This window comes from Roseovarius aestuarii, assembly GCF_019966515.1.
Lineage (GTDB): Bacteria > Pseudomonadota > Alphaproteobacteria > Rhodobacterales > Rhodobacteraceae > Roseovarius > Roseovarius aestuarii.
In genome coordinates this window covers 57083-153365 of record NZ_JAIMIB010000011.1, presented here as the reverse complement: position 1 = coordinate 153365, position 96283 = coordinate 57083, and the positions used below count along the sequence as shown (strand labels likewise).

Annotated in this window: 94 protein-coding genes, 8 tRNA genes and 1 pseudogene (1 of these 103 only partly in view); 53 read left to right on the top strand and 50 right to left on the bottom strand. The window is 58.4% G+C overall.

Annotated features, from left to right (window positions below):
- Positions 1-150 precede the first annotated feature (150 nt).
- The 5 genes from LC334_RS14370 to LC334_RS14350 form a co-directional block, all read right to left on the bottom strand.
- On the bottom strand, positions 151-537 hold the full coding sequence (locus LC334_RS14370; RefSeq protein WP_139836435.1) for an ExbD/TolR family protein: 387 nt from the start codon (positions 535-537) through the stop codon (positions 151-153).
- A complete protein-coding gene (locus LC334_RS14365) occupies positions 537-908 on the bottom strand; it encodes a biopolymer transporter ExbD (RefSeq protein ID WP_085801118.1) in 372 nt (123 codons plus the stop codon). Before LC334_RS14365 ends, LC334_RS14370 begins: the two co-directional genes overlap by 1 nt.
- Position 909: 1 nt before the next feature.
- Complete coding sequence (locus tag LC334_RS14360) at positions 910-1566, bottom strand: MotA/TolQ/ExbB proton channel family protein (RefSeq protein WP_085801119.1); 657 nt, start codon at positions 1564-1566, stop codon at positions 910-912.
- On the bottom strand, positions 1563-1997 hold the full coding sequence (locus LC334_RS14355) for a hypothetical protein (protein ID WP_223413011.1): 435 nt from the start codon (positions 1995-1997) through the stop codon (positions 1563-1565). Before LC334_RS14355 ends, LC334_RS14360 begins: the two co-directional genes overlap by 4 nt.
- Before the next feature lie 91 nt (positions 1998-2088).
- Positions 2089-3126 carry an energy transducer TonB family protein gene (locus LC334_RS14350; RefSeq protein WP_176237714.1) on the bottom strand — a complete coding sequence of 346 codons (1038 nt, stop codon included), beginning with the start codon at positions 3124-3126 and terminating at the stop codon, positions 2089-2091.
- 310 nt (positions 3127-3436) lie between these two features.
- On the opposite strand from LC334_RS14350, the gene LC334_RS14345 reads away from it, so the two are divergent.
- Complete coding sequence (locus tag LC334_RS14345; RefSeq protein WP_085801121.1) at positions 3437-4168, top strand: class I SAM-dependent methyltransferase; 732 nt, start codon at positions 3437-3439, stop codon at positions 4166-4168.
- 6 nt (positions 4169-4174) lie between these two features.
- Here LC334_RS14345 and LC334_RS14340 read toward each other — a convergent pair whose 3' ends face one another.
- The 3 genes from LC334_RS14340 to LC334_RS14330 all read right to left on the bottom strand — a co-directional run bounded on the left by LC334_RS14340 (position 4175) and on the right by LC334_RS14330 (position 6474).
- Positions 4175-4387 (bottom strand): hypothetical protein, encoded by a 213-nt coding sequence (locus LC334_RS14340; protein ID WP_085801122.1) that lies wholly within the window; start codon positions 4385-4387, stop codon positions 4175-4177.
- Positions 4384-5544: an aromatic ring-hydroxylating oxygenase subunit alpha gene (locus LC334_RS14335; RefSeq protein ID WP_085801123.1), complete on the bottom strand. Its 1161-nt coding sequence runs from the start codon at positions 5542-5544 to the stop codon at positions 4384-4386. Before LC334_RS14335 ends, LC334_RS14340 begins: the two co-directional genes overlap by 4 nt.
- Before the next feature lie 105 nt (positions 5545-5649).
- Entirely contained in the window at positions 5650-6474 is an 825-nt protein-coding gene (locus tag LC334_RS14330) for a helix-turn-helix domain-containing protein (RefSeq protein WP_139836436.1), read from the bottom strand.
- Positions 6475-6732: 258 nt separating this feature from the next.
- On the opposite strand from LC334_RS14330, the gene LC334_RS14325 reads away from it, so the two are divergent.
- Complete coding sequence (locus LC334_RS14325) at positions 6733-7098, top strand: hypothetical protein (protein ID WP_139836437.1); 366 nt, start codon at positions 6733-6735, stop codon at positions 7096-7098.
- A 157-nt stretch (positions 7099-7255) separates the two neighbouring features.
- On the opposite strand, the gene ilvN is transcribed toward LC334_RS14325, so the two are convergent.
- Together ilvN and LC334_RS14315 are read right to left on the bottom strand one after the other, a co-directional pair.
- On the bottom strand, positions 7256-7816 hold the full coding sequence (gene ilvN, locus LC334_RS14320; RefSeq protein ID WP_085801126.1) for an acetolactate synthase small subunit: 561 nt from the start codon (positions 7814-7816) through the stop codon (positions 7256-7258).
- Between the two features lie 89 nt (positions 7817-7905).
- A complete protein-coding gene (locus tag LC334_RS14315; protein ID WP_085801127.1) occupies positions 7906-9660 on the bottom strand; it encodes an acetolactate synthase 3 large subunit in 1755 nt (584 codons plus the stop codon).
- Between the two features lie 376 nt (positions 9661-10036).
- Here LC334_RS14315 and LC334_RS14310 point away from each other — a divergent pair, with 376 nt between their 5' ends.
- Entirely contained in the window at positions 10037-11914 is a 1878-nt protein-coding gene (locus LC334_RS14310) for a PhoX family protein (RefSeq protein ID WP_085801128.1), read from the top strand.
- 206 nt (positions 11915-12120) lie between these two features.
- A complete protein-coding gene (locus LC334_RS14305; RefSeq protein WP_139836438.1) occupies positions 12121-12369 on the top strand; it encodes a DinB family protein in 249 nt (82 codons plus the stop codon).
- 58 nt (positions 12370-12427) lie between these two features.
- Here the strand turns inward: LC334_RS14305 and LC334_RS14300 are convergent, their stop codons facing one another.
- Positions 12428-12709, bottom strand: a complete 282-nt coding sequence (locus LC334_RS14300) for a hypothetical protein (protein WP_223413010.1) — start codon at positions 12707-12709, stop codon at positions 12428-12430.
- Between the two features lie 16 nt (positions 12710-12725).
- On the opposite strand from LC334_RS14300, the gene LC334_RS14295 reads away from it, so the two are divergent.
- From LC334_RS14295 to LC334_RS14275, 5 genes are all read left to right on the top strand, one after another.
- A complete protein-coding gene (locus LC334_RS14295; protein WP_223413009.1) occupies positions 12726-13046 on the top strand; it encodes an HU family DNA-binding protein in 321 nt (106 codons plus the stop codon).
- Between the two features lie 19 nt (positions 13047-13065).
- A tRNA-Val gene (locus LC334_RS14290) sits at positions 13066-13140 on the top strand.
- Positions 13141-13170: 30 nt separating this feature from the next.
- A complete protein-coding gene (locus tag LC334_RS14285; protein WP_085801131.1) occupies positions 13171-13731 on the top strand; it encodes a histidine phosphatase family protein in 561 nt (186 codons plus the stop codon).
- 55 nt (positions 13732-13786) lie between these two features.
- Positions 13787-13862 (top strand) — tRNA-Val (locus LC334_RS14280).
- Positions 13863-14175: 313 nt separating this feature from the next.
- Positions 14176-14862, top strand: coding sequence for a hypothetical protein (locus tag LC334_RS14275; RefSeq protein WP_085801133.1), 687 nt, complete (start codon positions 14176-14178; stop codon positions 14860-14862).
- Here the strand turns inward: LC334_RS14275 and LC334_RS14270 are convergent.
- A complete protein-coding gene (locus LC334_RS14270; protein WP_223413008.1) occupies positions 14845-15405 on the bottom strand; it encodes a hypothetical protein in 561 nt (186 codons plus the stop codon). The genes LC334_RS14275 and LC334_RS14270 overlap by 18 nt on opposite strands.
- A 336-nt stretch (positions 15406-15741) precedes the next feature.
- On the opposite strand from LC334_RS14270, the gene LC334_RS14265 reads away from it, so the two are divergent.
- From LC334_RS14265 to LC334_RS14255, 3 genes are all read left to right on the top strand, one after another.
- On the top strand, positions 15742-15906 hold the full coding sequence (locus LC334_RS14265) for a hypothetical protein (RefSeq protein WP_223413007.1): 165 nt from the start codon (positions 15742-15744) through the stop codon (positions 15904-15906).
- A gap of 127 nt (positions 15907-16033) precedes the next feature.
- Positions 16034-16110, top strand: a tRNA-Asp gene (locus LC334_RS14260).
- Between the two features lie 34 nt (positions 16111-16144).
- Positions 16145-16221, top strand: a tRNA-Asp gene (locus LC334_RS14255).
- Between the two features lie 201 nt (positions 16222-16422).
- Here LC334_RS14255 and LC334_RS14250 read toward each other — a convergent pair.
- The gene (locus LC334_RS14250) at positions 16423-17169 is read right to left on the bottom strand and encodes an extensin-like domain-containing protein (RefSeq protein WP_223413006.1); all 747 of its coding nucleotides are present in this window, start codon (positions 17167-17169) and stop codon (positions 16423-16425) included.
- A 126-nt stretch (positions 17170-17295) separates the two neighbouring features.
- Between LC334_RS14250 and LC334_RS14245 the strand changes: the two genes are divergently transcribed.
- Both LC334_RS14245 and LC334_RS14240 read left to right on the top strand, forming a co-directional pair.
- Positions 17296-17487: a hypothetical protein gene (locus LC334_RS14245; protein ID WP_085801136.1), complete on the top strand. Its 192-nt coding sequence runs from the start codon at positions 17296-17298 to the stop codon at positions 17485-17487.
- Positions 17488-17770: 283 nt separating this feature from the next.
- On the top strand, positions 17771-18229 hold the full coding sequence (locus tag LC334_RS14240) for a hypothetical protein (RefSeq protein WP_139836440.1): 459 nt from the start codon (positions 17771-17773) through the stop codon (positions 18227-18229).
- Between the two features lie 78 nt (positions 18230-18307).
- Here the strand turns inward: LC334_RS14240 and LC334_RS14235 are convergent, their stop codons facing one another.
- Positions 18308-19684, bottom strand: coding sequence for a M20/M25/M40 family metallo-hydrolase (locus LC334_RS14235; RefSeq protein ID WP_085801138.1), 1377 nt, complete (start codon positions 19682-19684; stop codon positions 18308-18310).
- 225 nt (positions 19685-19909) lie between these two features.
- Here LC334_RS14235 and hemA point away from each other — a divergent pair, with 225 nt between their 5' ends.
- From hemA to ispG, 3 genes are all read left to right on the top strand, one after another.
- Positions 19910-21133, top strand: a complete 1224-nt coding sequence (hemA, locus tag LC334_RS14230) for a 5-aminolevulinate synthase (RefSeq protein WP_085801250.1) — start codon at positions 19910-19912, stop codon at positions 21131-21133.
- A gap of 115 nt (positions 21134-21248) precedes the next feature.
- On the top strand, positions 21249-22505 hold the full coding sequence (locus tag LC334_RS14225) for a helix-turn-helix domain-containing protein (protein WP_085801139.1): 1257 nt from the start codon (positions 21249-21251) through the stop codon (positions 22503-22505).
- A 268-nt stretch (positions 22506-22773) separates the two neighbouring features.
- Positions 22774-23898 (top strand): flavodoxin-dependent (E)-4-hydroxy-3-methylbut-2-enyl-diphosphate synthase, encoded by a 1125-nt coding sequence (gene ispG, locus LC334_RS14220; protein WP_085801140.1) that lies wholly within the window; start codon positions 22774-22776, stop codon positions 23896-23898.
- A 118-nt stretch (positions 23899-24016) separates the two neighbouring features.
- On the opposite strand, the gene LC334_RS14215 is transcribed toward ispG, so the two are convergent.
- Both LC334_RS14215 and LC334_RS14210 read right to left on the bottom strand, forming a co-directional pair.
- Entirely contained in the window at positions 24017-24766 is a 750-nt protein-coding gene (locus LC334_RS14215; protein ID WP_085801141.1) for a DsbA family protein, read from the bottom strand.
- A gap of 4 nt (positions 24767-24770) precedes the next feature.
- A complete protein-coding gene (locus tag LC334_RS14210) occupies positions 24771-26096 on the bottom strand; it encodes a M48 family metalloprotease (RefSeq protein WP_085801142.1) in 1326 nt (441 codons plus the stop codon).
- 62 nt (positions 26097-26158) lie between these two features.
- On the opposite strand from LC334_RS14210, the gene LC334_RS14205 reads away from it, so the two are divergent.
- From LC334_RS14205 to LC334_RS14180, 6 genes are all read left to right on the top strand, one after another.
- Positions 26159-27310, top strand: a complete 1152-nt coding sequence (locus LC334_RS14205) for a pyridoxal phosphate-dependent aminotransferase (RefSeq protein ID WP_085801143.1) — start codon at positions 26159-26161, stop codon at positions 27308-27310.
- Between the two features lie 100 nt (positions 27311-27410).
- Positions 27411-28628: an N-acetylmuramoyl-L-alanine amidase gene (locus LC334_RS14200; protein WP_085801144.1), complete on the top strand. Its 1218-nt coding sequence runs from the start codon at positions 27411-27413 to the stop codon at positions 28626-28628.
- A 98-nt stretch (positions 28629-28726) separates the two neighbouring features.
- A complete protein-coding gene (locus tag LC334_RS14195; RefSeq protein WP_085801145.1) occupies positions 28727-31249 on the top strand; it encodes a penicillin-binding protein 1A in 2523 nt (840 codons plus the stop codon).
- A gap of 121 nt (positions 31250-31370) precedes the next feature.
- Positions 31371-32498, top strand: a complete 1128-nt coding sequence (prfB, locus tag LC334_RS14190) for a peptide chain release factor 2 (protein WP_085801146.1) — start codon at positions 31371-31373, stop codon at positions 32496-32498.
- Between the two features lie 125 nt (positions 32499-32623).
- Positions 32624-34033: an amidase gene (locus LC334_RS14185; protein ID WP_085801147.1), complete on the top strand. Its 1410-nt coding sequence runs from the start codon at positions 32624-32626 to the stop codon at positions 34031-34033.
- Between the two features lie 66 nt (positions 34034-34099).
- Positions 34100-34873, top strand: coding sequence for a DUF2189 domain-containing protein (locus LC334_RS14180; RefSeq protein ID WP_085801148.1), 774 nt, complete (start codon positions 34100-34102; stop codon positions 34871-34873).
- Here the strand turns inward: LC334_RS14180 and LC334_RS14175 are convergent.
- The 4 genes from LC334_RS14175 to LC334_RS14160 all read right to left on the bottom strand — a co-directional run bounded on the left by LC334_RS14175 (position 34870) and on the right by LC334_RS14160 (position 38562).
- Positions 34870-36054, bottom strand: coding sequence for a vWA domain-containing protein (locus LC334_RS14175; protein WP_085801149.1), 1185 nt, complete (start codon positions 36052-36054; stop codon positions 34870-34872). The two genes, LC334_RS14180 and LC334_RS14175, sit on opposite strands and share 4 nt — an antisense overlap.
- Positions 36055-36060: 6 nt before the next feature.
- Positions 36061-36231 carry a hypothetical protein gene (locus LC334_RS14170; protein ID WP_176237715.1) on the bottom strand — a complete coding sequence of 57 codons (171 nt, stop codon included), beginning with the start codon at positions 36229-36231 and terminating at the stop codon, positions 36061-36063.
- Positions 36232-36246: 15 nt separating this feature from the next.
- The gene (locus tag LC334_RS14165; protein ID WP_085801150.1) at positions 36247-37602 is read right to left on the bottom strand and encodes a DUF2927 domain-containing protein; all 1356 of its coding nucleotides are present in this window, start codon (positions 37600-37602) and stop codon (positions 36247-36249) included.
- 120 nt (positions 37603-37722) lie between these two features.
- Positions 37723-38562, bottom strand: coding sequence for an AAA family ATPase (locus LC334_RS14160; RefSeq protein ID WP_085801151.1), 840 nt, complete (start codon positions 38560-38562; stop codon positions 37723-37725).
- A gap of 191 nt (positions 38563-38753) precedes the next feature.
- On the opposite strand from LC334_RS14160, the pseudogene dksA reads away from it, so the two are divergent.
- Both dksA and LC334_RS14150 read left to right on the top strand, forming a co-directional pair.
- Positions 38754-39114: pseudogene (gene dksA / locus LC334_RS14155) on the top strand (RNA polymerase-binding protein DksA).
- Between the two features lie 71 nt (positions 39115-39185).
- Positions 39186-40367, top strand: coding sequence for an FAD-dependent monooxygenase (locus LC334_RS14150; protein WP_085801153.1), 1182 nt, complete (start codon positions 39186-39188; stop codon positions 40365-40367).
- Between the two features lie 38 nt (positions 40368-40405).
- Here LC334_RS14150 and xth read toward each other — a convergent pair whose 3' ends face one another.
- Entirely contained in the window at positions 40406-41188 is a 783-nt protein-coding gene (gene xth, locus LC334_RS14145; protein ID WP_085801154.1) for an exodeoxyribonuclease III, read from the bottom strand.
- A 345-nt stretch (positions 41189-41533) separates the two neighbouring features.
- On the opposite strand from xth, the gene LC334_RS14140 reads away from it, so the two are divergent.
- Genes LC334_RS14140 through LC334_RS14130 form a run of 3 tightly spaced genes read left to right on the top strand, consistent with a single transcriptional unit; the run spans position 41534 to position 44004 of the window.
- Positions 41534-41956, top strand: coding sequence for a DUF6749 family protein (locus tag LC334_RS14140; RefSeq protein ID WP_085801155.1), 423 nt, complete (start codon positions 41534-41536; stop codon positions 41954-41956).
- Positions 41957-42010: 54 nt separating this feature from the next.
- The gene (locus tag LC334_RS14135; protein ID WP_085801156.1) at positions 42011-43087 is read left to right on the top strand and encodes a DUF6902 family protein; all 1077 of its coding nucleotides are present in this window, start codon (positions 42011-42013) and stop codon (positions 43085-43087) included.
- Positions 43084-44004 (top strand): DMT family transporter, encoded by a 921-nt coding sequence (locus LC334_RS14130; RefSeq protein ID WP_085801157.1) that lies wholly within the window; start codon positions 43084-43086, stop codon positions 44002-44004. The genes LC334_RS14135 and LC334_RS14130 overlap by 4 nt, the downstream gene beginning before the upstream one ends.
- A 28-nt stretch (positions 44005-44032) precedes the next feature.
- Here LC334_RS14130 and LC334_RS14125 read toward each other — a convergent pair whose 3' ends face one another.
- Positions 44033-44356, bottom strand: a complete 324-nt coding sequence (locus LC334_RS14125; protein ID WP_085801158.1) for a HesB/IscA family protein — start codon at positions 44354-44356, stop codon at positions 44033-44035.
- 79 nt (positions 44357-44435) lie between these two features.
- On the opposite strand from LC334_RS14125, the gene LC334_RS14120 reads away from it, so the two are divergent.
- From LC334_RS14120 to scpB, 7 genes are all read left to right on the top strand, one after another.
- A complete protein-coding gene (locus tag LC334_RS14120; RefSeq protein WP_085801159.1) occupies positions 44436-45605 on the top strand; it encodes a deoxyguanosinetriphosphate triphosphohydrolase in 1170 nt (389 codons plus the stop codon).
- A 3-nt stretch (positions 45606-45608) separates the two neighbouring features.
- Positions 45609-47447, top strand: coding sequence for a cation:proton antiporter (locus tag LC334_RS14115; protein WP_085801160.1), 1839 nt, complete (start codon positions 45609-45611; stop codon positions 47445-47447).
- Between the two features lie 81 nt (positions 47448-47528).
- A complete protein-coding gene (gene argS / locus LC334_RS14110) occupies positions 47529-49274 on the top strand; it encodes an arginine--tRNA ligase (protein WP_085801161.1) in 1746 nt (581 codons plus the stop codon).
- Positions 49275-49357: 83 nt separating this feature from the next.
- Positions 49358-50257 carry an SPOR domain-containing protein gene (locus LC334_RS14105; protein ID WP_085801162.1) on the top strand — a complete coding sequence of 300 codons (900 nt, stop codon included), beginning with the start codon at positions 49358-49360 and terminating at the stop codon, positions 50255-50257.
- Positions 50233-51261 carry a beta-N-acetylhexosaminidase gene (gene nagZ / locus LC334_RS14100; protein ID WP_223413005.1) on the top strand — a complete coding sequence of 343 codons (1029 nt, stop codon included), beginning with the start codon at positions 50233-50235 and terminating at the stop codon, positions 51259-51261. The genes LC334_RS14105 and nagZ overlap by 25 nt, the downstream gene beginning before the upstream one ends.
- Entirely contained in the window at positions 51254-52042 is a 789-nt protein-coding gene (locus LC334_RS14095) for a segregation and condensation protein A (protein WP_085801164.1), read from the top strand. The genes nagZ and LC334_RS14095 overlap by 8 nt, the downstream gene beginning before the upstream one ends.
- Before the next feature lie 4 nt (positions 52043-52046).
- Positions 52047-52709: an SMC-Scp complex subunit ScpB gene (gene scpB, locus LC334_RS14090; RefSeq protein ID WP_085801165.1), complete on the top strand. Its 663-nt coding sequence runs from the start codon at positions 52047-52049 to the stop codon at positions 52707-52709.
- Positions 52710-52738: 29 nt separating this feature from the next.
- On the opposite strand, the gene LC334_RS14085 is transcribed toward scpB, so the two are convergent.
- From LC334_RS14085 to LC334_RS14045, 9 genes are all read right to left on the bottom strand, one after another.
- On the bottom strand, positions 52739-53125 hold the full coding sequence (locus tag LC334_RS14085; protein ID WP_223413004.1) for a hypothetical protein: 387 nt from the start codon (positions 53123-53125) through the stop codon (positions 52739-52741).
- A gap of 304 nt (positions 53126-53429) precedes the next feature.
- Positions 53430-54509, bottom strand: a complete 1080-nt coding sequence (locus tag LC334_RS14080) for a 2'-deoxycytidine 5'-triphosphate deaminase (RefSeq protein ID WP_085801167.1) — start codon at positions 54507-54509, stop codon at positions 53430-53432.
- 76 nt (positions 54510-54585) lie between these two features.
- Positions 54586-54662, bottom strand: a tRNA-Pro gene (locus tag LC334_RS14075).
- A gap of 62 nt (positions 54663-54724) precedes the next feature.
- Positions 54725-55558, bottom strand: coding sequence for a MerR family transcriptional regulator (locus LC334_RS14070; protein WP_223413003.1), 834 nt, complete (start codon positions 55556-55558; stop codon positions 54725-54727).
- Between the two features lie 13 nt (positions 55559-55571).
- Entirely contained in the window at positions 55572-55874 is a 303-nt protein-coding gene (gene ihfA / locus LC334_RS14065) for an integration host factor subunit alpha (RefSeq protein WP_085801168.1), read from the bottom strand.
- Between the two features lie 109 nt (positions 55875-55983).
- Positions 55984-56958, bottom strand: coding sequence for a beta-ketoacyl-ACP synthase III (locus LC334_RS14060; protein ID WP_085801169.1), 975 nt, complete (start codon positions 56956-56958; stop codon positions 55984-55986).
- Positions 56955-58061: a phosphate acyltransferase PlsX gene (plsX, locus tag LC334_RS14055; protein ID WP_085801170.1), complete on the bottom strand. Its 1107-nt coding sequence runs from the start codon at positions 58059-58061 to the stop codon at positions 56955-56957. The genes LC334_RS14060 and plsX overlap by 4 nt, the downstream gene beginning before the upstream one ends.
- Positions 58062-58084: 23 nt before the next feature.
- Positions 58085-58291 carry a 50S ribosomal protein L32 gene (rpmF, locus tag LC334_RS14050; protein WP_085801171.1) on the bottom strand — a complete coding sequence of 69 codons (207 nt, stop codon included), beginning with the start codon at positions 58289-58291 and terminating at the stop codon, positions 58085-58087.
- A gap of 153 nt (positions 58292-58444) precedes the next feature.
- Positions 58445-58993 (bottom strand): YceD family protein, encoded by a 549-nt coding sequence (locus LC334_RS14045; RefSeq protein ID WP_223413002.1) that lies wholly within the window; start codon positions 58991-58993, stop codon positions 58445-58447.
- 90 nt (positions 58994-59083) lie between these two features.
- Between LC334_RS14045 and LC334_RS14040 the strand changes: the two genes are divergently transcribed.
- From LC334_RS14040 to LC334_RS14030, 3 genes are all read left to right on the top strand, one after another.
- Positions 59084-59539 carry an outer membrane protein assembly factor BamE gene (locus LC334_RS14040; RefSeq protein ID WP_085801172.1) on the top strand — a complete coding sequence of 152 codons (456 nt, stop codon included), beginning with the start codon at positions 59084-59086 and terminating at the stop codon, positions 59537-59539.
- Between the two features lie 78 nt (positions 59540-59617).
- Positions 59618-60379: a GNAT family N-acetyltransferase gene (locus LC334_RS14035; RefSeq protein ID WP_085801173.1), complete on the top strand. Its 762-nt coding sequence runs from the start codon at positions 59618-59620 to the stop codon at positions 60377-60379.
- A gap of 10 nt (positions 60380-60389) precedes the next feature.
- The gene (locus LC334_RS14030; RefSeq protein WP_085801174.1) at positions 60390-62213 is read left to right on the top strand and encodes an ABC-F family ATP-binding cassette domain-containing protein; all 1824 of its coding nucleotides are present in this window, start codon (positions 60390-60392) and stop codon (positions 62211-62213) included.
- Positions 62214-62229: 16 nt separating this feature from the next.
- Here LC334_RS14030 and LC334_RS14025 read toward each other — a convergent pair whose 3' ends face one another.
- The 5 genes from LC334_RS14025 to LC334_RS14005 are packed head-to-tail and all read right to left on the bottom strand — an operon-like array spanning position 62230 to position 67396.
- Complete coding sequence (locus LC334_RS14025) at positions 62230-62985, bottom strand: SDR family NAD(P)-dependent oxidoreductase (RefSeq protein ID WP_085801175.1); 756 nt, start codon at positions 62983-62985, stop codon at positions 62230-62232.
- Between the two features lie 59 nt (positions 62986-63044).
- Positions 63045-64097, bottom strand: coding sequence for an AbrB family transcriptional regulator (locus LC334_RS14020; RefSeq protein ID WP_085801176.1), 1053 nt, complete (start codon positions 64095-64097; stop codon positions 63045-63047).
- A 37-nt stretch (positions 64098-64134) separates the two neighbouring features.
- Positions 64135-64695, bottom strand: a complete 561-nt coding sequence (locus LC334_RS14015; protein ID WP_085801177.1) for a hypothetical protein — start codon at positions 64693-64695, stop codon at positions 64135-64137.
- A 9-nt stretch (positions 64696-64704) separates the two neighbouring features.
- On the bottom strand, positions 64705-66933 hold the full coding sequence (locus LC334_RS14010; RefSeq protein ID WP_085801178.1) for a xanthine dehydrogenase family protein molybdopterin-binding subunit: 2229 nt from the start codon (positions 66931-66933) through the stop codon (positions 64705-64707).
- 4 nt (positions 66934-66937) lie between these two features.
- Complete coding sequence (locus LC334_RS14005) at positions 66938-67396, bottom strand: (2Fe-2S)-binding protein (protein WP_085801179.1); 459 nt, start codon at positions 67394-67396, stop codon at positions 66938-66940.
- Positions 67397-67574: 178 nt separating this feature from the next.
- Here LC334_RS14005 and LC334_RS14000 point away from each other — a divergent pair.
- Positions 67575-67648, top strand: a tRNA-Gly gene (locus LC334_RS14000).
- 117 nt (positions 67649-67765) lie between these two features.
- Here the strand turns inward: LC334_RS14000 and LC334_RS13995 are convergent.
- On the bottom strand, positions 67766-69589 hold the full coding sequence (locus LC334_RS13995; protein WP_085801180.1) for a BCCT family transporter: 1824 nt from the start codon (positions 69587-69589) through the stop codon (positions 67766-67768).
- A 456-nt stretch (positions 69590-70045) separates the two neighbouring features.
- Here LC334_RS13995 and LC334_RS13990 point away from each other — a divergent pair, with 456 nt between their 5' ends.
- The 8 genes from LC334_RS13990 (at position 70046) to LC334_RS13955 (ending at position 79365) form a co-directional block, all read left to right on the top strand.
- Positions 70046-71272, top strand: coding sequence for an aminotransferase class V-fold PLP-dependent enzyme (locus LC334_RS13990; protein WP_085801252.1), 1227 nt, complete (start codon positions 70046-70048; stop codon positions 71270-71272).
- A gap of 59 nt (positions 71273-71331) precedes the next feature.
- Positions 71332-72753, top strand: a complete 1422-nt coding sequence (locus LC334_RS13985; RefSeq protein WP_085801181.1) for a cryptochrome/photolyase family protein — start codon at positions 71332-71334, stop codon at positions 72751-72753.
- Between the two features lie 68 nt (positions 72754-72821).
- Complete coding sequence (locus LC334_RS13980) at positions 72822-74030, top strand: class I SAM-dependent methyltransferase (protein ID WP_085801182.1); 1209 nt, start codon at positions 72822-72824, stop codon at positions 74028-74030.
- A complete protein-coding gene (locus tag LC334_RS13975) occupies positions 74031-74489 on the top strand; it encodes a TrgA family protein (protein ID WP_085801183.1) in 459 nt (152 codons plus the stop codon).
- A 31-nt stretch (positions 74490-74520) separates the two neighbouring features.
- Positions 74521-75609, top strand: coding sequence for an NUDIX domain-containing protein (locus tag LC334_RS13970; protein ID WP_085801184.1), 1089 nt, complete (start codon positions 74521-74523; stop codon positions 75607-75609).
- A gap of 55 nt (positions 75610-75664) precedes the next feature.
- Complete coding sequence (locus LC334_RS13965) at positions 75665-76699, top strand: cysteine synthase A (protein WP_085801185.1); 1035 nt, start codon at positions 75665-75667, stop codon at positions 76697-76699.
- A complete protein-coding gene (locus tag LC334_RS13960; RefSeq protein ID WP_085801186.1) occupies positions 76696-79119 on the top strand; it encodes a DUF3772 domain-containing protein in 2424 nt (807 codons plus the stop codon). Before LC334_RS13965 ends, LC334_RS13960 begins: the two co-directional genes overlap by 4 nt.
- Before the next feature lie 156 nt (positions 79120-79275).
- Positions 79276-79365: transfer RNA gene (locus LC334_RS13955), tRNA-Ser, on the top strand.
- A 201-nt stretch (positions 79366-79566) separates the two neighbouring features.
- Here the strand turns inward: LC334_RS13955 and LC334_RS13950 are convergent.
- Positions 79567-79641: transfer RNA gene (locus tag LC334_RS13950), tRNA-Asn, on the bottom strand.
- Between the two features lie 82 nt (positions 79642-79723).
- Positions 79724-80635, bottom strand: coding sequence for an MBL fold metallo-hydrolase (locus LC334_RS13945; protein ID WP_085801187.1), 912 nt, complete (start codon positions 80633-80635; stop codon positions 79724-79726).
- Between the two features lie 40 nt (positions 80636-80675).
- On the opposite strand from LC334_RS13945, the gene LC334_RS13940 reads away from it, so the two are divergent.
- Together LC334_RS13940 and LC334_RS13935 are read left to right on the top strand one after the other, a co-directional pair.
- Positions 80676-81980, top strand: a complete 1305-nt coding sequence (locus tag LC334_RS13940) for an ATP-binding protein (protein WP_085801188.1) — start codon at positions 80676-80678, stop codon at positions 81978-81980.
- Between the two features lie 127 nt (positions 81981-82107).
- The gene (locus LC334_RS13935; protein ID WP_085801189.1) at positions 82108-82305 is read left to right on the top strand and encodes a hypothetical protein; all 198 of its coding nucleotides are present in this window, start codon (positions 82108-82110) and stop codon (positions 82303-82305) included.
- Between the two features lie 49 nt (positions 82306-82354).
- On the opposite strand, the gene LC334_RS13930 is transcribed toward LC334_RS13935, so the two are convergent.
- Complete coding sequence (locus LC334_RS13930) at positions 82355-84445, bottom strand: GGDEF domain-containing phosphodiesterase (protein WP_223413001.1); 2091 nt, start codon at positions 84443-84445, stop codon at positions 82355-82357.
- Between the two features lie 27 nt (positions 84446-84472).
- Positions 84473-85102, bottom strand: a complete 630-nt coding sequence (locus LC334_RS13925; RefSeq protein ID WP_085801190.1) for a glutathione S-transferase family protein — start codon at positions 85100-85102, stop codon at positions 84473-84475.
- 447 nt (positions 85103-85549) lie between these two features.
- Here LC334_RS13925 and LC334_RS13920 point away from each other — a divergent pair, with 447 nt between their 5' ends.
- Complete coding sequence (locus LC334_RS13920) at positions 85550-87241, top strand: adenosylcobalamin-dependent ribonucleoside-diphosphate reductase (protein WP_139836443.1); 1692 nt, start codon at positions 85550-85552, stop codon at positions 87239-87241.
- A 10-nt stretch (positions 87242-87251) separates the two neighbouring features.
- On the top strand, positions 87252-87536 hold the full coding sequence (locus LC334_RS13915) for a DUF1653 domain-containing protein (protein ID WP_085801192.1): 285 nt from the start codon (positions 87252-87254) through the stop codon (positions 87534-87536).
- Positions 87537-87576: 40 nt separating this feature from the next.
- On the opposite strand, the gene LC334_RS13910 is transcribed toward LC334_RS13915, so the two are convergent.
- Positions 87577-88386, bottom strand: coding sequence for a division plane positioning ATPase MipZ (locus LC334_RS13910; protein WP_085801193.1), 810 nt, complete (start codon positions 88384-88386; stop codon positions 87577-87579).
- Between the two features lie 250 nt (positions 88387-88636).
- On the opposite strand from LC334_RS13910, the gene LC334_RS13905 reads away from it, so the two are divergent.
- On the top strand, positions 88637-89893 hold the full coding sequence (locus tag LC334_RS13905; RefSeq protein WP_085801194.1) for a D-amino acid dehydrogenase: 1257 nt from the start codon (positions 88637-88639) through the stop codon (positions 89891-89893).
- A 114-nt stretch (positions 89894-90007) separates the two neighbouring features.
- Here the strand turns inward: LC334_RS13905 and acpS are convergent, their stop codons facing one another.
- The 8 genes from acpS to folK all read right to left on the bottom strand — a co-directional run bounded on the left by acpS (position 90008) and on the right by folK (position 96131).
- Positions 90008-90418, bottom strand: a complete 411-nt coding sequence (gene acpS, locus LC334_RS13900) for a holo-ACP synthase (RefSeq protein WP_085801195.1) — start codon at positions 90416-90418, stop codon at positions 90008-90010.
- Entirely contained in the window at positions 90415-91044 is a 630-nt protein-coding gene (locus LC334_RS13895) for a LysE family translocator (RefSeq protein ID WP_217809119.1), read from the bottom strand. Before LC334_RS13895 ends, acpS begins: the two co-directional genes overlap by 4 nt.
- A 4-nt stretch (positions 91045-91048) precedes the next feature.
- On the bottom strand, positions 91049-91486 hold the full coding sequence (locus LC334_RS13890; protein ID WP_085801196.1) for an ABZJ_00895 family protein: 438 nt from the start codon (positions 91484-91486) through the stop codon (positions 91049-91051).
- A complete protein-coding gene (locus LC334_RS13885) occupies positions 91486-92253 on the bottom strand; it encodes a pyridoxine 5'-phosphate synthase (protein ID WP_085801197.1) in 768 nt (255 codons plus the stop codon). Before LC334_RS13885 ends, LC334_RS13890 begins: the two co-directional genes overlap by 1 nt.
- Positions 92254-92289: 36 nt before the next feature.
- The gene (locus LC334_RS13880) at positions 92290-92955 is read right to left on the bottom strand and encodes a DUF2062 domain-containing protein (protein WP_085801198.1); all 666 of its coding nucleotides are present in this window, start codon (positions 92953-92955) and stop codon (positions 92290-92292) included.
- A gap of 9 nt (positions 92956-92964) precedes the next feature.
- On the bottom strand, positions 92965-95106 hold the full coding sequence (locus LC334_RS13875) for a RelA/SpoT family protein (RefSeq protein ID WP_085801199.1): 2142 nt from the start codon (positions 95104-95106) through the stop codon (positions 92965-92967).
- A 33-nt stretch (positions 95107-95139) separates the two neighbouring features.
- A complete protein-coding gene (rpoZ, locus tag LC334_RS13870; RefSeq protein WP_085801200.1) occupies positions 95140-95493 on the bottom strand; it encodes a DNA-directed RNA polymerase subunit omega in 354 nt (117 codons plus the stop codon).
- 71 nt (positions 95494-95564) lie between these two features.
- On the bottom strand, positions 95565-96131 hold the full coding sequence (folK, locus tag LC334_RS13865) for a 2-amino-4-hydroxy-6-hydroxymethyldihydropteridine diphosphokinase (protein ID WP_085801201.1): 567 nt from the start codon (positions 96129-96131) through the stop codon (positions 95565-95567).
- A 140-nt stretch (positions 96132-96271) separates the two neighbouring features.
- Here folK and LC334_RS13860 point away from each other — a divergent pair, with 140 nt between their 5' ends.
- On the top strand, positions 96272-96283 hold the start of the coding sequence (locus LC334_RS13860) for a LabA-like NYN domain-containing protein (RefSeq protein ID WP_085801202.1). It continues 561 nt past the right edge of the window; 12 of the gene's 573 nt are visible here — the first part of the coding sequence; the start codon lies at positions 96272-96274; the stop codon falls past the right edge of the window.

Below are 96283 nucleotides of genomic sequence, written 5' to 3'. Positions count from 1 at the left end.
CCACAGGTGAGCAATTGCCCGAAAAAATCATCCACACCGAAGGCGAATCCAACACCTCCGACGCGCGTAAGGCTTGGTTGTTCTTGTCATGCTGGCCGCGATGGGAGCAAGCCTTGTCTGGCGGGTGACGTGAAAGGTGACGGTGCGCGGTCACTCCAGCCCACGTTGGGTCACGATCACCACGCTGCTTGCACCTGCGGCGCGGAGTTCCCGGGCCAGGTTGACCAATGTCACGGCGGGCAGGGCTTCATCCGGAACGACCCGCACGATTTCGCGCTCTTCTTCGGGGCGGGCGGCATAGAATGCCTTGACCGAGGCCACGTCCTTGCCCCGGTAAGCCATTCGTCCGTCGGCGTGCACCACAAGTGTATCGGGTGGCGCGCGGCCTTCAAGATCAGCCGTGCGCACAAGACGCAGATCACTGTCCAACGGGCGAGACAGCGTGCCTGCGACCATGAAGAACACGAGCATCAGGAAGACGATATTGATCAGTGCGATCGTGGGCTCTCGTCTGGTGCTATGGCGGTGCCGACGCATCATGACCCCAACACGCGGATGCTGAGCCGGTCGATGCCGCGCAGGACCACAAGAATGTCGGTCAGTCGTTGAGCGGTCACATCGTCCTGCAGGCTGATGATCAGCGGCAGGGTGTCAGCGTCCGGAGACAAATCTGCGAAGATTTCAGGCAGCACTTCTATGGCGATATCCCGACCATTTATGCGCAAAGTCTCGGGGCTGACCTGAAGGAAGCTTGGCTTGGTACCGCTGTTGTCAATGCGACCTGCACTCGCGGTGGACAGCTCGACCTCGGCAAAACGCGAGAAGGTTGAGGATAGCATGAAAAACAGCAGCAAAAGGAAGATGACATCAATCAGCGACGTCAGGGACAACCGCCGTTTGCGGGTCATTTTACGCACGATGCGGCACCACCGCTGTGTCGGAGGCAGCCGGATCACGATGGCCCAGAGGGCGCAGGATGGTCGCTATGGCCCGCTCGGCGGTTACCCGTTCCGCGTCCATGCGGCTTTCGAACCAGGTGAGCACCATGGTCGTGGGCATCGCAACCGCGAGGCCAACGGCAGTGGTCAGAAGTGCGACCCAGATACCGCCCGCAAGCAGCGAGGGATCAACTTGCGAGCCGGCATCCTGAAGTGACTGGAACGCTTCGATCATGCCCAATACCGTGCCGAAGAGGCCCAGAAGCGGGGCAAGCTGGGCCACGCTGTCAAGCAGGCGAAACCCGCCTTCGAGGCGGGCAAACCGGGTTTCGGCCTCGGCTTCCAGCCGTTTGGCGTCTTCCGGTCCGGCGCCAAAGGCCATTTCGACCACGGGAACAAGGTAGCTTTTCGACGCCGACAGCGCATGATTGGCCGCGCTTCGGTCGCCTTTGTCCCATGCCGCCACCGCCTCTTTCAGTGCGCGGTGCCGTCCCACGCCTGTCGCCGAAAACTGCCATAGCTTGTAGAGAATAGTCGCCAGCGTCACGACCGAGATTGCAAGCAAAATCACAACGACCGGGCCGCCAAGGTCAGCGGTCTGGCGCAGGGTTTCAATTATCGCGGTCATCCTATCACCTCGATCTTGGTGCGTGTGTCCAGGGTCAACCCGGCCTCGCAGGCGGTGTCGGCCAGGTCTGGTGCCTCGCAAGTATGGGCGCCGTTGATCAGAATCTGGCTCAGCCCGTCACAGGTGGCGCCGGGGACGGAAAACTGCCGCACCCTTGGGCGGCCCGGGGGCAGGGTGCCGAAGTCAAAAAGTGTCAGGCGGTCGACCTGACCCGCGCTGTTGAAGAGAACTGTTTCATATACAACCTTGTCAATCTGGCTTGGATGCCCGTTCAGGACTAGGAAGGAAAGCGTGCACCCCGCCTCGGTAGGTTTGGTGGTGTTCAGCTCGATCAGAACGACCTCTCCCAGATCCTTGTCCTGCGCCGCCGCCCCGGTAGCAAGGGCCAGGCTGACCATCATCGCCGAGGCGGTCTTTCGGATCATATTCATAGGCATCTTCCTTTTGTGCGAATAGCGCGCTGCTGAGTGTACAGCCGCCGCGTTCTGAGTTTCAATCGGGGCCTCGGACCAAATTATATGATCACCTGTTGCGATAGTTGAATACCAACCGCTGGCTGGTGCCGGATGGTGGGCGGGGGAAGGGGGCGGCGCTGCGTACCTGGGCACGCGCGGCGCGATCAATATCCGAGGTGCCGCTGCTTCTGAGGACTCTGACCCAGGCTAGCGAGCCGTCGGGGTTGATCAGAAAGGCCACGCGCGCGACCCCACGGGCTGAGGCATAGACAACCGGCGCGCGGTTGAGCCGGGTCAAAATCTGGCCCACGTAGTTCGTTGCGCCCGCGTTCCCGGCACTGCGAAAGCCGCTGGCGCCCGTGCCGCCGGAACCTGCACCGCTGAGAAGGTCGACGCCGCTGCGCCGGTATGCGGTAAGCGGCGATTCGATCACGCCGGAGGCGGCGCGTTGCTGCGTGCCTTCAGGTACGCCCAACGCTTCCGCCGAGGGTCGTTCTTTCGGGGGGCGCAACGACCGGGTGATGGCTGAAGCCGAGCTGTCGTCGGCCTCTTCGGTCTCTGTAATGTCAGGATTGTCGGGTAGGGCCGCGATCACGATATCCGGTTGCAGCGTCTCGGGGGGCAGCGGCAGTTCGAGGCTCGGGGAAGGCGCTGCCTTTGCCGTTTCCGTCGGATCGGCGCTGCCCTCCGGTGCGCCTTCTGGTGGTGCGGCTTCGGTTTCTGTGACGGCTGCTTCTGGTGCGAGCGCATCTGAAACGGTGTCATCTTCGCCGCCCGAAGGTGCTTCGGCTGCATCGGGTTCGAGCACCTCGGCCGTTCCGGTATCGGGCGTCGTCACGTATTGCGGCGTCTCTGATGCGACAAGCGCCTGCGATGTGGGTGAAGTTTCGACCACCGGTTCAGGTCGCGTGATCTCGGGTGTTTCGGGCTCGGGCAGTGCTTCGGCAAAATCCTCGAACGTGCTGCCGACATCGGTCACGTCAACGATGGTTTCCTGACCTGGCGATGTCTGCACGTTCCGCGATGTGAGGCTCAGGCCCAGACCATGCACGAGCAGGGACAGAATGACTGCCCCTATGGCGATCAGAAGCGACCTTTTGATCATTCGCGAGCCCGTGCAGGATCCGGAACGAACCGGGTGACCGCGCGGCAGACCTTGTTCCATTTAGTCTGTGTGGGGGCTGAAGGCGACATGGTCGAGTTTCTCGTCAGTGCTGCGCGGTTCGGCGGCGGTCATCATGCGAGTCGCACATGCCGGGCCAGTGATGACTGCTTCTACCCGCCAGAGCGGTTTCACAAAAGGTATGCCTGCATTATTGTGATGCAAGGGTGAGCCGCAAGCTGCGCAGGTCAGCGCCCATCGGGTCACGGCGGTCTCATGGAGACAAGTTTGGCATGGAATAATAGGGGGCGGCATGAGCACGCGATACGATACCATCGGCCTTAATTATGCCGATCTGCGCAAACCCGACCCGCGGATCGGGAAAATTATCGCAGAAGCGTTGGGGCCTGCGAAAACCGTTTTGAATGTCGGCGCCGGGGCTGGATCGTACGAGCCGGTCGACCGACAGGTCACGGCCATTGAGCCTTCGGATGAAATGATAAAGCAACGACCGGTATCGGCGGCGTCGGTTATTCAGGGATACGCGGAGGATTTGCCCTTCGCCGATAATATGTTCGACGCATCAATGGCGGTGTTGACGGTGCATCACTGGAACGACCAGAAAAAGGGCCTTAACGAGATGCGCCGGGTGACGCGTGGGCGGATCGTGATCCTGACATATGATCCGTCGTTTCGAGACTTCTGGTTGCTGGACTATATTCCCGAACTGGCGGCGCTGGATGACGGGAAAATGCCGCCGATGGGCGAATACGAACGCTGGCTTGGCCCTGTCGAGATTGCGCCGGTACCCATTCCGCATGACTGCACCGATGGGTTCCTCAGTGCCTATTGGCGGCGGCCCGCAGCCTATCTTGACCCAAAAGTCAGGGCGGCGATGTCGTCTTTCTGGGCGGTGGGCGATGTGTCCGACGGTTTGGGCCGGTTGGAGGCCGATCTTGCAAGCGGTATTTGGGCACAGCAACAGTCGCATCTGATCGGGCAGGACAGCCGCGATTGCGGTTACCGGTTGGTTACGACGCTCTAAGAGGCGTTATTCCTCGCGACCATGAGCCTTTAGACGGGCATGCAGGGTGGTGGCTTCGGGCGCACCGGCCTCAAGCGCGAAGACATAAGCGTGGGTCAGGTAAAAACACGCGGCGGTCAGATCATTGGCCTGATCTGCCGCCCGCGTATAAAGCCGGATGAGCGCAGCACTATCCTTCGCCTCATGGGCGGCGATCATCTGCGCATCGATATCCTTCATTCAGCCGCGTGCGCCATTGAACGATGGGCATCGACCTTTTCAGCCACCCATTGGTGGAACACATGGGTCGGGCTATCCATAACCGGTGAAAAGCGCCCACCGTCGAACATATCCGCGTGACGGCCTTTCTGCATGCCCTCGACAACAAACACGTCCTCTTCGAAAACCGATTTCCACAGTCGCGTGTTACGGTCGCGCAATCCACCGTCGCTGTCGGGGACCGAATAGTAGAGATGGACATGTTCCAGTGTCTTTTCGGTTCCCTTGGCCTCAAGGATGATCGCAAAGGCGTGGTCGCGGTGCACGCCCAGAAGGACGTTGGGATAAACGGCGATATATTCTGCCTGTTCATCCCATTTCTCTCCGACTTCTTCGAAATCCGGGAAGGTTTCACCGTTTTCGTTGGTCAGCTGGCGATAGACCATGGTGCCCTGACCCGAGAACTGTCCGGGCTGTTCGATGTGATAGTGATCTTCCAGCCGGGAGTAGCTGTTGAGCCCTGGATGCACCCAGGGCAAGTGGTAGCTTTCGCAGTAATTCTCGACTGCAAGCTTCCAGTTGGTCTGCACCTCAAGCTGAAACTTGCTGTCGGCACCGCCGTGATAGAGGGGTTTGTCGAAATCGGCCCAGCGTTTGATCAGATCGGCATGAACTTCTTCGAAGGCCGGCGCATCGCCTGAAACGTTGATCCAGACCACATCGCGCCAGACATGGCTGCGCACTTCATTCAGGCCCAGCTCATCGCGTTTGATCGCCGCGTGGGTGTTCTGGCCCGGGCCGCCCACATGGGGCGTGCTGACCAGCTTGCCCTTGGTCGAATAGCACCAGGAGTGATAGGGACACCGGATCGCGCCTTCGATTTTGCGGGGTTCTTCCACCAGGATCATACCGCGGTGGCGGCAGATGTTCTGGAACACGCGCACGTCGCCTTCCTTGTCGCGAATGAGCAACAGCGGCATGCCAAGGAATTCCAGGGGAATCGCATCGCCGGGCTCGGGGACGTCGGCCGCCACCGCAAGACCCGCCCACTGGCCATAAAGCAGCGCCTGGCGTTCTTCGGCGAAAACACCGGGGTTGATGTAATGCGCGTTTGGCAGCCCGTTGGCAGCCTCGATTCCGGTGCGGACGTTGGACAGATCGGTGGCGGGGTGGGTCATAGCGGCCTCCAGAAGTTTCTTGCTGTCTCGTAGCTGGAATCGTTCCAGCGCGAACCGACAGAACGCGACGCCGCTTATCTCATTACGACAGTATTTTCAGGCGCGTTAAACGAAGGGCTGATCCGGCTGCAGTAATCTTGCCTGGAAAGGCGCTACGTCGTCCAGCGTGATCAGGCCGGCGTTACGGGCCGTGCGCATGATGGCGGTACGATCATTGCCGAGATGTTCATAAACCATCCGCGTGGCGCGTCTACCCGTGACCTTTTCGCGCACAGTTCGGGTGGCATAACCTTCCCAGAGGTTCGACTGGAAGGATGTTTCGGGCGTGAGGAAGTTGAACGAGGCGGCCAGTGCATTCCGATGCGTGACGATCGCCATCACACCTTCTTCCTGACGCATGACGATGCCGCGAAATTCACGTTCTTTCGGGTTTGTTGATAGTCCCTGTTTCCGGATCGCCTGGCGCGGCTCGTACCCGCGCAGAAAAGTATAACCGTCATCTCGCGACACAAAGACCAGCCCGCACATGTAATCTTTGGTGCCGATAAAGGCCCGGCGGACAAACTTGTAGAATCCGCTTGGAAAGAGCCGTTCGTCGACGGTCACTGGTTCGCGCCCGAAGAAACCGGCCAAGACGGGATGGTTGAGCACGTCATGGGCGGCGGGGCCGATCGTATCGACCGGTTCAAGCAGGATACGAGCGTCTACCCCGAAGAAGTTGCAGATTTGATGCAACACGTCCGGGCGCGGGAAGCTTTCGCCAGCGAGATAGCGATTAAACTGGGTGCGATTTACACCAAGTTCACGGCATAGCCCGGCCACGGACGAATAGGCGCCGCAGAGTTTGCGAAGATTGTCACCGAAAATTCCCCGCAATTCCGCCGGATCAAGACTCGGATTGCCCACGCTTGACTGATTTACGTGTTTCAAATTTTTCCCCTCGGCTCGGAAAATACTGCTCTCGATTGAGATTCGATCAGATTTGTTGCCGGTTATGATAACCGTAGGTTGAGTCGGCAAGACCTCGCCTATTTATACATATTCTCAAATTTGATGCTAGTTAGCGTCAGTTTTTTGCTTAACTGACACAAGTTTATTGGAAGCAAGGTTAAATTAGAAGTGTCGTAACCCTTCTTAAGGCCCCAATATCGTGGGTGGGGGGATCGAAGGACAGCTATTGGGGAAGATATGTTTGGCGTAGTATTGTGGAGCGATCAAATTAAGAACCGGGCAGTGATCTGGTGTGAAGATCACGGTGATCTGGCTTTTTTCAAAGGTGATGGGCTATGCGCGCTGGATGGCGCGGACATGGACGCCGGCGATCTGGTTCAGTTCGAAGTGCATGAAGACCGTCATATGCGGTTGGCCTGTAACCCACGTTTGGTGGCGTCGGACGAATATCCGACCTTGGCGCATGATTTGAAAAAAGCAGGCACTTTACCTGCGCAGGGCACCCCGATTGTGGTTGACGACAGCCGGGCAAAGGTCATCGCGTTCGAGCCGAGACCCGCCAATTCAACACCTATAAACACGCGGGCCCGCAGAGTTATCTGAGCTTTAGAGCCATGCCTGAACCGGCCTGATGCCAAGGTGACGCGGATCAGCGCCGCCTTGGGGGTGGCCCGTGATGTCTGAGCCATGAATAACGTACAGCTAATTCATGTTGCGCGATGTTCTGGGCGAAAATCACGGCAAAGTTTCTTGCGTCGCTCTATCGACCGCGTGGCAGGGCGGCGACGCCAGTTCTGGCGATCTCGGACAGGCCCAGGGGGCGCATGAGATCGGCGAAGGCGTCGATCTTGTCTGGCGTGCCGGTTATTTCGAAAACGAAACAGTCAAGCGTACTGTCGACCACGCTGGCGCGGAAGATATCCGCCAGCCGCAGCGCCTCGACCCGCTTGTCACCTTCACCGGCGACCTTCAGCAGCGCCAGTTCGCGCTCGACCGAGGCGCCCTCGACCGTCAGGTCATGTACATCATGCACTGGCACGATCCGGCCCAGCTGTGCCTTGATCTGTTCGATCACCTGCGGCGTGCCGGTGGTGACGATGGTGATGCGCGACTGGTGGCCCTGATGGTCGATCTCGGCCACCGTCAGGCTGTCGATATTGTAGCCGCGCCCCGAGAAAAGACCGATCACCCGCGCCAGCACGCCGGGTTCGTTATCCACCACGATCGCCAGCGTGTGGCTTTCGATCTTGTCCGAGAAGGTCGGGCGTAGATTATACGCGGAATGCTTGGTGGAGCCTTTTTTGATTTTTAGGGCGGACATTTTTTCTTTCCTCTGTGTCGACGCGGCGTTGCACGCGTCCTTAGGGATCAGATGAATGGCGCGAGTGAGCACTCCCGCGCCAGAAGAGATCAGACCATTACGGCGCCTTTTGAGCCGATGGCGTCTTTGGTTGACGCTTCACCCAACAGCATCTTGTTGTGTGGTTCCCCCGAAGGGATCATCGGGAAGCAGTTTTCGTGCTTTTCCACCAGGCAGTCGAAGAGGACCGGGCCGTCGAAATTCAGCATCTCTATGATCGCGTCATCAAGATCCGCCGGGTCCTTGCAGAGGATGCCCTTGGCGCCGAAGGCTTCGGCCAGTTTGACGAAATCGGGCAGGGCCTCGGACCAACTATGCGAATAACGCTCGCCATGCAGAAGCTCTTGCCACTGGCGGACCATGCCGAGGCGTTCATTGTTGAGGATGAACTGTTTGACCGGCAGGCGGTATTGCGCGGCGGTACCCATCTCCTGCATGTTCATCAGCCACGAAGCTTCGCCCGCGACGTTGATCACGAGGGCCTCCGGATGGGCGATCTGCACGCCAATTGAGGCCGGGAAGCCATAGCCCATCGTGCCCAGGCCCCCGGAGGTCATCCAGCGGTTGGGATCGTTGAAGGTCAGGTATTGCGCCGCCCACATCTGATGCTGGCCCACTTCAGTGCAGATATAGCGGTCATGATCTTTGGTCAGGGCCTCAAGCCGGGACAGCGCATGCTGCGGTTTGATGGCCTTGCCGGTCTGCGAATAGGCCAGACAGTTGATCTTTTTCCAGTCCTCGATCTGCGCCCACCATTTCTGAGTGGCTTCGCGGTTGATCTTACGGCCGCGCGATTTCCAGACCTTGAGGATATCTTCCAGTACATGACCCACGTCGCCGACGATCGGGATATCGGTGCGGATGACTTTGTTGATCGAGCTGGGGTCGATGTCGATATGCGCTTTCTTCGAACCCGGTGAGAAGGCATCGACCCGACCGGTTATCCGGTCGTCGAACCGCGCGCCAATATTGATCATCAGGTCGCAGTCATGCATCGCCATATTGGCCTCGTAGAGCCCGTGCATGCCCAGCATGCCCAGCCAGTTCTTACCATTGGCCGGATAGGCGCCCAGACCCATCAAGGTCGATGTGATCGGTACGCCGGTGGCATCGACCAGCTCGCGCAGCAGCTGGCTCGCGGCCGGGCCGGAGTTGATCACGCCACCGCCGGTATAGAAGATCGGGCGCTTGGCCTTTTCCAGCGCTTGCACCAGTTCGGTGATTTCGTCCATGTCGCCCTTGACCTGCGGTTGATAGTGATCAATCCGCGCTTTTTGCGGCGGCGTGTAGTCGGCGCTGGCAAACTGGACGTCCTTCGGGATGTCGACCAGAACCGGCCCGGGGCGGCCCGAGGTGGCAACGTGGAACGCCTGGTGCAGCGTGCCCGAGAGCGTTTTGGTGTCGCTGACGAGCCAGTTATGTTTCGTGCAAGGCCGGGTGATGCCGACGGTATCGGCCTCCTGAAAGGCGTCGTTGCCAATCATGAAGGTGGGTACCTGACCGGTCAGAACAACCAGCGGGATGCTGTCCATCAGCGCATCGGTCAGGCCCGTGACCGCATTGGTGGCGCCGGGGCCGGAGGTGACGAGAACAACGCCGGGTTTCCCGGTGGACCGCGCGTACCCTTCGGCGGCATGCACCGCGCCCTGTTCATGACGCACCAAAATGTGGCGAATGTCGTTTTGCTGAAACACCTCGTCATAAATCGGTAGCACGGCACCGCCAGGATATCCGAATACGACATCCACGCCCTGATCCTTCAAGGCCTGGACTACCATTTTCGCTCCGGTCATTTGACGTGTCATTGCTTCACTCCGTTCATGACATCCATCTTTTGTTACGCGACATAAAAAAGCCCCCGAATTTTCGGGGGCGCATGGGTACCGTTATGGTGTCCGTTACCGGCCCATGCGCCATTTACCCAAGATGACGACTAGCGTGTTCACGCTTGCGACTCCTTCATGCTGCGTGCGCGAGAGATTATGGGCGGGGGGGAAGGGCGTCAAGCGGGTTTTGTGAAATAAATGTCGCTGATAAGGGGGTGATCTTTGCATTTGTTGCGTGAAATGCGGAAAATTCGTGCCTTGAGGCGGATTTCGGCTAGGTCACTCGTCGTAAGGTTGTTACGGGAATCAGTTAACCTCTACGATAAAGAGTGACATTTTATCGGAGCTGACGATCATGAGAGATTTCGACCTGAACCGTATTTCCGCCGATGATTGGGACGAACTGAACGACCCGCGCCCCGAAACCTGTGATTTTGACTGGGTGGTTGAGATCGCTTTGACGCGCCGTGGCTTCATGGGCGGGGTATTGGCCCTGGGGTCCGGAGCGTCCGCCATGGGCGTTCTGATGTCCTCGACCGCAGCGCAGGCCGAGGGCCGGTTTGCCTTTACGCCGATCGACATCCAGACCGATGCAACCGTGCATGTGCCCGATGGGTATCGCTGGGATCTGTTGATCCGTTGGGGCGATCCTCTGTTTTCCGACGCGCCCGCGTTTGATAATACCACCGGCGGGGCGTCCGAGGGCGCGGACCGTGTGTTTGGCGAAAATACCGACGGGATGGAGCTGTTTTCCGTTGGCGAAAAGCAGGTCATCGCGGTCAACCATGAATATGCCAATCGCGACATCAACCTGCCGCAGCGCGCCGAAGGACAGCCGGACAACGCCGATGATGTGAAGAAGCTGCAAAACCTCCAGGGCGTCACGGTGATGGAAGTCACGCGAGGCGCGGAGGGCTGGCGGGTTATACTCGACAGCCCGCTCAATCGGCGCATCACTCATCTGACAGAGATGGAGATCAAGGGCCCGGCGGCGGGGCATGAACTGCTGAAAACGGCGGATGATCCCTCGGGCATAAGGTCTTTGGGCACGTTCAACAATTGCGGCGCGGGGCGCACGCCCTGGGGCACCTATCTGACCTGCGAGGAAAACTTCAACGGCTATTTCGGCTCGACCGATCCGGATGTAGACCTGCCGGACGGCTACGGGCGCTATGGCATCGGGTTGGACGGCTGGGGCTATGACTACCACAGGTTCGACCCGCGCTTTGATATCTCGCAAACTCCGAACGAACCGCATCGCATGGGCTATGTGGTCGAGATCGATCCGGCAGACCCGCAATCGACCCCGATCAAGCACACCGGTCTGGGGCGGTTCAAACATGAAAACGCCGAGGTGGTTCTGGCCCCGGATGGTCGTGTCGTAGTCTATATGGGCGATGATGAACGCGGTGAGTTCCTCTATAAGTTCGTCTCGCGCAGCGTCTATGCGCCGGGGCGTTCGACCGAAGGGTTGCTGGATGACGGGCAGCTTTACGTAGCGAAGTTTCACGAGGACGGTAGCGGTACCTGGATCGCCTTGACGCCCGAGACAACGGAGATGTCTGCGGCAGAGATTGCGATCTTTACCCGCATGGCGGCCTCGAAAGTAGGCGCGACAACCATGGACCGGCCCGAATGGGTCGCGGTGAACCCGATATCTGTCGAGGGGTATTGCTGCTTGACCAACAACAAGAACCGCGGTGTGAAGCCCAATGCCGGGGGTGATGAGACGCCCGCAAACGGACCCAATCCGCGGACCGAGAACCATTACGGCCAGATCGTTCGCTGGTATCCGGCGAATGATGATCATGCCGCCAGCGACTTCACCTGGGATCTCTACGTGATGGCGGGCAATCCGCTGGTGCACGACGATGCCTATGCCGGATCCGAGAACATACACGCGGTAAATCTCTTCAATTCTCCCGACGCGATGCAGTTCGACAGCACTGGTCTGTTGTGGATTCAGACCGACGGCAAGGACAGTAACGAAGGTGACTTCGAGGGAATGGGCAACAACCAGATGCTGGTGGGCGATCCTGTCACCGGACGGATCGAACGGTTTCTGACCGGGCCCACCGGTAGCGAGGTAACCGGGCTATGCTGGTCGGCGGATCGGCGCGCGATGTTCGTGGGCATCCAGCACCCGGATGCACCGTTTCCCGATGGTGAGGGGCAGTTGCCAAGGTCCTCCGTCGTGGTAATCGAACGTGAAGATGGCGGTTTGCTCGGATAACCTTAAAGGTGGTTCGGGCGATGTCTGCATTTGCCAGCGTGTCCGACACGCCGGGTAGGACAGAGTTTACGAGGACGAACGAGGCTGGCGGCCAGGTGACGAAAGCCTGTTCGACCGTGACGTAAACGCCGCTTCAGGCGCGCGCACGGATATACCTCACGCGGCGATCAAAACCTGCCTTCTAGGTCCGCCCTTGGAAGGCCGTCGTGGCGATGGATGCTTGGTGGGTCGAATTCGCCGATGGAATGACACCAGATATGTTGGGTGAGAATGTCTCATTCGAATTCATTGGCGGCGACCGGGGCATGATGACCCGGCTTGAAATCATAATCCATGTGGTGAACTACACCAGCTACCATCGCGTCTTCGTCGACGAGATGTTGGGGCAGATCAAAGCCGACGGTCCTGTGTGCGATTTTCCGGTCTATCTGCGTGAGATGGCAAGACCTGCCTGACCGGTGATCGCAGGCCAGATCACTGCGCGGCAGATATTTAACCCGCCCCGGCCTCAAGTCATTGCTGGCAATGTGATCCTGATTTGCGTAGAAATGTTTCCAAGAGCAAAACAATGAGGTCAAATATGAGCACGCGATCCACGTCGAGCAAACCAAAAAAAACGGCGAAAACCACCTCGAAAACTGCTAGGAAAAGCACGGCAAAAACAGCCACGGCACCGAAATCCCGACTGGCCGGGCCGAAGCCTCCAAAAGCCCAGGGCGCGCCGAAGACTGTTTCCAGATCAGTAACGGCGTCAAGTGTCGCAGCAGCGCGAGATGCGAAGACCAGCACCAGCAAAGTTCCAGCTCCGGACATGTCGCTCAAAACCAATGCAATGGCGAGCGTGACCGCACCGACAGAGTTGAAGAAAAAAGAACTGGTCGATCTTGTTGTAGCGCGCAGTGACGTGAAAAAGAAATACGCCAAGCCGGTAGTCGAAGCGTTGCTTGAAGTGCTTGGTGAAACCCTCGGCAAAGGTCGCGAGATGAACCTTCAGCCCTTGGGCAAGGTGAAATACAACCGCACCAAAGAGACCGACTCGGCTCGCATCGTGGTGACGAAAATACGTCAGAGCAAACAATCGAACGCCCGGGCTGTGCCCCCGCAACGGGTGGTTGCGGACGCGGCTGAGTGACGCTAAAAGCCGCCTCGGCGGGTGATTAGCTCAGTGGTAGAGCGCTTCGTTCACATCGAAGATGTCAGCAGTTCGAATCTGTTATCACCCACCATATTGCTGATGATTTGATGGTGCGTGCGTGATGGCTGATATTCCAAAAATCTGGTTTCTGCGCCACGGACAGACCGAATGGAACGCCGTGGGGCGCATTCAGGGGCGGCTGAATTCCGACCTGACCGCGCAGGGCAGGGCGGATGCGCGCCAACAGGCCGAGTTGATTGCGCCGTTCCTTGCGGAGGTCACGGCCGGGCCGGGAGGTATCTTTGTGTCGCCCCAGGGCCGGGCGCAGGAGACGGCGCAAATTGCGCTGAACGGCACCAGCTACCAGGTGGATGACCGGATCGCCGAGATCAACACCGGCGATTGGGAAGGCAAGCTGCGCTCTGAGGTGACATATGCCGACTCCGATATCGAAACCTATGCTTCCGCCCCCGGAGGCGAAGGCATGGCAGCACTTGAGGAGCGGGTGTCGGGCTTTCTTGCGTCGCTGACCGGTCCCAGCATCATCGTGTCGCACGGCATTCTGGGCAAGGTGCTGCGCGGGCAGGTCTGCGGGTTGGATCAGGCGGGAATGACCGCATTGTGCAATCGTCAGGGCTGCATCTACGTGTTGGAAAACGGGGTCGAGAAAATTCTGTCCTGAGAGGGTATCACAAGGGGTTGCGCGGCTTCGATTTCTGGGGCAATAAGCGCCGGTCGGGTGATTAGCTCAGTTGGTAGAGCGCTTCGTTTACACCGAAGATGTCGGGAGTTCGAGTCTCTCATCACCCACCATTCCCTCTCTGGTATATTGTTTTTGCGTTGAAATATGCGCGTGTACATTACGTGTTGACCCAGTGTCTGATCCCCTATTCAGGACTCACTCTATCTTGGGTTGCATAACCTGTTACAGGTGGGCCACAGGGATGATAGGCCCTGTAAAAACTGGCCCATTTGCCTATTTCCGCCTTGCCCCGGGCGGGGTGAGCGTGATTCAGTTGCTGCAGGGCATGCGTTTTCGAACTGAGGCGCTGTCGCAAAGCAGACCCGAAGATCCCACAGAGGATTGCAACGGGCATGAGGCAGGCAAGAAGCAGGACGTGGGGCAATGAAAAATTCACTGGACCTGATCACCGTGGGTGGTGAGTGCCTCGGGGCACTTGGAGAGATCGGTGTGAGCGTCGAGATGATCAACGATTTCGCCTATGCGAAAGAGCTGACCGAAGAAATGGGTAAACCTGGTCTGACGCCGAAGCTGTCGAGCGACTTCAACGATTTCACCGAGGAAAGCGGATTCTGGCTTTTCATGCAGGAAGACGGTGAATATTCGGCCTCGGTGTCGGTGCGGTTCGACAATATCGGGCGCGAGAAGATGGGCGATTACATGATCCGCACCATGCGTCGGCATTACCCACAGCAACGTCGGGATACGATCCTGGATTTCACCGAGGCACTGCCGCCGAACTTCCACGGCAACATGGCCTATATCGGCGAACTGTTCATGCGGCCCGGATTTCGCGGATCACGACAGAAGCTGCGCTATTTCATGATACTGCTGCAAGTGACCATTGCCACCAAATGGCCGATCGACTGGACCTATGCCATGATGCGTGACCGGGATGTGAAACTGGGCTTTGCCACCAATTACGGATTTTCGATCCAGATCCCCGGCGTGGCGCGTTGGTCAGAACCGACGCCGCCGGGGCGGGCAAGCTCGGAGTGGCTGGTGGCGGTGTCGCAGGACAACCTCAGCCACATGATGGCGCATTACGCGCGGTCACTCGAGAGCCTGTGAATAGTTCAGGATGTACTGGTTGCCCTGCATGTCTCGCACGGGAAGCAGCAGGCGCTTGTAGTTGAAGCGCAGAGGGAAGCTGTGATTGGGCAGGTTCACCTCGATCTCCTGAATCGACAGCTGTGGCTCGCCCTTGGTCGCCTCGACATGGGCCAGCTTCACCTTTTCCGTCAGGCCGTGATCGAACGTGGTGAAGAGATAGCCCAGATGTTCGGCCGATTTCACTCCGAAGGACACCCGCGCAAGGCTTTGTTCCCCGACCATGTAGGGCTGGGGCAGGCGGGCATCGGCATCTGGTGCGTGATAGAGGTCCACATGTTCCGACAGCCGGTCAAAATTGCTGAGCACACCGTGTTGCTGGTGCCACCAGGTCAGAACGTCGTCGATCAGCGGGCCGGTGCCGCGCGCCGACAGCTTGCGATGCGCCTCGCGCGTGACCGACGTCAGGATGCGTTCGGCATGGGCGGAAACGATTCGGTTATCGATGTCGTCATTGACTAGTTTTAGCTGGTCATTCAGTCCGGCAATCTGGTTTGGCGTCACGCCAAGGGAGGCGCAAATTTTTATGACACTTGTGAAGCCCGGATCGCTTTTTGTTGATAAAAGGTTCGAAATATAGCGCTCACCCTGGCCAATCTCGAGAGATAAGCTTTTGTAATCGTAGTCTGAATTTTTGATCAACGTCTTCAGACGCTCATGCAAATCGGTCACTGGTTTACGGTCCTAAATTCCGGATAGTCGGTCCCTTATATTGACAAACACCCGAATAAGTCAAATAGATTGCCACGACGCGCAAGTTTAAGTGGATTAAATATGGCGAGTGAATTAGCGCGGAATGGCGGGAAGAGGCACGCGCTTCTCTCCGCCATTCGTCAAAAAATGGCGGAAGATCGCGACGCGCAACTGCGGCCTTCTGAGGCGGTAATGGTGCTGGAATGGGCCATCGAGTGCGAGGACAATTTCTGTAAGGCGGAACTGCTGAACATATTCTCGGCGATGGGCGGCCTGACGCTGATGAAAGACGTCTTCGCCGATTTGCATTGAGGCGTGATCGTCGCGCCATAAACCTGCATCTTTGCAGAAACCCCAAAATTCATCTTTCTCCTGCTTGACGGGGCCGATGCCCCGGCATATGAGACGAGCCACGCCCAAAGGATCGGGCGGGCAGTGAGCGGTTGTAGCTCAGTTGGTTAGAGTACCGGCCTGTCACGCCGGGGGTCGCGGGTTCGAGCCCCGTCAACCGCGCCACCGCTGCCCCAAATCGATCCTGGAATGCGTTTGCGCGGTTGTAGCTCAGTTGGTTAGAGTACCGGCCTGTCACGCCGGGGGTCGCGGGTTCGAGCCCCGTCAACCGCGCCACCTCCCTTATCAGCTAAGCGCGACAAGCGGGATTGCCCCTTGGCATCATTGGCAATGGTGCGGTGCCGCGTGTCCGTTCCGTTTTAGGGAGACACGATCTATCAGCACTGAACGTCTACGGTCAGGTTGCCTTAACCACCGACCCGCGCGTTTGTATTTGGCCTCATTCCACTCTCAGGTACGTCGGCTATAGATCAACCGCTACCGGCAGTAAGGTGTGCTGCGGTGGCGCGCCGTATCAAAATGAAAGTGGTCCCGGTGAAACTGATCTGAATCGGGGCCAAGTACCGTGCCAAACAGACCACAAGCGCCACTGTGCAGTTTGCGCAAGGCACCGCGTGCATATGCTGCGTTCCACCCATCCTGAACGCTAATGAGGGTCCCATCCACAAGCTGAAAGATGGCAATATCAATCGCACGACCCTTGCCATGCTCGGATATACGCGTGCTGGCCAAGTTATTCCGGGTCCGGCAAGAATAGTGGCCGACGACATGGAGCTTTTTCAAGCCGCCGCCCATATCAGCGAATGCTGGTTTGGCGGTGTTTTCAATCCATGTTTTCAGCACAACAGCGGTCCTGCAATCCATCAGTGATTTCTGGCTGAGTTCGATGTCAGAAATCATGCGAACCCGAACCGGGTCAGAAATTCCGCATCCCCTGTATTTTCCGGTAAACGATTTGACGGTCTGGCCAAGAATTGTCCAGTCGTCGCACACCGCACCGCGTTTGCGCATGCGTTCGCGCCCCAGAGTGATTTTGCGAAATCTCGCGGGTCGCAACTTTGGTCTTGGTGAAACCATCACCACCTGTTGCCTGCGTTCATCAGTGATTGTTGCCGGAGCGTCGCTGGAGCGTGTTGCACTGGTGGTTGACGACTCATCAACCGCAACAGGGTCGGAAGATTGCGTTTGCGATCCGTCAATGTGATCCGGCGTTGCCTCGGCCATACCTGCGCACAGCATCAATGTGGCGACCAACACTCGCATTAGATCGATCTGGCCCCCGCAAAGCCCGCACCATTTGTATTCTGATCAGCATTCAAAATTTCACGGCATACGTTTCGGGCACGGATGATGTATTCATCCATTTGGTTGCCGTCTTTCGCCCTGTTGGCCCGCAGTAGCGAGAAGAGCCATTCGCTTTTTCCCGATACCCATACACAAGACGGTTTCTTTTTAGAGCGCGACGCGCAATTCGGCAAAATCATCAGCGCAGGATACTCCATGACCGGCGATCATACTAACAGCAATGATAAGAATATCTGATCCCATATGCGCAACAATCTTTTCATGCGCTTGTTCGTATGACGTGATTGCGGAACTCGGGTCAAATTGCGGTAAGGCCCGGCCGTCGAAAATACTGTAGATATCGTCTCTATGAGCGCTCCGATATTGTAAGTAGAATCATGAACCACCAATAGCATGCCTGACACGCTAGTTGCCTTGCTGGTTCTGCCCTTTTTCATAACATTTTTCGTAATCTCTCCGTCGGGATGCCCGATTGTCGCCAGAATTCTGCTTTAGCAAAAGCGTGTTGTACGAGGGCACTATGGCACAGACGAGTTTTACAGAGCGTCTAGAACGGATCGAGATGTCGCGGGGGCAGCCGGCTTCGGCAAGGTTGCTGGCCGGTATTTCCGAAGAACAGAAAAAGCTGGAAACGAAGCCCAAGGCTGGCGGTGGTCGTGCCGGATTCAAGCCAATGCGGTTCGTCGTAGGCTTTGCCCTGATGTACGCAGGTATGATGGTCGTGTCCCGCATGACCGAGATAAACGGCTGGCTTGGTCACTCAGATATCTTCGCACCGTTTGCAACGCCGGTCATGGCAGGGATCGCGATAGCCATCGTTTTTCTGATGTTATTCTTTGCATTCAAATTGCAACGCGCTGCATTTCGCGTGTTGTCCGAACCAGCCCGGCTGGTTTTCGCGTCTGGCATGGTGCTGGGGTTCGCCCTGGGTTTTGGACCGGCTGAATTTTCCGAAAGCGTAATGGCGCAGCTTCAGTAAGCTGCCGGCCCTTATATCCGTAAGTGGCCATCAGGATACTCAGCGACAGCGCATGTACCTCATGTTTCGGCGACGGATCTACCCGGCCAAAGCATCCAGAACACGCGCCCAACTCCGAATGCCCTTGTGGAAGCTTTCGACATTGTATTTCTCATTCGGTGAATGGATCGCATCATCTTCGTTGGCAAAGCCAATCAGCATTGCATCGAGCCCAAGGATCTCCTTGAAGTAACCGGCGATCGGGATCGAGCCACCCATGCCGCAGAACACCGCCTCTCGGTTCCATTCATCGCTCAGCGCCTGCCGTGCTTTTTCAAACTCCGGGCGACCGACATTCATCACCGCGGCCGGGGCGCCTTCGAGGTCACTGTCCCAGGTAACGCGGGCATCGGTTGCAAGCTGCGCGTCGACATGGGCGCGGATCTTGCTGCGCAGGTCGTCAGGGTCCATGTCGCCCACAAGGCGGCAGGTGAGCTTGCAATGCGCCTCGGCTGGAATCACGGTCTTGCTGCCAGCCCCCTGATAGCCGCCCCAGATGCCGTTGATTTCAAGCGTCGGGCGCGCCCATTGCTGTACCAGTGTCGAGTATCCCTGTTCGCCATGTGGTTGGGTATAACCGACGGAATTCAGGTAGTCCGCCTCGTTAAAGCCGCAGCTTTCCCACTGGCGCAGCAACTCGTCTGGAACCTCATGCACACCTTCATAAAAGCCGTCTACCGCGACGCGCCCCTGATCATCGTGGAAAGAGGCGATGATCCGCGACATCTCCCGCAGGGGGTTGAGGCCGGGGCCGCCGTAATGACCGGAATGCAGGTCAATACGAGGGCCGTGGATGGTGAACTCGTCCTTGAGCATCCCGCGAAGCTGCGAGGCGATCGAGGGTACGCCGGGCGCCACCATTGACGTGTCGCAGATCAGCGCAATATCGGCACTGAGTTCCTCTGCGTTTTCCTTCATGAACGGGATCAGCGAGGGCGAGCCGCTTTCTTCCTCGCCTTCAAAGAAAAACGTGATGCGACAAGGTAACGCGCCGTTCGCTTCCTTATAGGCACGGCAGGCTTCGACAAAGGTCATCAACTGGCCCTTGTCATCCGACGATCCGCGTCCGCGAATAACCTGGCCTTTGCTGGTGTCTTCGAGTTTGGGATCGAAGGGATCGGTATGCCAAAGTTCCAAAGGATCGACCGGTTGAACGTCATAATGACCGTAAAACAGCAGATGGGGACCTGGGCCGTCGATATGGCCCACAACCATCGGGTGGCCAGGGGTTGTGCGTTTTTCTGCATCAATACCAATGTGTTGAAGGTCATTCACCAACCAGTCAGCAGCATCCTGGCAAGGCTCGGCATAGGCCGGATCAGTCGAAATTGACGGGATGCGCAACAGCCCCATCAGGCGATCAATGGCGTCGGGTAATTGGTCGTCAATGCGGGTCAAAACGGCGGAAAGAGACATGGCGGAAGCCCTGGAATTTGTGATCAGTCGCGTGCGACCGTATCAGGCGGGACGGCGCTGTCCAGCGGCTTGACCCAAGTCAAGGCAGGGGGAGCGACATTTTGTAACTATTGCCCGAGAGGTAAGGTTTCTGTAACTATCGAAATCTGCCAGAAACGTATAATAACCTGGCAGTTTCGGCCTTGTGGTCCTGGCCGGTGAATGGACAGAAAAAGGGAGAGCCCCGTGGATTATTCCGCCAAGCTGGATGAGGCGATTGGACGGCTGCACGAGGAAGGTCGGTATCGGACCTTCATCGATATCGAGCGCCGACAGGGCAATTTTCCCCACGCAACATGGCGCCGCCCGGATGGGGGCGAGCAGCCGATCACCGTCTGGTGTGGCAATGACTATCTTGGCATGGGCCAGCATCCGGTCGTGCTCAATGCGATGCACGAGGCGATTGAAGCCACCGGTGCGGGGTCGGGCGGAACCCGCAACATCAGCGGCACGACGGTGTACCATAAACGGCTCGAGGCCGAGCTGGCCGATCTGCATGGCAAGGAATCGGCACTGCTGTTCACCAGCGCCTACATCGCCAATGACGCAACGTTAAGCACGCTGCCCAAGCTTTTCCCGGGGCTGATTATTTATTCGGATGAGCTGAACCACGCCTCGATGATTGAAGGCGTGCGCCGCAATGGTGGGGCCAAGCGGATTTTCCGACACAACGATGTTGCGCATTTGCGCGAGCTGATGGCGGCGGATGATCCGGCAGCGCCCAAGCTGATTGCGTTTGAATCGATTTATTCGATGGATGGCGATTTCGGTCCGATCGAGGCGATTTGCGATCTGGCGGATGAATTCGGCGCGCTGACCTATATTGACGAAGTTCATGCGGTCGGCATGTACGGCCCGCGCGGTGCCGGTGTGGCTGAACGCGACCGGTTGATGCATCGTCTGGATATTATCAACGGTACATTGGCTAAGGCCTTTGGCGTCATGGGCGGCTATATCGCCGCATCGGCGAAAATGTGTGACGCCATACGCTCTTACGCGCCGGGCTTTATCTTTACCACGTCGATCCCGCCCGCGGTGGCGGCGGGTGCGGCGGCCAGCGTAGCGCATCTGAAACGTGATCAAAAGTTGCGGGATCAGCATCAGACTCAGGCGAAGATTCTCAAGACCCGTCTAAAGGGTCTCGGGCTGCCGCTGATTGACCACGGCAGTCACATCGTACCGGTGATGGTGGGCGATCCGGTACATACCAAGATCCTGAGCGACATGTTGCTGGAACGTTTCGGGATTTACGCCCAGCCGATCAATTTCCCGACCGTACCGCGCGGCACCGAACGGCTGCGCTTCACGCCCTCGCCGGTGCACGGCCCTGATGAGATGGATGGCCTGGTTCGCGCAATGGACGAACTTTGGTCGCATTGTGCGCTAAATCGTGCCGAATTAACGGGTTAGTTAGGGTTACGTGCAAAATTTGTTGCGATGTGTTAGCTTACCCTGAAGAAAAGGGGTGAAGGTCGAATCGGCAAATTCGGCCCGGGGCAGTCAGGTCTGGTAAGAGGCAGCGTTCATGATACGGCGTCGTTCTTCGCGCAATGACGAAACGGAAGAGGTCGAAGCCCGCGGTTTCGACGCTTTCGAGTTGCGACTAGGCGATGTGATGCGCGGTGAACGCGCCACGATGGGCAAATCACTGCTGGATGTGGAACGCGAATTGAGGATCAAGGCCAATTACGTGGCTGCGATCGAAAACGCCGATCCCGACGCCTTTGATACACCCGGATTCATTCCCGGTTACGTGCGCTCCTATGCGCGTTATCTGAACATGGATCCGGATGAGGCGTTCAAAAACTTCTGTACGGAAAGCGGATTTTCGACCGCCCACGGCATGTCGGCCGAGGCGTCATCAGTCCGCAAACCCAGCGAACCGATCCGACGCAGTGTCGGCAAGAATGATCCGCTGATTTCGCCAAATACGCCGTTTGCTCCGGCGTCGGAGGGTATGTTCTCGCAAATCGAACCGGGAGCGATCGGATCGGCGCTTGTGCTGGTCGCTTTGATCGGAGGTATAGGCTATGGCGGCTGGAGCGTATTGAACGAAGTGCAGAGGGTGCAGTTTGCACCGGTTGAGAATACGCCTGATGTTCTGTCTGATCTTGACCCGCTTGAGGGCGTCGTAAGCCGGGGTGACACAGAAGATGTGGCCGTGGCCGACGCCGGGGTTTTCCAGCCTCCGGTGGATGACCGGTTGGACCGTCTCTATCGGCCCGAAGCATTGGATGTACCGGTGCTGGTGGCACGCGACGCGCCGATTTCAACCTTGGATCCGTCTGAAGTGGGCACCATCCGCCCGTCATTGCCTGAGACTGACACGCGATATGCAGTCGCCGGGCGTTTTGGATCGCCATTTGATATCGAACCGGTGGTGACCGAAAACCTGACCGCGACCAACAGCCCCAAAGTGGTGGCCGATGCGGCCCCTGGCGTCAGGATCGTGGCGGTGCGTCCGGCATGGGTACGGGTACGGGCCGCAGATAACAGCGTGATCTTCGAAGGTATTCTGAATGCGGGCGACAGTTACGACGTGCCCAATACGGAAAAGCCCGCGACATTGCGCGCCGGGGAATCGGGGTCGATCTATTTTGCCGTGAACGGCCAGCACTACGGACCGGTAGGTCAGGGCGGCTCGGTCACGTCAGGGTTCGAACTGGACGCAGAACGGCTGACTGGTGCGTTGTCAGTGGCAGATCTGAGTCAGGACAAAGATCTTTCGCGCTACGTCGCCGAATTGCAGACCGCTGGCGGTAACGCATTGCCGCAGGAGTGATCTGTAGCAAAATATTGCGCTTTAAGTTTTCCGTATAAATTATTGTATTAGATACGAGCTCCGTTAATTCTGGGGCGAACGCGACCATGGTGTTTTTGACCGGTGGCAGTCTCCCCATCGAAAACGACTTCAATTCTCCCTGTATCCAACGAAGCAAGGTTGCAGATCGGTCGCAGATATACGTCGCACGACACTTGCAGACATTGCGGGCGAGGGGCAGGCACTCTATCTAAGAGATGAAAACGTGTTGAAATGACAGGGCTGCGCAATGTCGCTGAACCATATTCGCCCGTGGCGAAACATCTATCGTCGGGAAAGCCGCCAGATCATGGTGGGGTCGGTTCCCGTGGGGGGCGGCGCGCCGATCTCGGTCCAGACCATGACCAATACCGACACGCGTGACGTGGCGGCGACGGTGGCGCAGGTACAGGCAGCCGCAGACGCGGGTGCGGACATTGTCCGGATCTCAGTTCCTGATAAGGACAGCGCGAAGGCGTTGAAGGATATCGTGGCAGAGGTGTCGGTGCCCATCGTCGCGGATATCCATTTTCACTACAAACGCGGGATTGAAGCCGCCGAGGCCGGTGCGGCCTGTCTGCGCATCAACCCGGGCAATATCGGTTCCGAGGACCGGGTGCGCGAGGTGATCGCTGCCGCGCGCGATCATGGGTGTTCGATGCGGATCGGGGTGAATGCCGGGTCGCTGGAAAAGCACCTGCTGGACAAATATGGCGAGCCGTGCCCAGACGCGATGGTCGAAAGCGGGTTGGAGCATATGCGCATCCTGCAGGATAACGACTTTCATGAATTCAAGATCAGCGTGAAGGCCAGTGATGTCTTCATGGCTGCCGCGGCGTATCAAAAACTTGCCGAGGCCACCGATGCGCCAATTCATTTAGGGATCACCGAGGCGGGGGGGCTGATGTCGGGCACGATCAAGTCGGCCATAGGCATGGGCAACCTGCTGTGGATGGGCATTGGCGACACGCTGCGAGTAAGCCTGAGCGCCGATCCGGTTGAAGAGGTGAAAGTGGGTTATGAGATGCTCAAATCCCTGGGGCTGCGGCATCGGGGAGTGAACATCATTTCGTGCCCCAGCTGCGCGCGCCAAGGGTTTGACGTGATCAAGACCGTTGAAGCGCTGGAGAAACGGCTGGAACATATCGAGACACCGATGTCGTTGAGCATCATCGGCTGTGTCGTCAACGGCCCGGGTGAGGCGCTGATGACCGATGTGGGCTTTACCGGGGGCGGCGCCGGAATCGGCATGGTCTATCTGGCCGGCAAGCAAAGTCACAAGATGTCCAACGATCAGATGATCGAGCATATCGTCGAGCAGGTCGAAGCACGCGCGGCTGATATCGAGGCGGGTGCCGCCCAGGCGGCGGAATAACGGAGCTAATCCAGAAAGCCCGGCGACGCGCCATATCTGTGCCGCGGCACGATCGGTCGGTCGCGCGTCTGTGGCTGAACGGCGCTCCGACCACCGTCCCGGGTTTTTGTGTCTGCTTCTACTGAGTGCGGATCTCGTCGGCGATTTTCAGCATTTCGTCCGCGGGCAGATAGCCGCGCAGCATCTGGTTAGCCATCACAAAAGAGGGCGTTCCGCTGATAGAAAGCTGCTGCGCAAGCGCATGGTTTTGCGAAATAATATCGCTCACCTCTTCGCTCTCCATATGATCAAGAATACCGTCCGGTTCATATCCCAGCGTCTCGGCGACACGGCTGAGCGTGGCCTCATTGATGGCTCCGTTGAAAGCGATCAGTGCGTCATGAACGGCTTTATAGGCTTCGTCCCCGTGGAGAAGATGCGTTGCGATGGCGAAACGTGACGCGACCGTGCTTTCCTCGCCCAGGATGGGAAATTCTTTCACGATGAACCGGATATTGCCGTCTTTTTCGAGCAGATCATGCACCTCGACGAAGGCGCGCCGACAATAGCCACAGCGGTAATCCATGAACTCCACCAGGGTGATGTCGCCTTCGGGGTTGCCGCCGACCCAGGAATGGCCGTCTTCAAAAATGGCCCCGGCATTGCTTTTGACAAGATCGACGTCATCCTGTGCCTGAGCGGCAGCCTGCCGTTCTTCAAGGACCGCGACTGCTTCCATGATCACTTCGGGATTTTCCAGCAGATAGGCGCGAATTTCAGCATGAAACGCGGCGCGTTCCGTATCGTCCATCTGTTCCAGATCAAGCGCCTGAGCGGGCAGGGCGAGAGAGGTTGCCAATGCGGTGGCAATCCACAGAGATCGTATCATGACGTCATTTCCTTTTCCTGGCGGCTTGTGCAGCAAATAGCACATCCTGCGCCCGTTGCCACCCGCCGGAGCCGCGTGGCAAAAGATCGGAGGCGCGTTGCGCGTGAATGCCGGCGTCTTTCAGCCGACCCTGCATCGCATATCGTTCGGCGGTGACAAGCGATGCCATGCCGTTATTGCCCTGCTTGGCATGCGCGGCGGCCAGATCACGCAGCACCCGCGCATCACGGCCGTCTCGGGCGCGGGCCTGTTCAAGGAATTGCTGTGCCTTCCGGGTCTGTCCGGATACCAGAAGCGAGCGGCCGTAAGCACCAAGGATAAGGGCGTTTTTTGGCGCGAGGTTGGCGGCGCGGGCATAGGCGGCAACGGCGGCTTTGGTCTGACGGCTTTCTATCAGAATCTGGCCGCGCAGCTCGTGGAGGAAAGGGTCTTTGGGGCGCTGACCAATCGCCCCGTCGATAGCGGTCAGCGCCTTTTTCAGGTTGGTGTTCCGGTGATGGGCGACCGCCTGGCGCATCAGTTTGACATCCGCGTATCCGGTTTCGCCCGCCCGGGTGAGCGTCCATTTGGGCGAGCGCTGAAAGGCTGAAAGCTTGCCCTTGGCCCGGGTGAACCAATAATCGGCCTGCGGATTAGGGCGAGCCTTATCTTTGTAGCCGTCTGCCAGGCGTTTCACCAGCCGGTAGCGATCAGAGGATAGCGGATGGGTGCGGGCATAAGGATCCTGACGCGCCGCTGAAAGCGCCTCTTGTCCGCGGAAGATATCGATGACGTCGACCGCGCCTTGGGGATCAATGCCGGCACGCGCCAGATAGCGCATGCCGCTGTTATCGGCGGAATTCTCTTCGGCCCTTGTATGCACGAGAAAGAGCCGTCGCGCCGTGTTCTGCGCGCCCAGAGCGACAGCGCCCGCTGCTTCTGAGCCGCCTGCGGCGACGGCGGCGGCAGCGGCCAGAATTGCCCCAAGACCCGCAGCGGTGCGCGCATTGCGCGCGGCAACGGGGCGTCTGACCAGATGTCCGTTGGCGATATGCGCGGCCTCGTGCGCCAGTACCGATTGCAGCATCGCGGCGTTTTTCATTTTAAGCAGCAGACCAGAGTGAATGAAAATACTGTTGCTATCGACCACGAACGCATTGAGACGGCGATCATCAATCACAAGAATATCGATCCGTGTCGGGCTGAGCCCTGCCGCCTTGAGCACTGGTGCTGCAAGCTGCTTCAGCGCGTATTCGATATCCGGGTCCCGGAGCAGCGTCAGCGCTTTTACCGAGGGGGCGTTGATTACGGTCAGGAAGGCGCAAAGCACAAGAAGACGAAGAACAAGCATTGACGGTCAGCGGCTTTCTTAGTGAAAGGTGGCATGTCTCGCGCCCAGTTAGGAGCAAATACATGCGGAACTCAAGGCGAAGCCAGATTGATCCTTTCATCGTGATGGATGTGATGGAGGCGGCGCGCCGGGCAGAAGCGTCGGGGCGGCACATCATCCACATGGAAGTGGGCCAGCCGGGCACGCCAGCACCGGCGGGCGCCCGCGCGGCGTTGAGTAAGGCGATGGTGGATGATGCGATGGGCTATACCGTGGCTTTGGGCTTGCCCGCGCTCAGAACCCGGATCGCACAGCTTTATGGCGAATGGTATAACGTCGATCTGTCGCCTGACCGGGTTGTGGTGACATCCGGATCTTCGGGCGCATTCATTTTGGCCTTCACCGCGCTTTTCGATACAGGTGACCGTGTGGGCATCGGCGCGCCTGGTTATCCCAGCTACCGGCAGATACTGCGAGCGCTTGATCTGGTGCCGGTCGATATCGAGACGGCAGTGGAAAACCGCCTTCAGCCGGTGCCGGGTGATCTGGCGGGGCTCGATCTGGCCGGGGTGATGGTGGCAAGCCCGGCAAACCCAACCGGAACGATGTTGGACCGCGAAGCGCTGGCGGCGCTTATGCAGGCGGCGGCAGAGCAGGGAGCCGCCTTTATCAGTGACGAGATTTATCACGGCATTGAGTATGACAGGCATGCGGTCAGCGCATTGGAAATCAGCGACGATTGCTACGTGATCAATTCGTTTTCCAAGTATTTCAGCATGACGGGCTGGCGCATCGGATGGATGGTGGTGCCCGAGGATCATGTGCGGGTGATCGAACGTGTGGCGCAGAATCTGTTCATCTGCCCGCCCCATGCCAGCCAGGTGGCGGCGCTTGCGGCGATGGAGTGCAAAGATGAGTTGCAGGCCAATCTGGAGGTGTACCGTGCAAATCGGACCTTGATGCTCGACGGGTTGCCGCAAGCTGGCTTTGACCGCATCGCGCCCCCAGATGGGGCGTTTTATGTCTATGCCGACGTGAGCCATCTGACGGATGACAGCCGCGCCTTTGCGACTGAGATACTGGAACAGGCCGGTGTGGCGGTCACACCGGGGCTGGATTTTGACCCTGCGCGCGGGGCAGGGACGATCCGCTTTTCCTATGCCCGCTCCACGGCGGATATCGAGGAAGGGTTGCGGCGCCTGCGCCACTTCATGACCGAGCGTGGCAGCGATTGAGGAGGTCATTGTCCGAGTATTTAGCCAAGAAGAAGTGCAATGGCGCTACGGCTGGTGTACTCTGCGGCAACGAAGACCGGAAGAACGGCGGAAGAGCAGGATGATCAGAATATGTCTGGCCTTTATGGCCTGCGTTTGTTGCTGTGCTGTGGTGGCGCAGGAGTACAGTGGATTGGCGCGACTGGATGTCGCGGCGAGCAAGATCAGCGACCGGGGACGCACCGTGGTCTTGGATCTGAAATTGTCGCAAGGGGTGCCGTATCGCGCCTTTACGCTGGATGCGCCGCGCAGGCTGGTGCTGGATTTCCGCGAAGTGGACTGGGGCGATATGGCCCCGCGCGAGCTGGACCGGAGCGACCGAATCAGCAATGTGCGCGTGGGCGGGTTTCGCCCTGGCTGGTCGCGCATGGTTGTGGATCTTGATGGCCCTTACCTGATGCAGACCACGGCGATGCATATAGATGATACGAACGGTTCCGCCACGCTTGAAGTGGTGTTGCGGCAGGGCGAAGCCGAGGAATTCGCTGCCCACTCCGGCGCGCCCGCGATGCCGGGTTGGGAGTTGCCCGAGGGCGCCAGCGCCGCCAAGGTCAAAACCGGACGCAGCGGCGAGAGGCTGATAAGGGTGGTGCTTGATCCCGGCCACGGCGGGATCGACCCCGGCGCCGAAAAGGAAGGCGCGGTCGAAAAGGAGCTGATGCTGAGTTTTGCCCGGGAGCTGAAGGAAACGCTTATTCGTGCTGGTGGTTTCGAGGTGGTGCTGACACGCGAGGATGACAGCTTTGTCTCACTGGATCGTCGCGTTGCGATCGCCCATCAGGTTGAGGGTGATCTGCTGATCTCGTTACATGCGGATGCGGTGACCGAAGGACAGGCGACTGGCGTAACGGCCTATGTCCTGTCGGAAAGCGCGTCGGACAAGGCCAGTGCCGCGCTGGCGGAACGGCATGACCGGTCGGACATACTGGCGGGGATTGATTTGAGCGGCACCGATGACGTTGTGGCCGATGTTCTGATCGATCTTGCACGCCAGGAGACGATGCCGCGCGCCATGCTGCTGTCCGAAGCTTTGATCCTGGGGATTGGTGAATATGGCCTGCCTGTAAATTCGCGCCCCATTCGCGCCGCCGGGTTTTCGGTGCTGAAATCGCCTGATATTCCGTCGGTGCTGTTGGAGCTTGGGTTTCTCTCAAGCCCGCGCGACCTTGAGAACCTGACCGACGCCAAGTGGCGCGGGGATCTGGCGCAGGGTATCGCGGACGCCATCAAGGCGTGGTCGATTGCCGATGCAGCTGCGGCGGAGTTGGTGCGACAGTGAACCGTTGGGCGGAAACTGGCGCAGGATGCAATCTTATGTGTTTTGACGATCTGCGGACGGATGCCTATATGACATCTAAGCGATGAGTGGGGACTGGTGTGTTACGTGGGATACTGACATTTTTCGGTACGATTTTCAGCGTTTTGACGCTGGGTATCATGGTGATTGCACTAAGCATCGGGGCAGTTTTTCATGTTTATGGCCGGGACTTGCCCAGCCACGAATCCCTCGCCAACTACACACCGCCCACGATCAGCCGGATCTATTCCGGCGAGGGCAGGATCATCGACGAGTTCGCTCAGGAGCGCCGCCTGTTCACTCCTGCTGAGGATATTCCCGATCTACTCAAGCAGGCCTTTATCTCGGCCGAAGACAAGAATTTCTACTCGCACGGGGGCTATGATGCGCGCGGTATCGCGGCGGCGATTTTTGATGCGGTGCGGACGCGTGGCCGCGATGTGCGCGGTGCCTCGACCATCACACAGCAGGTGATGAAGAACTTCCTGCTGTCCGGAGACCGCAAGATCGCACGCAAGATCAAGGAAATCATCCTCGCCACGCGAATTGAAGACACGCTGAGCAAGGATGACATCCTAGAGCTTTACATGAATGAGATTTTTCTGGGCCAGAACAGTTATGGGGTTGCCGCCGCAGCGCAATCTTATTTCAACAAGACTCTGACCGAGTTGGCGCCACATGAAGCGGCTTTTCTGGCGTCGATGCCAAAAGCGCCCAGCGACTATCACCCGGTGCGTGAGAAAACGCGCCTGAAAGCGCGGCGTGATTTCGTGCTGCGGGAGATGTTCGAAAACGGTTATCTCGATCAGGAGGTCTATCTGGCCGAGGTCGAACAACCCTTGCGCAGCGTGCAGAACGGTGATTTCGAACCCTATGCCAAATCCTTGCCCCCGCGCGATTATTTCACCGATGAAATCCGCCGGCAATTGAGCGAGGATTTCGGTGAGGGTGAGTTTTTCAGCGGCGGTCTGTCCGTACGGGCAACGATTGATCCTGAAATGCAGGTCGAGGCCGCTGATGCATTGCAGCGTCAGCTTGAGAAATATGACCGGGGCCTGGGCAGATGGCGCAAGGCAGACAAGAAGATTCCGACCGAGGTGCTGGGGGATGAGCCAGCCTGGCGTGCTGCTCTGGCCAATCTGGACATCGCGCGTGACATTGACTTGGACGGGCATTGGTATCCGGCCGTAGTGCTGGATGTTGGCGATCAACGCATGCGTATCGGCATCGATGGCGTCGCCGAGACGGAGACAGAGCCGCAGGTTGTTCCGCGCAAGGATATCGCCTGGATGAGCGGTGACTTCAAAAGCAATTTTGAACCCGGCGACGTAGTGCATGTGCGCCGGATGATGGATGACGAAAGCGATACGTTCATTCGCTGGACATTGCGGCAGGTGCCGGAAGCCCAGGGCGGGTTTGTCGCGATGGATGTAAACACCGGACGCGTGCTGGCGATGCAGGGTGGTTTTTCCTATCAGGATTCAGTTTTTAACCGCGCAACACAGGCGCAGCGCCAGCCGGGATCAAGCTTTAAACCTTTCGTCTATGCTGCGGCGCTGGACAGTGGTTATTCGCCTGCCACAATCGTGATCGACGCACCCATCGAAATAGATACGCCGCAAGGGCTGTGGCGACCGCGCAATTCGTCGAACAAATTCTACGGCCCGACACCACTGCGGACGGGGATTGAACAGTCACGGAACCTGATGACGATCCGGCTGGCGCAGGAAGTCGGGATGGACACGGTCGCCGCCTATGCCGAGAGCTTTGGTGTTTACGACAATATGGGGCAGTACCTTGCCAATGCCCTCGGATCGGATGAGACGACGCTGTACAAGATGGTTGCCGCCTACGCCATGTTTGCAAATGGCGGCGAACGGGTGCGCCCCTCGCTGGTGGACCGGGTGCAGGATCGCTATGGCAAAACCGTCTATCGGCAGGATCAGCGCGACTGTGTCGATTGCAGCGACCCGGCGATTCCAGACGCACGCGGCCCCAGGATTGTGTCGGACCGGAAGCGCGCGATTGACGCGATCACCGCTTATCAGCTGACCTCGATGATGCGTGGTGTGGTCGATCGCGGCACTGCGGCGCGCCACGTCAACCTGCCGGTGCCCGTCGCCGGGAAAACCGGCACCACCAACGATGCGCTGGATGTCTGGTTCATTGGGTTCACAAGCAATATCGTGGCCGGATGCTACATTGGTTTCGACCAGCCGCGCTCTCTGGGCCGCAGCGCCTATGGCGGCACCATGTGCGGCCCGGTTTTCCAACAGTTCATGACCAAGGCGGTAGAAAAATACGGTGGCGGCGAATTCCGGGTGCCCCCGGGTGGTCATTTCATCAAGATTGACCGCTATTCAGGCGCGCCGCTGCCTCCAGACGCAAATGGCGACTTTGTTGTCGCCGAATATTTCCGCGACGGTGAAGATCCAATATTTGGTTACATCTTCGATGGCGGATTTGCGATGGGATCGGACCTTGATCTGTTCAGCGCGGGTGAGACGGAACAGATTCGCGAAGTCACCACGTCGACCGGGAGCACGGCTCAGGTTGGTGACAAGGCTTCGTTTGGCGAGTTGAGTTCGGGCGGTCTCTATTAACCTGTTGGGACGCATGTGGTTTCCACATTGCCCGGTATTTCACGGCTGATCTTGCCCGTGCCTGAGTGCTGCGCTATCACCCTGACCTGAGCAACCCTCCCCAAACGAGCAGGACGCCCGAATGCGCGCTGAGACCCAGACACTTGTTGCCGAGATCGAAAAATCGCTGGAGCTTTTGCGCCAACGCATGGGCTGGGAAAGCGCGCAGCATAGGCTTGAGGAATTCAATGCACGGGTCGAAGACCCGAACCTTTGGGATGACCCGGCCAAGGGACAGAAACTGATGCGCGACCGCCAAAGCCTGGTCGATGCGATGGACATTCATAATGGTATCCAGCAAGAGCTGAATGACAGCGTCGAGTTGATCGAAATGGGTGAAATGGAAGACGACGCCGAGATCGTATCGGACGCTGAAACCACGCTGAAAAAGCTCGCGAAACGGGCCGCCGCGAAAGAGCTTGAAGCACTGCTTAATGGCGAAGCCGATGGCAATGATACCTTTCTTGAGATCAACGCCGGCGCCGGGGGCACCGAAAGCTGCGATTGGGCCAGCATGCTCGCGCGGATGTATGTCCGCTGGGCCGAGAAGCGCGGCTATAACGTCGAGTTGCAGTCAGAGCAGTCCGGGGACGAGGTTGGAATCAAATCCGCCGCCTACAAGATCAGCGGACACAATGCCTATGGCTGGCTGAAATCGGAATCCGGCGTGCACCGGCTGGTGCGTATCTCGCCGTTTGATTCCGCCGCCAAACGGCACACGTCGTTTTGTTCGGTCTGGGTCTACCCGGTGGTGGATGACGACATCGAGATCGACGTCAATCCGGCGGATATCCGCATCGATACCTATCGCAGTTCCGGGGCGGGCGGGCAGCACGTTAACACGACGGATTCTGCTGTGCGGATCACCCACCATCCGACCGGGATCGTGGTGACAAGCTCCGAGAAATCACAACACCAAAACCGTGATATCGCGATGAAAGCACTGAAATCGAGGCTCTATCAGTTAGAGCTGGACCGGCGCAGCGCCGCGATCAACGAGGCGCATGAAAACAAGGGTGACGCCGGCTGGGGCAACCAGATCCGGTCTTATGTTCTGCAGCCTTATCAGATGGTCAAGGATCTGCGTACCAATCACGAAACCTCGGACACCAAAGGGGTGCTCGATGGCGATCTTGATCCGTTCATGGCGGCGACTCTGGCGATGGATGTCAGCGGCAAATCGCGAGCCGAGGCGCAGGGCGAGGACTAGGACTAGGACTAGGACTAGGATAGGGCGCGCTGTCCCTGCCATTCGTGCCTGGCGTTGCCCCGGAGTATTTGCGCAAGGAAGAAGCGGGGGCTTGTTTCCTGCCCGCGGGCAGCTAGCCTGCCTACATGACTGATATCCACGAGATGAGTGCCGACACGCAGGTCGCGTTAATGGCGCAAGGCAAGCTGAGCGCGGAAGAGCTGATGCGTGCAACGCTGACGCGGATCGGAGAGGTCAATGGCGCTCTGAATGCGATCGTGGCCCTGCGCGACGCGGATGAGCTGCTGGCGGAAGCCCGGGCAGCCGATCAGGTAAGCGGTCGGGGGGCGTTGCACGGGTTACCTGTGGCGGTCAAGGATCTGGCCGATGTCGCCGGGTTGGTTACCTCGGAAGGGTCACCTGTTTTTGCGGGCAAGGTGGCGAAAACCGATGCTCTGCATGTAGCGCGAATGCGCGCAGCGGGGGCGATTTTCATTGGTAAGACCAACACTCCGGAATTCGGACTTGGCAGCCACACTTTCAACCCGGTTCATGGCGTGACACGCAACCCATACGACGAAGGCCTGACATGCGGTGGCTCGTCAGGGGGGGCGGCCGTGGCATTGGCCAGCGGCATGGTCAGCATTGCCGACGGATCGGACATGATGGGTAGTCTGCGAAACCCGGCAGGATGGAACAATATCTACGGATTTCGGCCAAGCTGGGGGCGCGTACCGGCTGAGCCAGCCGGTGACATGTATTTGCATCGGCTATCAACCAACGGGCCGATGGCACGGTGCCCCGCTGATCTGGCGCTCTTGCTCAATGTCATTGCCGGGCCCGACCCGCGCCAGCCCGGTGTTTTTGCCGAGGAAACGTTCAGTGCCAAGGCAACTGATCTGCGTGGTAAACGGATCGGCTGGCTGGGAGATTGGGGCGGCGTATGGCCGATGGAGCCAGGCATACTCGATCTATGTCAGGCGGCCTTAAACGTGTTCGAAAAAGCCGGGTGCGAGGTGGAACTGGTGCCTATGCCTTTTTCGCGCGAGGCGCTGTGGGAGAGCTGGACAACCCTTCGGAGCTGGTCGATCTGGGCCGACTTGAAACCCCTGATGCAGGTGCCCGAGACCCACCGTCAGATAAAGGATACCGGCGTCTGGGAGGCCGAGCGCGGCGCGGCGCTGAGCGCTGAGCAGGTGCAGCAGGCGAGCGAGATGCGGTCGGCATGGTTCCGAACTGCAGCGGCACTTTTTGACAGATATGACGCGCTTGCGGCCCCGACGGCGCAGGTTTGGCCGTTTTCCGTGGACCAACCCTATCCGACCGAAATAGCGGGGCAGGGGATGGATACCTATCATCGCTGGATGGAACTGGTGATCCCGGCCAGTCTGATCGGTCTTCCCGCCCTGGCGGTGCCCGCGGGCTTTGGCACAAATGGCCTGCCGATGGGGCTGCAAGTGATCGGGCGATACGGAAATGATCAGGCGTTGCTGACGCTGGCCGAGACCTATCATCACGAAACGCTCTGGCCGCAGCGTCATCCACCCAAAAGGTGAACTGCACTTACATCTTTGTATGCGCCTAGCAACACGATAGCTTGCCAGAAAAAGGGGCGAACCTGCATGGATACAAAGCCTGAACCCGGCGTGCCCGACTTTGGCACCGTCAGCGTTGCGACATTACGCAAAGCGCTGCGGCGGGGCTGGGCAGATATGAAGCGGGCGCCCGGATACGGGGTATTTTTTGCAGGTACCTACGTGGTGTTGGGGCTGATCATGGCCTGGGTCACTTGGATAACCGGGCATAGTTACTGGCTGATCTTTGCCGCGGTCGGGTTTCCGCTGATTGGCCCCTTTGCCGCCGTGGGGCTCTATGAGGTCAGTCACCGTCTGGAACAGGGCGCACGGCTGGACATGACCGGGGTGCTGGGGGTGATTGCGCATCAGCGCCGCCGGCAGCTTCCGTCGCTCTGCGCGATTATCATCATCGTTTTCCTCTTCTGGTTCTTTCTTGCGCACATGATCTTCGCGCTTTTTCTCGGCCTGTCGACGATGACGAATATCTCAAGCTCCTATGAGGTGTTTCTGACCGGCAACGGCTTGGCGATGCTCGGTGTGGGAACTGTGGTGGGCGGCGCCTTTGCGCTTTTGACCTATATGATCACGGTGATTGCCCTACCGCTGCTTCTGGACCGGGAGGTGGATTTCGTGACCGCCATGATCACAAGCTTTCAGGTGGTGCAGCGCAACCCTGTGCCGATGCTTGTCTGGGCAATTCTGATCGCGGGCCTGAGTTTTCTGGCGCTGATCCCGGCCTTTATGGGATTGTTCATTGTGTTACCGCTTCTGGGCCATGCGTCGTGGCACCTGTACCGGTTGGCGGTTGAGGCCGCCTAGCGCACCAGTTCCTTCATGCCAACCTCGATCCCGGCAAGGGTCATTGGTACCATCCGGCCTTCGAATATCTCGTGGATCATCTGGATAGATTGCGTGTAGGGCCACGATCTTTCCGGCACTGGATTGATCCAGAGATGCGAGGGCCATTGCGCGCGGGCGCGTTCCAGCCAGATCTGGCCGGCCTCGGAGTTCCAGTGCTCGTTCGCCCCGCCCGGATAGGCGATTTCATACGGCGACATCGAGGCATCGCCCACGAAGATACACTTGTAGTCAGATCCGTAGGTGCGCAGGATTTCATCGGTGGGCGTTTGGGCGTCCCAGCGGCGGCGGTTGTCCTTCCACACGCCTTCATAGAGGCAGTTGTGAAAATAATAATGCTCGAAATGTTTGAACTCTGCAGCGGCGGCGGAAAAGAGTTCCTCGACCACCTTCACATGAGCATCCATCGAGCCGCCGACATCGAGAAACAAGAGCACCTTGACCGCATTGCGTCGCTCGGGGCGGGTCTGGACGTCCAGATAGCCATGTTCGGCCGTGGCGCGGATGGTGCCATCAAGGTCCAACTCATCCGCCGCGCCGTCGCGGGCCCAGCGGCGCAGGCGCTTCAACGCAACCTTGATGTTTCGCGTGCCCAGTTCTACCGAATCGTCGAAATTGCGAAACTCGCGTTTGTCCCAGACTTTGACGGCGCGCTGATGGCGGCTTTCGTTCTGACCAATGCGGATGCCTTCTGGATTGTAGCCGTAGGCGCCAAAAGGCGAGGTGCCTGCGGTGCCGATCCATTTGTTGCCGCCCTGATGGCGGCCCTGCTGTTCTTTCAACCGTTCTTTCAGGGTTTCCATCAGCTTGTCGAAGCCGCCGAGCGCCTCGATTTCGGCTTTCTCTTCGTCTGAGAGGTGTTTCTCGGCCATCTTGCGCAGCCAGTCCTCGGGCAGATCGACCGCGTTCATGACCTGCTCGGCGGTGATTGCCTCTAACCCTTTGAAACTGGCGGCGAAGGCGCGATCGAACCGGTCGATATTGCGCTCATCCTTCACCATCGCCGCGCGGGCAAGATAGTAGAACCCTTCGACATCATAGGTAACCAGCCCGGCACCCATACCTTCGAGAAAGGTCAGGTATTCGCGCAAGCTGACCGGAACGCCAGCGCTTCGCAGGTTATCGAAGAAGGGCAGGAACATGCCCTGTCACACTGCAGCGGCGCGGTGGATCAGCAGCGTGACAAACAGCCCCGCAAGCGAGAAGATCAGGAAGTAGACAAAGGCATATTGCAGAATATCCGCCAGACGTCCCTTGCGACGCCAAGCGATCGTGGCACCGGTAACGACACCCAGAATGGCCCCCAGAAGTACGATCATGGATTACCCGTTTGGTTAGTTGCCCGCGCCGACCACGGTGAGTTTGCGGCGCTTCGCCCGAACCACCCAATCGGCGCCAAAGCCGTAGCGCGCCCAGCCCAAACTGTCCAGACGCGTAGCACGCGCCTCGTTCCGGCGACCAAGCAGATCATAGGCGTCGGCCTGCAAAAGCAGGAGATTGGCAAGCAGTGCTGCGTTTTCATGGCGTTTTGCTGTGGCCAGATGAGGTTGAACAAAAGCAAGTGCCCGGCGGCCATCGCCCCGGCTGATCGAGGCTGCTGCGAGGTGCGCTGCCGAATGCGCCCGGTGCAGGGCGGTGCCCGGCATCCGGCGATAAAACTGTTCGGCGGTCATGAATTGCTGGCGGGCGGCTTCGGGGTTGGAATTACGCAGAATGCGACCAAGGGCAAAATGGCTGAAAGCGCGGCGGTGATCGTGCCAGCCTCTGGTCGTGGCGATGCGTACTGCTGTCTGCGCCGCTGAAAGGCGCCGACGTTCGCCCGCGCCGGGGCCAAGGGCGGTCTGGATCGCAGATACCCAGGCACGCGGCGTGGCCGGAGGATAGGTTGGTGCCCGGTGGTTTCCCGATGGATTGAGCCGGGAAAGGATCGCGGGCAGCCGGGCCGCGACCTGATCACGGGTCATGCCTGAGCGAAGCTCCGGTGCGTAGTGAATTCGCAGGATCAGCATGTCAAAGCCGGTCAGCACCGTGTGCACGTTGTCATCGTTGAAAACGCTGTCGGGCAGACGGTAGAGGTCATTTAGCGGACCGATGGCCTGAGCCAGTTCTTCGTGCAGGCAATCGCGTGCTTCCTGAGGGCTGGCATCATTGGGCAAGAAAATCGCGAGCTTTTCGCGGGTGCGCAGTTGCGACCAGCTTGAAGCGCCTCGGAAACGGGCGGAGCGATATTCGGAAAGACTTGAGATGTTTGGCACAACGAAACAGGCGGCCTTGGGCAGGTAGCGCTGGATCTGGGCGCGAGTAACGGCCTGAATGGTGATGTTCGCTGACGGCTTCGTACTGCGCCGGATGTTAATGCCCGCTTCGCTACGCAACCTGCCGATCAGCCGGTTCAGATCGGGGATCAGTGTGGGTGGTGGCGACCCGGTGACACGCACGGTAATTGGATGTTCGAATCGCGTGAAAACAGGCAGCGCACGACCCGATTCAAGGGTGAAGGCCAGGTCGAGGAAATCACGCTGAATGTCGCGGTTTGATCGGGACGGCGGCGTCGGGCGGGAGGTTGAAAATCCCTTCATTGCAGGCAAGGTAACCGGTGAGCCTGTAGCGGCGCGTGTGGGCGTATCACGCACCGGCGCCGCGGCGCAGGCGCCGAGCATCAAACATAGTGAAACAGCCAATAGACGCATCAAGAACCTCACACCAGCAACCTTGGCACTATATACCGAGTTGAAATCGGATCAACTCTGTGCCCTAAACAGTGGAATTATCTTTAATTTGCGTCGGTAATTTGGCCTAGCTGTGACAGTTTAGCGTTGTCGGCGGGCCATGAAGGCCAAACGCTCGAACAGATGTACATCCTGTTCGTTTTTCAGCAGCGCCCCATGCAGTTTCGGCAAGGCATCGGCCCCGTCGCGCCGCAAATCATCGGTGGTCAGGTCCTCGGCCAGAATCAGCTTGAGCCAGTCCAGCACCTCGGAGGTCGAGGGTTTTTTCTTCAGTCCGGCCTGATCGCGGATCTCGTAAAACTGCGTCAGGGCGGTTGTCAGCAGCGCATCCTTGATGCCCGGATGATGGACATCGACAATGCGCCGCATCGTTTCCATATCTGGGAAGCGGATATAGTGAAAGAAACAACGCCTCAGGAAGGCGTCGGGCAATTCTTTTTCGTTGTTGGAGGTGATGATCACAATAGGGCGGTGCCTGGCCCGGATCGTTTCGCCGGTCTCGTAGACGTGGAATTCCATCTTGTCGAGCTCCTGCAAAAGGTCGTTAGGAAACTCGATATCGGCCTTGTCGACCTCGTCGATCAGAAGCACGAGCTTGCTGTCGGCCTCAAAAGCCTGCCACAGCTTGCCTTTGCGGATATAGTTACGCACGTCATGCACACGCTCTTCGCCCAACTGGCTGTCGCGCAATCGGCTGACGGCGTCATATTCATAAAGACCCTGCTGCGCTTTGGTCGTGGATTTGATGTTCCATTCCAGCATTTTCAGACCCAGAGCCTGGGCCACCTGACGCGCCAGCTCCGTCTTGCCGGTACCCGGTTCACCTTTGACAAGCAGCGGGCGCTCCAAAGTGACCGCAGCGTTAACCGCAATTGTCAGATCTTCTGTGGCGACGTAGCTGTCCGTGCCTTGGAATTTCATTCTTTATCAACCCTTTTCATGGCATTTTGCCTGCGTAGCAGACCGCACCCTAGCGGCAACGACAATTCACATCAATGGCGCGTGATTGGCTAGTGACAATCCTATTTTGCGGGTGTAAACGCAGCACATTGGGGTGCCACCTGTCTGAGGAGAGTATCATGCCGGACACTGGCCTTGATAAGGGAGAAGACATGAAAGCGGAAACTTTTCTGCCTGATGATTATCGTCCTGCCGAAGACGAACCTTTTATGAATGAGCCGCGACACGATCGAAGCATTGCAGGATGGCACACGCGCGATCCCTGATGTGGCCGATCGTGCAAGCGAAGAAACTGATCGCGCGCTGGAACTGCGCACGAGGGATCGTCAGCGCAAACTGGTTGCAAAGATCGACAGCGCCCTGCGGCGGATCGACAATGGCGAATACGGCTATTGCGAGGTCACCGGGGAACCTATTAGCCTCAAACGGCTGGATGCCCGTCCGATCGCGACCATGAGCCTTGAAGCACAGGAGCGTCATGAGCGGCGCGAGAAAGTGCATCGCGACGATTGATCGCGGGTTGGCTGCAGTAAAGAACTACGCCGGGGCTTTCGCTTCGGCGTTTTTCGTTTCAGTAAAGTAGTATGACGCTTCAAGGCAAACAAATCAGCGTGATCGGCGCTGGCATTGGCGGATTGGCCGTGGCACGGGCGCTGGCATTGCGTGGTGCGGATGTGACGGTGCTTGAACAGGCTGCGAAGATTGCCGAGATCGGCGCCGGGCTGCAGATAAGCCCCAACGGGTTTGCAGTGTTGCGGGCCCTCGGACTGGCCGAAGCATTGGGCGCGGATGCGGTTCAGGGCAAGGCGGTCAGCCTGCGGGATTATCGCAAGGGTGAAGTGCTGCGGCTGGATTTGACCCGTCTGGACAATCATGACTATTACTTTGTACACCGCGCCGACCTGATCGACGTGTTGGCTGAGGGCGCGCGCGAGGCGGGTTGCAAAATCAGGCTGTTGCAAAAGATCGATACGGTTGAACCCGGCAGAAGGTCGGGTGACAGGCCTTGTGTCACGCTTGCCAGTGGTGCTTGTGTCGAGGCCGATCTGATTGTCGGGGCTGATGGCCTGCATTCGCGGGTCCGGCAGGTGCTGAACGGCACCCCAGCCCCTTTCTTTACCGGCCAGACCGCATGGCGCGCGGTTATTCCCAACAGATCGAACCGCGGCCCCGAGGTGCAGGTGCATATGGGTCCTCGGCGGCATGTGGTGAGCTATCCGCTCCGCAGTGGGGAGCTCCTGAACGTCGTCGCCGTACAGGAGCGCGCGGCCTGGGCTGCCGAAAGCTGGAGCCAGGAAGATGATCCGGCCAATATGCGTGCCACTTTTGCGGATTTCGGCCCCGATGTGCGGTCGATGCTGGCGGATGTCGAGAAAGTTCATTTCTGGGGCTTGTTCCGGCATCCGGTCGCGCAGACCTGGCATGGCGGCCGGACAGTCCTGTTGGGCGATGCCGCGCATCCGACCTTGCCGTTCTTGGCGCAGGGCGCTTCGATGGCGCTGGAAGATAGCTGGGTGCTGGCGGATGCCCTGTCGGAAACGGACGATACGGATCAGGCCTTGCAGGCATATCAGAAACGTCGCGAGGCCCGCGTGCGCCGCGTGGTGACCGCGGCTACTGGCAATGCGCGCAAATATCACCTTTCGTTTCCACCGTTCCGTTGGGCGGCACATCTGGCGCTAAAGACGGGCGGCACACTGGCGCCGGTTCGGATGATGCAACAATTTAATTGGCTTTATAACCACGACGTCACCCGCAAACTCTGAGAGTTCCAGAGCGAAAATAATCTTAACTTACTCAGGTCTTATACGTCGAGATCGACCCAGATAGGTACGTGATCCGAGGGTTTTTCGCGAGCGCGGATTTCCTTGTCGATCTGGCAATCCCTCATCAAATCCGCCGCTTGCGGCGTCAGCAGGAAATGATCAATGCGGATCCCGTCATCACGGTTCCAGGCCCCGGCCTGATAATCCCAGAATGTATAATGGCCCGGGCTTTGTATCCGGGCGCGGAATGCGTCGGTAAAGCCCAGATTCACAATTCGCCGAAAGGCGGCACGACTTTCCGGGCGGGCAAGTGCATCTTCGCGCCAGACCTCGGGACGTTTGGCGTCATAATCCTGCGGGATGATATTGTAATCCCCGGCCATCAGAGCGGGTTCTTCAGTCCTCAACAGCTCCGCCGCCCGCGTACGTAACCGTTCCATCCATGACAGTTTATAGTCGTATTTCGGTCCGGGTGCCGGATTGCCGTTGGGCAGATAAAGACCGCAGACGCGCAGGGCGGTCTTGTTGCCCATCACGCTTGCCTCGATCCAGCGCGCCTGTTCATCCTCATCATCGCCGGGCAAACCGCGCACCACATCTTCAAGCGGATATTTCGACAAGATCGCGACCCCGTTGAAGCTTTTCTGACCGTGGGTTTCGACCTGATAGCCCTTATCCTCGAACAGCTCGCGTGGAAAATTTTCATCGACGGATTTGATCTCCTGCAAGAGCACCACATCTGGTTCCGCCTCGTCCAGCCAGTCGGGCAGGGCCTGAATACGCGCCTTGATCCCGTTGATGTTGAAGCTGGCAATTTTCATCCCGTATCCCCTCGCGTTCGCTCCGGTCATCTATCGCGCAGGTGGCCCGGTCTGACAAGGGTGGTGTCGTCTGATTCTCGGCGTTGATTCCGGTACGGACGAAAGTGGTGATTCGCAGTTAAGTCTGTGGATAAGTCGTTGCTGTTGGCTCGAAATTACTGTTGACAAAATAATATTGTGAAATTTTTTTAGGAAAGATTCCTGCGGAGTTTTCAAAACCTTGGCTAGCTAAATCGGGCGTGTATTTACTGCTGGACACTCGGTAAACGAGTAAAGTGACTTGGCAAAACACGTTTTAAGTGCAAGCGTTTTTGGGCTGCATTCACACAAACTGGGAGACCAAAAATGTCTGCTTTACGCAAAGAAGTATCTGTTGTCGAAATTACCAAAACCTTAAGCCAACCCAGCCTGCATGGCGGTGAGGCGGTGGAGGCTTTCACCTCGTCTATGGGACCTGCCACCACCGCCCTGACCGGGCATGGGGAAGGGGTTGAAATGTTCACCTCATCCATGGGCCCGGCGATTACCTCAGACGCCGGTCTGGGCGACGCGGTCGAGATGTTCACTTCATCGATGAGCCCTGCCGCGGTGGCGGAGGCGGGCACAGGTGACGCTGTAGAGATGTTCACCTCGTCAATGGGTCCGGCGACTGCCGCGACGACGAAAACCGGGGACGCGGTCGGAAGCTTCACCTCTTCGATGGCGCCTACGCTGGTGGCAGATACCACAGATGGCGACGGCTGCGAAATCTTCACGTCGAGCATGTAACCCATCTTCCGGAACGGGGCTTCGGCTCACTTTCCTGATCAGGAGATCAGCGACATGACCAATGTTATCAGGCTGAATACCCCGTTCCGGCAACACAGCGCGGCCGCCCGTCAGGCGGCCCTGCTGAAACTTTTTGCTAAGCATCGTCGCGTCGGAGATGACGTATTTTGGCTGAAGGAAAACGCCGAGGCGCTGAATATCCTGGAATGTACCAATGCAAGGCTAGAGGCGGATGCCCTTGCTGCACACGAGCATTTCTACGAAGCAATTGAACAGCGGATGGAGTTCTTTCCACAATATTACCGATTTTTGCTATCGATATGTCTTGATCTCGAAGATCTGGGCGTGCCGGGTCGCAAAGGTGACCATCTGGTGCGTTGGGTCGCTAGCCAGAATCTGGTCGAGGCGGAGCTTTCTGATCTGCAACGGGCCGAAGCGCGCCGGCTGTGTCTGCGGCGTGGCGTTGACCCTCTGAGGGGCGACGAGGGGTTGGATGACCGGCTGCGCCGGTTTGCACGGCAGTCGCTGACCTTCGCGATGCCCAACAAAAAGGCAGCTTACGAACTGACCCATATTGTATTCTATCTGTCAGAATATGGCCGTGTCGATCCGCAGTTGGAGGACCGGTTCATCCAAAGTCTGAATTTCGCGGGCACGCTGGCCCTGCTTGATCTGAATGTCGATCTTCTGTCAGAAATCTGTATCGCGCTGCGTTTTGCCGGACAACGCCCGCCCGAGATATGGGAGAACTGGCTGCTGGCACAGGCGCGTAGTTTTGCGCTGCAAGACGATGCCGAGGCGACGGTTCAGGATGATTATCACCAATACCTGATGATCAACTGGTTCATGGCCGTGTCCGGGAATGGCGGTTTTGGTGATAATATCCCCTCGGGGCGTGTCACCTTTCGCCAGCCACGCCCCTCGGCCCTGCCGCTGCACGAATTGTCCGAATGTGTCTATGATATGGGTGATGCGCGAAGCGATGATTGGCAGGCGATGCGGGGCGCGGTTTCGGCCCAGCTTTCCGAGGAAGCGCATACAGTGCTGACAGCCGCCGAGGCTGCCAACGAAAATTTTGATGCCTTTTTTGCCGGGTTCGCCCGGGTTGCCTTGCGAGGGAGCGAGCTATGAACAGACGCCTCATCATGGGCCCGGTTACCGCAGGCGTGGCGCTGACAGCGCTTTATACGCTTCTGATCTCAAGCGCTGATGCCATTACCAAGATGTTCGCGGCCACCTATGCCGCGCCGCAATTGTTCGCGCTCTCCGGTGGTGTCGTGGCGTTACTGAGCGTGCTTGCAAACCGACGTGGCGGCGCGCCGCGTGGCATGCGCACCACCTGTCCGGGGGCGATGGCCGTGCGGGTGCTGGCGACACTGACCGCCACGATTGCATTCTTCTATGCGTTTCGATTGCTGCCCTTCGCTGAGGTCTTTCTGTTCATCGCGCTTATACCGTTGCTTGCGGCGCTGATGTCCGGCCCTGTTCTGGGCGAGTCCGTGCGCCCGCAGGCATGGGCTGCGCTGGCGCTTGGCGCTGTGGGTGTAATGTGCCTGTTCCCCAGCGGTCCGAGTGCGATCGGGACGGGGCATCTGGTGGCCATGACGGCTGTGGTATTGGGCACGGTTTCAATGATTGCGTCACGCTATATCGGACAACGGGATGACAATCTTCTGGCACAGGTTTTCTATCCCAATCTCGCTTTGATGCTGGTCATGGGGGCGGCGTTGCCCTTTGTGTTCCAGGCAATGAGCCTTGCCGATCTGGGCTGGGCGCTGGCGTATGCCGTCTTTCTCTTCGGCGCCCGCTGGGTGCTTGTGGCGGCGCTCCGGATGCTGCCCGCCTATGTGGTGACACCGTTGATGAACCTGCAATTCCTCTGGATGGTGGTGATGGGTGTCGTGATCTTTGGCGAAACGCCGGGGCCGATGGTGTTTGTTGGTGCCGCTATCATCATCACCGCCAGCGTGTGGTTGATCTTGCATCAGTCAATGCCTAAACCAGCAGAGCCGAAACCAGAAAAACCACAGATAATCCCTGCAGAATAAGGTTAAGATATATCCTTAACCAACTTATTTACATGGAAAAAGACGTACCACACCCACACGAGCTGCTAGCGTTTGGATTGTCGATCACGAAGCGCGCGCCAATCAGCTCTTCGGTGAAATCTATCGTTGCGCCTGCAAGAAACGGAAGCGAAATGGAATCAACCACCACCTTCTGGCCTTGACCCTCAAGCACCAGATCGTCCTTGCCGGGCGCATCCAGTTTGATCTCGTATTGAAACCCCGAACAGCCGCCACCCTCGACGGCAACGCGCAGTGCCCGTCCCTCATCGCCCGCGCCGATATCGGCAAGGCGGGAAAAGGCGCGGTCCGTGACTTTGGGCGGCAGGTTCATTTCAATTGTTCCAAGCGGTTTCTAATAGCGTCGCACTACAATATATGGGCACAAGGAACAGGCGACAAGGATATCCCGTATGAAAGCGCCCTATGCCTCGGACCCCGATCAGTCGCGGGGCCGATTGGTTGCGGAAGAAGAAAGCGCGTTTCGGTCCTGTTATCAGCGGGATCGTGACCGGATCATCCACTCCAGTGCTTTTCGCAGGCTGAAACACAAGACACAGGTTTTCGTGGAGCATGAGGGGGATTACTTCCGCACGCGCCTGACCCATTCTATCGAGGTCGCGCAGGTGGCGCGCACGATTTCCGGCGCCTTGAAACTAAACGGTGAACTGACCGAAGCCGTGGCGCTGGCGCATGACCTGGGTCATACTCCCTTCGGGCATACGGGTGAGGACGCACTGAATGCGCTGATGACGCCCTATGGCGGGTTTGATCATAATGCTCAGGCGGTTCGCATCGTGACCGCGCTGGAACGGCATTACGCCGAGTTCGACGGGCTTAATCTAACCTGGGATACGCTGGAGGGCATTGCCAAGCATAATGGGCCGGTGACGGGCAGTTTGCCCTATGCGCTGGCCGATTATGATGCGCTGCACGATCTGGAACTGCACACCCATGCCAGCGCCGAAGCGCAGGTGGCCGCCCTGGCGGATGATATTGCCTATAATAATCATGATCTGCATGACGGGTTGCGCGCAGATCTGTTTTCCGAGGCTGATTTACGCGCCCTGCCGATCATCGGCCCCTGTTACGCGGCGGTAGAGGCCAAATATCCCAGTCTTGATTCATATCGCCGACGGCACGAGGCGCTGCGCCGCGTCTTTGGGGTAATGGTCGAGGACGTGATCACCACATCCTCGGCGATTTTGTCCGACGCCGCCCCTGCGGATGCCGCCGCTGTGCGCCATCTGGGCCGTCCGGTGGTCCGCTTTTCGGACAGGCTGTGGCAGGAGTTGCGGGTGATCCGCGATTTTCTTTTCGCACGGATGTATCGTGCGCCCAGCGTGATGGAGATGCGAAAGCATGTCACTGTGGTGGTGGAAGAGCTGTTTGCTTTTTATCTGAAGAAACCGGAACATTTGCCCGAGCAATGGCGTAAGGACATTGAACGCGCAAAAGACGAAACCGCGCTGGCCCGTCTGGTCAGCGACTATATCGCCGGGATGACCGACCGGTTTGCATTGCAAAGCCACAAGCGTCTGCTGGGTGGCTCCGGCGGTGCCGGAGAACGAGGGGAAGAGTAGGGTATGGCGTTAGAAACAGCGGCAGGCATGCCACCAATCATGGGGTTTGCGCTGGTCGGCGCCCTGGGTGTCGGGGCCCAGTGGTTGGCCTGGCGGCTGCGGATGCCCGCCATCGTTCTGATGCTGCTGGCTGGGCTGGCAGTCGGCCCCGGCCTGGGTCTTTTTGATCCCGAGCGTGACATTGGTCCGCTGATGCAACCCATGATCGCCATTGCCGTCGCGATCATCCTGTTTGAGGGCGGTTTGACGCTTAACCTCGAAAGCCTGCGGGGAGCTGCCGAAGGGGTTCGGCGGTTGATTTTTCCGGGCGCGCTTTTGGGCTGGATCGGCTCAGCACTGGCGCTGCATTATGTTGCCGGGTTGGGCTGGGCTTCGTCAGCGGTGTTCGGTGGCATCATGATTGTGACCGGCCCGACAGTTATTGCGCCGCTCCTGCGTCAGGCTCGGCTGCGCAAACGCCCGGCGCAATTGCTGCAATGGGAAGCGATCGTAAACGACCCGATCGGCGCGCTTGCAGCGGTGCTGGCGTTCGAGTTGGTGCTGGTGATGCAGGCCGCTGAAAGCTTTGGTGACGCGGCCTTCGACATGATCAGCGGGATTGTGGTGGCGACGGCGATGGGGCTGGCGGCCGGCTGGGCCCTGTCCGAGGCGTTTCGCCGGGCCTATGCGCCGGAATACATGAAGGTGCCGGTACTTTTTGCCGTTCTGTTGGGCGTTTTCGCGTTATCGGATTACGTGCTGCATGAAAGCGGATTGCTGGCGGTGACAGTCATGGGCATCTGGATGGCGAACGCCCACCTACCCAGCTACACCGAATTGCGGCGCTTTAAGGAACACGCCACGGTTCTGCTGGTCTCGGGCGTGTTTATCCTGTTAGCGGCGTCGATGGATCTGGAAACCCTGTCTCGACTTGACTGGTGGTCGGCGGCGCTGGTGCTGATGGTGATATTCGTCGTGCGGCCGGTGACCGTGATGGGTGCGCTTGCCTTTTCCAACGTGCCGTTTCGTGAACGCCTGTTGGTGGCCTTTACCGGCCCGCGCGGGGTCGTGCTGGTGGCCGTTGCGGGATTGTTCGGTGAGCGGCTTGTTTCAGCAGGGATCGAAGATGCGGCTTTGCTTGCGCCGCTGGCATTTGCGCTGGTCGCCGCCACCGTTGTGCTGCACGGGTTCTCGCTGCGCCCGATGGCGCGCATGCTGGGGCTGGCAGGGGGCAATACGCCCGGTGTCATCATCGTCGGTGGGTCGCAATTCTCGACCTCGCTGGCGCAGGCGTTGTTAAAACACGAGGTCGAGGTGCTTATAGTCGATGGCAACAGGGGTCGTCTGAGCAGTGCCAGAGAGGCCGGCGTGCCGGTATTCTATGGCGACATCCTGTCTGAGGCGGCTGAACATGGCGTCGAGATCATGAGCTTTGGCCGGATCGTCGCCGTCAGTGACAATGAGGCCTACAATACGCTGGTGGCAACCGATCTGGCGCCGGAGTTCGGGCGGGAAAATGTGTTTCAGCTGAAACAGGCCAAGCAGGAGAAACGGCGTCATGCGCTACCGCCGACACTGGGCGGGCGGCCCTTTGCCGCTGGGATGAGTTTCCTTGAGATCGCGCGGCATATGCGTGACGGGTGGTCGGTCAAATCAACAGCTCTGACCGAGGAGTTTACCCTGGAGAACTGGCGCGAAACCAACCCCGACGCGGCGCCACTGGCCGAGCTTGACGATCAGGGTGCGCTGCGCCTGCTTGACGAAAATGCCAGGCTGAAGGCCGAGGCGGGAACGCGCCTCTTTTGGCTCGGGCCGGTAAAGGAGAAGTTCGCAGAACGGACCGCGTCTGAAACCACGGACTGACGGGCCTTTGTCTGGCAATGACGCGTTGACGCCCGGGCTGTCAGTGGTAAACCGGCGCGCGACGCTGGAAGGAATGTTGCGATGAATGTGTTCACCGAAATCCGGGAACTGGTGCTTGAGATGCTGGCGACGCTGCAGGCGGACGGCGTGTTGCCCGAAGGTGTGCCATTTGACAATGTGGCGGTCGAGCCTCCGCGCGATGCAGCCCACGGCGACATGGCCACCAACGCGGCGATGGTCCTTGCCAAGCCTGCCGGTAAAAAGCCGCGCGATATCGCCGAGGCACTGGCTGCCAAACTGACGGCGGATGATCGCGTCACCAGTGCCGAGGTTGCCGGTCCGGGGTTTCTGAACCTGCGGCTGGCTCCTGCGATCTGGCAAAAGGTTCTTCGCGCAGCGCTTGAGGCCGGAGATGACTTTGGTCGCTCGGCCATGGGGCAGGGGGCCCGTGTCAACGTCGAGTATGTCAGCGCCAACCCCACCGGGCCGCTGCATGTGGGCCACACCCGTGGCGCGGTTTTCGGCGATGCGCTGGCCAGTCTGCTGGACTTCACCGGTCACCAGGTGACGCGCGAATATTACATCAATGATGGCGGGGCACAGGTCGATGTACTCGCCCGGTCGGTATATCTGCGCTATCTCGAAGCGCACGGGCAAGCCGTGGCGTTCGAGGATGGCACCTATCCCGGCGATTATCTTATCGCCACGGGGCAGGCGTTGAAGGACAAGGTAGGCGATGCTTATGTCGATCAGCCTGAAGATGTTTGGCTGGCCGAGGTGCGCGAATTCTCCACCGATGCAATGATGGATTTGATCCGTGCCGACCTGAAGACGCTTGGCGTCGAGATGGACGTGTTCTATTCGGAAAAATCGCTTTACGGCACCGGCAGGATCGAACAGGCGCTGGAAACGCTGGATGCCAAGGGGTTGATCTATGAAGGCGTGCTCGAGCCGCCGAAGGGCAAGAAACCCGAGGATTGGGAGCCGCGCGAGCAGACGTTGTTCAAATCCACCGAGCACGGCGATGACGTGGATCGCCCGGTCAAGAAATCTGACGGTAACTGGACCTATTTCGCCCCGGATATCGCCTATCATTTTGACAAGGTATCGCGGGGATTTGACGCGTTGATCGACGTGTTTGGCGCTGATCACGGCGGTTATGTCAAACGGATGAAGGCAGCCGTCAGTGCGCTCAGCGATGGCAAGGTGCCGCTTGACATCAAGCTGACGCAACTGGTGAAGCTCTATAAGGATGGCGAGCCGTTCAAGATGTCGAAACGCGCGGGTACTTTCGTGACTTTGCGCGACGTGGTCGATCAGGTTGGCTCGGACGTGACCCGCTTTGTCATGCTGACCCGTAAGAACGACGCGCCGCTTGATTTCGATTTCGACAAGGTGCTGGAGCAATCCAAGGACAACCCTGTGTTCTACGTGCAATATGCGAATGCACGGGTGAATTCGGTTCTGCGCAAGGCACGTGAGGCCGGTATTGACGTCACCGAGGCAACTCTGGGTGCTGCGGATCTGGACCAACTGGCCCACGAGGCTCAGATTTCCGTCGCCAAGAAGGTGGCCGAGTGGCCGCGCCTGGTGGAAATTGCTGGTCGCACGAACGAGCCGCATCGGGTGGCGTTTTACCTCTATGACCTGGCCAGTGAATTGCACGCACTCTGGAATCGCGGGCATGACGAACCTTCCCTGCGCTTTCTGGATGACACCGATGTGGCGGGTACCCAGGCGAAAATCGCGCTGGCGCGTACCGTAACCGTTGTTATTTCCGCTGGTCTTGGTATTCTTGGGGTAACTCCGGCAGAAGAGATGCGCTAGATCGCACGAGAACAATCGCCGGGGATGAGGCAGATCATATCAACCCCGGCCGCCGTGGTGCGCCGGTGGACGCGAGGCGAGACATGGCACAGGTTCAAGGCATGCAGCAGATGGCTGCGCCATCACGGGCACAGGTACTCAAGAAGCTGACCAATCTTATGGGGGCGCTGATTTCAGTTGGCCTGCTCGCAGGCATTGGTGTTTGGGGATACAAGCTGCTGATCCGCGACGTCAGCGGCGTGCCGGTGGTGCGCGCCGCAGATGGTCCCATGCGGGTGCAACCCGAAGAGCCGGGCGGTGAACAGGCCCTGCACCAGGGGTTGGCCGTAAACGATGTCGCCGCCGATGGCAGCGCCGCGGCCCCGGCGGAACGACTGGTGCTGGCTCCGGAACCGCTGGAACTGTCGCTTGAAGATGCGCCTATTGCCGAGCTTGCACAAACCGGGCACGTGACGCCCGCCGCTGAAGCCGGAGAACCGGTTCCCGACCCTGTCGAGGAAGACGTGGTGCAGTTTGCGTCGGTCGATGCATTGGTGGCGCAGATTGTGAAGGACGTCGAACCGCTGGAAGATCTGCCTGCGCCCGCGGCGGCAGAAACCCCGAAAGTCGAAGGCGGGCTGGGCACGTCATTGAGACCACATATCCGACCGGTATCGTTGCAAACCAGTGCCCCGGTCAGAACGGTTGCTGAGGTTTCGGGAACATCGGATGTCGATCCCGCGACGATCCCGACAGGCACGAGGCTGGCACAGCTTGGCGCCTTTGAAAGCGCCGAGATCGCGCGCAGCGAATGGGACCGTCTATCAGGCAAGTTCGGCGAATATCTGGAAGGCAAGAACCGGGTGGTGCAGAAAGCCAAAAGTGGGGGGCGCACCTTTTACCGTCTGCGGGCCATGGGGTTCGCTGATCTGAGCGATGCGCGACGCTTCTGCTCGGCTCTGGTGGCGGAAAACGCCGAGTGTATCCCCGTGGTGACCCGTTGAGCCGATACGGCGCGACGATCCTGGATGCGGACGGCCTGCGGCTGTCAGCGGCGGAAAAGGCGCTGTTCCGGTGGGCGAACCCGTTTGGTTTCATCCTCTTTGGTCGCAATATTGAAAGCCCGGATCAGGTGCGCGCGCTGTGTGACGAGATGCGCGAATCCGTGGGGCGGGACGCGCCGATCACCATAGATCAGGAAGGCGGGCGGGTGCAGCGGTTGCGCGGCCCCACGTGGCGCGAGTGGCTGCCGCCGCTTGATCACATCACCGCCGCCGGCGATGCAGCGCCGGAGGCGATGTATCTGCGCTACCGCATCATCGCGGATGAACTGCGCCGTCTTGGTATCGACAGCAATTGCGCGCCGCTGGTGGATGTGGCGGGCCCCGCGACCCACGAGTTTCTGAAAAACCGCTGTTACGGGTTTGATCCAGACAGCGTCAGCCGGATCGGGCGCGCGGTAGCCGACGGTATGCTTGACGGTGGCGTGCTGCCGGTGCTGAAACACATTCCTGGACATGGGCGCGCGGTGGTTGATAGCCACCTGGACTTGCCGGTGGTTAGTGCCGATACGGCCTCGCTAGCCACTGTCGATTTCGCACCCTTTCGCGCGCTGAACGACCTGCCGATGGGGATGACCGCGCATCTGGTCTATGACGCGATCGACACGCGTCCTGCCACCACCTCGCCGGTGGTGATGCGGTTGGTTCGTGAAGAGATCGGGTTTGCCGGTCTGATCATGACCGATGACATCTCGATGAAGGCCCTGAATGGGTCGCTGAGCCAGATCGCACAGGATTCTTTAGCGGCGGGGTGCGATGTGATCCTGCATTGTAACGGCTCGCTCAACGAGCGGCGCGACGTGGCCGAGGCCGCCGGGCAGATGAGTGAACTCGCCCAAAAGCGCGCGGAAAGCGCATTAGCGCAGCGACGAGCCCCGGATGAGGTTGACATTCCCGCCCTCGAAGCAAAGCTGGGCGCTTTAATCGGCGGGCTTGGACATGTCTGACAACACATATGACAACGTAAGCAGTTTCGACAACGTAGCCGACCGCATGGCCGCCGAAGCGTTGATCGTGGATGTGGACGGGTTTGAAGGTCCGCTGGATCTGCTCTTGATGCTCAGCCGCACGCAAAAGGTCGATCTGCGCAAAATATCGGTGCTGGAACTGGCCAAACAGTATCTGGGCTTTGTTGAAAAGGCCAAGGCGCTGCGCATTGAACTTGCGGCGGATTATCTGGTGATGGCCGCCTGGCTCGCGTTTCTGAAATCCCGCTTGCTGTTACCTCCCGATCCGACCGAGGAGGGGCCGTCGGGCGAGGAGTTGGCCGCTCATCTGGCCTTTCAGCTCGAACGCTTGCAGGCGATGCGCGAGGCCGCCGCCAAACTGATGGCGCGCGATCGTCTGGGGCGCGACTTTTTTGCCCGTGGCATCCCAGAGGACGTGACACGCATCAAACGGGTCACTTATACAGCGACGCTGCTGGATCTGATGCAGGGTTATGCGCGCATCCGCACTAAGGACGAGTTCCGCCCCTTCGTGATGGATCGCGATGCTGTTTTCACGCTGGAACAGGCGCTTGAACGGATGCGCGGGCTTATTGGCTTTGCGGGCACCTGGACGGATATCTCAAGCTATCTGCCGGATGGGTTTACCACCGATCCTGCGCGCAGGCGATCGGCGACAGCTTCCACCTTTGCGGCGTCGCTTGAGCTGGTTAAGGAAGGTAAGGTCGAAATCCGTCAATCCGAGGAATTCGCGCCAATTCAAGTCAGGCGCAAGGATTAAGAATATGGTTGACGACGTTGATAGTGAAGAAGAAAGTCTGTTTGAAGCGCCGCCGATGGGCGAGCAGGAGCGCATGTGCGAGGCGATCCTTTTTGCCACGACCGAACCGGTGACAGTGCGCGAACTTGAATCCAGGATGCCGCATGGCAGTGATGCTGCCGAAGCTTTGGTGCATCTTCGCAAGCGCTATGAGGGGCGAGGTGTCAACCTTGTCAAAGTAGGTGATGCCTGGGCCATTCGCACTGCATCCGACCTGGGTTTTCTGATGCAGCGCGAGACGGTCGAGACTCGCAAACTCAGCCGTGCCGCGATCGAGACGCTTGCGATCATCGCCTATCATCAGCCGGTAACGCGTGCCGAGATTGAGGAAATTCGCGGGGTGTCGGTCAGTCGCGGCACTGTTGATCAACTGCTCGAAATGGAGTGGATCCGGTTCGGACGTCGCAAGATGACACCCGGACGTCCGGTAACTTTCGTCGTGACACAGATATTTCTTGATCATTTTGGCCTTGAAAATGCCCGTGATCTGCCTGGTCTCAAGGAGTTGCGCTCGGCCGGCCTGTTGGAGAACCGGCCACCGCCCGGCTCAATGCCTCAGCTTGGTGAAGGCGATACCGATGCGGAGGAACAGACGAGCGAAGGACAGAATGAGCTCTTTGAAGACTAGTTTCGTACCGCCCCGAAAATTTCATGATTTCATGTTATATATGGATCGAGGCAGTTGAGGAGAGCGTGATGAACGCCAATCAAATCATCAATATAGTCGTCCGCATGGTCATGCGGAGATTGGTCAGGTCCGGGGTGAATGCCGGGGTCGGTGCAGTAAGTAAACGCAGGAATGGTGACAAAGAAATGGGCGCAAAGCCCCCGAATTCGGCTGAGGCCAGCAAGCGTGCCAAGCAAACGATCCGGATGATGCGGCGGCTGCGCTAGCGCGGCCAACATCGGGTGGTCACACCGCCGAGTTGGCGTTTCCGCCATTCTTGGCAGCTGTACTGATGTGGGTAACCGACTTAAATTAAACAGTAATATCTGCTTGTATGCCGCATCGCGACAAAAGAGAACTGTCAAAATGATGGTCAAGGGCTAAGGGTTTTGTGCCCCTTAGTTATCGGGGATCAATTGATGTGATGGTGTGATGTGGACATCCGGTTTCTCAATGTTCAGGCCAACCAAATCCCTGACGGCCAGATAGGCCACAAAAAGAGAGAACCCAGCGAGAATTACAAGTGGCCTGGACGGCAAATGACGTAAAATATGCAAGATGCGTCTCCGCAAAACAAAACAATCTAAGGTAGTTTAACTAAATGTACAATTACTTAAAGATGTATTAAAGTCTATAACTTTTGGATATATAAATTGAGTTTTACGCAGATATGAGCGGATTTCAACACATGGCGCGGAAATGTTTGGAAAGTTTCAGGCCCTGACCCTGATAGTTCGACGCAATACCGGCGCCATATATCTGTTCGGGAACTTCCTGCATTTTTTCATAGACCAACCGGCCAACGATCTGACCATGCTCAAGGACGAACGGTGCTTCGTGACAGCGCACCTCAAGTACACCGCGAGAGCCTGCGCCACCGGCCGCACCGTGGCCGAAACCCGGATCGAAAAAACCTGCATAATGCACCCGGAACTCTCCGACCATGGCAAGAAAAGGGGCCATTTCGGCAGCAAAGGCGGGCGGGATGTGCACCGCCTCGCGGCTCACCAGAATGTAGAAGGCACCGGGATCAAGGATGATGTGACGGTCATTGGCATATACCTCTTCCCAGAAATCCGCAGGATTGTAGTGGCCGATCAGATCAAGATCGATCACCCCGGTATGAGGCTTGGCGCGATAGCCCACAAGGGTGCTGCCCGCGGGCTCCAGATCGACTGAAAACCCCAACCCATCATCGATTACGGCATCGGTATCGACCAGTGGGCTTTGCAGGTGCAGTGCACGCAGGTCATCGTCACTCAGCACGGCCTGACCTTCGCGAAACCTGATCTGGTTCAGGCGCATGCCTGGGCGTACAAGTACAGAGAAGGAGCGGGGGCAGATTTCGGCATAAAGCGGGCCGGAATAGCCTGCCGAGATGCGATCAAACTCTTCGCCGCCATCGGTGATCGTGCGGGTCAGCAGATCAAGTCGTCCGGTCGAGGATTTGGCGTTGGCCACGGCGGTGATCTGCGGCGGCAGGTTCAGTGATTCCATCAGGGGCACGACGTAGACACAGCCTTTTTCCAGCACGGCCCCATCGCTGAGGTCAACCTGGTGCATCCCGAACTCATCCAAACGATCTGTGACTGTCCGGTCCTGGCCAGCAAGGAACGAGGCGCGCACACGATAGGCCACATTGCCCAGACGCAGATCAAGGCTGGCAGGCTGGATTTGGCCCGGGGTGATGTCAGACTGTGCCGTGATCTGGCCGTCTGCTATCAGTGATTTCAACTGCTGGCTGGAAAGAACGCCGGTCATGGTTATGCCCTCTGCGGGTTCCACGCCTCAGACACAACCACTGAGGCGGATTCAACGGCGGGGTTTATGGTATATTTGGTCGGGCTAGCAGGACTCGAACCTGCGACCTTCCGTCCCCCAGACGGACGCGCTACCAGGCTGCGCCATAGCCCGACGATTGGGCTTTCATACTGGTTTTCCCACCGGGGACAAGCGCAAAATCCCAATTTTTTGTCCTATCGCACCTCGCCAGAGCCATTTCCTCCGGCGTTCTCGCGTAGGCGATCGAGGATGGGGCTGAGGCGCTCTGCCGTCTTGTCGGATATCGGTGGGCGTATGTCGGCGATTTGCGCCAGAACACCTGGTGCTGCATCGATATCGTCCGCCGGATCGTCAGGCAGATCGGGAGTTGCAATTGCCGGGGTTGCGGCAGTTGCATCGGCTTCCTGTTCCTCTTGCTTGGTGTCGGTCGGAGCCGGACGATGCGAAAAGCTGGGCATGACCGGCACGTCGCTTTCCAACGCATCGTCAGCAACCTCAGAGGCGGGCGTTGCATCAGTGTCGGTTACCGTTTCGCTGACGTTCTCGGGGTCGGGTGTTGTGTCCCGGGTCTGCTCCTGCTGACCGGGGTCCGATTGCGCGGCTTCCGTGATTGCTGCTTCCGCGTCCCCGTCACCCGTCGCTGGCGTTCCTGTTTCACTGCTTTGAAATGCCGCCACGGTTTCGGCGGGCGGACTGACCGTGCGCGCCTGTTCACCTATTGCGGCCTCCTGCACCTCGGCCTCGGTGACATCATCCAGCGGCTGCGAATGGCCTGCGACATGTTTGACACCGTTCTCGCGCAACAATTTCTGCACGCCCTTGATGGTCATGCCGTCCACATGCAAAAGCTTCTTTATACCACCCAGCAGCAGCATGTCCGTCGGCCGGTAATACCGGCGACCACCGGCCCGTTTCACCGGCTTGAGTTGCTTGAACTTGCTTTCCCAGAACCGCAACACATGCGCTGGTGTCTCGAGCCAGTCGGCCACTTCACTGATTGTTCGGAAAGCGTCGGCTGATTTGGCCATGACCGCCTATTTCCTAACGTTTGTTACCGGCGGCAACACGATCTTTCATAAGATGCGACGGACGGAAGGTCAGAACCCGACGCGGATTGATCGGAACCTCTTCGCCGGTTTTCGGATTGCGGCCAACGCGGGCGGATTTATTACGCACCGAGAAGGTACCAAAGGACGAAATCTTGACCTGTTCGCCACGCACCAAAGCGTCCGACATATAATCGAGCACGTTTTCGATTAGCTGCGCCGAGTCATTACGGGAAAGCCCGACCTCGCGGAAAACGGCTTCACTCAAGTCCATTCTGGTTAAAGTTTTTTCGCTCATCACATCCCCTCTGTCTTTGAAAGACTTTAGGGCGAAGCGATTTTCCGAGTCAATGTCAACGACTTGCACAATGCTCTTTAAGCGGGTGATTTCCCAAATCTTGGCGGGATCACCACCTCAGAACGACTGCACCCCAGGCCAATCCACCCCCGATTGCTTCGGAAACCAGCAAATCACCTACCTTTATGCGGCCTTCGGCAACGCCGACCGACATGGCGAGGGGAATCGATGCGGCAGAGGTGTTGCCATGATCCTGGACGGTGACGATGACATGATCCATCGAAACACCCATCTTTTTCGCGGTGCCCTGAATGATCCGGATATTGGCCTGATGCGGCACGATCCAGTCGACTTCCGTACTTGCAAGCCCGGCTTTTTCAAGCGCGGTTTCTGCCGTCGAGGTCAGTTTTTCAACCGCCTGACGGAAAAGTGGGTTGCCCTGCATGCGCAGTTTACCCGACGTGCCCGTCGACGAAACGCCACCATCGACGTAAAGCATGTCCCGGTAGCGCCCGTCGGAATTGATGTCGGCTGACAGAATGCCCCGGTCGTCGCTTTTGCCGTTACCGTCCTGTGCCTCGAGGATCAATGCGCCCGCACCGTCGCCAAAGAGGACGCAGGTAGAGCGGTCCGTCCAGTCCATGATCCGGCTGAAAGTTTCCGCGCCGATCACCATCACGCGCTTTGCTTGCCCCGAAACGATCAGCGCATTGGCGTTGGTCAGGGCAAAGATAAATCCGGCGCAGACCGCCTGTACGTCAAAGCCGAAACCGCGCGTCATGCCAAGTTTCTGCTGCACCATGGTGGCGACCGAAGGAAAGGTCAGGTCCGGCGTCGAAGTGGCAACAATCAGTGCATCAAGATCATCAGCCTTGAGCCCGACATTGTCGAGTGCGTTCTGTGCGGCCCTGACGGCCAGATCCGAGGTTGTCTGACCCTCCGCAGCGAAATGACGCCGCTCGATCCCCGAACGGGTGCGTATCCACTCGTCAGTGGTGTCGAGAGTCTTCTCAAACGCGGAATTCGGTACGATGCGGTCGGGAAGATAATGCCCGATCCCGTTTACGACGGCGCGCACTGTCATTGGGTTTCACCGTCGGATTTTGCTTCGGATGGGTCATCTTGGTCAAGCGGGGCAGCGGATGCAACCCGTGCCGCGAGTTTTTCCGTAAAGCCCGTTTCTGCCAGCTCATACGCCAGTTTTACGGCCGCTGAAACCCCGGTTGCGTCCGCCGCCCCGTGGGATTTGACCACAGTGCCATTCAAGCCAAGGAATACGCCGCCATTGGATCGCCGCGGGTCAACGCGTTTTTTCAGCCTTTGCAACGAAGTATAGGCCAAAACAGAGGCGAGCCTCGACAGCGGAGAATATTTGAATGCTTCTTTCAGCAGGTCCGATATCAAGCTTGCAATGCCTTCACCGGTCTTCAGGGCAACATTACCAGTAAAGCCATCTGTCACGATCACGTCACAAACATTGCCGGGAATATCACGGCCTTCCACGAATCCGACGAATTCAAACTCCGCCCGTCGTGCGTTGGCCGAGATCAGATCATACGCCTCTTTCAACTCCGAGCGGCCTTTATGTTCTTCCGTACCCACATTCAAAAGGCCGATTCGCGGGCGCTCTATGCCAAACCCGTTGCGGGCATAGGATGTGCCCATCAGCGCATATTGCATCAGATCCTTCGCATCAGCGCGAATATCGGCGCCACCGTCCAGCATGATGTTAAGCCCTTGCGGATTACGCGAGGGCCACATGACAGCAATCGCCGGGCGATAGATACCGCTGAGCTTTCGCAAGCGCAGAATTGACAAGGCCATCAACGCGCCGGTGTTGCCACAGGACACGCAGACCGTTGCCTCGCCACTGCGAACCGACTCGATCGCCGACCACATCGAGGTGTCGCGCCCTGACCGCATGACCTGCGCGGGCTTGTCTTCCATCGATACGATGTCCGTGGCATCGCGTATCTCGCATCGCCCTGCCAGATTCTTCCGGCGATCGACCAGCTTTTCCAGCTTGGCCTTGGGTCCGTGCAGGATAAAACCGATATTGGGGTTTATCTTGGCGGAATGCGAAATGCCGGCGACAACAGCCGCCGGCCCTTTGTCGCCACCCATGGCGTCAATGGATATGATGGTGCGCCCCGCACCGGCCTTGGACTGATCCTTGAGCACGGTCATTCGGGCGGTCGTCCTTTAGGCGGTTATGCCGCGTCGTCGTCCAGATCGACTTCATCGGCCAATGCGACAACTTCACGGTCGGCATAGTGGCCGCAGGCCGCGCAGACGTGATGCGGGCGCTTCAGCTCGCCGCAGTTGGGGCATTCGTTTGGGTTTGCCGCAACCAGTGCATCATGCGCACGACGGTTGTTGCGGCGCGATTTCGATACTTTGTTCTGTTGGACAGCCATGTCACAACCTCAATTCCTGTGGGCCCATCCGGCCCGGTTTCACGAGTGTTCGCGGCTCATAATCAGTGATGAGCCGACGGTTCAACCCCAAATTCCGATGAGAGCGCGAAAATACAGCGAATTGTTGCAGGGGCAAGCGTTTTCTCGCCCCTATCACTCTCCTTTTTCCAGTTTTTCTTTCAACTGTGCCAGACCCGCAAATGGCTTGATTTCCGCATCGGTCATCGGGGTGGTCCCCGGGGCTGAAAATTGGCTCTGATCCAGCGTTGCATCATCGCGGCGCGGGTAGTCGGGCAAGGCAAGCGCCAGCGCCTCGGTCATGATGCGCAACAGGTCGATTTCGGTGCCAAGCGATTCCTGGTTGTCATCTTCCGGCATTTCGATCTCTTCCTCCAGATTGACCGGAAGATCCGCGACCAGAAGGCGGGTGACAGGTTGATCGATTCGCGTGACCACGGGTTCAAGCGTCACGATGCAAGATTGTTCGACGGTGGCCCCGAGCTGTGCTTCAAGACGCCAATCGGTTTTGCCCTCGGTTTGGACCATTCCTTTGAAGTCCAGCTTGCGAACCCCTAGCATGCCAAGCACCTCGGCGATCTGCGCCCGCGCGGCCTTGTCCGGGGTCAGGTGAAAGGCGGTCGCGTGGTTCTGCGGCAGGTCGGCGACCCGCAGGACGGCGCTTTGAGACATGTCGTGGGGCATGGGCGAATCTCGCATCCTTTCTTGAACCATTGTACTACCTTGTTGTAAGCGGGATAAAAGGTGGAACACACCATGATCAAGGGGTCGTAGATGTTTGGGGTCAGATTTTGTTTCAGTAGGGCGGTTGTGGTCGTGTGCCTGATGTTTGCCGCATCGTGTTCGGCAACGTACCAGAATCATGGTTATGTCCCATCCGAAAAGGACCTCGCAGAACTGGTTGTCGGCGTCGACAATCGAGCTACCGTCGATGACGTGATCGGCCCGCCATCCGCCTCTGGCGTGCTGAGCGAAGGCGACTATTACTATATTCGTAGTCGCATCCGGACATTTGGCGCGTTCAAACCCGAAGTGGTCGAGCGCCAAGTGCTGGCGATCAGTTTTGATCAGGGGGATAGGATCGCCAATATCGAACGCTTTGGGCTGGAGGACGGAAATATCGTGCCACTGACGCGCCGCGTGACGGATTCTTCGGTAGTTGGCAACAATCTCTTGCGCCAGCTTCTGGCCAATATCGGCAATCTCAACCCTGGCGATCTATTCAACTGATTGGAGCCACGGTGAGCGGACCCGAAACGCCTGTCTGCTAATGCCGGGAGCCTGTTATGATTGGCGGTGAGGTTCGACATGCCCTACCAGATCAACTCTCGGTACAATGCCCGCGTTGGATACAGCAAACATGACCTGCAGCAGGCGCAGGCCCTTCGGCATACGGCCTTCCTGGGTGGCGATGGGTTTGACCGGGATGCGTTCGACAATATTTGCACACATGTCCTGATAGATGACATGGTAACGGGTCGTCTGGTCTGTTGTTTCCGGATGCTGCCGATTTCTCGTGGGGCCGATATCAGTCGCAGCTACTCCGCGCAATTTTACGGGCTGGCAGCGCTAAAACACTATCCCGGCAAGATGGTCGAACTTGGCCGGTTCTGCGTACATCCCGACGTCAACGATCCAGATATCCTGCGCGTCGCGTGGGGGGCGATCACGCGCTATGTCGATGAGAACGCCGTGGAGCTTTTGCTTGGATGCTCGTCGTTCCCCGGTACAGCCACAGGTATCTATCACGAGGTGTTCGCCCTGCTGAAAGACCGCTATCTTGCGCCGGCGTCATGGGCGCCAGCGGTCAAGGCGCCTTCGGTCTTCTGCTTTGCCCGTGACCTGCAGGATCACAAGCCTGATATGCGGTTGGCGATGCAAAGGATGCCACCGCTGTTGCAGATCTATCTGACGATGGGCGGTTGGGTCAGTGATCACGCAGTGGTGGATTGGCACCTGAACACCCTGCATGTCTTTACCGGGCTCGAGGTATGTACGATTCCTGCCGCCCGTAAAAGATGGTTGCGCGCGCTGGCGCAACAGCTTGACGCGCCGCCATTGGCGGGGTAGCCCGCCCAACATGGCGCGGGCTCCTCTTCTTCAACTCACTGATATTTCTCTTACCTTCGGTGGTGAGCCGGTTTTTGATGATTTATCTCTGATCGTGCATGAGCGGGACCGGATGGCGCTGGTGGGACGCAACGGGTCGGGCAAATCTACTTTGATGAAGGTAATGGCAGGGCTGGTCGAACCTGATCGTGGCGCCCGCGTGGTGACGCCGGGAGTCAGCGTGGGCTACATGGAGCAAGAACCTGAAATGGCCGGGTTTTCCACGCTGGGGGATTATGCTGCAAGCGGGCTTGATGCGGGTGAGATGTACCGGGTCGAGCGGGCGGGTGAAGGTTTGAAATTCGATCCCGCGCGCCCGGTCTCCACCGCGTCGGGCGGCGAGAGACGCCGCGCCGCATTGGCCAAGCTGATGGCCGAAGCGCCTGATCTGATGTTGCTGGATGAGCCGACGAACCATCTGGATATCGAAGCGATCGGTTGGTTGGAGAGCGAGCTGAAGCAGACCCGCGCGGGTTATATTTTAATTAGCCATGACCGAGAATTTTTGTGTGAGCTTTCCCAGGCAACCCTCTGGATTGACAGGGGAATGGCGCGTCGGCAGGAAAAGGGTTTTGACGCTTTTGAGGCCTGGCGTGACAAAGTTTGGGAAGAAGAAGATCAGCAGCGCCACAAACTCAACCGCAAGATTAAATCCGAGGCGCGATGGGCCGTGGAGGGTATAAGCGCCCGGCGCAAGCGTAATCAGGGCCGGGTGCGGGCGTTACAGGCTTTACGGGCAGAGCGCGCGGGCCAGATCAAACGGCAGGGAACGGCGGCGATGGCGCTCACATCCGGTCCCAAATCCGGTAAAAAGGTGATTGAGGCGCGCGGGATCGCGAAATCCTACGACGGGCGGCAAATCCTGACGGCGTTCGACCTTAAAGTGCAGCGCGGTGATCGGGTGGCTTTTGTTGGTCCGAACGGCGTGGGTAAAACAACGCTGCTGAAATTGCTGCTGAAAGAGATCGAACCCGATACAGGGGACGTTACCCACGGCACCAGTCTGCTGGTCGCGGTTTTTGACCAGACCCGCGCGCAGCTTGATCCTGAAATGACCCTTTGGGAAAGCCTGACCGGTGACAAGGAAATGCGCGTCTCGGGACAGGCGGATCAGGTGCTTGTCCGGGGGCAGCCCCGCCATGTGGTTGGATATCTGAAGGACTTCCTGTTCGACGAACGGCAAGCGCGGGCGCCTGTGCGCTCGCTTTCCGGTGGAGAAAAGGCACGGTTGTTGCTGGCCAAGTTGATGGCGAAGGAAAGCAATCTGCTGGTACTGGACGAGCCCACCAACGATTTGGACATCGAGACGCTGGATCTGTTGCAGGAGTTGCTGGACGACTACGATGGCACCGTGCTTCTGGTCAGCCACGATCGCGATTTTCTGGATCGGGTGACGACCACGACCATCGCCTTTGAAGGCGGCGGACGTACCACGGTCTATGCAGGTGGTTGGAGCGATTATCAGGCGCAAAAAGCCGAAAACACGCTGGCCGATAGAGAAACGCACGCAAAAAAACCAAAGACCAAAGACCAGAATGTAACGCGAGATAAGCAGGCATCCAAGGGGCTGTCTTTTACCGAAAAGCACCGGTTGGAGGAGTTACCGGGCCTGATGGATCGCTGGCAGGCGGAGATCACAAAGTTGGAACGCTTGTTGGCTGATCCCGAGCTTTTTTCGCGTGAACCGGTCAAGTTTCGGAAAGCGTCCGAGGCACTGGCGGAGCGGCAGGAAAAACTCATGGGCGCCGAAGAGGAATGGCTGATGTTGGCGGAAAAGGCCGAACAGGCCGACTGAGCGCAATTTCGGTGATTTATTGCATCCTGAGCGCGCCATCGAGGCGGATGGTTTCGCCGTTCAGATAGTCGCATTCGACGATGAAGCGCGCCAGCGCGGCGAATTCTGCCGGGTCGCCCAGCCGTTTCGGAAAGGTGACGTCTTGTGCTAGTGCTTCGGTCACTTCGGTGGGCAACCCTTGCAGCATCGGCGTCAGAAATGTGCCCGGCGCAATTGCCATCACGCGAATACCCTCGCGCGCGAGATCACGGGCCATGGGCAGGCTGAGGCCGACAATCCCGCCCTTAGATGCCGCATAGGCAGTCTGGCCTTTCTGGCCATCGAAGGCAGCGATAGAGGCGGTATTGATGATGACGCCACGGGTGCCGTCGGGCAGGGGATCGTTTTTTGCGATTTCGATGGCAGCAAGACGGGCGACGTTGAAGCTGCCCACCAGATTTATGTCGATGGTGCGCTGGAAAGCGGCCAGATCGTGCGGGCCGTTCTTGCCGAGTGTTTTCGCCCCGGTGGCGATACCCGCGCAGTTGATTGCAGCGGTTATCCGGCCCATGGCCGATGCAGCAGTGGAAATGGCAGCATTGACGGACGCTTCAGAGGTCACATCGGTTTCCGCGAACGTGGCACGGATTTCGTCTGCGACGGTCTGACCGCGTTCGGTATCCCGGTCCAGCAGCGTGACCTGCGCGCCCATGTCACGTAAATGGCGCGCGGTAGCTTCGCCCAGGCCCGAGGCCCCTCCGGTGACGATCGCGGCGGTGTCGGTGATGCGCATTAGTGTACCCTCTGCCAGTAAATGAACAAATGTTCAGATAACGTAATGCGAAGCGCCTGTCAAAGGGGGCGGCGCAGGCGTTTGGGGGTGAGGCCAAGGGCGATGACGGTGATCAGGATGCGGACGATATGGTGCAGGGTGACGAAGGCCGGGTTGGCCTGAAGGCTGAGCGCGACCAGTGCCATTTCGGTGACGCCGCCGGGGGCGAAGCTGATCAGCATTACGTCGAAGGTTTCACCTGCCTGCGGGGCCAGCAGGATCGCGAAGGCCGCCGCAAGCACCAGCATCCCGCCCACCGAGACTAGTGAAAGGCCAAGCCCGCGCAGGATGAGTGCCCGGCTGAGCCCCGTGAAGCGCATACCAAGCGCGGTGCCGATGACGATCTGAGCGTCATTGACCAGCCATTGCGGGATATCGAGTGGCATGACGCCGGAGAGTGACAGCAGGGCGGCCACCGCCATCGGCCCGGTCAGTTGCCCGGCGGGCAGGCGCAGTCCCTTGCCGGCGACCATGCCGATGAGGCCCGCGACCACGATCACCGGCAACACATTAAGCGGAACCGAGGCGCGCGCCAGCGTCATCCCGCCGGCGCTGCCCACGGGCGTCCCCAGCCAGAGCGACAGGCCGATGGGCAGGACCGTGACCACGACAATGACCCGCAGGAATTGCTGCAGGATCAGGCGGGGCATGTCGGCGCCTGCCGCCTCGCCCATCGCCAGCGATTCATAAAGCCCGCCGGGTGTGCTGGAATAGAAGGCGGTGGCGCGATCATAGCCGCCAACCAGCCGGAACACCTGATAATTGTAGATCAGGGCCAGGGCGACAAAGGCAATGAGTGCCAGCAGGCTTGCCACCAGACGCCCGGCATCGGCAAAAAGCTCGGGCCGGACCTGTGCGCCGATCATCAGGCCAATGACGGCGATGAAGATCATCCGCAGCCAGTTGGGGAAGGCATAGCCATCGGGCAGGGTGGCGGGCAGGGCGGTGGCGATAAGCGCGGTCACGCAGAGTGGGCCCAACAGGTAGGGCAGCGGCAGGCCAATCCATTCAGACGCAAGACCCGTCAGCGCGGAGATGCAGATCAGTATAACGGTGGTGACGGTCTGGCGCATGGCCCTTTTGAACCAGTGCGCCGGTTGGCCTGCAAGCCTAATCGCCCGGGCAGGGCTGTCCGGCCGCGCCCCATGCCAGCATGTCGTTCACGTGACCCTCTAGCGTGAAGGGGGCAGGCTCACGGGTGCCGCCCGGGTCAAACCCCCAGGCGACGAAGGCGTCGTGTTTAAGATGGTCGGCAAGCTCGACAAAGCTGCGGCCACCATTGCGGTTGGGTTCGCGGAGCTGAGTGCACACTTCCTGGCTGCTTTTGCCGAACCATTCGAATTCGACCGGGGCCAAGCGCCAGTCGCCATCAATATGGGGCGGCGTGTGGGGGGTGTCATTCGGCTGGGTGGTGGCGACATGGCATGCAGAGCACAACACGCTTTCGGCTCCGATGCGGCTTTCCCCAGCGGTAATATGCATGCCATGAGCGCGGGTGTCGCCGTAGCTGGGACCAGACCAGAGAGGGATGTTGTCAGGCCCGACATGACAGTTGGCGCAGCGCGGGTGCGAGGTGACCTGATAGATACGCTCCCAGGCCGCAAGACCGCCGCCATCTTGCGCCGTGGCGCTGAGGGGCAACAGCGTGAACAGGAACACAAGAAGCCTCATGACCACCCTTCAGACGAAATCGATATGCTTGTTGAACGGCATTTCGCGGATCCGTTGACCGGTGGCGGCAAAGATCGCATTGGCGAGCGCAGGGGCGGCGGGGGGAACGCCGGGCTCGCCGACGCCGCAGATGCGTTCGCCGTTCTCCAGCCCGCGTATCTCGACCTGCGGGCATTGGTAGAGGCGCATGGCCTCATATTGATGATAATTCGCCTGCTCCGCCATGCCATCGGCATAGGTGATCTCGCAATTGATCGCGTGGCCGAGGCCGAAAATGACCCCGCCCGAGACCTGTGCCTCGAAATTCACCGGGTCGATGATACGGCCCACATCGGCGGCGGCGAATGCCTTATCAAGACGGATACCCCGGGGCGTGTTCGTGACCTCGATCACCACCGCGCAGGGCACGCCGAAGGACAGACAGAACCCCACGCCACGGCCTTGGCCTTCATCCATTGCCGCGCTCCAATCGGACATCTCTCCGACCACCTCAAGCACTTTGCGTGAGGGATCGTGATTGCAAAGCCGGATACGTTCGGCCAGCGGGTCGGCGCCCGCCGCGTGGATCAATTCATCCAAGGCGCAATCATGAAAGAACCCGTTGGTCGAGGCCCCGACCGAGCGCCAGGAGCTGATCGGCGCCAGATCGGGGGCGCGATAGCCGGTGACGCGATAGTTCGGAATATCAAACGGCTGATCCCAGGCCCCGGCGACGATCTGGGCGTCAGGGCCAGCGATGGGCACCCCCTGACGGCTCATCTGCGAGGCGATGATCGACGGCATGGCAATGCCCAGATCGCAGGTTTCGACCTTGCCGTCGCGCACGCCGCCCCGCAGTCGCGCCATCGCGATCTGGCGGGTGAAGTCCTGCGCGCAGTCTTCCTCGCGGCTATAGGTCAGCTTGATGGGCGTGCCTCGCATCTGCATTGCGATCTCGGTCGCGTGACGCACCACCTGATCTTCGAGCCGGTGACCGAAGCTGCCGCCGATCATCTGACCGTGCACATGGATGTCATCCGGATCGAACCCGCTGAGGGCCGAGATATTGGCCTGGATGAAACGCGGGATTTGCGTGCCGGTCCAGATGTCGATGCGTGTGTCGGTGACCAGTACCGTGGCGTTGATCGGCTCTAGCGGGGCGTGGGCTAGATAGGGCGCGCGATATTCGGCAATAATGGGGGTATCTGTGGCTGTAACATCGCCTTGGTCAAGAAACTGGCTGTCGAGGTGATCCTCGGCGAAGCTGTCCGCGAGAGCCTGCCAATGCTCGACCATTTCCGCCGGATAGGGGGCAGGGCCCCAGTCAGCTTTGATCGCTTGCGCCGCTTGCATTGCCCGCCAGCTATTGTCGGCGATAACACTGATGCCGTCAGTCACGGGGATGATCGCCTTGACGCCGCGCATTGTCTCGGCCTGTGTCGCCTTATAGTCGTTTACCGGCCCGCGTCGCGGATTGAGCCGCACCGCGGCATGCAGCATGCCGGGCAGCCTGACGTCGATGCCATAGTCCTGCCGGCCGGTCGACTTGGCGGTGATATCGATCCGCTGCATCGGTTTGCCGATCAGTCGCCATTCTGACGGATCGCGTAGCGCGTCAACCTTGACCGGATCGATATCAGCGGCGCGGGAGGCCAGGCTGACATAGCTGACGGCAGTGCCGTCGGGCAGAATGACCTCCGCGTCCCTGGTGGTCAGTTGCGCAACCGGCAGGCCGGTCTGTTGCGCGGCGGCGGCCTTGAGGGTTTCGCGCGCCGTGGCCCCGGCCCAGCGAAGCTTTTCATACCCATCGGGAACGGTGGTCGAACCGCCGGTGATCTGAATGCCCAGGAGCTTGACCGGAGCGTCAGCGATGGATCGCGCCAACTCGGTCAGGTAGTTGGTGTTTGTCGACCGGAAGGGCAGCAGATCGCTGGCCAAGGCGGTGTTGTAATAGGCGGGTGCGGGCGCGCCGGGATCGATGTTGATCTGATCCAGCCGCACGTCAAGCTCTTCGGCGATCAGGGCGGCTTGCACAGAATAGGCACCCTGTCCCTTATCAGCGCGCGGGGTGATCAGTGTGATCCCGTCAGGTGTGATCAGCACATATGGCGTGATCGCGGCCTGACCTTCCTGCTTATCACCTTGCAGTGGATTACGATGCGGGATCTTGTACATCACCGCGCCAAACACCACGCCGCCCAGCACGGCGGCGGATCCGATCAGAAGGCTTCGGCGGGTGATGGTACGGACACGTCCCACAGGCTCAGGCTTCGGCCAGTTTGGCGGCGGCGGTTTTGACCGCAGCGCGGATGCGCGGGTAGGTACCACAGCGGCAAAGGTTGGCGCTGAGCGCGCGGTCAATCTCGGCATCGGTAGGGGCGTCGTTCACGTCGAGGAAGGCCGCTGCGGCCATGATCTGGCCCGACTGGCAATAGCCGCATTGCGCGACCTGATGTTCGATCCACGCCGCCTGAATGGCATGCAGCGCCTCGGGGCTACCCAGACCTTCGATCGTGGTCACCTCACCGGCCAGCGCCCCAACTGGAAGTTGGCATGATCGCACGGCCTGACCGTCCACATGTACGGTGCAGGCACCACATTGGGCGATGCCGCAGCCGTATTTCGGCCCGGTGATGCCAAGTTCGTCGCGAAGCACCCAGAGAAGCGGCATCTCGGGTTCCACATCGATTTGATGTTCGGTGCCGTTGACCTTGAGTTTCATCGACGCAGCCTGTTTCCGGAAGGATAACAAAATACTAGTGCACTGGTCGTCCGGGTCCAGCGCGACGTCGCGTCGTCCGGGGGGCCAGCGGGTTGTGGCCGGACAGGCGCGATGGGGTGAGATCTGGACTTAAACGCGCTTGCCTCTGCGGCGCGGTGGTCCTAATCATATCGGCGTCGCGGGTATGATGTAATGGTAGCCTGTCAGCTTCCCAAGCTGAACGCGCGGGTTCGATTCCCGCTACCCGCTCCACTCCCACCACCAGAGTATCTTGATCGCACTGATCCCTTTTCGGATATGACAATGCCCGGACAAAGAAAAACGGCGCCGCTTGCGCGACGCCGTTTCGTGTTCTGAGGCGTGCCCGGTTTACTCGGCGGGTTGATCAGCGATACCGTGTTTTTCACGCAGACTGTCGCGATAGATCGCCTTGAGCAGCGAGACGCACATCAGGCCCATGACCATCGTGAAGGGCAGCGCGCCGATGATCATCGCATTTTTCAGCGCATCCATCGGGTTGTTGTCGCCCGCTGCGAGGATCAGCGTACCGATCACCGCGGTCAGGATCAGGCCCCAGATGATCCGGTGCTTGATGCCGGTTTCCTGGCTACCACCCGACATGATCGTGTTCATCACGAGGATGCCCGAGTCAGCCGAAGTGACCAGGAAGGTCATGATCAGCACCACGCACATGATGGTCAGACCCGACAGCAAACCGCCGTCGATCATCTGCCCCAGCGTCGCGAAAAGCTGGTTGGTCTGGGATGCGCCCTTGATGGCACCCTCGGCCACGCCGCTGATTTCCAGATCAATTGCCGTGCCGCCCAGAATGGTCATCCAGGCAAAGCAGACCAGCGCCGGTGCGATGACGCAGCCGACGATGAACTCGCGTACCGTGCGGCCTTTGGAAATGCGGGCGAGAAACAGGCCCACGAAGGGCGAGAACGCGATCCACCAGGCCCAGTAGAACGTGGTCCAACCGGCTTGCCAGCCAAAGAGGCGACCCTCGGTACCGGCGGCATAGGCCGCGGTCAGGGTGGCATCGTCAAGCTCGGCCGCGGCACCTTCGAGACCGGATTTGAAACCGTCGAAGCTGCCCCAGGCGTTGGTAGCACCGGCCATCAGATCACCTGCGAGCGGTTTCGCGGCTTCAGGCAATGCGGCGGCAAAGTCGGTTGCCGATTGCGGCCCGTAAGCGTTGAAGCTGAGCGAAGCGAAGTTGAGGATGTAGTCCACCATCGCCGAACCGTAGGTTGTCATCGCAAAGGCGAAGGAGCCGAAGAAGATGAAGGTGCAGAGCAGGATCAGTGACAGCACCAGGTTGAGGTTCGACAGATACTTAACGCCCCGTCCAACACCCGACACCGCCGAGATGATAGACATAGCCATGATCGCCAGGAGGCCGGCAATCAAGCCCGCCTTGGACGGGGTCGGTACTTCGCCACCCATATCCATGATCCACTCCACGCCGGTAATCGCGAAAACGCCATCGATAAACTGGCTGACACCAAATCCGATGGTTACGGAGACACCCAGAATGGTGGCGACAACGCCCAGAACGTCAACAACATGGCCAAGGAAACCGTTTACGTATTTGCCCAGAAGCGGGGTCAGCGCCGAGCGAATGGTCAGCGGCATGTCACGTGTATAAGCGTAGTAGGCCAGGCTGAGGCCGGTTACCACATAGATCGACCAGGCATGGAAACCGTAATGCGCAAAGGTATAGCGATAGGCGGATTTCACGGCCTCAGGTGTGCCGCCTTCGACTTCACCGGCAACTGTCAGCGGGTTCGATCCCCAGAGGCCGAGCGGTTCAGCCGTGGCAAAGACCATCAGGCCCACACCCAGACCGGCGCCGAACATCATGGAAAACCACGAGAAGGTCGAGAATTCGGGTTTCTCGCCTTCCGGTCCCATTACCTTTCCGCCGGATTGCGGCATGATCGCTACGACCAGCAGGAAGAAGGCGAAGAAACCGACGATGATGATGTAGAATTGATTGAAGCCTTCCAGCAAGCGCCAGTTGAGGCTGCCCAGCGTGCTGTTTGCATTGGCTGGAAATACCAGTGCCCAAAGCACTAGCGCGACCATGATGCCTTTTGAAATTAACGCGATCGGCAGGCTGTTGTTTTTGTAGAACCCTGCATCCTGCGTATTGATTTCGACATCCGTAAACGGAGGTTTGATTGACATGATTTGTCCCTGTTTTCGTTTCACGAAATGGAGAAATTTTGCACGATCTACAGCATTTCGTGTGCTTTGATTATCCCACAGCCACGCGCGGCTCCCCATTCGGGCGAGTGTCTCATAGGAACGTCATTACTCAAACGGAAATTTACGTCATCGGGGGGATATTTGCGACTTTCTTGATGAAGTTTCACTTATTTACTTAAGTAAAATTTAAGATAAATTGAAATTTCATAAGGTAAACTGAAGTCCGGTTGCGGGGGTCGGGCAGCACCTTGAGCTGAAGCGATGCCAATCGGTCGGTGCCATCGGCAGTTGTGGAGGAGATCATCTGCGCAATTCCGATCATTTTTCGCATCGTACATGTTGGCTGAATTGGCAGTTAATATGGCCGGTTGCACCGCATTCAAATTTCCTGTTGGGTGGCAAGCGCGATCATGGAACATCAGGGGGGTGCATAGCATGGCGGCTGAACTCGATATCGATTTCGTGCGGGGGCAGTTTCCGGCCTTTTCAGAGCCGTCTCTGCAAGGTCAGGCTTTCTTCGAAAATGCAGGCGGCTCTTATACCTGCCTGCCGGTTATCGAGCGGCTTGAGCGCTATTACCGGCAACGCAAGGTGCAACCTTACGGGCCCTATGAGGCCAGTCGTCTGGCGGGCGAGGAAATGGACGAGGCGCGGACTCGGCTGGCGGCGATGCTGGGCGTGGGGACAGATGAGCTGAGTTTCGGGCCCTCGACGACCCAGAACACCTATGTCCTGTCGCAGGCCTTCCGACAATGGATGAAACCTGGGCAGGCGATCATCGTGACCGATCAGGATCACGAGGCGAATTCCGGCCCCTGGCGGCGTCTGGTCGAGTCTGGCATCGAAATTCGCGAATGGCGGATCGATCCCGAGACGGGAATGCTGAACGTTCGTGATCTTGAAAACCTGCTGGACGAGAATGTCAGGCTGGTCTGTTTTCCGCATTGCTCGAATATAGTGGGCGCGATCAATCCGATTGTCGAGATCACGGCGGCGGCCCACGCGGCGGGGGCCTTCGTTTGCGTTGACGGCGTATCCTACGCACCGCATGGTTTTGTGAACGTGGGCGATCTGGGTCCGGATATCTATCTGGCTTCCGCCTATAAGACCTACGGCCCCCATCAGGGCATCATGGTCATTCGGCGCGAACTGGCATCGCTTCTGCCAAATCAGGCACATTGGTTCAACGCAGACGCACCGACCAAGCGCTTCACGCCTGCCGGGCCGGATCATGCGCAGGTGGCGGCCTGTGCGGGTATGGCGGACTATTACGCGGCGCTGGCCGCGCATCACGGGATCAGCGGTGACGCAGCGGTGCAGACAATGGGCGTTCACGACCTGATGCGAGGATATGAGACGCAACTTCTGCAACCGCTTCTCGACTATTTGAGCGAGAAGAACTCTGTCCGGCTGATTGGGCCGCGTGATGCCCAAGGTAAGGCACCGACTGTTGCTGTCGAACTACCAGGCCCCGGCGCGGAAGCCGCGGAAAAGCTTGCAGCTCACGGGATCATGACCGGTGGCGGTGATTTCTACGGTGCGCGCCCGCTGACGGCGATGGGTATCGATCTGGAAAAAGGCGCGTTGCGGCTGAGTTTTGTTCATTATACGTCAAAAGCCGAGGTTGGTAAGCTGCTGAACGCGCTTGATGATGTTCTGTGATCTTGTCAGGCAGCGCGGCCGTTCTATCCTGACGTGAAGACAGAATGTGAGGGTAGGGCATGACCGGCGGCAAACCGACGCTTCTTTGGCTGCGCCGCGATTTGCGGCTGGGCGATCATCCGGCATTGCTGGCGGCGTGTCATCGTGGCGGGCCGGTCATTCCGGTGTTCATCCGGGATGAAACGGTCGACGATCTTGGCGCTGCACCGAAATGGCGGTTGAGACTGTCGCTGAAGGTCATGGCCGAAAGCCTGGCACAGAAAGGCAGCCAGTTGATCCTGCGAGCCGGGAACGCGCAGGATGTCCTTGAGCAACTGATCGTCGAGACCGGGGCAGGGGCTGTGTACTGGACCCGCCTTTACGATCCGCAGGCAACGGCACGAGACAGTGCGATCAAGGCCGGTTTGAAAGATCGCGGCATCGAGGCGCAAAGTTTCAACGGCCATCTTTTGTTCGAACCCTGGACGGTCGAGACCAAGCAGGGCGGCTATTACAAGGTCTACACGCCGATGTGGAACGCGGTGAAGAACCGCGACGTGGCCCCACCCGATGCAGCGCCCGCCGAAATACCGGCGCCGGATCACTGGCCCGAAAGCGACGTGCTGGAAGATTGGAACCTTGGGGCCGCGATGCGACGCGGTGCGGCGGTGGCGGCAAGCTGGCAACGGCCCGGCGAGACCTGCGCCAGGGATCGGCTGGGGTGGTTCAGCTATGAGGGTATTGATAGCTACGGTACGGCGCGCAACATGGTGGGCGTCGATGGCACCTCGGGCATGTCGGACTATCTCGCCCTGGGTGAAATATCTGCGCGCGAGTGCTGGCATGCGGGGTTGAGCGCCCTGCACCGGGGGGCAAGCGGCGCCGAGACATGGTTGAAAGAGCTGGTCTGGCGCGAGTTCGCTTATCACCTGATGTATCACACACCGCATATCCTGACTGACAGTTGGCGTCCGGAATGGTCCGCGTTTCCCTGGCACGAAGATGAGCAATCGGTAGAGGTTCGTGCTTGGACGCGTGGGCGTACCGGAGTGCCCTTCGTCGACGCAGCGATGCGCGAGATGTACGTGACCGGCAGGATGCATAACCGTGCCCGGATGATCGTGGCGAGTTACCTTACCAAGCATCTGGGGTGCCATTGGCGGATTGGCCAGCGCTGGTTCGAGGAATGCCTGACTGATTGGGATCCCGCCTCGAACGCGATGGGGTGGCAATGGGTCGCTGGCTCGGGCCCTGATGCCGCGCCCTATTTCCGGATATTCAATCCCGAAACCCAGCTTGAGAAGTTCGACCCCGACGGGGAATTTATCGCGCGCTGGATCGCGGAAGAAAAAGACAGCCCATCGCCCACGGCGCTTGCCTATTTCGATGCGGTGCCGAAATCATGGAATCTGTCACCAAAAGACGCGTATCCGCAACCAGTGGTAGAGCTTTCCGTGGGAAGAAAACGCGCATTGGCTGCATATGAGGCCAGAAACTTCTGATCGCTCATAAATTTCTTGCCGAAATGGCCGCGGCGGTCCTAGCCTGACGGTGAGTAACGGGGGGATTTATGATCCTGACTGACACGACAGGCCAGCGTGACCTGCCGCGTTATTTTGCGCAGGTGTTTGATCTGGCGCGACAGATAAATCACGGTCGGCTCGACTTCGTGCTGCCCGATGGTCGGGTGTTTCGCGCTGAAGCCTCAAACCCGGGCCCGGTGGCCGAAATGCAGGTTCACAACCCCGATTGTTTTGCGCGCCTGATCCGCGAGGGCGATCTTGGCTTTTGCGAAGCCTACCTCGATGGCTGGTGGAGCAGCCCCGATTTGCAGGCGTTTATGGATTTTATGCATCACGACAATGATGCGCTATATGACGGGTTTCCGGGGATGGGGCTTGTGCGCGCTTATGAGCGGCTGCGCCACTGGATGAACGGTAACAGCCGGCAACAGGCACGCAAGAACATCAGCTATCACTACGATCTTGGGAATGATTTCTACCGCTTGTGGCTGGACGAGACGATGACCTACTCCAGTGCGCTGTTCGAGACTGGACAAGAGAGTCTGGAGAAGGCGCAGATCGCCAAATACGCCAGCCTGATAGACCAGATGGGTGTCGATCCAGGCGACCATATTCTTGAAATCGGCTGCGGCTGGGGTGGTTTTGCCGAATATGCCGCGAAAGAGCGTGGATTGCGGGTCACGGGCCTGACAATCAGTCAGGAGCAGTTGAAGTTCGCGCGGGAACGAATTGAAAAGGAAAATTTATCTGACTTGGTGGAGTTCAAGTTTCAGGATTACCGCGATGAGCAGGGCTGCTATGACGGGATCGCAAGCATCGAGATGTTCGAGGCGGTGGGCGAGAAATACTGGCCCGCTTATTTTGATACGCTGCGCAATCGACTGAGGCCGGGCAGGCAAGCCACCTTACAGGTCATTACCGTCGAAGATCGACGCTGGGAGACCTATCGCAAGGGAGTGGATTTCATCCAGAAATACATCTTTCCGGGTGGCATGCTGCCCAGCCCGGCGGCGCTTGAATCGCAAGTTGACAGGGCCGGGCTTCGGGTGGCCCGAACGGTCGAATTCGGTCAGAGCTACAGCCAGACGCTGCGCCGCTGGCATGATACATTCAACACGAAATGGGATCAGATATCGGCCTTGGGATTTGACAACAGGTTCCGGCGGATGTGGAATTTTTATCTGACCTCTTGTGCGGGGGCCTTCCAAAGCGGTAATTGCGATGTAGTACAGTTCACCGTAGCAAGGCCGCAATAGATGCCCATCACTGATCGAATGCCCACCGCAGCCAAGATTGTCGCTGCCATCTGTCTTGCCATCATTGCATGGTATGCGTCTGAACTTTTCCGCCCACTTATGCCCGACGGTACTGATTTTGGCTGGTTCAACGAGGTCAACGTGGTGCTGGGGCTGCTCAGCGGCTGGCTTGTCGTTGGCACCCGAACCGGGCGCAGCTATTTCGAGTCGTTCAGCGCTGGTCTGACGGGCGTTGCAGCACTGGTCGTCTGGTCACTTACCGTGCAAAGCCTCAATGAAATGCTTAAGCTTGCGTTGCAACGACGCTACGAAGGGCCGGTCGAGGCGATTGTTGCAATGTTCGAGATTGCCGTCGATTTCGGCCTCAGGCTGCTTAATTTCGAACTCATCGTCGTTTTGCTGGTTGGCGGCATTATCACCGGCGTTTTGTCGGAATGGGCGTCTCGGCGCTGGTCCTGACCCTTTGGTACAGATTTTCTTATATGGCCCGATGGCATGGCCACCCTTGTTGCGGCGGATTGCCGGGGACACGGGCGAAACCGCTCCGGCCATCCTGACGGGATTTGCGTTGCGCGCATCGGAGCGAGCCTGTTTTCCGCAACTGCAAGCTGCGCGACAACAGGTGACCGGGCTGGCACTGATGAACCCACCTGCAGAGGCCGCCGACCGGATCGCCTACTTCGCCGCGGGCTTGGGCTATGAGGCAGCTATCGTCAACGTCGAGATCAATCGGCGCCCACAATCGGTGATGATTTTTCGCCCGACCTTAGAAAACTCTGAATTCAACCTCCCTTGGGCTGCTGACGCCTGGCGGGAACGATGGGGGCAGCTCGCGCTTTTTGCCGCCGACGAGATAGGACAGCATTACTGGGTTTTGCCACCCGACATGCTGGCGCAGATCATGACTATGGTGCTGGTGCGGGCAGCGGCGCGTGTCGCAGCGCATCCGGGTCCACCCAAGGAAGTACGCAGTGATCTGTCCGCCGAGCGGGTTGAAATACAGGGTCAGACCAATCGCCATGCCGGTTTTTTTCTGACGCGGGAATACATGTTGCGGCATCCACACTTCGCCGGAGGTATGAGCCCGACAGTGCGGCGCGAAGTGTTTGTTGCCACCGATGCCGCTATCGTGTTGCCCTATGATCCGTTGCGCGATCGGGTGCTTCTGGTCGAGCAGTTTCGCATGGGGCCATTTGGGCGCGGCGATCCACATCCCTGGATGCTGGAACCTGTCGCGGGACGGATAGATCCGGGCGAGAACCCCGAGGAAACCGCGCATCGCGAATGTGTCGAGGAAGCAGGGCTGGCGCTTGACCGGCTCGAACATATCACCAGCCACTATTGCTCGCCGGGATGCTCGACCGAATATTTTCACTGTTATCTGGGCCTATGCGATCTGCCCGATGACAGCGCGGGCAACGGCGGGCTGGATAGCGAGGATGAGGATATTCGCACCCATGTTCTGCCGTTCGAGCGCGCTATGTCTCTGATCCCTTCTGGCGAAGCCAGTAACGGACCGTTGATCCTATGCCTGATGTGGCTGCAGCGCGAGCGCGAAAGGTTGCGCGCATCGGCTTGATGTCGGCCTCGTCAGGACATACACCAAAGGGACGCTATGACAGGAGCATCAGGCAATGCGATACGCTGAGGATCTGGCCGCGGCCATTGGGAATACCCCGCTGATCAAGCTGAAGAAGGCGAGCGAGGAAACCGGGTGCACTATTCTGGGAAAATGCGAGTTTTTGAACCCCGGCCAGTCGGTCAAGGACCGTGCCGCGCTTTATATTATCCGCCATGCGATGGCGAAGGGCGATCTTTGCCCTGGCGGCACGATCGTGGAAGGCACTGCGGGCAATACCGGCATCGGCCTCGCGCTGGTGGGGGCATCGCTGGGCTTCAAAACGGTGATCGTCATTCCCGAGACCCAGAGTCAGGAAAAGAAGGACATGATCCAGCTGGCGGGCGCAGAACTCGTGCAGGTGCCAGCGGCCCCGTACAAGAATCCGAACAATTACGTGCGTTACTCCGGACGTCTGGCGGAAAAGCTGGCGCAAACCGACCCTAACGGCGCGATCTGGGCCAACCAGTTCGACAACGTCGCCAATCGGCAGGCACATGTCGAAACAACCGGCCCCGAGATTTGGGAACAGACCGGCGGCAAGGTGGACGGTTTCGTCAGCGCCATTGGCTCGGGCGGGACGCTAGCCGGTGTCGGGGTGGCGCTTCAGCCAAAAGGCGTCAAGGTCGCGCTGGCCGATCCGATGGGGTCGGGCATGTTCACGCTTTACCGCGATGGTGCAGCGGCAGCCGAGGGCAGCTCGATCACCGAAGGGATCGGGCAGGGCCGGATCACCGCTAATCTCGAAGATTTCACCCCCGACATGTCGTGGCAGATCCCCGATGACGAGGCATTACCGATCGTTTTCGACCTGCTGCGCGATGAAGGGCTGTGCATGGGCGGCTCGACCGGGATCAATATTGCTGGCGCCATCCGCATGGCCCGCGAGATGGGGCCGGGGCACACGATTGTGACCATGCTGTGCGACTACGGCACACGCTATCAGTCCAAGTTGTTCAACCCCGAGTTTCTGCGTGAAAAAGGTCTCCCGTCGCCTGACTGGTTGACCGATGCGCCCCGTGCCATCCCCGGCGTATTTGAAGACGCATGAGGTATCTCCGATATCTGATGATCCTGCTTACGCTGGCGGTGGCTGCGACAGCATCGGTACACGTTCCGCACGCCAGCGCCCAACCCGCAGATACCGCAATCGACTATAGCAGGTGGGACGAAGTTGCGACATTCAGCGAGTCTGCTGTCGAATTGCGGCGGGCCTCGAACACTGCGTTTGAGGAATTGCGCAGTGAAATTGCCAATTGGCGAAAACAATTTCAAGCGGCCAGGGATGCCAACAGCAGTGCGATCGATAGCGTAAGGGCGCAACTCGAAGCATTAGGCCCGGCGCCGGAAAACGGCAGCGAGGGCGAAGAGGTTGCCGCAGAGCGCGCACAGTTAAACGCGCGGCTTGCGGAGCTGGAAGCACCGGTCAAGAAAGCTGAACTTGCCCATAGCCGGGCCGAAAGCCTGATAGCGGGGATCGATACGATCATCCGTGAACGCCAGGCCGAAGAGCTTCTGGAGCTCGGTCCTTCGCCCCTCAATCCTACCTATTTTGACGATGGCATCAGGGCGCTTACCGACAGTTTCGGTAAAATAGGACGTGAGGTTTCCACCGCATGGTCGAACCCATTACAGAGAGCTGAAGCAAAAGAAGATCTGCCTGCGATCCTGTTTTTGATGGTTCTTGGTATCTTGCTGATTGCCCGTGGCCGCCGCTGGACCAAACGGGTGATCAAGCGGTTGACGCGTGACCGCAAAGACGCGGGTGCGGGGCTCTGGGTCGCGACATTTGCCATCTCGCTCGGATCGTTGATCCTGCCTTGGCTGGGCACCTATTCGTTGATCGAAGCAGCCTATGCGACCGGGCTTCTGGGGGTTCGGGGCGACATGTTCCTGTCGGTTCTGCTGAGGGCCGTATTTATCTACCTGCTCGTGCTCTGGCTTTCGCAGCGGATTTTCCCGGCGTCGGAACTGCGTCTTCCGTTTCTGAATCTTGACGTGCAGCAGCGCCGCTACGGCCGTCTCTACACAGCATCTCTCGGGCTTGTGATTGCTTCTTTTTATGTCCTTACCTCAATGTCTCAGGCGGCCGGTTGGCCAGAGCAGGCGACCAATGTCGTGCTTTTCCCGCTCATTGTGGTCGCGTCGCTGCTGCTGGTGTGGCTGGTGCGGATTCTGATATTGGGCGCTCGTCAACCTGCTGATAACGAAGACGAAGAGACATATCGCGGACGCTTCACAAGGCTGATGCTGCGTGCGGTCATGGTGTTGGCGGTCGTGGCGCCGGTGTTGGCGGCAATCGGTTATTTCAAGGCGGCGCAATCGCTGATGCTGCCTTCGCTCTTCTCTCTCATGCTGGTGGCCGCCCTGATCGTGCTGCAGCGATTGGTGAACGAGGTCTATGCGTTGCTCCGGGGCCGCAGTAGCGACGGGGCGGCGGATTCTTTGACACCGGTCCTGGTCGGCTTTGTGCTTGTGCTCTTATCGCTTCCGATCTTTGCTCTGATCTGGGGCGCGCGGCTGGTTGATCTGACCGAGCTTTGGACACAGTTCACCGAGGGCGTAAGCGTTGGCGGTGTTCAGATCTCGCCCGCGATTTTCCTGACCGTAGCGATTGTGTTTGCGATTGGTTACGCATTGACACGCGCGCTTCAGGGTACGCTGAAAAACACCATTCTGCCGAAGACCAAGCTGGATATGGGCGGACGCAATGCAGTCGTCTCGGGTGTCGGGTATATCGGGATCTTCCTGGCAGCGCTGATTGCGATTACCAGCGCCGGGATAGATCTGAGTTCGCTTGCTATTGTCGCCGGCGCGCTTTCCGTCGGCATCGGTTTTGGCCTACAGAATATCGTTTCCAATTTCGTCTCGGGCATCATCCTGCTGATCGAACGACCGATATCGCAGGGCGACTGGATTGAGGTGGGCGGTATCCATGGCACAGTCAAGGATATTTCGGTGCGCTCAACCGTGATCGAAACCTTCGATCGGTCGGACGTGATCGTGCCCAATGCCGATTTTGTAAGCGGCCGGGTTACGAATTATACTCGTGGCAACACCGTCGGGCGCCTGATCGTACCAGTGGGCGTGGCCTATGGTAGCGACACAAAACAGGTCGAGAAGATCCTCAGGGAGGTGGCCGAGGCGCATCCGATGGTTCTCGCCAACCCAGCCCCCAATGTGCTGTTCCGAGGCTTTGGCGCAGACTCGCTGGATTTCGAAATACGAGCGATCCTGCGCGATGTGAATTGGGTGATGAACGTGCATTCCGACATGAATCACGAAATTGCTCAGAAGTTCTCGGAGCAGGCAATCGAGATTCCATTCGCACAGCGCGACGTCTGGCTACGCAATCCCGAGACTCTGAACCGGGATTTCGCTGAATCAAAACAGACGGGCACACGAACTGCGGCCATTAATGAACAGACAGAGCCGCAGGGTACGGATGACGGGGATGGCGATGGCGAATAGGATGCGCTGACTGTAATACTGCCTGATCGGTTGTTGCGTGCGCAATAGGAGCATCCAATCTGCACCACCGGTCATACCGAAATGCCTCCATTGCCGATCGGGCAGTCATTCAGCCCTTGCACAGGTCGAGAAAGTCGGGCTACACACCCGCGCAACGGAGCGGTGGCCGAGTGGTCGAAGGCGCACGCCTGGAAAGTGTGTAGGCGGGAGACCGTCTCCAGGGTTCGAATCCCTGTCGCTCCGCCATCACACCCGAAGAGTAAAGATGCTACCGTCAGGAACGGGCCATACTCTGCCGTCCGGGTTATTAGCGTTGAGTTGCTCCGGCAGATCACTTTCAACAAAGCAGATTGATCTTCGCGTTATTTAAACGTGGCCATCGGCAAGGACAGACTTGATTTGGCAATCAAAAAAGGCTCGGCGAAAACGCCAAGCCTTTGAATTCTTTGGCTCCGGCGGTAGGGATCGAACCTACGACCAATTGATTAACAGTCAACTGCTCTACCGCTGAGCTACGCCGGAACATCTACGCCCGTATAGCAATCCCGATTGTTCCCGTCCAGAGGGGTTCTGACACTTTTTTCAATACGCTGCAGATGGTCTGCTATATCAGCAGAAACTGCGACTCTGCGGTTAGTTCTGCTGCTGGCATAACCCGACTTTTTCCATGAAGATCAATCAGATGGGCCAACACGTTGCGGGTGGCCGCTGGGATGAGCGCATCCGGGGTATCGTGATAGATTTGCATGGTCAGATCCTTCGCTGTCGCTGGGCCTTTGCGAAGATGTTCCAGGATTGACGACTCTCGTGACAGTCGGTGCGTAATCAGCCAGTCGAGGCGGGCGGCAGGATGGGAAATCGGTGCGCCGTGACCGGCGTGAAACACCTTCGCGCCCAAGCTCTTCAGCTTCTGGCACGATGACATGAAATCGGTCAAATCGCCGTCTGGTGGAGAGACCAGTGAGCTGGCCCAGCCCATCACAAGATCACCGGTAAAAACAGCCTGGCCCAGCTGAAAGCACAGATGATTGCCTAAATGACCAGGGGTCCAGTGGGCGCGCAGCTGCCAACCATCTGCGTCGAGCAGGGCGCCGTCTTCCAGACCGATATCGGGATTGAAATCGCGATCGAGTCCTTCGCCGCCGCCAACCAGTCCGCGCTCGGCGAGGCGTTGCATCACGGCGCTGCGGCCGGCATCCGCGGCTCCGTAGCCGTAAATTTTCGCGCCGGTTTCACGTGACAACGCTGCCGCGAGGGGGGAATGATCCAGATGTGCGTGGGTGACCAGAATATGAGTGATCTGCTGGCCTGGCCGCAATGTCCCCAGAATCGCCCGCAGGTGTCCCGAATCCAGCGGGCCCGGGTCAATCACCGCCAGTTGCCTGTCGCCGACCAGATAGGTGTTCGTGCCACGAAATGTCATGGGGGACGGGTTTGGTGCTAGGATACGCTGAACACTCGGACCGATCTTTTGCGCGATCCCGACGGGCGGGTCGAAGTCACCGGCTGCGTTCATGGCTCTTCCTCTTGTCGCATCACCCAGCTAGGTTTAGCGCATGAACTTCCGCTGGCTCAAACCCTATATGCCCCGCAGCCTTTATGGCCGGGCGATTTTAATTCTGCTTTTGCCGGTCATTTCTTTGCTTCTGGTGATTTCGATCGTCTTTATTCAGCGCCATTTCGACGGCGTTACCAAACAGATGACGCAAGCGGTCAGCCGAGAGGTGCTGCTGGTGCTGGAAAATGGAACCGCGCCGGACGAGGGGCAGGGGCTTGAGATGGCTAGAGCTTTGCAAATAGCCGTCAGCCAGCTTGAAGCCGGGGAAACTCCGGTAGGTAACGCGAGGCGCTGGTACGATTTTACAGGGGTGGTCGTGATCGGTGAGTTCACCCGATTGCTGCCCCAGGTACAAGCAATCGATTTGCCTAACGACAAGGTGGTACGGCTTTTTTTCAAGACGCAGAGCGGTCCCGTGGTGCTTAGTTTCGACCGACGGCGCGTTTCGGCCTCAAACCCGCACCAACTGCTGGTCTACATGATCGTTTTCGGCGTGCTGATGACGGTCATCGCCTATCTCTATCTGCGCAATCAGTTGCGCCCAATAACTCGATTAGCGCGCGCTGCAGAGGCGTTTGGCCGCGGTCGGCACGTGACCTATCGGCCAGCAGGCGCCACCGAGGTGCGGGCGGCCGGTAGCGCATTCCTGGACATGCGCGCACGGATCGAACGGCAGATCGAGCAGCGTACGTTGATGTTATCGGGTGTCAGCCATGATCTGCGCACACCGTTGACCCGGCTGAAACTTGGCCTGTCAATGATGGACGATGAAGAGGCGATGTTCTTGCGGCGCGATGTTACGGAAATGGAGCGGCTGCTGGATGAGTTTCTGGCATTTGCCCGCGGCGCGCAAGAGGGCGAGCCGGAACTGGTGGATCCGGTGGAATTGGTGGAGCAGATCGTGGCAGACTGCAAGCGTGCACGGATTGATGCCCGATTGATCGATGCCGAGGGAGAGGGAAAAGTTGCCTTACGCCCCGGAGGGATGCGCCGGGCGATCGAAAATCTGATCAACAACGCGGTACGTTATGGCACCCGCGCCGAGATGTCGGTGCTGCTGACTGAAAAAACCCTGCGCATCCGCGTTGAGGATGACGGGCCCGGCATTCCCGAACATCAGCGGGAGGAAGCGCTAAAGCCCTTCGCCAGGCTTGATCCGGCCCGTAACCAGGACAAGGGAAGTGGCGTAGGTCTTGGGCTTGCCATCGCTGCCGACATTGCCCGCGTCCACGGCGGCATGTTGCGGTTGGCAGAAAGTGAACGGTTGGGCGGTTTACGCGCGGATATCGTGATTGCGCGCTGAATTCGCCAGCAAAGCGATCTTTGTTGCATTGTCTGATTTCGCTGCTGGGATGGTTTATCGACCGTACGTGCCGGTAATCAGCCGGTATTCGGGTTACCGATAAAAGAGCGGGTGAAGGATGGGATGAATGCAACAAAAAACGTTCAAACGCGAGTTTGCCGCATGCCTCGCTGTTTTCCTTTGCTTTGTCGCATGGAAGGCGTCGAATGCTGAGCCTGTAGAAACTTTGAAGGTCATTATCTGGCCGATCATGCTATTTGTTGGGGCCGCGTTCGGGATGCAATGGGCCAGCAAACAGACCGATCTGACAACGGGGAGAAAATGACATCAGTGGCAATGATGCTCTGTGGCAGAGACCGATGTCGCACAGTATTTTAGCCTGTGAACCGTGTGTCAGCGTTCAATGCGTTGGATTTGCATTTGGCGTTCAACTGCTCGACAGTTGATTCAAGGCGTTCGAGCGGAACCGGACGTGACAGGAGGTATCCTTGCACCTGTTCGCAGTCATGATCAGCCAACCAGTCGAGATGCTCTGCTGTTTCCACACCTTCTGCAACGACCGTTGCACCGATTTGTCGCGCCAGCGTAAGGATCAAATCGATGATCGGCCCGGATTTCGGCAGCTGATTAATGAATGACTGATCGATCTTCAGGCAGTTCAACGGAAAGCGCGAGATATATGACAGGTTTGAATAGCCGGTTCCGAAATCGTCAATCGCGATACGATAACCCAGCTGCGCAATTGCTTCGAGTTTGTTTTCGATATGGTCATGATCGCCGATCAGTACATTCTCGGTTATCTCCAGTTCAATTTTTCCGCTGGGGAATTCAGGATGCACTGAGTATTTGCGCAGCGACTGCATCAGCCGTTCATCATCGAACTGCCGTGGTGAAATGTTTAGCGAAATTTCGATATCAAAGCCGGATTTGTGCCAAGCGATTGCCTGTTCGCATCCCATTTCCAACACCAGCTGCCCCAGTTCCTCGATCATTCCGGTCTCTTCACAGATCGGGATAAATTCATTCGGCATGATCAATCCGCGCTCTGGGTGCTGCCATCTGACCAACGCCTCTGCTGATACGACGCGGCTTTCGGCAAGATCGACCCTTGGCTGAAAATGCAGCACGAAGTTCCTGTTTTCCATTGAGGTTTTCAATTCCTGCTCAATGGTGTTGCGGGCATTGGCGGCAGACCCCATTTGTTCGGTAAAGAACGTCACCCGGTTGCGGCCCGCCTGTTTGGAGGCATATTGTGCAATATCTGCTTCGCGCATCACATTGGTCAGGTCGGCCGTATCTGGCGAGAACATCGTAACGCCCATGCTTACAGTTACGGTGGTGCGCACGGACTGGTGAGTGATGGGCTGTGCGATGAGCTTCAGGAGGTTTTCAATCCTCGAACTAAATTCGGTCCCGATAGCGATATCTTCGAAAATGATCACGAATTCGTCACCACCAAGGCGCACCAGGATATCACATTCGCGAATTGATTTGTTTGCCCGCGCAGCCACTTCTTTCAGGACGACATCGCCCATCTGATGCCCCAGGCGGTCATTGATCTGTTTGAAATTGTCCAGATCGAAGCACAGCAAGGCGCAGCGCCCGGTCTTGGACCGCTGGATCGCCGCCACGTGTTGAAGTAGATACGTTCGATTAAAGCAACCGGTGAGCTGATCGCGGTCTGCAAGATAGCGGGCTTTGTCACGCGCATTCTTCAATTCGCTGACATCGACGGCGGTTACAAGGATTGCCGGTTTTCCGGTCACCGAATCCGAACAAAGTTTGGCCGAAATATCGTACCAGCGCGGCCCGGAGTTGGTTCTTACCCTGGCCACCATGCGGTGCTGGCCCGATGTTTCGGCATTGTCGATCAACGTGTCGTAATCAGGCAGGTAAACGAAATGGTCTTCGAACTTCAGCGTGGGGTCGAAGGCCGCGTTACGCGCCGCCGGATTCATGTAAAATGGCGCGCCATCCTTCTCGAATAGCGTGATCATCACATCGGTATGCAACAATGCTTCGGCAGTGCGCAGCTTTTCAGGTTCGTCTTTAACCTGACTAACCGCTTCGCATAGCATTGCCATGCGCCCGTCGGGAAGGCAAAATCCGCTGAAATACACCCGAACACTTTCAGGTTTTCCCTTTGGATAAAGTGTCCATAACTCATCAAAAACCGCGTTATGTGCAACAAAATCGACCTGGTATTGCTTAAGCCGTTTGGCGACTGTCGAGGACATGTCGTCGGCGAGGTTTCGATTGCACAAATCCACTTCGTTTTCTGCCTGCCAAAGGTGGCAGGCTGCATCATTCGCAAAGATAATCCGAGAATTATCTATGTCGAAAACCCAGATCGCAGCATGCAACCGCCGCGCGACGGTGAACGAGTCTGGATAGATCCGACCGCGACCAGCCATCGCCGAAAGCAACGGCATGGCGGTTCCAAGCTTTATTTTCTCGTTGCCCATGAGGTTCCGTCCCGACTGGCAGGGAGGTTAGGCTGCTTTATCGATTGGCTGACCCATTTCCGCGATCGGTTGGAAGCTATCAGTGCATGTCACATCAGCGATCCAACGCTCGATTGCCGGGAAATCCTTCATCGCAAGACCGGCCTCTTCCAGTACATGAACGTAACCGAAGACCGCGATATCAGCGACGGAATATCCCGAGGCCAGCATGAACTGCCGAGCATGCAGATGCCCATCAAGTCGGAATAAACCCGCCTCGGCAGAGGCCTGCCAATCGGCAATATCGATGGCGCGCGCGTCGCGTTGTTCCGGCACGATGGTCGTGAAGAACCTTGCCGGCGAGATATATGGTTCAAGCTTTGATTGCTCGAAGAACATCCATTGAAGCGCCTCGGCGCGTTCTGACCGGTCGGTCGGCATCAGATGGCTGGATTCTGCCAGATACCAGAGCATGGCGTTGCTCTCGCCAATGCCGTGCCCAGTATCGGTTTCAAGATACGGGACGACCCCCAGCGGATTGATATCAAGATATTCAGGAGATTTCTGTTCACCTTTCAGGACATCGATGAGGGTCAGTTCAAAGGGTTGGTCAAGCTGGTTCATGGCCAACCAGGGCTTGAAGCAGTTACCCGACCCCAAACAAGCATAAAGTTTCATCACGAGAAGGCCCTTCTGTCGTTGGTTATAGTCTTCTCGCTAAAGCGCGCCTGTTAAGCTCAGCTAAATTTCTGTGAGCCAAGAAACCCGATTTGTCATCAATTTTTTCGACAGTTTTATTCAAACCTGGAAGACCCGAATCGGATGCATACAGTTATTGGACTTCTCAAGAAATTTACCTGTCACTCCAAAATAGCGTCGTCCGCAGATAAAGCGCAGGTGGCCTAATTGGACGTGGAAAACAAGGGTAATTCAACAGTTTTTGGCCGCGTGTTCGCATTTCGCGGCGTTAACGAATTGTTAATCAAATTTTAAGTATCAGCTCGTATTTTTCAATTGTTAACAAAAGGTTAACGCAAAAGAACGAATTGGAAACAAGCTTAAATAAAATAAGTGGAAGGATGTGAGTGGACTATGTTGGATGGAACTGGAACCCGCCCGTCGGGAATGGCCTTTGATCAACTCATCGGTGAACAGATCTGGCGCTCGAAATATCAATACAAAACCGCGGGCCGCGAGGTTGATGAAACACTGAGCGATACCTGGATCAGGGTTGCGCGATCACTTGCGCAACCGGAAAAAGTCGAAAACCGGCAGGAAGTTTCGCACTCCTTCTATCAGGCTATGCAGGGATTCAAATTGCTTCCCGCGGGGCGTATCCTTGCTGGATCAGGCACGCACCGGAACGTGACGCTGTGCAATACGTTCGTGATGCGCACGATCCCGGACTCGGTCAAAGGGATCATGGACACGGTCAAGGATGCGGCCCTGACAATGCAGATGGGCGGCGGGATCGGGTTTGATTTTTCGACGCTTCGTCCAAAAGGCAATCTTGTGCGCGGTCTGGATTGCCCGGCCGCCGGACCGCTTGCGGCGATGGATATCTGCGATGCGGTCTGCAAGATGCTGGTCACCGGCATGGGCCGAGGTGCGATGATGGCGACGATGCGCTGCGATCATCCGGATATCGAGGCATTTATCGATGCCAAGTCCGATCCGTCGCGGCTGCGCAATTTCAACCTGTCGGTCCTGATCACCGATCGCTTCATGGCTGCCGTCGCAGCGAATGCCACATGGGACCTGGTGTGGAACGGTCAGACTGTAAGACGCGTCGGCGCGCGCGACATATGGGAGGCGATCATGCAGCGCGCCTATTGGACAGCCGAGCCCGGTGTGCTTTTCATCGATCGCATCAATGCCGGCAACCCGTTGTCTTATCTCGAAGAATTGTCCGCCACCAATTCCTGTGCCGAGCAACCATTGCCGCCCAACGGCACCTGTCCGCTTGCGTCGATCAATCTGGCGCGGCTGGTGGCATCCCCGTTTCGGGGTGATGCACATCTTGACCTGAGAGAGTTGCGACACCTGGCCGGTACCGCGGTGCGACTGCTGGACAATGTGATTGACCTGTCCCGTTTCGCGCTAAGCGCGCAGCGCCGCGAGGCGCAAGAGAAACGGCGTATCGGGGTGGGGGTGACCGGTGTTGCCGATGCGCTGATCATGCTTGGCGTGCGCTATGGGACGCCCGAGGCCGCTGCGCTCGTGGAATCTTGGGTTCGCACAATCCAGAACGCAGCCTATCTTGCCTCGGCCAAGCTTTCAGCAGCACGGGGGCCATTTCATCTCTACGATGCATCGCTGCACCGGCAACATGCATCGATCCGGGCGCTTGACCCGCAGGTGCGCAAGGCCATTGCAGATCACGGGTTGCGTAACGGCGTTCTGACGACAATTGCCCCGACCGGCACCACTTCGATGCTGGGCGGCAATGTCTCGTCGGGGATCGAGCCGGTCTTCGCAACATCTTTCAAACGCAAAATCAGTCGCCCGGACGGAACCAAGTCCGAGGAATTGGTCGAAGATTATGCGGCCTGGCTTTATCATCGCCTCAATGGCAGCTCGGCGGAATTGCCCAGCTCATTTGTCACCGCTTCCGATCTGCGCCCGGATGAACATGTGCGGATGCAGGCCGCGGCGCAGCGTTGGATCGACAGCGGGATCTCGAAAACCGTCAACTGTCCGGAAAACATTCCGTTTGCGGCGTTTGAGGACGTCTATCAACAAGCCTACGATTCCGGCTGTAAAGGATGTACCACCTATCGGCCCAACGCCATCACAGGATCGGTTCTTTCGGTCTAGAAAGGGAAACATGACATTTCTGCTTCGCCGGTTTGGCGCGTTCCGCAAACACATGCGTCCGAATGAACAGGTTGCCCGGGATGTGGCCGGGCTGGATTTCAGCCGCGATGCGCCAGCGGGTGGGGCAGGGTGGCAGGCAACCCATCAACACCGCAAGGGTGGTCTCTACCGAGTCCTCGGGCGGGGCACGTTGGAAGCGGACAGAAGCGACGTGGTGATCTATCAGGACGTGCAAGGGAAGATCTGGGTAAGGGCTGTCACCGAATTTGAAGACGGGCGGTTCAAGCCGGTATAGCAGTGGCCGGGCACGAAGCGTTCAATAGAGGCGGGTGAGTTTAGAAATCCACCTCGACACCGGGCAGTTCGAGCGCCTTGATCAACTCGCGCAGTTCCTGCCGGGCCGCGACGTTCGAAATGTTGAGGCCTTTGACACCGATATCTTTCAGGTCAAGAAGCGTCAGGCCTCTCGGGAACAATTCGCGGAAGATCACCCGCTCATTGAACCCCGGCGCGGTGCGAAACCCGATACGTCGGGCAAGATTGTCGATCGCAGCGCCCATCTTCTGCTTGTTGATCATCTGCTGCGCACCCATGCGGTTGCGCACCACAATCCAGTCTATCGGTTTCAGCCCCGCCTGCGCGCGCAACTGACGGGCGTTCCAGACCATCTCGGAATAAACCGACGGCCCCAGGATTTTGCGGCCATCCACATCGACATGCGCCAGCAGGTCGAAATCGATGAAACTGTCATTAAGCGGCGTGATCAGCGTATCGGCCAGTGAATGCGCCACCTGGCTTAGCCTCGTATGAGAGCCGGGGCAGTCGATCACAATGAAATCGCTATCGGTTTCCAGATCGGCCACTGCGGCCGACAGGCGCCTGTCATAGACGTTTTCGCCTGGTCGCAACACAGCGGGGTCGATTTCCGGCAGATCGTGATAATGCGCGCCGGGAAGGTTCAAGCCGGCCTTTTCCATAAAGCGCGCACGATTGGCGGCATAGCGGCCAAAGGTCTTCTGCCGCAAATCCAGATCCAGCGCGCTGACCTTGTGGCCCATCCTTGCCAGGGCGGTGGCGACATGCATCGCAACGGTCGATTTGCCTGCACCGCCCTTTTCGTTGCCGACGACAATGATATGCGCCATGTCCCGTTCCCTTGTCCCACAGGATTTGCCCGTTATTTTTGCCGCACATTATCTTTGGTTGAAGAGATTGGGAAGCGAAGTTGCCGTTCTTTGACCGTTTCGGCGCACGAATTTTTCAACCTGTTGCGCAAGGTTCCAGCCCGAGCCTCGCTGGCGGGATCGTGCCAGTAAGGCCAGAGATAGTCGTTGAGCTTTCCCACCAAACCCCGCAATATTGATCTCTGCGTGTAATGGGGAAGAGGATCAGCACATGAAGGTTGTGGTGATGGGAGCTGGTGTGATCGGCGTCACGACGGCGTATTACCTTGCCAATCAGGGCGTCGAGGTGGTGGTGCTGGACCGGCAGACCGGGCCGGGGCTTGAGACCTCCTATGCCAATGCCGGAGAGTTGTCCTACGGCATGACCTCGCCCTGGGCCGCGCCGGGTATTCCGGTGAAGGCGATCAAGTGGCTTTTCATGAAGCGCCGCCCGCTTTTCATCTGGCCGCTGATCAGCCCGACCATGTGGATGTGGTCGATCCAGATGATCCGAAACTGTAATGCCGAAAGCTACCGGATCAACAAGTCGCGCATGGTGAGGATCTCGAATTACAGCCGCGACGTGATGCCCGATCTGATCGACGAGACTGGCATTGACTATGAAGGCCGTGAGCAGGGCACACTGCAGCTTTTCCGGACAGAAAAGCAGCTTAAGGGGTCGCGCGCGGATCAGGAGATTCTGACCGAATTCAACAGTCCGTTCGAAGAACTTGATCGCGATGGCTGTATCGTCGCCGAACCCGCCCTCACCAATGTGCGCGACAAGTTCGTGGGTGGGCTACGCCTGACCGCGGATCGGACCGGCGATTGCCGGATGTTCACCATCGCGCTGGCCGAGAAAGCGGCAGAGATGGGCGTGCAGTTCCAGTACGGGCAATCCATTCGTGGCATTGCGGTTGAAAATGGCCGGGTGGCGGGCGTAGACACGGAATTGGCGGGCCGGATTACCGGTGACAAATATGTGTGTGCACTTGGCAGCTATGCACCGCGTTTCCTGAAACCGCTTGGGCTGAAACTGCCGGTCTACCCGGTCAAGGGTTATTCGGTGACGCTGCCGGTGATTGATGATGCCAAAGCGCCGCAATCGACGCTGATGGATGAAACCCACAAGGTCGCGATCACCCGGCTGGGTGACCGGATCCGCGTGGCGGGCACGGCCGAGATTGCCGGCTATTCCAATCGGCTTGGGCCGCATGCCACCGATACGGTGAAACACGTGATCGGGGATCTCTTCCCCGGCGGTGGCGATCTGGGTCAGGCCGAAGGCTGGACCGGGCTCAGGCCCATGACCCCGGATGGCACGCCCGTTCTGGGCGCGACACAATACGACAACCTCTACCTGAACACTGGCCACGGCACGCTGGGCTGGACCATGGCCTGCGGCTCGGGTCGGGTTGTTGCTGATGTGGTTCTGGGCAAAGATCCGGATATATCCATGGATGGCTTGACTGCCGAACGTTACGGATAGGAACGCTGATCTATCCGGCCAATGTAACGGTTTCAACCCGGGGTCTGGGGGCGTCCCCAGGGCCTGCGTGGCCTGAACGCAAAACTGAACGGCGTGAGCCAAAGCGAACGCCTGTCAGGAACCGCCCGCTGAAGGGCGCGCCTCGATCACCACGAAGGCCTGCGCCCAGGGGTGATCATCGGTCAGGGTCACATGGATAATCGGTTCGTGCCCCGCGGGCGTCATCTCGGCCAGGCGTTCTGCCGCCCAGCCGGTTACCGCCATCACCGGCTGACCGGTTTCCAGGTTTGATACCGCCATGTCCTTCCACGAAATGCCCATGCGCAACCCAGTGCCCAGCGCTTTCGAACACGCCTCTTTCGCGGCCCAGCGTTTCGCATACGTGCCCGCCACATCCTTGCGCCGCTCGGCCTTGCGCTGTTCGGTCTTGGTGAAGACGCGATTGCGGAAACGGTCGCCGAACCGGTCAAGCGTGCCACTTATGCGCTCGATATTCGCCAGGTCCGTGCCCACGCCCAGGATCATCTGGACACTGCCGAACGGATCAGGGCGAATGCGCCTGTTGCAAAGAGCGCCGCCGTTGTGCCTTCGATCCAGCGGCGACCACGATAATAGATTGCCATCATACCGCCCATTGAAAAGACAAGCGAATAGCTGAGGTTGTTGAAAAACGCGACCAGCACGCAGACCAGAGTGGTCAGCACAACCGACAACAACGTGTCGTTCGGATTCAAACCCATAGACAGGGCCGCGATCCAGGCTATCACCGATTTCGGATTGGACAGGTTGAGGATCACCCCGCGCCAGAACCAGCGGCCCGCGCCAATTTCGGTTGGTGCTGATGCCCCCGGCCTCATGGCGGAGCGTCCGGCGTTCCAGGCAAGCCACAGGAGATAGAGGCCCCCCAGCAGTTTCAGCACCGACAACAACCAGATCGAGGCCAGCAACACTGCACCCATCCCGGTGGCCGCCAATACACCCCAAAACACAAGTGCTACGCTTAACCCTAAACCGTAGACAAGACTGGCCCGGCGGCCATAGCGCATGGCAATCGCGGCATTTGAAATATTGGCCGGGCCCGGTGAGGCGGCGACCACCCAGAACGCAACGCCAACCGTAAGCAATGTGGTCAGATCGATCATATCGGCCATGTTGTCACTCCCGGCGCTGGCTTTTTAATTCACTGCGCGCGCCCAGCCAGAAAAACAGTCGTGTGCCGAGCAGGATTGCGACAATCATAAGGACTGTGACCGCGCTCAACGACGCAAATCCCTTTGGCGTCAAGAAAAGGCCCATGCCCCCGGGAAAGGCCACCATGAAGAAGGCCGCAAATGCCATGGTGACACCGCATCCCACCAAGGCAAAGAGAACTGATTGCCGCCAGGCCCATCCTCCTTTTGGCATGGCACCTTCTGCGCGGGCATATTCTGCTCCTTCAAGCATAGCGACCAGCATGATCGGCACCAATGTCGCCGCTGACGACCGCAGGCTATAGTGAAAGAACCACGCGACAACGAAAAGCAGCAGCGAAATACACATCAGCACAAGCGCATAGCGCAGCACGAAACGCGACCAGTTGACCGAATAGCGCATCAGCTTGCCGCCTGAAGCTCACCGCGCGCTTCATCCATCAGTCGGCGCATCTCGGCCATAGCAGGTTTGAGACCAATAAAGATCGCCTCGCCAATGATGAAATGCCCGATATTCAGCTCACGCACTTCGGCAAAGGCCGCGACCGGCTTCACCGTGTCATAGGTCAGCCCGTGCCCCACATGTACCTCAAGCCCCAGAGAATGGGCATAGCGGGACATTTCGCGCATCGCTTCCAGCTCGCGGTCGCGGTCGTCGAACCGGCCTTCGTGATGAGCATCGCAATAGGCGCCAGAATGCAATTCGATCACCTGCGCGCCGATCCGGTGTGCAGCGTCGATCTGACGTTTGTCGGCAGCGATAAAGATACTCACCCGACAGCCCGCCTCGCGCAGAGGGGCGATGAAATGGGCCAGGCGATTCTCCTCGCGCGCGACTTCCAGTCCGCCCTCAGTGGTGCGCTCCTCGCGCTTTTCCGGCACGATGCAGACCGCGTGCGGCTTGTGGCGCATCGCAATAGCCTGCATCTCGTCGGTGGCGGCCATCTCGAAATTCAACGGCACGTTCAGCGCGTCCATCAACCGGTCGATATCGGCATCACTGATATGGCGGCGATCCTCCCGCAGATGTGCGGTTATGCCATCGGCGCCGGCCTCCTCGGCCAGTTTGGCGGCGCGCAACGGGTCGGGCGTGTCACCGCCCCGGGCATTTCGCACGGTGGCGACGTGATCGATGTTCACGCCAAGGCGCAGTTTTTCCGATAGCGACATTTTAGACCTCTGATCATTTGCGACTCAGCGGTCAGCCTATTCTGCTTTTTTCTTGGCGTCAGCCTTGCTGGCAGCTTTTTCTTTCAGCGCCAGCCATTTAGCTTTCAGGCGCCCTCTGCGACGGTTCTGGTAGGCTTGGATAAAGGGCAGACTGATGTAATAGCAGATCAATCCACAGATCAGACCGGGGATGATGCCACCGACCATATAGGGAAAGAACACCTCGTCGTAGAAGATTTTCAACTCGGACCAATGGGCGGTATCATCGGTGAAGATCGCGTACATGTTGTCTTTCAGGTCGCGGCCCGCATTGATGAATTTTTCCCCAAGAGAGCTGTGTATCTCCTCGGTGTCGGGGGCGTTGCGGTTGCCCAGCAGGAAATGTCCGGTTTGCAGGGATGAGACCCCAATGAAGATAAAGGTCAGCGGATTGCCAAAGAAGGTCGCCAGCAGCGACGCGATGATATTGCCACGCAGGACGAAGGCCACGAAAGCCGCAAGAAAGAAATGCAGCCCGAAAAACGGGGTGAAGGTCACGAACACTCCGGCAAAGATGCCGCGCGCAATCCGGTGCGGCGGGTCGGGCAGGCGCCACAGCCGGTGCTTCACGTATTGAAACGCGCGTGTCCAGCCGGTGCGCGGCCAGAGAAACTCGACCACGGCCCGCCAGATCGGACGTTTGTTTCGACGTTTGAAGACCACGAAGGGCTCCTAGTTTTGCTGTGTCTGCGTTCCGCCGGATCGGTCCGGATCGCGGTGACGTTCGATTGCGGCAACATCGCTTTCAGCATCAAGTGCCGACATCAAACGGTGTAGATGCTCCGCGTCTCTTAGCTCGACATCTATCAGCAACCGGTAAAAATCCGGCTTCCGATCCACAAAATTCAGATCTGAAATATTGGCCTTCTGTTCACCTATCAAGGTGCAAATGCGCCCAAGTACGCCCGCATCATTACCAATCGTCATATCCAGCGTCACCCCATAAACCGCAGGGTGAGTGCCGCCATGCCAATGCAAGTCTAACCAGCGCTGCGGCTGGTCGTCAAATGCCGAGAGTGATTCGCAGTCGATTGCATGCACCACCACGCCCTGTCCACGATAGGTGATTCCGACGATGCGTTCACCAGGCAGTGGCTGACAGCAGGGCGCTCGGTCGAAACTCTGATCTGCGGCAAGACCGATCACCGCCAGATCCAGTGCAACTTCATCGCCGTTTTGCGGCGCCAGGTCGGGATAAATTGCATTGAGGACATTCTGGGCCGTCAACTCGGCGCTGCCGAGCCGCGCCAGCAATTCATCAGGTTCCTTCAACCGCAGGGTTCGGGCCGCGGCTTCCAGCGCTTTGTCGGTGGCTTTCTTGCCGACATGCTCAAATGCCGCCCGCGCAAGTTCCCGTCCTAGTTTGATAAAACGGTCCCGGTCCTGTTCACGCAACGCCCGGCGGATGGCGGCGCGCGCCTTGCCGGTGGTGGCGATATCGAGCCATGTGGGCTGTGGGATCTGCCCCTCGGCGGTAATGACATCCACCGACTGGCCGTTCTTGATCCGGGTCCAGAGCGGCACGCGCATGCCGTCTATCTTGGCGCCGACGCAGGCATGGCCGATACGGGTGTGAATGGCATAAGCGAAATCGATCGGAGTCGCCCCGCGGGGCAGCTTTACCACGTCGCCCTTGGGCGTAAAGCAGAACACCTTGTCGGCATACATCTCGAGCTTCACCGCTTCGAGGAACTCGTGATGGTCCTCCTCGGCGTCAAATTGTTCGGTCAGCGACGAAATCCATTTGACCGGATCGACGGCAAAGGGGTTTTCGCTGCGTACCCCGTCGCGATAGGACCAGTGCGCCGCCACGCCGGTTTCGGCCACGTCATGCATTTGCCGGGTTCTGATCTGCACCTCGACGCGTTTGCCGTCACGCCCGCTGACCGTGGTATGGATGCTGCGATATCCGTTCGACTTCGGCTGGCTGATATAATCCTTGAAGCGCCCGGGCACCGCACGCCAGCGTTGATGAATCGCACCCAGAACAGAATAGCAGTCATATTCGCTATCTGTAATGATGCGAAACCCGTAAATGTCACTCAGGCGGCTGAACCCAAGCTCCTTTTCCTGCATCTTGCGCCAGACCGAATAGGGCTTCTTGGCGCGGCCCAGCACATCGGCCTCGATCCCGGCTTTCTCGATCTCGTGGCGCATGTCGCCGGTGATCTTTTCGACCACGTCGCCGGTTTCTTTCTGCAAGGTGATGAAGCGCCGGATGATCGAGGCGCGCGCATCCGGGTTCAGGACCCGAAACGCCAGATCCTCCAACTCTTCACGCATCCATTGCATACCCATGCGGCCCGCCAGCGGCGCGAAGATATCCATGGTCTCGCGGGCTTTCTTCAGCTGCTTTTCCGGCCGCATCGCCTTGATTGTGCGCATGTTGTGCAGCCGGTCGGCCAGCTTGACCAGGATGACCCGCATGTCCTTGGACATCGCCATGAAGAGCTTGCGAAAGTTCTCCGCCTGCTGGGTTTCGGTGCTGGAAAGTTGCAGATTGGTCAGCTTGGTGACGCCATCGACCAGGTCGGCAATCTCGGTCCCGAATTTCTCGGCGACGGTGCTATAAGACGCGCGTGTGTCTTCGATCGTGTCATGCAGAAGCGCGGTGACGATGGTCGCGTCATCAAGGCGCTGTTCGGCCAGTACGGCCGCCACGGCAACCGGGTGGCTGAAATACGCCTCACCCGAGTGGCGATACTGACCCTCATGCATGTCGCGGCCATACTCGTAGGCCGCGCTGATCAGTTTCTCATCTGTTTTGGGGTTGTAGGTGCGAACCAGCGCGATCAGGTCTTCTTGGGCGATCATACGCTGCGCATCCCCGGGAATTCGGGGTCAGGTTCAGCCCTGACCCTGCGCTTCCATCAACGCCCGAAGCAGCTTTTCTTCGGACATGTCATCATCGGCGGGCTTGTCGGCCTCGCCGCCCATCAGCAGGGCCATCGAATCTTCTTCTGGCTCGTCCACTTCGATCTGGGTCTGGTTCGATTCGATCAGACGCTCGCGAAGTTCGTCTGCCGATTGGGTCTCTTCTGCAATCTCACGCAGGCTGACGACAGGGTTCTTGTCGTTGTCACGATCCACGGTAATCGGCGCCCCGGCCGAGATTTCGCGGGCGCGATGCGCTGCAAGCATCACGAGGTCAAACCTGTTAGGGACCTTGTCAACGCAGTCTTCTGTGGTCACGCGGGCCATGGGAACTCCGATAAAAGCATCAATAGAAGTCCGGTATTTAAGGCCTGCACATCAGATTTACAAGCACAGAATCAAATGCGAATGACCTGTTCTTTATCTGCGTCGCGCAGGGCCTCGAGCATCTGTGAGACGGTTAGATTGAGCACCGGATGCCGCCAATCTGGAGCAATATCGTGCAGCGGCACCAGAACAAAACCGCGATCATGCAATCGCGGGTGCGGCATGATCAACCGATCAGGCGTTTTTGCCATCTGCTGATCAGGCGGTAGATCACGCCATCGGATATAGGTTTCCAGGTCGGGCAACACCAACGATCCGGCAGCGATCAGATCAAGGTCGAGCGTGCGCTGCCCCCATCTTTCCTGCCGTTCCCTGCCGAATTGCTGTTCAACGCGGTGTAGCATGGCAAGAAATTCTTCGGGATCGCCCGAGTATGCGACCCGCGCGGCTGCGTTAACATAATCGGGACCAGCGCCCGCCGGAAAACAAGGGGTGTGGTAAAAATCGCTGACCATCTCGATAGACGCACCGGAATCCGCCAAAGCCACAAGTGCGGCACGTAATGTTTCTACCGGGTCGCCCGCATGAGAGGGCAGGTTGCTGCCAAGTGCGATCATGAAATCGTGACGATTTTTCATCGGAAACCTATCCTTCTGCGTGGGGGCGGACACTTGCTTTCTCGGCTGAACCAATTAGTTTACGGAATACCTCAGTTGTTCCCAACCACTCACTAAAGAACACCATGACTGGGGCAAGATAATTCGGAAGGACATTTGAGATGTTTTACAAG

Excerpts from the sequence above, each read along its gene's own strand:
- LC334_RS14370 (WP_139836435.1), bottom strand. The coding sequence starts at position 537 with ATGCGTCGGCACCGCCATAGCACCAGACGAGAGCCCACGATCGCACTG.
- LC334_RS14365 (WP_085801118.1), bottom strand. The coding sequence starts at position 908 with ATGACCCGCAAACGGCGGTTGTCCCTGACGTCGCTGATTGATGTCATC.
- LC334_RS14360 (WP_085801119.1), bottom strand. The coding sequence starts at position 1,566 with ATGACCGCGATAATTGAAACCCTGCGCCAGACCGCTGACCTTGGCGGC.
- LC334_RS14355 (WP_223413011.1), bottom strand. The coding sequence starts at position 1,997 with ATGAATATGATCCGAAAGACCGCCTCGGCGATGATGGTCAGCCTGGCC.
- LC334_RS14350 (WP_176237714.1), bottom strand. The coding sequence starts at position 3,126 with ATGATCAAAAGGTCGCTTCTGATCGCCATAGGGGCAGTCATTCTGTCC.
- LC334_RS14345 (WP_085801121.1), top strand. The coding sequence starts at position 3,437 with ATGAGCACGCGATACGATACCATCGGCCTTAATTATGCCGATCTGCGC.
- LC334_RS14340 (WP_085801122.1), bottom strand. The coding sequence starts at position 4,387 with ATGAAGGATATCGATGCGCAGATGATCGCCGCCCATGAGGCGAAGGAT.
- LC334_RS14335 (WP_085801123.1), bottom strand. The coding sequence starts at position 5,544 with ATGACCCACCCCGCCACCGATCTGTCCAACGTCCGCACCGGAATCGAG.
- LC334_RS14325 (WP_139836437.1), top strand. The coding sequence starts at position 6,733 with ATGTTTGGCGTAGTATTGTGGAGCGATCAAATTAAGAACCGGGCAGTG.
- ilvN (WP_085801126.1), bottom strand. The coding sequence starts at position 7,816 with ATGTCCGCCCTAAAAATCAAAAAAGGCTCCACCAAGCATTCCGCGTAT.
- LC334_RS14315 (WP_085801127.1), bottom strand. The coding sequence starts at position 9,660 with ATGACACGTCAAATGACCGGAGCGAAAATGGTAGTCCAGGCCTTGAAG.
- LC334_RS14310 (WP_085801128.1), top strand. The coding sequence starts at position 10,037 with ATGAGAGATTTCGACCTGAACCGTATTTCCGCCGATGATTGGGACGAA.
- LC334_RS14295 (WP_223413009.1), top strand. The coding sequence starts at position 12,726 with ATGTCGCTCAAAACCAATGCAATGGCGAGCGTGACCGCACCGACAGAG.
- LC334_RS14285 (WP_085801131.1), top strand. The coding sequence starts at position 13,171 with ATGGCTGATATTCCAAAAATCTGGTTTCTGCGCCACGGACAGACCGAA.
- LC334_RS14275 (WP_085801133.1), top strand. The coding sequence starts at position 14,176 with ATGAAAAATTCACTGGACCTGATCACCGTGGGTGGTGAGTGCCTCGGG.
- LC334_RS14265 (WP_223413007.1), top strand. The coding sequence starts at position 15,742 with ATGGCGGAAGATCGCGACGCGCAACTGCGGCCTTCTGAGGCGGTAATG.
- LC334_RS14250 (WP_223413006.1), bottom strand. The coding sequence starts at position 17,169 with ATGGCCGAGGCAACGCCGGATCACATTGACGGATCGCAAACGCAATCT.
- LC334_RS14245 (WP_085801136.1), top strand. The coding sequence starts at position 17,296 with ATGTATTCATCCATTTGGTTGCCGTCTTTCGCCCTGTTGGCCCGCAGT.
- LC334_RS14240 (WP_139836440.1), top strand. The coding sequence starts at position 17,771 with ATGGCACAGACGAGTTTTACAGAGCGTCTAGAACGGATCGAGATGTCG.
- LC334_RS14235 (WP_085801138.1), bottom strand. The coding sequence starts at position 19,684 with ATGTCTCTTTCCGCCGTTTTGACCCGCATTGACGACCAATTACCCGAC.
- LC334_RS14225 (WP_085801139.1), top strand. The coding sequence starts at position 21,249 with ATGATACGGCGTCGTTCTTCGCGCAATGACGAAACGGAAGAGGTCGAA.
- ispG (WP_085801140.1), top strand. The coding sequence starts at position 22,774 with ATGTCGCTGAACCATATTCGCCCGTGGCGAAACATCTATCGTCGGGAA.
- LC334_RS14215 (WP_085801141.1), bottom strand. The coding sequence starts at position 24,766 with ATGATACGATCTCTGTGGATTGCCACCGCATTGGCAACCTCTCTCGCC.
- LC334_RS14210 (WP_085801142.1), bottom strand. The coding sequence starts at position 26,096 with ATGCTTGTTCTTCGTCTTCTTGTGCTTTGCGCCTTCCTGACCGTAATC.
- LC334_RS14205 (WP_085801143.1), top strand. The coding sequence starts at position 26,159 with ATGCGGAACTCAAGGCGAAGCCAGATTGATCCTTTCATCGTGATGGAT.
- LC334_RS14200 (WP_085801144.1), top strand. The coding sequence starts at position 27,411 with ATGATCAGAATATGTCTGGCCTTTATGGCCTGCGTTTGTTGCTGTGCT.
- prfB (WP_085801146.1), top strand. The coding sequence starts at position 31,371 with ATGCGCGCTGAGACCCAGACACTTGTTGCCGAGATCGAAAAATCGCTG.
- LC334_RS14185 (WP_085801147.1), top strand. The coding sequence starts at position 32,624 with ATGACTGATATCCACGAGATGAGTGCCGACACGCAGGTCGCGTTAATG.
- LC334_RS14180 (WP_085801148.1), top strand. The coding sequence starts at position 34,100 with ATGGATACAAAGCCTGAACCCGGCGTGCCCGACTTTGGCACCGTCAGC.
- LC334_RS14175 (WP_085801149.1), bottom strand. The coding sequence starts at position 36,054 with ATGTTCCTGCCCTTCTTCGATAACCTGCGAAGCGCTGGCGTTCCGGTC.
- LC334_RS14170 (WP_176237715.1), bottom strand. The coding sequence starts at position 36,231 with ATGATCGTACTTCTGGGGGCCATTCTGGGTGTCGTTACCGGTGCCACG.
- LC334_RS14165 (WP_085801150.1), bottom strand. The coding sequence starts at position 37,602 with ATGCGTCTATTGGCTGTTTCACTATGTTTGATGCTCGGCGCCTGCGCC.
- LC334_RS14160 (WP_085801151.1), bottom strand. The coding sequence starts at position 38,562 with ATGAAATTCCAAGGCACGGACAGCTACGTCGCCACAGAAGATCTGACA.
- LC334_RS14150 (WP_085801153.1), top strand. The coding sequence starts at position 39,186 with ATGACGCTTCAAGGCAAACAAATCAGCGTGATCGGCGCTGGCATTGGC.
- xth (WP_085801154.1), bottom strand. The coding sequence starts at position 41,188 with ATGAAAATTGCCAGCTTCAACATCAACGGGATCAAGGCGCGTATTCAG.
- LC334_RS14140 (WP_085801155.1), top strand. The coding sequence starts at position 41,534 with ATGTCTGCTTTACGCAAAGAAGTATCTGTTGTCGAAATTACCAAAACC.
- LC334_RS14135 (WP_085801156.1), top strand. The coding sequence starts at position 42,011 with ATGACCAATGTTATCAGGCTGAATACCCCGTTCCGGCAACACAGCGCG.
- LC334_RS14130 (WP_085801157.1), top strand. The coding sequence starts at position 43,084 with ATGAACAGACGCCTCATCATGGGCCCGGTTACCGCAGGCGTGGCGCTG.
- LC334_RS14125 (WP_085801158.1), bottom strand. The coding sequence starts at position 44,356 with ATGAACCTGCCGCCCAAAGTCACGGACCGCGCCTTTTCCCGCCTTGCC.
- LC334_RS14120 (WP_085801159.1), top strand. The coding sequence starts at position 44,436 with ATGAAAGCGCCCTATGCCTCGGACCCCGATCAGTCGCGGGGCCGATTG.
- LC334_RS14115 (WP_085801160.1), top strand. The coding sequence starts at position 45,609 with ATGGCGTTAGAAACAGCGGCAGGCATGCCACCAATCATGGGGTTTGCG.
- argS (WP_085801161.1), top strand. The coding sequence starts at position 47,529 with ATGAATGTGTTCACCGAAATCCGGGAACTGGTGCTTGAGATGCTGGCG.
- LC334_RS14105 (WP_085801162.1), top strand. The coding sequence starts at position 49,358 with ATGGCACAGGTTCAAGGCATGCAGCAGATGGCTGCGCCATCACGGGCA.
- LC334_RS14095 (WP_085801164.1), top strand. The coding sequence starts at position 51,254 with ATGTCTGACAACACATATGACAACGTAAGCAGTTTCGACAACGTAGCC.
- scpB (WP_085801165.1), top strand. The coding sequence starts at position 52,047 with ATGGTTGACGACGTTGATAGTGAAGAAGAAAGTCTGTTTGAAGCGCCG.
- LC334_RS14080 (WP_085801167.1), bottom strand. The coding sequence starts at position 54,509 with ATGACCGGCGTTCTTTCCAGCCAGCAGTTGAAATCACTGATAGCAGAC.
- LC334_RS14070 (WP_223413003.1), bottom strand. The coding sequence starts at position 55,558 with ATGGCCAAATCAGCCGACGCTTTCCGAACAATCAGTGAAGTGGCCGAC.
- ihfA (WP_085801168.1), bottom strand. The coding sequence starts at position 55,874 with ATGAGCGAAAAAACTTTAACCAGAATGGACTTGAGTGAAGCCGTTTTC.
- LC334_RS14060 (WP_085801169.1), bottom strand. The coding sequence starts at position 56,958 with ATGACAGTGCGCGCCGTCGTAAACGGGATCGGGCATTATCTTCCCGAC.
- plsX (WP_085801170.1), bottom strand. The coding sequence starts at position 58,061 with ATGACCGTGCTCAAGGATCAGTCCAAGGCCGGTGCGGGGCGCACCATC.
- rpmF (WP_085801171.1), bottom strand. The coding sequence starts at position 58,291 with ATGGCTGTCCAACAGAACAAAGTATCGAAATCGCGCCGCAACAACCGT.
- LC334_RS14045 (WP_223413002.1), bottom strand. The coding sequence starts at position 58,993 with ATGCCCCACGACATGTCTCAAAGCGCCGTCCTGCGGGTCGCCGACCTG.
- LC334_RS14040 (WP_085801172.1), top strand. The coding sequence starts at position 59,084 with ATGTTTGGGGTCAGATTTTGTTTCAGTAGGGCGGTTGTGGTCGTGTGC.
- LC334_RS14035 (WP_085801173.1), top strand. The coding sequence starts at position 59,618 with ATGCCCTACCAGATCAACTCTCGGTACAATGCCCGCGTTGGATACAGC.
- LC334_RS14030 (WP_085801174.1), top strand. The coding sequence starts at position 60,390 with ATGGCGCGGGCTCCTCTTCTTCAACTCACTGATATTTCTCTTACCTTC.
- LC334_RS14025 (WP_085801175.1), bottom strand. The coding sequence starts at position 62,985 with ATGCGCATCACCGACACCGCCGCGATCGTCACCGGAGGGGCCTCGGGC.
- LC334_RS14020 (WP_085801176.1), bottom strand. The coding sequence starts at position 64,097 with ATGCGCCAGACCGTCACCACCGTTATACTGATCTGCATCTCCGCGCTG.
- LC334_RS14015 (WP_085801177.1), bottom strand. The coding sequence starts at position 64,695 with ATGAGGCTTCTTGTGTTCCTGTTCACGCTGTTGCCCCTCAGCGCCACG.
- LC334_RS14005 (WP_085801179.1), bottom strand. The coding sequence starts at position 67,396 with ATGAAACTCAAGGTCAACGGCACCGAACATCAAATCGATGTGGAACCC.
- LC334_RS13995 (WP_085801180.1), bottom strand. The coding sequence starts at position 69,589 with ATGTCAATCAAACCTCCGTTTACGGATGTCGAAATCAATACGCAGGAT.
- LC334_RS13990 (WP_085801252.1), top strand. The coding sequence starts at position 70,046 with ATGGCGGCTGAACTCGATATCGATTTCGTGCGGGGGCAGTTTCCGGCC.
- LC334_RS13985 (WP_085801181.1), top strand. The coding sequence starts at position 71,332 with ATGACCGGCGGCAAACCGACGCTTCTTTGGCTGCGCCGCGATTTGCGG.
- LC334_RS13980 (WP_085801182.1), top strand. The coding sequence starts at position 72,822 with ATGATCCTGACTGACACGACAGGCCAGCGTGACCTGCCGCGTTATTTT.
- LC334_RS13975 (WP_085801183.1), top strand. The coding sequence starts at position 74,031 with ATGCCCATCACTGATCGAATGCCCACCGCAGCCAAGATTGTCGCTGCC.
- LC334_RS13970 (WP_085801184.1), top strand. The coding sequence starts at position 74,521 with ATGGCATGGCCACCCTTGTTGCGGCGGATTGCCGGGGACACGGGCGAA.
- LC334_RS13965 (WP_085801185.1), top strand. The coding sequence starts at position 75,665 with ATGCGATACGCTGAGGATCTGGCCGCGGCCATTGGGAATACCCCGCTG.
- LC334_RS13960 (WP_085801186.1), top strand. The coding sequence starts at position 76,696 with ATGAGGTATCTCCGATATCTGATGATCCTGCTTACGCTGGCGGTGGCT.
- LC334_RS13945 (WP_085801187.1), bottom strand. The coding sequence starts at position 80,635 with ATGAACGCAGCCGGTGACTTCGACCCGCCCGTCGGGATCGCGCAAAAG.
- LC334_RS13940 (WP_085801188.1), top strand. The coding sequence starts at position 80,676 with ATGAACTTCCGCTGGCTCAAACCCTATATGCCCCGCAGCCTTTATGGC.
- LC334_RS13935 (WP_085801189.1), top strand. The coding sequence starts at position 82,108 with ATGCAACAAAAAACGTTCAAACGCGAGTTTGCCGCATGCCTCGCTGTT.
- LC334_RS13930 (WP_223413001.1), bottom strand. The coding sequence starts at position 84,445 with ATGGGCAACGAGAAAATAAAGCTTGGAACCGCCATGCCGTTGCTTTCG.
- LC334_RS13925 (WP_085801190.1), bottom strand. The coding sequence starts at position 85,102 with ATGAAACTTTATGCTTGTTTGGGGTCGGGTAACTGCTTCAAGCCCTGG.
- LC334_RS13920 (WP_139836443.1), top strand. The coding sequence starts at position 85,550 with ATGGCCTTTGATCAACTCATCGGTGAACAGATCTGGCGCTCGAAATAT.
- LC334_RS13915 (WP_085801192.1), top strand. The coding sequence starts at position 87,252 with ATGACATTTCTGCTTCGCCGGTTTGGCGCGTTCCGCAAACACATGCGT.
- LC334_RS13910 (WP_085801193.1), bottom strand. The coding sequence starts at position 88,386 with ATGGCGCATATCATTGTCGTCGGCAACGAAAAGGGCGGTGCAGGCAAA.
- LC334_RS13905 (WP_085801194.1), top strand. The coding sequence starts at position 88,637 with ATGAAGGTTGTGGTGATGGGAGCTGGTGTGATCGGCGTCACGACGGCG.
- acpS (WP_085801195.1), bottom strand. The coding sequence starts at position 90,418 with ATGATCCTGGGCGTGGGCACGGACCTGGCGAATATCGAGCGCATAAGT.
- LC334_RS13895 (WP_217809119.1), bottom strand. The coding sequence starts at position 91,044 with ATGGCCGATATGATCGATCTGACCACATTGCTTACGGTTGGCGTTGCG.
- LC334_RS13890 (WP_085801196.1), bottom strand. The coding sequence starts at position 91,486 with ATGCGCTATTCGGTCAACTGGTCGCGTTTCGTGCTGCGCTATGCGCTT.
- LC334_RS13885 (WP_085801197.1), bottom strand. The coding sequence starts at position 92,253 with ATGTCGCTATCGGAAAAACTGCGCCTTGGCGTGAACATCGATCACGTC.
- LC334_RS13875 (WP_085801199.1), bottom strand. The coding sequence starts at position 95,106 with ATGATCGCCCAAGAAGACCTGATCGCGCTGGTTCGCACCTACAACCCC.
- rpoZ (WP_085801200.1), bottom strand. The coding sequence starts at position 95,493 with ATGGCCCGCGTGACCACAGAAGACTGCGTTGACAAGGTCCCTAACAGG.
- folK (WP_085801201.1), bottom strand. The coding sequence starts at position 96,131 with ATGAAAAATCGTCACGATTTCATGATCGCACTTGGCAGCAACCTGCCC.